The following is a 115,343-nucleotide window of genomic DNA, read 5'->3' on the forward strand; positions in this document are numbered from 1 at the left end:
TGATTCCATCTACACTCTGATTAAGACCATCTGTCAATTGCGTCAATTGACCACTGAGATCCGAGAAGCCTTGCTGAATTTTTTCCTGACCGCCCTGAAGCTGACCAAGTCCGTTCTGGATGGAAGGAATCTCACTAATCACTTTACCTTGACCGTCAGCGGCCTGTTTAAGCCCGGATTGCAACTGACTGATTCCGGTCACAATCTGACCCAGACCATCGGCAAGTGCCTTCTGACCGGATGCTGCGGAGGCAAAGCCTTCGTTCGCCTGATTGATTCCAGCCGCGGCTTCGCCCAGCTTGGTTTGAATTTGACCCAAACCTTGAGCGAGCTGTGCCGTGCCGGTACCTGTTTCACCAAGGGTGCCTTTGACCCGCTGATAATCGGCGTCTTGCAGCAAATCAGGATAGCGCTCCTCAAGCGCTGTGAACGATTCATTCAAGCTGGTCAACGCTGTAGATACACCTTTGAGCTGTTGTTGCAGTTCACCTACACCATCACCCAGTGCAGCGACACCTGCTCCTGCCTGACGATAGGCTTGAAGCAATTGATTGTTGGCCTTAGCCAGCTGATCTGCACTCGTTTTGGCTTTCTGCAGACCTGCTTTTAGATCCCCCGCGCCCGAGGAGCCGTCACGGATGCCTTTTTCAATCTGCTGAAGTCCTTCCGACAACTGTGTAATACCAGACTGCAATTGGGAAGTACCTTTGGTCAGTTCTCCAGCTCCATCCGCAGCTTCTTTAAGTTGCGGTTCATTTTTGCTTAACTGACTGCTGGCTTCGCTCAGACCATCACGGATTTTATCCAGACCCGTTTTACCTTCGCCCAAACCATCAGACAATGTCCCTACTTGCTGTGTCACTTCAAAATCTTTGATCTCATCACCGGTTGGACGTGTCATGCTGCGGACACCAGAGATCCCTGGCACTTTCTCCACTTCCCGGCTGATCTTTTCGGCGAGCGCCATATACTTGGCGTTATCCATAGCTTCATCATTTTGAATAACGACCTGACCCGGCAACGATTCACCCGGACCAAAGCTGTCCGAAATGATATTGAATGCTTTGACCGAATCATATTTCTCACCAATCTCATCGAGGCTGTTAAACGACAGTTTGCCGTCGTAAGTTGCCAGTAATGGCACACATACCGCTGCAACGATGAGCAGGGCTGCCCATGGACGTTTTAGGGAGAAACGACCTGCTGCACCATAAATCTTGCTCTCGGCATGCTCCAGTGAACCCTTGGAAGGCCAGAACAGCCTTTTGCCCAGCACTGCCATGAAAAATGGAACAATCGTCACTAATGCCAGCATCATCACGGCAATACCGACAGCCACCGCTACCGCGGAACGATACAGCATAAACTGTGCAAAGCCAATGGCAATGAATCCAACCAGCACGGCAAGTGCGGAGAAGAATACCGTTTTGCCTGCTGTGCGGTAGGTAGCAATGATGGCATCCCACGTATTTTCATGATGAGCCAATTCTTCCTTGAACCGGCTAATCAACAGGATGCAATAGTCCGTACCAATCCCGAACATGACCGCCACCATAAAGATCTGCGTAAACGTTGATATAGGGAAGTCTAGTCCGTCCACAAGGAACGCGACAATCTGCTGTGAAACAATGTAGCTGATCCCTACCGTAAGCAGTGGAACAAATGGAGCAACAAAAGAGCGGAATACAAGGAACAGGATGAGCAAAATAAATACAACAGTAATGTACTCCGATTTTTTGAGTCCTTCTTGGGAGCTTTCCACCGTATCCTCATCAATCAAGCCTTTGCCGGTTATGTAATGCTCCACATTGACCGATGACAAAACTTCATTAAGGTCTTCGCGCATTTCCTTGACCGTACGGTCTCCCTGATCAATGGAAAGCGACGTTAAGATCGTCTTGCCATCGGCAGAGATCATTTTGTCTGATAGTTCAGGCTGAGAGAAAGGTTCCAGTATGGACAGAATACCCAGCTTCTCTTTTTCGGCCTCCAGTTTCTTAACGGCTTGTTCTGCCTCTGCTTTGCCGTCGGCACCCAAACCATCCGGATTATAAAATACAAGAGCCAACTGGCTGCCCTGCTGCTCTCCCTTTTGTGCTGCGGCTTCGTCCAGAATCGCCGCTGCCTGGGTGGAAGAGTGCCCTTCAGGAACCGAAAACTGTCCCTTTTCCCGAATCAATTCACTCATGTTAGGGGCGGTGAACATTAATACGGCAGCCACAACGACCCATAGCCCCATCAACCACCATCGCGCTTTCAAAATCGTTCTCATTCGTTCTCCTGTCCTCCTTCATGCGTTAGCAAAGCTGCAAGCTTCTCAAAAGATTCAATGAAGTTCTGAACCTCTTCCGGTTTGAAATGGACCAAGTACGGCTCCAGAATCTGCTGTATTTCCTGTTCTGTTTCCTTGTATACTTCCCGTCCATTGTCCGTCAGGGTCAAATAAACAACTCTGCGGTCGCGCTCATCCCCGGCCCGATGGACCAGATCCCGATCCACTAGCTTGTTGACCAGAGCTGTGATACTGCTCTTGCCCACACATAAAAGCTCTGCCAGATCAGAGGGCGTGCATAACGGCTTCTCCTCGATCAAACGAAGGGCACAGAACTGATCAGTAGTAATCGTTTGCCCCAATCGTTCGCGTATTTGGGTATCAAACCGTTTGGTTACCAGGAAAGAAGCGTCCAAATAGCGGTTAACCAAACTTCTAGCATCCGGTGTGTTCATTCTTCATTCTCCTTCCTCCAACATATAGTTCACTTACAGAACTATTCTTCAATCAAACTATTCTATAATGAAACTATATTGCAAAGCAATACGTTTTTCCTATTTTTTTTAAACAAACGACAAAAAAACAGGACGTCCGACTCAGCTGCTTCGCCAAATCCAACATCCTGTTATGATTATGCTCTCTTTACGTTACACAGTAGTAGACAGTTACTAGTCTTCGTCTTGCTCTTCGTCTTTTTCCAGCACACAGCGGAATCGCTCCACACCCGGATACAGCTCACCCAGGCTGTACACCACAAATCCCGTATTTCGATAAAACTCTACCGCTTCCACATCGGTCTCTGCGATCAGTCTGTCGGGGTTATATTTGGCGAGCACCTGTGATATCATGCCACGACCATAATTTTTAAAACGATTCTCAGGCAGAACTGCAATATGATGAATAGTGATCTCACTCGTTCCTGTAGATTCATATCCAATCAGACCGATCAGCTGGCCTTCGTCTTCATAACCGTCCAAATGCAGCTCATCCTTATCAACATACTGTTGTAACGCACGATTCAACTGATCCGGGTCCGGAAAGACCGAGTAGGACAACAGCTCCTGCACTTCCGGCTCCTGTATGCGTGATTTTAAATCAATTAACACCCTGATTCCTCCTATTAACTTGCTTGATTCCGTTATCGTATTGTAGTCGTTAGCCATTAAAAGTTCAAGTCGTATGCCGTTTCAGCTCCGATTGGAGTGCTGACGTGATATCTTCAGGCACCTGGATTCCTGCCAAATGATATGCACTCAACAGTGCACCTCCGACTGCCGGCTCATGGCTGGTCATGTAATGAATTTCTTTTCCTCCTGGTTTATAGGCTGCCTCCAGCCCCTTTCGAACGGCCTCCACCATATAAGGCGTACTCAGACAACTTCTTGTAAGTGTCATGGACACATGCTGATCTCTAAAACACGATGCAAGCATGAGAATACCCACAACAGCCGTATCCGCTGCCGAGTCACATACTCTGACCGCAAGAGGGATATGTTCGGCCGCTGCTTTGGTGACCAAAGGAGCCATTTGACCAAATATGCGATTGAGGGCCTGTCTATTTCTGGCAAAACCTGATACCACCAGTGCAGCAAGCTCCGTTATTGAAGTTACATTCCAATAGGCTAATATCTGCTCGATCCAGGATCGGTCCAGTGAACCATAACGTCCCGCAAGGATGGAATGCACCACGTCATAAGCCAAAAAACGGGCTGCTGTTGGCGCATAGTGGCCGAACTGGTCATTGCGGAGCCAGGTTCCTTATTCCGTTTTACCCATAATCAGAGAGCCCGTGCCTCCAATAGCTACAATGCCCGGCTCACCGCCAAAGGCTGCCGTATGTGCAATATGCGTATCATTTACTGCGCTGATTCTGCCCAATATACCGGTTTGGGCGAGTAAAGCTTCAGCCCAGACTGTATCCTCTGGCTGATCCAGGCCTGCCATTCCCGCCTGAATGAAGGCAATCTGCTCCACTTCTAACCCAGCTATGCGAATGGCTTCAGCGATGCCCTCCAATACATCCTGCTCTGCATTGGCATCATGATAGCGGTTGCAACCACCTTTTTGCACATATGACAAAATCTTTCCGTTCTCATCCGCCAATGCCACCCGTGTATGGCTTCCCCCGCCATCCATCCCAATCACATATGTACTCATTCTGATCCCCCATGTTCTGGTATGATGATGTCCCCTGTCCCATGATGCTTCTCCTGATGTTTCGATCAAGCTACTCAATTAGTACGAACTGCCGGGACCCCACCCCACTATTCGATCCCGGCAGAACACTGCTACTGCTACTGCTTCTGTGCAGCGAAACGAAGCAGTTCACAACGGAACTGTGTCGGTTCGTCATATTTTTCCTCTTCGATCGTCTGTGTTACATGTTCCTGGAGCAGAATATTCCAATCCGAATAAGCCTTCTCCAGTAATGCGATAGCCTCAGCTGTGGGCAGATTCAATTCAATCAATGGCTCAATCTCCCGGCCTGTGTTGATTTCCTTTTCCTCTACACTCGTACTCATCGTGATACAATGAATGCCACCTGTACGAGTTCCCACTTGCAAACGTTCAATAGCCTCCACTAAGGCTTGTTTATTTGAAATATGTTCCAGACAAGAGCAAGCCGCAATATAATCAAAATGATTCGGCTCGATAGCGTAATGCTCAACATCGGCTTTCTCTGCTTGCACGATATGATCAACCTTATATTCTTTGGCATATTTGCGAAGTCCATCTACAGCCTCATCCAGCAAATCCACCCCGATTACTTCACTGTTCGTTTGCCCGAGGCGCTGTGCAATGGGTATCGTATGTCTGCCTACACCACATCCCAAATCGAGAACTCGCAGTTCCGTCTTATGGGCAAGTAGACGCTCAAGCATATCCATAACCATAGGCATGGGCCTTGCCATCCAGGTACCGGACGCGAATAATTCATTATTCTGATAGAAGTTGGAATGGTAACCTGCCTCTGCTTTCCGTGCAGCTTCAAATTGTTCATTTCCCATAAAAGCACCTCCATAGCTTAGAAGTTAATCGTCAATGTCCCCGAACCTGTGAACAGAATAATCGTGAGAATGACCATCACTACAAATGCCCCGGTTACGAGCAATTTACCTGTATCCTGCTTATACGTATTGTCATTAAATAACATGACGCCGCCAATGGTCATGGCTACCGGAGCAAGAAACAGTGTCAACAGAACAAGCAACACAATTGAATATCGATCCAATATTAATTCATCATTTTCAATCATGTACGGTTGCTCAGGCTGAGCCGTTTTGGTAGTAACCAGATTGCCGCAGGATTTGCATTTGAACTCATCCTCTGCCATTTTTTCATGACAATACGAACAAACTCTAGGTGTATAGGGCATCTCGCACCTCCCCTTAGGTACATCTTCTACTTAATACCCAGGATGCTTAATTGGAATCAGATGAATGATGATACTGCAGAAGAAGGCGATAGGTTTTTGGTCAAAAAGGATTCAAGCACCTCTTCATATCGGGTACGATCCACTTGAAACGCTGTTCCATGACCCGCACGAGGGATAGTCAACAATTCCTTTTCTGTCGGACATGCTTCATATAGTCTGTAAACCATTTCTGTCGGTACAAACGTATCTGCCTCACCGTGAATAAAAAGAACGGGAACTTGAACTTTGGCGAGTTGAGTTAATGCCGATGCCTCCCCAAAGAAGTAGCCCGCCTTCCATTTGGAAATAAGACTGGTAACGGGAATAAACGGAAATGCAGGCAACTTGTATAGCTGCTTGAGCTGGAAGGTTAATTCCTCCTTCACGGAGGTATAAGCACAATCCGATACGATGGCCTTCACCTGATTAGGGAGAGCTTCACCGCCTGTCATCAATACTGTAGCCCCTCCCATTGAAATTCCATGCAAGATGATCTCCGTCTCCGTGCCAACCTTGCCCTGAACCCAATGAATCCATTGAACATAATCTTTACGGTCCAGCCAGCCGAATCCGATGATGTCACCTTCGCTTTGTCCATGACCACGATCATCCGGCATCAGTATATTGTAGCCCCGTTTTTCAGCATAAAAGCGGGCAAAACCCGCCATCTCCCTGCCTTTTCCCGAATAGCCATGGGCCAGAATAACCGTCGGCTGCTGCAATCCACTGTGGGAAGGAAGCCATGTTCCATGCAGCTTTAATCCGTCATGTGATTCAATATTTACATCTTCGGTTGGCTGCGTATCAAGCCACGTCAAGTCTGATGCACTGCTGATTATTTCGTTATCCGGTTCGGGCATGAGGTTCGGATTATCGACCAGAAATGATTTTGGAGCACGCCGAATGGCGGTTTTGAAGAAGTAAAGTCCTCCTAACCATAGTAAGGCAAGAACGACTAGCACCAGAACGGCAAGGCCGTATAATAGCATGAACATTTCCCTCTCTTTCAGTCAATCTTCCACGTGAAACAAGTATGTATATTATCTATCGTTTGGCAATTTCTCCGTACACGGATGGTGATTGCCACTTCTGGATCATGTTCTTCAGAGCTTCAAGCGTGAAGGGTTTGCCCATAAAATCATTCATCCCGGCTTCGAAACATTTCTCTTTCTCTCCATCCATCACATTTCCTGTCATCGCAATAATCGGAATAGGATGCCACATCTTATCCAGCTCTATGGCTCGGATATGGCGTGTCGCCTCCAGTCCGTCCATTACTGGCATCATGTTATCCATCAGGATCATACTATATTTTTTGCTGAGAAAAGCCTCACTAGCCTCTTCCCCATTGGAAACGGCATCCACCTCGGTCATGCCTAGCTTTTTGAGCTGCATCAGCACAACCTGCCGATTGATAACGTTATCGTCTGCCAGCAAGATTGATATCGGAATGGATATATGGCCTTGCTCCTCCTGATTTTCCTTGCCGCCGCGAATCATCTGATGGGGTAACGGTTCAATCGTTCTGCGCGATGAGTTCATCTCGCCATGTTCATTAGACATCACTTGATCACTCTCCTAATCACGAATTATGCCATACTGCATTACGAAGGCTTCACTCATCCAATCGTTTCCAGCAGCTGCAACAGCCTCGACCTTATCCGTTAAATATAACCATCTATTCATTATACATGAACGACGAATGGCATACATTCATATAAAAAAACTGACCTGCGTTATTAACGCAAGTCAGTTTTCCCCTCTGCAGCGAGTCCAAGCTTTTTTAACAAACGAATCGCATCCGCCTTTTCCGAAGGTTCCAGTCCATCCACCGCATCAATGATCACCTGGTGGTGCTGAGGAAAGATTTGTGTAAACAAATGTCTTCCTTCCTCCGTCAATTCAGCGTATATGACACGCCGATCTTCCTTGGATGCTCGACGAATCAGCAGATTTTTATTCTGAAGCTTATCCACAACATACGTAATATTACCGCTGGACATTAACACTTTCTCACCGATCTTTTGCAACGCCTGCGGCCCTTTATGGTATAACAAATCAAGCACGCCAAATTCTGTCGTATTCAGTCCATGACTCTGGATATCCCGGTTGGACCTGGATGTAACGGAATTGTATGCGCGAGCGAGAACCACAAATAATTGTAAAGACAGTTCCCGATTGTCCTCGTTGTTCGGCATTTCTTAATCCTCCATCAGTTGTTTACATTTCGACCTGCGCCTGAAGATTGGTTCTGCTCCCACTCTTCGCGCAGCATTCCCATACGAATTGAATCATAATGTTTGCCATCCACGATGCGGCATTTGCGCATGCGTCCTTCCACCTGCAGTCCCGCCTTCGAAGCTGAACGCATCATTCGTTCATTGCCCGACCATGTTGTTAATCCAACCCGGGCTACGGGCAATTGCGCGAATAAGTGACTGGACCACATCTGAAGTACTCGCGTGCCGATCCCGCGCCCCCATTGGGCTGATCGATATAACACTATTCCCATTTCCAGCCACATGGATGGACGATGTTCCCAATAATAGCTGATTGTACCTACGATTCGGTCATTCAGCTCAATAATTCGAATGGAGTCCGGATCAGAGTTGCTCTCAGTTGCTTCAAGTCTTCTTAACATGCTCCGTTGGAAGTCTTCGTAGCTCTCATGTTCAAGGGCATAATATGGCGCATCCCATTGCTTCCATTCCGGTACGTCTTCACTGTAGATCAATTCATAGAGTTCAGTCAGATCCTCTTTCTCCATACATCGAAGAACAATCTCACCATCCACTAGCGGGTTTTCCCTCATCTATGCAATGACCTCACTTTCCGTTCATGAACGATGACGCTCATCGATGCTGCCATCATCCTTCGCAAGAATGACGGTGTCCGCCATGTCAATAAACAATCCATTATCGACAACACCTGGGAGCATGTTTAACTGAACGTTAAGCTCCGCTGCATGTTCTATGGCTTCCATGCGGCAATCCGCAATGAGGTTTCCATTATCCGTAAGATAACGTTGATCCCCGTCCATGCGCCATTCCGGTTGACACCCGAGTTTCTCCAGCGCCTGGAAGGTCCATTCAGATGCAAAAGGAACCACTTCAACCGGCAACGGGAATTTTCCAAGCTTTTGTACGGCTTTGCTGCCATCAGCCACAATAATCAGTTTGTCGCTGTTTGCAGCGACAATTTTCTCGCGCAAAAGCGCACCGCCGCCACCTTTGATCAGGTTAAACTCAGGATCAACTTCATCTGCACCATCAATGGTCAGATCCAGACGTCCAATTTGATCAAATGGAACGATCGGAATTCCCCACTCTTTGGCGAGCTTGTCCGATGCTTTCGAAGTAGCTACAGCCTGAATGTTTAACCCTTCTCGTACCCGCTCACCAATTCGACAAATAGCGTAATACGCCGTTGACCCTGTACCCAATCCAACCTTCATTCCATCTTGAACATATTCTGCCGCGCGCTCAGCTGCTATCTGTTTAAGATTCATCTATAAACCCCCGCCTGCTCATGATTTGAGAAATGCATACTGTAGTTATTATAGATAAAACCGCTTCCGATGTATATCTGTGCATGACGTATTGAACTGGGAAACTTGGCCTGTTTCTCTGCTTCACATGTGTCGTTGATCCTTCTTATGTAAATTCTTGGTTAGATTCTCCTCCCTGATATCTTATTGGTGTGGCAGAAGAAAGTCCGTTTTCTGTCATTTTCACTATTTTTTCAATGTTTAAGGATGTTTTTTGACCCACCATGTTATAGAATACAGAATGAAACTAAAAAATGGGAATTATTTTAAATAAACAGTTCTAAATACCTACATCTCACTTCCATATGTCCATAAATACGTAAAATATTAAAAAAGTTTTAACAAAACTATTCAATTTGACGACATTTTATACGACATATTAAGTATAGATGTGTTTTAATAATTAGACACCTATAGGTATCTAGGTAAAAATATCTCTACATAGCGACCAGGAACCCAAGACCATGGTCGCACATTTTACCTTTGGAGGGGATAAGGAAATGACTTAATTTACATCATGAAGACAGCAGCATATTATCAATTCAAAGAAGATCAGGAGTGGACTTTAGTGAAATCATTAAGTTGGAAAAGCATGTCTTTTTTCTCCAAAAATCTGTTACTCTCATTTACTAACATTATTATTATTGGCGTGGCACTTATTGCCAGCAGCTATTACTTTCAAAAAACGATTCTCGTTGACCAGCTACATGGTCAAGTAGAACAAATCACCAAAAAATGGGCAGAGGGCATTGATTCCACCGAAGTACAGGCTGCTATTACAGAAGCCAATTATGATGGAAAAGCACAAACCAAATTGCGTGCCTATTTCGATGAAATGCAGCAATATTATCCCAACATTGCACAAGCCTACATCTTTGGTGTCGAGCTGGGTGGAGATAACAAGCGTTTAACTTCCCTTGTTGCCATGCCAACCAATCTGAAGGAAGCCTTCCAGAGTGAAAATGTAAAAATCGGCGACATGTATGAACAGCCCGTCGTTGTAGCAAATGCACTGAAAGAAATGCTGAATACGGATCGCCCGACGTTCACCACATTTTATTCCGACGATTTCGGTACATGGACAACCATTGCTTACCCGATCAAGGATAGCAACGGCAAGATTTACTCTTACTTTGCAGTCGATGCAGACGCATCAGCAGTACCTGCCGGACTGAACAAATTGCTCAAGAACGGAATTATCATTCTGATAGCGTTCCTGCTGTTATTCCTGATTATCCAATATCTTGTTGTCAAAAACACGCTTTCCCCTATTCGTCACCTGATCAAAGGGATTGATGACGTAAGTCGGGGTAATTTGAATGTCAAAATTCCGACAGGCAAAGACGATCTGGGCATTGTGAACGAAAAGTTCAATACCATGGTACGCAAGATCAACGACACCATCGTCAAAGTGCAAATCACTTCGCAAGAAGTTAACGAGTCTGCCAAGGAGCTGTATGAAGTCTCCGAGAGAAACAGCGAGAATGCTGATTCTATCAATAACAACGTTACTCAGATTACATCCAACATTCGTGCACAGGAACAGGCAACCCGGGACAGTGCCCGTGCGATGTCCGAGATGGCTATCGTCATTCAGACTATTGCCAGCAGTTCAGCTAGTGTAGCTGACGAGGCATATGAGATGGAACGCCGTTCTCAACAAGGAAACACTGTGGTTCGTCAGGTGTCAGAGCAGATGAATCTGATTACGGAATCTGTTAAAAACACTGCTTCAGCCATTCAGGTTCTGGAGAGCCGTTCTCAGGAAATTGGCGATATTCTGAATATCATTTCAGGTATTTCCAGCCAGACCAACTTACTTGCACTCAACGCCTCCATTGAAGCGGCACGTGTTGGTGAAGAAGGCCGAGGATTCGCGGTTGTAGCAGGTGAAGTACGTAAACTTGCTGAGCAGTCGGAACAATCCACGAGCCAGGTTGCTGTACTGATCCAGGAGATTCAGGCTGAAATCAGACAAGCCGTTCGTGCGATGGAACAAGGAACGTCTGAAGTGGATACCGGGCTCAGCGTAGCTGATCAAACCGGTCAATTGTTCGAAGAAATTTTGGAAGCTGCCAAGAAAGTATCGAATCAGATTCAGGAAGTGTCCAGCGCTACAGAAGAAATTTCTGCAGGTACAGAAGAAATGACCGCAACTGCGGATGATTTGTCTGCCAGTGTGAGTAAAACAGCTGAAAACAGTGAACGGATTTCTTCATCCGTTGATGAACAAAAAGCGTCTCTGATTACGCTTGTTGATTCCTCTACCCGTTTGAACAGCATGTCCGAGGAACTGCAAGAACTGATTTCGCATTTTAATGTAAGCAAACTATAATTCAACCCACATCTTGAACGGTTTGAACCAAGGAGGAACAACTGAAGTGGTCGAAAATCAATCATCATCTCCCCAAACAGTGGAATCTGGCCTGCCGGTTCTTCAGATTCCACTGGATTTTGGGCGCCGTCAACAATCATTTAAATACGAGTCTGCTCATATCTCACTGGAATCGTCCCTGAGTCGGGAACTAAAACAAAAATTCGGCTCAGAAGGCATGTATCCAGCATTATTGTCTGCCTACGCAGCATTGTTGTTCCGTTTATCAGCCGAGCAGGAACTTGCCATTGGCACACTGGCTCCCGATCAGGCAGCTTCCCATGTGTTATTGCAGATTCAAGGCAAGTTAACCTTTAACGAGCTGATTCATCAGATTTCAGATCAACTCCAGCAGCATTACACGCCCCAAACCGGAGGCAATCCGGAAACGCTGTTCATGTTTAACAGTGTACAGCTGCCTAAAGCTCCTCAAATGTTAAATTGGAATGTTCGTGATGATCAGGATATGCTCACACTGGATCTGTTCTATGACAGTTCACTTCTTCATGAAGCTACGATCACAAGATATGCAGAGTATTATCAGACTCTTCTTCTGGCTATGCTGCGTGACAAGGACAAAGCCATCGGTACAGTGGACATTTTATCCGCTTCAGATCGACTGCTATACCGGGAAATGAATGATACCACCGTTCTCGAACCGGAGCATCAGACCATTCATGGCTGGTTCGAAGCAACAGCAGCAGAATATCCGGAATCGCCAGCAATTACTTCATCAACTGGTCGATACACCTATAGAGAACTGAACGAACGTGCCAATCAGGTTGCCCGTGTGCTGTTATCCAATGGTTTGCAAAAAGGAGAATTCGTCAGCATCTTTATGGAGCGGAGTTTGGAAACGATTATTTCTTTGCTCGGTATTCTCAAAGCTGGCGGAGTATATGTTCCTGTTGATCCTGAGCATCCACAAGAACGCAACAGTTATATTGTCGAAGATACAGCTTCATCATTTGTCCTGACCAAAGAATCCTCTTTACCTGAAGCTTCACGTTTATTCTCAGGAATTACTACCGTTCGCCAAATCCTGGCCGTGGATGGACGCCTTGCCGGATTTGCAGCAAGCAACCCCAACCTGGATATTCAGCCAGACGACCTGGCGTATATCATCTATACCTCGGGATCTACCGGCAAACCGAAAGGTGCACTTATTGCCCATCGGGGTGTTGCCAATCTCGGTAGTGTGGTGCAAAGGGATTGCGATATTCAACCAGGTGACGTATTAACCCAGTTTGCTACATACAGCTTCGATGCATCAGTGTGGGATACGATTGGCGCCTTGTTCTACGGAGCAGAACTGTACCTGTTGTCGGCGGAAGAACGTGTATCCGTCGAGGAATTTGCGAGTGCAATTGAGCGCACAGGCACAACCATTATTACGATACTGCCAACCATCTTTTTCAACCAGCTTGCTTCCTTCCTGTCTGAAGAAGGCTTCCACAAGCTGGCCAAAGTCAAAATCATTACGGTGGCTGGTGAAGCACTCTATGGTGAGCAGGTTCGTGCCTTCCAGCGCAAGTTCGGCAACCAGATTGATATCGTCAATGTATACGGACCTACGGAATGTACGGTAGCGACAGCGACCCACCGAATTAGTGAGCAAGTTCCAGAAAGTGTCGTTAACATTCCAATCGGCAGACCGATTCATAACTATAAAGTGTATATCGTCAATGAAGAACAGCAGTTATGCCCGGTAGGCGTTCCTGGAGAGGTATATATAGCAACACCCGCTTTGGCCAAAGGTTATCTGAACCAGCCTGAGCGTACAGCGCAGGCATTCATTGATAATCCATTTGCTATCGATGAGAAAATCTATAAATCTGGCGATATTGCCAAAATGCTCGATAATGGATTGCTGGAGTATGTCGGACGCAGTGACTCCCAGTTAAAAATCCGGGGTCACCGGATTGAGATTGGAGAGATCGAGGATCATTTTGCGCGTCTGGATCAGGTTCAGGATGTTGCCGTGATTCCGAAGAAGGAATCGGATGGTCAAAACATGCTCGTAGGGTACTTTACATCCAAGGATGGCAGTACGCTTTCCGTTGCAGACATTAAAGCCGAGCTAACGGTTAAGCTTCCTTCCTATTTTGTACCGAAATGGATTTGTCAGCTGGATGAAATGCCGATCGCACCGACAGGCAAAATCAATCGTAAAGCGATGGTATCTCTGCCTCACGTAGAGCGTCATGAAGATCGACCTTATCGGGTACTGCCGGAGACGGAAACCGAAGCGATTATTCTGGAATCCTGGAAAGAAATTCTTCAACACGATGACTTTGGTGTGGAGGACAGCTTCTTCGCCATTGGTGGTGATTCTCTACGTGTCATCCATGTATTGGTCATTCTGAAGCCGCATTATCCACAGCTGAAAATTGCTGACTTTTTTGCCGAGAAAACGATTCGTGCCTTGGCACAACGTGTGGAGACGCTGGCTCAAGCTACAGAAGAAACTTCCCACTCCTCAGTAAATGACGGCGTGATCACCCAATTGTCAGAACATCCTGTAGAGCTGAGAACCCAGATTGGATATCCGGATATTCTGAATCCCGAGCATGTGCTCCTAACTGGGGCTACCGGATATCTTGGATCCCATGTGCTGCAACAGTTGATTCTAACTTCGAATACACGCATCTATACTCTTGTTCGCCGCCCCACAGACGGAAGTTCTGCGATGGAACGACTGAGCAGCGTCATGAAAGGTTACTTTGGACCGGAACTGCTACCTCTCCTCGCATCCCGCGTCGAGATTATCGAAGGCGATCTGGAACAACCGAATCTTGGTCTTTCAGCAGAGCAGACAACATACGTGCAAGAACGAATTGACCGTGTGATACACTGTGCCGCCGACGTACGACATTTCGGGGATGCAGCACAATTCGCCAAAACCAATGTAGATGGTACCATTGCCTTGCTTAAGCTTGTTCGCAGCAAACCGGGTGCCTCCTTCCACCATGTATCCACGATGGGAATACCGGAAGATCTTGCACTCAGTGGACAGTGGGAATCCTCATTGCAATATGATCGCTTCCCAGCGGATCTGCATGTGGACAACCTGTACTCGGACAGTAAACTTGAAGCAGAGAAGGTGCTTATGCTTGCTGCCGAAGAGGGTGTACCTGTGAGCATCTATCGTGCAGGTAATCTGACCTGTCATTCCGAGACAGGACGTTTCCAGTCTAATATCGATAGCAACGCCTTTTATCGTATGATTAAAGCAATGTTATTGCTGGGCAAAGCTCCGGCAGCCGACTGGATGGTTGATTTTACACCTATTGATTATGCAAGCCAGGCGATTGTACATCTGGCATTACGCCAGGACACAGCAGGACGGGTATTCCATATCTGTAATCCGGAGCCAATCAGCTACGATGATCTGATTCGTTCTGTGAATCGGGCCGGTTATGAAGTGGAAACTCTGCCTTTTGCAGAGTACACCAACTGGTTGTTCGATGGCAGTGTCAGCAAGGACCCTGAGGCGCTTCAACTGGCTATCGCCCAGCTTGAAGGAGACGGTGCCAAGGATTCTGCATACGTGTATGCCTCACCTGTAACAACTGCTTATGTGGAACCAGCCGGCATCACATGCGCCAAAACCGATGATCGTTTCATCTCAAAAATGCTCGAACATGCCATCGAGATTGGTTATTTCCCTAAGGCCGTCCGACCGCAGTTTGGCACTTCTCCAAAGATGGAATAAATCCAAAACAGTAAATGCATATTGTGCATCCATTGATGCATACAAAGAAAGCCACCTCAACGTCAGTGATGACGGATAAGGTGGCTTTTTTCCTTCAGGAAGACTTTTTAAATCCAGCGGATCAAGGCAATGACAGCCAAATGTGCAGGATAAAAATAACGCCAAATCCAACGCGGACCTTTCAGACGGAACCCTGCGTTATAATACTGGGCAATGGCAATGCCTGCGGTAGCAATTACGCTGTACATCTGAATAGAGCTGCTGTGCAGATAAATGTATAAAACATTTAAGAGCAAATGAGCCATTACCAGTACAGGACCCTGGAAGTAACGGAACAGCAATACAAGCAGTAATCCATACATACCATAATCCATATGGGTCATCTCCATGACCACACCAGCCACGATCACAATTGGAATTCCCAGCAAACGGACCGGAAGTTTATCGAGCACAAGCAATACGAGCAGGGCAGACCATAATGTCCATACCACATTCAGCGAAAAATGATTAAAAGCCGCCATAAAAGGTAATTGAGAGATCACTGCTATCCAGAATAACCGCCATATGTATTTTTGTACGTTGCGAGTATGTTTATAACCGATATACACGGCAAAAGCATAGATTGGAAAAGCAATCCGGCCAATGATTCGTAGCTCCCCCACTTGGGGGTAAAAGATGGCTCCGATATGATCGATCAACATCGTGATCATGGCTATCCATTGCATCATTTTGTGCTAATCCCTCCTGCTTATCCTGAACTTTGGGGTTCTCCAAGTCTTTCTTATATCTGAAGTTCATAATACATGAACTTGGTGTCCAGCGTATAGCCTTCCGACTCATATAATACCTGAGCCTTCTTGTTGCTTATTGCCGTAGAGAGCGCTATGCGCACAGCTCCACTCTCTTTCCCCAATAGTCGTGCAGCTTGCAGCAGCTTACGTGCAATTCCTCGCTGCCGATGATCCGCATGCACGTACAGATCATTAAGTACCCAAATTGGCCTCATGGACACTGAGCTAAAGCTGGGATACAGCTGTACAAATCCACCAAACTCAGCCGATAAAGGCTTATCCGTCAAGCTGCAATCACCTGCTTTTTCTGCATCCACTTCCGATTCTGCAATCAAAATAACAGATTCACTGCGTTCCATACGTTCTCTGATATATGCTCTCGCTCCGTTTAGATCTGTAAGCTGATCGTAAAACATCCTATATTCATTGAATAACCGCGCCACTCCGTTAACATCGCTAAGCTCAGCACGTCTGATCCGATACGCCATCTTCCCTCATCTCCTTATGTAATATGTCTCTACCCGCTTCATTCCACCCTCTTATTTTAAGGCAGAACTGACGATCTCCCCATTCATCATCTGCATCAAAGTTTGTAATATATTTCGATAATCCAAACTTAAAAGTATATTTCATTGGAAGCGTCGCACACTATAGTCAGATTACAGGCTCAGCATTACAGCATAGGGAGGCGAAACTGAAATGGAAAAGGACAATATCTATGAACAGGTTAAAGCGCTCTTGCTGGGTGTTGCCGACATGATCTATCAGCCATTTCAGGTCGGACCTTATCGCTGTGAACTCATTTATATTCAGTCCATAGTGGACACCCCTACTATGCGGGAAGCCATTATTAAGCCTTTGCTTGAGGAAGCCTCCCGAAATGAAATAGATCATCAATTCATTACTCGTATCGTGACCGGTTCCTTTTTCACCCTTAACAGCCACCACTCGAATTCAGCAGAATCCATAGTGGATGATATTGTGTCAGGTAATGCAGCCTTATATATCGAGGGTATTTCGGGCATGATCCATTTCGCTCTCCAAAATTATCAAAGGCGTTCCGTAGCGGAATCAACCAACGAAGTTGTAATTGTTGGTCCTCAGGAAGCCTTCATCGAAGATGTTCATGTAAATATGTCACTGCTTCGGCACAAGATTAAGCATCCCGATTTCAAAATGATCAAGTTCACCGTTGGAAAATATACCAAAACCGAGGTATTCGTTGTCTATATCCAAGGGTTATGCAAGCCAGACATTTTGGAAAATGTATTGGAAAGCCTTGGTAATATTGATATGGACAGCAGTTTGGGCGTAAGTTATCTGTCTGAATTTCTGGAGGACCATCCCCTCTCTCCTTTTCCGCAATATCAATATACCGAACGTCCCGATACGGTTGCTGCTGCACTGGTTGAAGGGCGGATCGGGGTCATGCAGGACGGAACACCGTTTTCCCTGCTCATTCCCGTAACCTTTTTCTCATTAATGCAGTCTTCGGAAGACTATTATCAACGATTTTATTCTGCCTCCTTTATCAGAATTATTCGTCTGCTGTTTGCCTTTATAGCCTTCCTGCTGCCATCCTTTTATGTGGCTGTTACCACATTTCACCCGGAAATCATTCCGACCAACCTGCTGATTACGATCGCTTCTGCTAGGGAGAACATTCCCTTTCCCGCCCTCATTGAAGCGCTCATTATGGAAGTGACCTTTGAAGGTTTGCGTGAAGCGGGGATTCGTATTCCGAAGCCGCTGGGGCAAACGGTTTCCATTATTGGCGGGATTGTTATTGGTCAGGCGGCCGTACAGGCAGGAATTGTCTCCGCACCACTCGTTATTGTCGTATCCATCACAGGTATTGCCGCCTTTATCATCCCGCACTTCGAACTCGGACTGGCTTTCCGGCTGCTTCGTTTTCCGGTGCTATTTATGGGTGGAACGCTGGGTCTGTTCGGCATCGTAATTTCGATCTATCTGATCTATTGGTATATGGTTAATCTGCGTTCATTTGGCGTGCCATACATGCAGCCCTTTGCCCCCCTTGTGCTGCGTGATATCAAGGATACGATCGTTCGTGTGCCCTGGTTTCTGATGAAGAAGCGACCAGCAGCTTACGAAGATGCGAATAAGAAAAGGCAAAAAACATGAAAACATTGATGATTACGTGCAAACTGAGTGTTGTTTTGATGTGCATTTTACTGTGCAGCGGCTGCTGGTCCAAAGTAGAGATAAATGAACGTACCTTTATTACGACCATGTATGTAGATAAAGGAGAAAAGCCGGGTGAAATTGATATTTCACTAAGTATGCCTCTGCCGAACCGCATCTCTCCGGAAGGAACGGGAGGACCCGGGAAAAATCCATATGCTCTCGTTTCGGCTACCGCATCCACCATCGCTGATGCTATGGAGAAAATCCAAACGGACCTCACACGAAAAATGTCCTGGGGGCATACACGGGTCGTGGTATTCGGTGAAGCATACGCCAGAGAGGGAATTCAAGATACGATGGAATGGATCTCACGTGAACCTTTGTTCCATCTTAGCAGTTACATCATGGTTGCGAAGGGCCGAGCCAGAGATGTAGCTGATCTGACTCCCGTTTTCGAAGAAACACCCAGTGATGTGTTAAGAGAATTTGCAACAGAAGAAAACATGCTAAAAACGCAAATGCTCAGTGTACTTATGGCTGACAAAATGAATCAGGGCTTTGCCGCCCCCTTGCTGGAATCAAGAGGAACCACGATGGCAAGTGAGGATAATAAACGTAAGCAATGGACCAGTCAGGTAGGTGGTGCTCTTTTCAAACAGATGAAGATGGTTGATTCGATCCCTCCCGATGAAGCAAGGAGCATTGCCTGGGCCAATCGCAAATTGGATACTTTGGCTGTCTCCGTGGAAACCGAGGATGAAAAAGCAAGTATGACGGTCTATAATACGAGTTCCAAAATCAAGGTTAGACTTGTAAATGGACAGCCTTTCTTTGATATTACTTTACGGGGGCAAGCAGAACTGAATTCCGTAATTCCGATTCTCAAGGTAAAAGATATTGTGGGTGTCAAACAGATCGAGCAAAAGGCCAATGAAAAGGTGAGTTCCTATCTAACAAACGCAATTAGAACAGGCCTACGCAAGAAAGCCGATATTCTGATGCTTGGGTATCGCCTGGAATGGGCATATCCTCGGATCTGGGAACAGTTGCGTCCCGTTTGGAATGATTATGTCAAAAACGAATTGCAGTTTAAGGTGCGTGCCCAGATTAACATCCAGTTTGTAGGTTCGGAATCCAGCTACTGATAGGGACAGAGGAAGCGTCAGGCCACTTTAGGAGGTAAACCAATGATCGCTGTTGTTTTGTTTGCCATACTGTACATATTGGAGTGGCCCATGATCAAATCCAGCAAAAAGGGAATGAAAAGGGCCTATTTCATTCTGCTGGGCTTATTTCTTCTGTGGAATACGTTGGCTGTCTCTGTAGCGGGCTGGCCTAATCCCAATGATGTCATCAGGCTGCTCTTTGGCTGGGCAGACCGCTTGTTTGGCTAAGAAAGGAGTGCGCCATGAGCAAATTATCTTCCGGACAAGCGTACCGTTTTATGTTTGTCTACCTGTATTCCGAACCCATTGCTTTCCTTTTGCAGCGTTTGTTCAAAATGAGCGGTTATCAAGGGTGGATATCCATCCTTGGCGGGTTTGCGATCAGTCTGATCCTTCTCTTTTTCACATACAGATTAGGAGCGGTTCACCCGGATCGGCCCTGGATTGATTTTGGTGAAGAAATTGTGGGCAAGGCCGTTCACAAGCTGTTCCTTGGTCTTATTGTGTTACTGTGCCTGTATTTGATATCCGTTGACGTAGAGAATTTCATCGTTTTTCTTCAATCCATGTACTTACCCGAGACACCTATATGGCTGACAGCAACCATAACCATTTTAAGCATCAGTCTTTCAGCTCGTTCAGGCTTGATTACCATTGTTTATTTATCAGAAGGCATATTTCTGGTGCAAATCTTCACGTCTACTTTTCTCATGCCAGCTGTATTGGGTGGGGGGAATCCTGATGTACTTCTTGCCATGGTAACGCATCATGATCTGAAAGAAATTTTCACAGGCTCGATTTCCACCATGCCCTGGTTTTCCGAATGGATGATGTTCCTGTTCCTCGCTCCTGCCATTGCTTTCCGGCGGCCGATGCTACGAAGTATGTTATTTGCAGGCTCTACGCTTGCATTATTCATTATCGTGTTCTGGATGTTTACCTTAATGAATTTTGGACCTTACGAAGCCAGCAGTCTTCGCTACCCTTTGCTGGAGATGATACGTTTTGCTCGTTACGGCGATTTTTTGGATAACCTGGACCCTTTCCTGATTGCCATCTGGTCTACGACCATGTTTACTCGCAGCTCGTTTCTGTTATATGTAGCCTCGGTTTGTCTGGCCAAACTTACCGGAGTCCGGCAGGAAAAAACGGTGGTTTACTTGCTTGCAGGGACTGCGGCCTCTTATGTGCTTCAATATGCAAAAGATGCGGCTTCCTATGAATTAGCCATTCGTTCATTTGCCATTGCTACGTATGCCGTGCTTATTGAGTGTATGCCTATACTGTACGTTGTTGTTTACTGGCTGCGTTTCGGGAAAAACAAAAAAGCGAGCGAGGCTTCTGCCGCCTCGTCGCCTTGACAGTGTATTCAATTCAATTCAGTTCGACTTTTTTCGCTTGTGAGTAAGGATCAGTATCTGGGAAAATAACCCCTTTTTTCAAAATCAAATTGGCATACTGCGCACGTTCACCGGTTGCAATGATGGCATAGGCGCGAGAAGCCCTCTCATAAAAAGCAAAACGCTCTTCATGATCAAAGGCATCCGTGATGCCCTCATGTTCAAGGATCAGCCTGCGGTAGTCTTCCCAGATGATCGGCACCACCTGATCCCCCTTGACGACCTGCATAACGGCTGCCGGCCGCTCTGCGTACGTATCCAGTGGATACAAACTTAAAATGGCTTCCAGTAACTCCACGGTACCCAGCGCATCACAGCGAATCAGCCGCTTCGCATGACTGGCAGCGGGAAAGTTGCCATCAGCCAGGACCAGCTCGTCTCCATGACCCATTTCAGACATGATCTTCAACAGTTCCGGAGGTATTATTGCAGGAATGTTCTTCAGCATACTCAGCTCTCCTCAGTCAGCTCCAGAATCAGCTGGAGCAGATTCGTCTTCCTAACCTCACCATCATATTAACCCTATTTCCGCGATACAACGGCACTTCTATTTTATCAGTATTTACCAACGATTGCATATTTGAATGTTGCAGAAACATTATTTTACTAACCATTTACATATGGAAGGCATTTGTAACTGGCGCAGATTTTCATAAATCCGTTTTGACAAAATTAATTGTTTAGCATATAGTTGTTATAACAAGTAAATGAATTGTGACTATTTTATTGGAAGAAAGAGAGGTTTATATGGGGAACGACTATTCACTCGATCAATCCATTGGATTCATGCTGGGCATGACACACCGTAAGGCGTCGGCTGTACTAGCCATACGTTTCAAACCCTATGATATTACGACAGAGCAATTTTCCGTTCTGTTCAATATCGGTAGAGGCGAAGGCGTGAATCAGAAGGAAGTCGCCACTCGCGTTTATAAGGACCAACCCACAACTGCGCGCATTATTGATCTGTTGGAAAAGAAAGGCTGGGTCGATCGCCGGACCAGCGAACAGGATCGCAGAGCCTACTTGCTCTACTTGACCGAAGAAGGAAAAAAATTGCTTGACCAGCTTGTTCCGCTCGAAAGAGAAATGAATAAAAATCTGATTGAAGGTATTCCCGAAGACCAGATGGAAGCATTTAGACATACTCTTTCCCTCATGAACAGCAACCTGTAACGAATTTTACACCAGGGGGAATGAACAACAAATGAAATCACAAGCATCGCAAGTCAAATTATGGACCACCGATTTTATCCTACTCATGTTATGTAACTTTCTACTCTTTCTGCAGCTTCACATGATCGTATCCCCACTGCCTTCTTATGTGCAGGACCGTTTTCACGCCAATGCCTTTGAAGTCAGCCTCTTCACCTGTCTTTTTGCCCTTAGCGCCATTGCTGCCCGGCTCTATTCAGCCAAAGCATTGGAGAAGGGTCTTCGTAATGCCATGATCTATATTGGCCTGACAGTCGCCTTACTCGCTACACTAGGATATTACTTTGCTGCCGGAATTGCTGTCCTGTTATTGCTGCGCATGGTGTTCGGTATCGGATTTGGCATGAGTAGCACGGCTTTCCCGACTATGGCATCAGATATTGTACCTGTGAAACGGATGGGGGAAGGTATGGGCTATTTCGGCCTGTCCACAAGTCTGGCCATGTCCATGGGTCCCATTATTGGGGTTACCGTGCTCCAGGGCGCTGGATTCGTGACACTTATGTTATGTACGGCAGGTGTTATTGCGGTCATCTACCCGCTCAGCTATTCACTGACACGCAAGAAAGCTCGCAGGGTCAATGATGAGGCGGTACCGACCCCACCAGTTGGAACAGCTGCGATATCAGGCACCAAAGTAAAGACGCCTTTCAACCGCAAGCTGATTCTGCCAAGTGTACTGAATTGTTTGCTGTCCATCACGTATGGGGGACTGGTCGGATTCATCGTTTTGTACGGAAAGGAAGCCCACCTGGCTAACCCAGCGCTGTTCTTTTTGTTCAATGCTCTGGCTGTACTATTGGTCAGACCATTTGCAGGACGAATCTATGACAGTAAAGGTCCAAAGGCGTTACTGATTCCCGGAGCGATATTCATCGCTGCTGGACTGATCACGCTCTCTTACGCTTCATCGATGTCCATCTTGTTTGTGGCTGCATTTTTATACGGAATCGGATATGGTTCCATACAGTCCTCCATGCAGACCTGGATGATTCAGATTGTGTCCCCTTCACAGCGTGGTATGGCTAACGGTATGTTTCTGAATACGCTGGATCTGGGAATTGCTCTGGGAGCACTTCTGCTGGGTGCTATTGCTTCAATAACCAGTTATACTGATATGTACCGTTATTCCATTATGTTCATGATCCTGTTTCTTCTGATATACCTGATCCAAGGGAAACGAAATGGAGGTTTTGCTGTGCCTGTGCATCCGCTATTGAGTCATACACATATCTCCGCACAGGATTCCGATCAGCATAAGCACACTGAAAATGCATCTAAAAATAACACAACTACTCAACAAAAAGATAATTGATACAACTACGCTGCTGTAATTCAATTTCAGTAAAAACGCGTTTACTCTATGGAGGAAAATACATCCCTCAGAGTAAACGCGTTTTTTTATATTCTTATCAGAGTGGACTTTTCTTTCTACGCCCTGGCAGATAACCATTAGACTGATTCACTTCATCATAATCACGTTCACGATGATTTTGACCACCGCCTGATGTAGGCTGATTTCCTTTATCCGGCTTGACGGCCAATAACGTGAGTAAGCCTCCCACCGCCCCGGACGCGGCGAGAATCCCAAACAGAAGGAAATGGTGGGAAGAGATCAGCAATGACACAACAGGAGGACCTAGGGACACGCCGATAAAACGCATGCTGCTGAACAACGCCGTGATGGTGCCGCGCTGTTCCTTGTCCACCCCTTCAGTAACCATAGCATCCAGACATGGCAGTGTAGCCCCTATTCCTGCTCCGCCAAGGGTGAACAAACCCACAACTACATAAATGTTGTCAAAAAGCCCGATCACGCCAAGAGATACAGTTAAAACAGCGAGTCCGATGAACCCTAGCCATTTCATCCGTGTCTTGTTCTTTCCTATCCATTTTCCAGCAAAGAAAGACGCGAGACACAAGGCTGCCAGTGGTATGGCAAGCACAAGACCTTTAATGACACCCTTTAATTTGAACTCCGATTCCAATGTCTCCGACAGATAAAAGAGCACACCAAAGAGAACAAACATGCAAATACCGCCGATCGCAAAAATCGCATACAGCCAGCGGCCCTTTTCTTTCAGCACACTGCGGATGGAAGCCACAAATTCGGGAAAGCTCTGGTGTTCTTCTTTTCTTTTGGGTGTTTTCACCAGGAAAATAACCAAAACCAATGAAAGCACACAGAGCACCGGAATAGCCATAAAAGGCAAATACCAAATCCATACAGCCAGAGCTGCACCCAAGATCGGACTTAGAACCTTGCCGAAGGTATTCGAGGTTTCAATAATCCCCAGGCTCTTACTTACCTCGTTTTCATCATCAAACATATCACCAACCAATGGGATGACAATCGGAAAAGCCCCTGCCGCTCCAATCCCTTGCAAAAGTCTGCCACCGAGAATGGTCCAGTATGCCGCATTTCCATTCAGCATCCAGGCCGCTCCTCCTGCTACCGCGCCTCCTGCGGCTGCAATGATGAGACTGGGAATAATGACGGCTTTCCTGCCGAAACGATCCGACAGATATCCTGCAAGTGGAATGAGCAGGATTGCGACGACCGCATAAACCGTAATTAACATGCTGACCTTGAATGAGGACACTTTCAATTCACGCTCAATCTGCGGAAGGATGGGGATCAGCATGGAGTTGCCCAGTGTCATAATGACCGGGATGGAAGCGAGTGCGACGAGGTCCCACTTTTTATCTTTCATACCTCAACCACCTTTACAGAATCAGAAAACAACAACGTTATTGTGGGTTGTTCTGCAGTTGAATATACGGCTTATGTAAAAAAGGTCACTTGGGATGACAACGCAAACAGGCTGCCGCACTAAATCCAGTGTCAGGACAGCCTGTTTGCCATGCATCATGAAGATCAACAAATCAACTTATTTCAACACAAATTGCTGGAGGGCTGCACCGCCCTTGAAAACAATACAGAGCTGGTTGATCTCACTTTCTGCCTTCAGGGAACAGCGAGCTGTGTTCCACTGAAGATTCTTCCCGTTGACTGTCCCAGCGGAACCGGGAACGACACAAGTGCCAAGCAGTGGACCTTCCGGACCTTCCGCCCGAATCTCCAATTCCCCACCTTCTCCGAAGGCTGCCACCCGACCCTCAAACCCACTAGCTTGCCGGAAAGCATTGTCGTGGAATGAAATCCAGGAAGAACGACCTTCACGATACAGCGGTTCGCCTGGAACAATGGCACGGATGGCTGAACGACCTTCCAGACACTCATCCAACAGAACTCCTGCATAAGCATCGTAATTTTCCGCATACGTAGGTATGTTCAGTGCTCGTTGAGGAATGGTTTCACCCTCGATGGGAATTTCTACGGTCTGACGAATATCTGCTGAGGAACGTCCAGCCATGATCGACCAGGCGGCGGATTCAAGACAATATTTGTCTCGAGTGACATCCCAGAAGGCCAGTTTCTGAACAGGAATTTCGAAAGATAGAGTTTCCACGGCGCCTGAAGCAAGATGGATACGCCGGAAGCCGATCAACTGACGTTGTGGTCGCTTCACCCGTGAAGTTTGCGCGTGCCCATACAGCTGCACCACTTCATCGCTGGCACGTTCCCCTTTGTTCTCAACCTGCACTTCAATCTTCAGCACATCATCTTCAGAAGATCCCTCTGCCCGCTCCACTCGAATCGCCTTATACTCAAAATCAGAATAGGTCAATCCATGACCAAAGGGATACAGGACTGGACCTTCATGATACATATAGGTTGTACCGTTATGAATAACGTCATAATCCATAATGTCTGGAAGCTGCGATTCATCCTCATACCATGTCATGTTCAGTCTACCAGCAGGAGCATAATTTCCGAGCAGAACATCCGCAACAGCATTCCCCAGTTCCTGGCCTGCATGTGTAAGGTATATGATTGCCGGAGCCACGTCTTTTAACTCTTGCAGTGCAAATGGATAACTGCCAATAATGACAACGACCGTATTAGGATTCACTTGGCAGACTTCTCTTACCATTCGGGCCTGCTCAGGCGGAAGCAGCAAACTTGGGCGATCAATTTCCTCTTTACCGTTAATATAGGGACTATTACCAACAACAACGACAGAAACGTCACTATTCTGAGCAGCTTTTTTCGCCTGCTCTATGCCGTTAGCAATAACGTCCAGCTTGAACACAGCAGGTTCCAGCGTCTCTTTGATGGCATTCGAATTGCCAGATGCACTCGAGTCCTCGTCCGTTTGTTCCGGCGTTGGGGACAACACCAGTTGTCCCTGATGTTCATTCAGCCTCAGTGGCAAGCCGTTCCACGTTCGCAGCATACTGCCTCCATCCGCTTGTGAATCAATCTGTACCACTTCCTTGACGAACCAGCCACCAATCTCCGGCGCATTCGCCTGATAGATGCCCTGTTCGGTTAATGAAACATAGCGATTGTTTTTCACACTGCGAAGCGTGTGACTTCCCCAGCCCCAGTCCTGATGGATGAATTCAGCGGCCTCCGCACTGCCTTCGGGAACGGCAACAAGTTTTCCTTCCGTACCAAGCGTGATTACCTTGCCATCGGCTGTCTTTAGACTGATGCGATCATTCCCATCGGCAAATGATACTTCTGCTCCGCCAAGCTTCTTGCGTAGTCCTTCCAAAACGGTAACTCGATAAGGCAGTGTGCCGCTATACCAATCGGTATAGACCACATCCGCGAGGGGACCGATTACGCTAACCTTCTGCAATCTTTCCGATTGGAGAGGAAGCAGTCCGTCATTTTGGAGTAATACGATAGACTCCGCTGCTGCTCTATAACTTAATTTGGCATGTTCAGGCGCACACAATACAGATTCCGATATCGAAGCATACGGATTAAGTCCCGTCTGATCCAGTTGTCCAAGCCGCATCCGCACGCCAAAAATATTGCGTATGGCCCGGTCAAGATCCTCGACCTCCAGCAAGTTCCGCTCAAGCGCCTCTTCCAGTGCAGATACGACTAAGTCAACCTCGTCTGTTAGACAGTCGACGCCTGCCTTCAATGCCCCTGCTGCCGATTCCGCATGCGTGGCATGATAACCGTGATAATTGACCGTCTGGGACAAATCCCCCCCGTCACACACGATAAATCCAGGCATGTCCCACTCACCCTTGACCACATCATTCACGTATGGGCTTTCAATGGCGGGTGTGCCGTTGATCGAATTGTAGGCTGTCATCATGGACAAGGCCCCGCCTTCTACGAAAGGCGTCTCAAATGCTTTTAAATAATATTCACGCAAGTTCCGCGGATCGATGCTGGATGAACAATTCAACCGATCCTTCTCATTATTGTTGGCAAAAAAGTGTTTCAGCGTCGCTACCATTTTCAGATAGAAAGAGTGGTTACCCTGCATGCCCTTCACAAGAGCGGCCGACATTTCACCTGTCAGTACGGGGTCCTCACCATAGCCCTCTTCCGTTCTGCCCCAACGCGGATCCCGTTCCAGATCGACGGTTGGCGCCCATAAGGTCAAGCCGTGTCGCTCGGGTGCACGGTGGTGGTATGCTCTGGCTTCATCTCCGATAACGGAACCAATTTCGCGTATGAGCTTCGTATTCCAGGTGCTCGACAGACCGAGCGGCTGCGGGAAAACGGTAGCCTCACCTATCCAGGCAACCCCGTGAGCCGCTTCACCTCCCACATTGTAACCGGGTATTCCCAAACGGGGTACTGCGGCTTCCCGTGTAGGAATTAATCGGATTTTCTCCTCCGTTGTCAGACGCGCAATCAAGTCATTTAATCGTTCTTCCAATGGCAATGTTGCGTCCCACATTGGATATTGAATATACTCTTTCATACTAGACCTCCTACTTATTCGTTAAGTTTGAGTCTCTTCCATTCTTTCAATAGATCCAGTGTACGCTCGCGATACTTCTTGCCTGCCTCCGGCTGATCAACCTGATGTTCATGCACATATGCGTTAAAATAAGAGGACAGTATGCGATAGGCCAGAAGGCGTGCCTGCCCCTCATCGGACATATCCTGTGGCCGGCCATAGCCTTTATGAAAACCAATAGATGAATCTGTCGATAAAATCGCCTCAAACGCTCTGTCCGCAAACATAGAACGATCCCCATCAATAATGGCGGCAATGTTTAGCTGCCCGTTTTCCTCATGGACAAGCACATTGGCTTCCCACAGGTCATTATGAACAAGAACCGGAACAGTCACCTGATCAAATAAATCCTTTTTTGTTAAGAACATATCTGCGATTTCTTCTCCCACATCTGGCATATACCCGGCTTGTGAAGCTTTGAGTGCCGTCTCTTCTGCAAAAGCGTGCAGCACCTCGGACCATTGATCCGAGCCTTTAATTGTTCCATCGCCCTGCGGCCAGCCAAACAATTCACCCTCAATCTGATGCATGACAGCCGTATAAGCGCCGAGCTGATGATATAATCGTTCTTTATCCGCTTCAGAAATCGATGAATGATCCAATTGCTTGCTAGGGATAAACTCCATAAACATATAGGTTCTCGGAATGATCAATCCGCTGTCATCACAGGCAATAATATTTGGTGCAGGAATGCCTGCTTTACGATAATATTCATAAACAACCGGTTCAGCAGACATCATCGTACGTTCAAATGAAAATAACGGATCGCCAGCAGAGCCGAGCGGCATCTCTACACGCTCTGGAGCCAAACGTAATATCACATCCGCGTACGACGCATGTTCAAGCTGAATTCGATACGTTGTATTAAAAAGTCCACCCTGCAGCAGTGCAAAACTCTTCACAATGGTAGCGGTTCCAAAAGTGTTCTCTACCAACTTATACAGCATCTCTGCTGTAATGGTTCGGTGTAAACCTGAATTCGTTGTACTCATTTGATATAATCCCCTATCTTTATCTGTCGCTTTATAAATTGAACTAAAGATATTTACATTTTCCACTCCAATGACAGAACAACCTTCCGAACGCTACACTTCTTCAGGTTATTTCTGTCTTCTACGTTCTCATGTAAAAGTTTAGTTCAATCTATAAATGATACTACCATTTCTTTTCAATAACCATATCTTCCAATGGCACGACAGTAGACAAACAGACGGCACCTTGCGGCACCGTCCTTCTGTTTATCCAATAAACATTACAGTTGAATTGTAAGCGAATCTGTACCTGCTGCTGCCGTAACGACAACACCATGTGCACCAGACGTTTGGGAACCGCCCTCTACGCTGGATACACTCTCCATGCCACGCAGCACGATATTCCATGGTTTTCCTGCACCTTCAGCACGAACTTCCAGAACAGAGCCGTTACGGGATACGTTAACAACCAGCTCCTGCTCAGCACTTTGGTTTACAACCACCGCTTGAGTGGAGTTGCCGTCTGCCAGTTCGAACAAGTGAAGGGACACATGATCCGCAAAGTCATAATCCGGCTTGCTATCCACAGCACCCACAGCAATCAGGCTGTTTGGCTTCACCATCATTGGCAGTGTTTTGAAGTCATGGTTTTCGCTAATCCAACGCCCACCTTCGACTTTGGCACCTGTCAGATAGTTGGTCCATGTACCTTCAGGCAGGTAATAACGAACATCACCCTCCTTGTTGAAGATTGGAGCCACCAGGATTGAATCACCAAACATGTATTGTGTATCCAGGTTGTATGTTGTCGGATCATCTGGGAAATCCAGCAGCATAGCGCGCATCATTGGAATACCTTTTACAGTCGACTCCACCGCAGAATTGTAAAGGTACGGCATCAGGCTGATTTTGAGTTTGGTAAAGTCACGAACAACGTCCACGGATTCCTCGTCGAACAGCCAAGGCACACGATACGAAGTGCTTCCGTGTAGGCGGCTGTGAGAAGATAAAAGTCCAAATTGTACCCAGCGTTTGTATACGTCAGGGGTCGCTGTACTTTCAAAACCACTGATATCATGGCTCCAGAATCCGAAACCGGAAAGTCCAAGTGAGAGGCCACCGCGAAGTGATTCAGCCATGGATTCATACGTAGAAGAGCAGTCTCCACCCCAGTGAACCGGGAACTGTTGACCACCTGCTGTTGCAGAGCGTGCAAACAGGGCAGCTTCGTTTTTGCCAATCTTTTCTTCGAGCAATTCAAATACAGCTTTGTTATAGAGCTGTGTATAGTAGTTGTGCATTTTAACCGGATCTGAGCCATCGAAGTACACGACATCTGTCGGAATTCTTTCACCGAAGTCTGTCTTGAATGAATCGACACCTTGATCAAGCAGAACTTCCAGCTTGCTCTTATACCATTTCACAGCATCCGGATTCGTGAAATCTACCAGTGCCATGCCTGCTTGCCACATATCCCATTGCCATACGCTGCCATCCGCTGTTTTTACCAGATAACCGTTCTCCATACCTTCATCGAACAAGTAGGATTTTTCTGCAATGTATGGATTAATCCACGCACAGATTTTGAGTCCTTTTTCTTTCAGACGTGCAAGCATGCCTTCCGGGTCGGGGAACATCGCTTCATCCCATACAAAATCAGACCATTGGTATTCCTTCATCCAGAAGCAGTCGAAATGGAATACAGACAGCGGAAGATCACGTTCAGCCATGCCATCTACGAAATGGTTAACCGTTGCTTCATCATAATCCGTTGTGAATGATGTGGTCAGCCACAGACCAAACGTCCATGCAGGTGGAAGCGCCGGTTTACCTGTTAATTTCGTATAATTATCAAGTACATCCTTTGGATTGTCACCGCCAATAATGAAGTATTCCAACGTCTCGCCTTCTACGCTGAACTGCACTTTAGATACATTCTCCGACGCAATCTCATACGATACGCGTTCAGGATGGTTTACAAATACGCCATATCCTTTATTGGACAAATAGAAAGGAATGTTCTTATAGGACTGCTCACTGCTTGTACCGCCATCCTCATTCCAAGTATCGACGATTTGGCCATTCTTAACAAACGGCGTGAAGCGCTCACCGAGTCCATAAACGTATTCACCAATGCCGAGATCCAGCTGCTCGCGGAAGTACGCTTCCTTGCTCGGACCTGTAATATAACCAGCCGCTCTTTGACCGCTACCTGTAATCCGTTTTCCTCCATACAGGAAGCTGACGTCCCAACCATTCGTTTTGTCGATTTGAACTTCCAGATTGCCACTTTTCAAAACAGCGCCTTGTTCATTTTTTGAGATGTCAACATTCGCATCTTGCGTGTTAAGCTCAAATACAGGCCCTTTTTTCACTCCGCCTTTATGGTGATTCAAGGTTACACGAATAACGTTAGGCATAGGTGAGCTGTACGTCGCTTTGAGCAATGTGCCGTTCAACGTGTCGCCTTTGGTGCGAATATATTTAGTTGCCGCATATACGGTCAAAGAATTCTCTTTTTGCACAATATCACGAATGTCAGTCGGGTTTTGAATGTGGTACCCTTCACGAGTCATCCAGAATCCATCAGTAAATTTCATGTTTTCTTTCCCCCTTCGGTTATACTATAATAATATTGACATTAATAACGAATTTCTTCTCATATTTTGACCAAATATATCACGATTCTGATATTTCTTATCCGATTCTTTATAAACACCACCAATCTATGGGAACGTTTACATTAATAATGATGCAAAAGGAGATTCTCATATGGAACGTGAACGATTACGGGAAGACCGGATTCACGGCAATGCCATGTATCCAGTCAGTGTGTACCCGGATATTCAGCAATTGAATGGCGATAGCATTCTTGATTGCCACTGGCACGACGAGATGGAGTTCACCATGGTGACTCAGGGCAGTGCTGTTTTTCAAATTGATATGAATACGGTAGAAGTCCAGGCGGGAGAAGCCATCTTTATCAATCGGGGAGAAATCCATGCAGGCTATCTGAAAGGCGATGTCCCCTGTGTTTTTTCATCCATTGTATTTAACCCAGAACTGTTAGGCAGTCGGACGTTTGATGCTGTACAGGAGAAGTTCGTTGGCCCACTTGTACACAAAACGATTATCCCCCCTTACCATATCCAAACCAATGAGGCGTGGGGGCAAGAAATTATCTTTCATTTGAAACGTATTTTCGCCGATCATGCCGCCGGGACACCCACCTGCGAGATGACGACCAAAGCTTACCTCTACCTAATATTTGCACAAATGTTTGAACATATGAGACCTGCTGCTCTCAAAGGCACCGTTCCGTCAGGCAGTCATGATAAAGTGGAACGCCTGAAATCAGTCCTAAGCTATATTCACAAGCGTTACCCCGAACCACTCAAGTTAAAAGAACTGGCAGATGAGGCTAATATGAGCGAAGGACACTTTTGCCGCTTTTTCAAACAGATGGTGCAGAAAAGTCCGGTCGACTATATCAACTATTATCGCATCCAGCAGGCCTGTGTTCAGCTTGAAAATACCGATCACAAAATTGTGGATATTGCCATGGACGTCGGGTTTGAGCATTTGAGCTATTTCATTACAACATTCAAGAAACACAAGAACATTACCCCGTCCCAATATCGCAAAATGTTTTATGAACAAGTGGCGATGGAACCTGCACTGGTCTAAGCTTAAATTCTTATTCGGAGCGGCACTCCGCACATTGAACTGACGATAATTCACTGTTCTCCACTTGTATATGAGTTAACAGATGCAAAGAAGGTGCTTCAGCCCTTTCAGCCGTAAGCACCTTTTTTATCATTCTGATGAATGGAATTTCATTTTAATTTTTCAGTGTCTCCCATGAGTTGTACTCATGCACCGAGAATCCGTTAAAGGACGAGTGCACACTTGCCATCTTCTCGACCAGCTTGAGCTGTGCTTCCATATATGCTGTACCCTCTTCATAAAAGGTAATAAAATCGCCTTCCTTGCTTTGCTTCGTCTCCACGGCAATTGATACCGTTTTACCCAAAAGTGACGCTTCCTCCAGCTCATCCTTCGCTACATTATAGATGGCCGCTGCCGTATCCCGGTAAGCCATAATGGTAATCGAGTCAAACTTGCGGATCATCCAGCTGCTTACATTCATTGTGGAACCCGGAATTTTATAACCATCCAGCCAGAAAGGCAGGTCAGCGGCTACAGGCATCTTCATCCGTGCGGCCCGATCGACGATGTATTGAACGTTCCCCTGCCACTGCGTAATCACACTGGCTTGATTGGTTTTCCACTCGGGATGTACATGAGGTTCAATGTCCAGATGGATGCCGGCAAACTTCTCATTGGGCTCTACTTGATTTTGATACGCTTCAACCCAGTCCAGAAACTCTGCAATTTGATCCCGGCTCTCCGTCAGTCCCCAGGCAGGTCTTCCTTCCATAACGTCCACGGCAATATTCTTCTCTCTGGCTTGACGAATGAACGATGTATAGTACGGAAGCTTTACATCCCGATTCATTTGTAGGTAGATCGTATTGATTTTGTTCGTTGTGGCGAACTTCAGCACTAGCTGAGGGTTACTTTGAATCTGCGTGGTGTCCCATACCCAGGTTGCTCTTACGGTTCCCTGTACCGTTCCATGGATGGTTTCATAACTGTCCACTGAGCCAAGTGCAGTGGCCTTGCAAACATACGTATTCCCTGCAAACAGCATGAAACAACTAATTAACAAAATGAATTGGTACCTTCTTTTGCTTTTCATATTTGTACACTCCCTTTGATGTTATGCAGCTCTATCGTGCAAATCTCGATGAAATTCTGTCGTTTTATATTCATTCATTGGATACAATTTCGATGTACGACTATTTACATTGCTTTTATATGCAACATCATCTCTTAGACTTACGACGAAAGAATCATATAACATTATTTCGGGTATTCACACTTCTGTATTTATAGTTCCAAAGTCTCATTTATGAGAAACTTTTTAATTTTAGCCTAATTCCACCCTAACATGGGTCACTTTTTGCATATGTACAACAGACGACTCAAGACCTAGTAAGCGTTTTCCTGTGAAAATAAAAAAGGCCGCCCAAAGGCGACCTTCACTTCTCTACCCGTTTCTAGGAAGAACGGGCACGCTATTATTCGTTAATTCCCAGCTGGAGCAGCCGGTGTATTCTCCACCATCTCATCAAACAGGGATACCAGCTCAATGCCTTCTGCCGAAATGCGTACCAGCCCTTTATCAGACAACCGCAATTCCGGAATAACAACAAGCGCCAACAGAGACAGCGTCATAAATGCATTATTTAATGTACAGCCAGCAGCCTGTAACGCTTCACTAATCGCTGCAGATTGAGCTGCTACCACTTCAAAAGATTCCGTAGACATCAAGCCTGCAATGCGCAGCGGGAATTCGGTCACACCAGACGCAGTCACGACAGCTACGCCGCCCTGCATTCCAATAACCCGGTTGCCCGCCTCAGCCATCAATGCGTCATCATTCCCGATAATGAGCAGATTGTGACTGTCATGTGCAACGGTCATCGCAATGGCCGCAGGACCTGTGAAGCCAATGCCCCCAACAAGAGCAACGGCGCGATTGCCCGTTTGTTTGTGGCGCTCCAGCACCGCAATTTTGCAGATTTCACCTGATGTTGAAACGACGACATTGCCATGTTCCACCGTAACATTAACATGCTTCTCCTTGGTATCCACATGGTTCTCTGTCACATGAATCACTTTTGCTCCAATCATACCTTCGGTAATCGGCGCAGACAGTTCCATGTCCTTCGGCTGAATATTCGCTTCCAGTTTCACGGTATTCAGCGCCTCTTCCGGGTATGTGAAGCTGTCCCAGACCGCCGTCATTTTGCCGTTCTCTGCCACGACATGCCCTGCGGCAATCGTCATTCCTACACGGACATCAGCCAAGCGTCCATCGAGCAAAATAATATCGGCGATATTCCCCGGAATAACCGCACCAACGTCGCGTGCTACACCGAAACGTTCAGCCGTATTGATCGTCGCCATCTGGAAAGCGGTAACCGGCTTCACCCCTTGAGAAATAGCCAAACGTACAACAAAGTCCATATGGCCTTCTTTGAGCAGCGACTCAGAACTCCGGTCGTCCGTCACCAGCATCATTCGGCGTGTATCCAGGCCAAGCTCTGTGCAGGCTTTGATCGTTTCCGCCACGTCATGCCACGCAGAGCCCTGACGCATTTTGGCGTACATGCCAAGCCGCAGGCGTTCCACCACATCTTCCTTCGTAACACATTCATGATCCCCCGTAACGCCGCTTGCTGCGTAGGCTGGCAGACGCCAGTCATCCGCTGCCCAGGTGAAGTGACCGTCTGCCACCTTGCCCGCTCGGAGCGTCGCCTGAATCTCACCGATCATCGTCTCGTCCCCGTACACAACCCCAGGGAAGTTCATCACTTCACCAAGGCCAATCATATCCGGACCCCAGGAGAGGGCTTCCGCCACTTCTTCCGGTCCAATATAAGCGCCAGTGGTCTCCAGTCCAGGATGTGTTGAAGGAACACAGGAAGCCACCTGCATATAAGCAGCCATTGGCGTCGTCCGAGCTTCATCCAGCATCAATCGCAGACCTTTGAGCCCAAGCACATTGGAAATCTCATGCGGGTCAAAGAACCCTCCCGTTGTACCGGAAGGCAGCACGGCTCTCGCAAACTCCGTTACTTTCATTTGAGTACTTTCAATATGACAGTGCCCATCCAGCAATCCGGGAGCAATGTATTTGCCTTCTGCCTCAATAATACGTGTATGCTCTCCGATCGTATGGCTTACATCTTTGCCAACATATGCAATCCGGGATCCCTGTACCGCTACAGACATGCCCGGCAAAATTTCACCCGATATCACATTAACCAGTGTTCCGCCCCGAATGACCAAGGTAGCAGGCAAGTCTCCCCGTGCTGTTGCCACCAGATCCGGTACGCAATCCGCCATTAATGGGCGTTCAAAAGATGGTGTGTTCATGTTGCTGCCTCCTTCATTAAATAAACGATCATAAAAAAAATAGATTGTTACGATTATATGAGTCTCGCCGTCATGTGTAAAGAAAATTCACACTTATTGTGCATGAACACAAAGGATGAATCATTTTTTATCCATAAAGCCCAATCCTTCTAATCTCATGTCAGCATGTCAGAAGAGATGAAATGATCTATGTCCAGTAATGTCCAGAGATCAACTTCATACCTCACGCTGCAAAGGCCAACCTCATGGAGCTTCTTATTCCCCACATCGTATTCCACAATACACAGAAAAACTCCCGTCCTTTCGAACGGAAGCCTTCTTCAAGAGCATACAAGACGAAGTTAATCGGCCTGAGCCGCAGATACCTTGCCCATATCATACAATTCCTCGGACTGGGACGTAATGAATGGGCTCGGTTTATCCATGCAATAGATATGCAGTAAATGCATCGCACGCGTACATGCCGTATAGAACAGCTTACGTTCATGTTCCTGCGCATATTGCGATGCAGATCCGTCATAGATCAGAACCGCATCAAACTCCACACCTTTGGCCAGATACGCCGGGATGACATGCACACCCCGTTCAAAGGCGAGTGTTGTTTTCTTGATCAGCTTCGGTGCCGCAGGCAATACGTTGCTTAATGTTTCGTGTACGTCCTTGCTTTCTTCCGCGGTTTTGCAGATGACCGCAACCGATTCATACCCTTCCTGAATCAGGTGTTTGAGATCGGCTGTTATAACATCCAGATGCTCCTGTTCATTGGAAGAAACAATCACTTTCGGCTTCTCCCCGCCCCGGTTAAATGGAACAATCTCTTCTCCACCGGGAACCATGCCGCGTGTGAACTCCACGATCTCCTGTGTTGAACGATAACTTCTCGTCAGCTCGATCACTTCCGTATTTTCCGGACCATACAGGTTGGTCAGCGGCCCCGTACCACTCAATACCGAAGAGTGTGCATAGATGGCTTGATTAAAATCTCCAAGTGCGGTGAATTTCGATCTCGGAAACAATCTTTTCATAAAAGCAAGCTGGAAGGCAGAGTAATCCTGCGCCTCATCAATGATCACATGGCGGATATTGGAATTAATATGGAAACCGAGCAGCAACTCACGCAAATACAAATAAGGTGTGATATCCTCGTAGGCCAGCTCCTGTAATTTCAGTCTGCGAAGTGTCATCTCACTAATCTCTTCCCAGTGTGAAGGCAGTGCTTCCTCTCCCAAGAGGCGAACCATCTGGGCCCGGTCACTGAACAAGTGCGCGTACAGCTGACGGACATCGACAAAACGCAATGATTTGATCCATTTGCGCAAAGGCTTGAGCCGATCACTGACCACCATTCGGGCAAGGATCTCTCGTTCCTGCTGGAAATCATCGAACGTGTCTGACTTCCCTTTTTGCTTACGCTTTAGACGCTGGTATGCCCGCTGCAGATCCTCCGGCTCCATCAGATCCAGTTGTTGATCTACCCAAGGTGCTTCCAATTCGCCTTTACCAAAGGCCGATAACTCTTTGAGCATCCAGTCCCGCAGGATTTCCAATCGATTCACCAGCTTGACGGATGGCTCGAAGCTATAGAATTTCTCCGCCATGGCTTCAGCTGTAACCACAGCCCGTCCTTGGAACCGAACCGGCTTGAACTTCATGCCTTCCGACATCATGCTGTCCTTATAACGCGTTATGACCTTCAGGAAAGATTCGGATGACTTGAATCGAATGCCGGACATACGCGCATCGTACTGAGGATCTTCTGTTCCGGTGAGTACGTATTCAAGCTGAATGAATGGGTCTTCCAGCTGATATTCACGGCCCAGACGGCGTTCCAGATACTCCTGGAAGGTCGTTTGCAGCATGTTTTCCTCCCCAAGCTCGGGCAGTACGGTGGAAACATAACTGTTGAACATCGGGTTTGGCGAAAAAAGGACCATCTGATCCGCTTGCAGATGCTCGCGGTATTTATAGAGAAGATACGCCACACGCTGAAGTGCAGCGGATGTTTTACCACTGCCAGCAGCTCCCTGCACGATCAGCATGCGAGTCCGGTCATTACGGATAATCCGGTTCTGCTCCTTCTGAATCGTCGCCACAATGCTTTTCATCTGTGCATCCGAGGTTCGGCTAAGAACGGCCTGTAACAGTTCATCCCCAATCGTAACCCCGGTGTCGAACATAAAGCGGATACGTCCATCCCGAATGACAAACTGCCGCTTCATCTCAATATCGCCACTTATCTCACCGCTCGGTGTATGATACGTGACCGGACCTGGTGCACCATCGTAATACAGGTTCGATATGGGTGCACGCCAGTCATAGACAAGGAAGGATTCCTCTTTCTCATCCAGCAATGATGCGATCCCCAGATAGATTCGTTCTGCATTCGGATAGCCATTTTCCTTAAAATCAATGCGTCCAAAATACGGTGAATGATGCAGCCGTTTCATTTTGTCCAGCGCTGCTGCCGTATTCAGGTGACTGCGCTCCCGGTCCGATAAAACCTGTGATTGCTGCCGCATGCTGGTGGAGGTTTCACCCACGTCATCCGCTTCGCTGAAGTTCATGGTGACTTCGTCCCAGAAGTCTTTTCTCATCCCCACAACTTCGTCCCTGAAGGAACCTACCTCTTTTTCTAGGATGTCTATTTTCCGATCAATCTGTTCTGTTACAATGTTGACCCGCTGTTGCTCCTCGCTCCATTGCTGGTCTGTACTCATATGTTAATACGCCCCTCTTTCCCCGGATTGTGTCCTCAAAAGCCCATTTGACAAGCCCGAAAAGGCTATGGTATAATTAATTAGAAAGTAAACATTTTTATTTTATGTTAATTAGTTCTAATTTTCTGAAAACCATTTTTTATTGTACCAGTGACAACGTCCCGATGCAAGCGGAGGCGTTTTTTGTTGTTTTTATTCTATTATTACCCTCGATTGGGATGAATATAGAACGTTTACCATTCTATTGTCGTAATTCTTCAATAGTTTCTCTCCAGCGTGTAATGGCCCCAGACTCGTCTTTTAATTGAAATGTTATTCCTGAAGTAATCTCCGCATAGGGTGCATGATCTACTCGAACGTTTAACACTTGAGCCTCGAAACGATCTCTTGGATGAACAGCTTCCATGAGTTGTGGCAGTGACGTGACACCCAGACGAATAGATAACAAGCTTTGCTGATGGACAGCAATCAAGGTAGCCTTGCCTGTTCGGCTCATATTCATACTTGTCTGCGTTTCCGGCCATAAAGCCAGTCTCAGCAGGTTTGGCGTGACCGCAATAACTTCCCCCATACTGATCATCGCCTGATGTGGCCAACCAGCTTCGGACACCGTCAGCAATTGCATCGCTTCGTGCTGCTTCTGCTCCAGATCCTGTCCATTGAACCACTGCATCCATTCAGGGCCAAGCTGTGTTAAATTCATACGTATCTACCTCGGTTCGATTGAGTTGGTTGCGCAAGGTTTGTGCTATGTATGCAAAACAACCCGGACACGCTGTCCGGGCTGGTTGTGGTTTCATTGTATATGATGAAACCACATCACCGCAAACTGTACTACCATGTTTACGGCCATTTTAGCCAATTCAGAATTTTATCCTGGGACTCCTTGTCTTCACTGGCACTATGAACATGCTCGGCAAGCCGGTTCAATCGTTCCAGCTGATAGCCATAATCATAGATCGCAGCGGCCACGATGGACAATCTCAGCATCCCTTCCTGATCGATATCAAACTGGGAAATGGCCTGCTCCATGAAACGATCATTATCCAAAATGAACTGTGCCGCCTCTTCCCCGTTTGGTTTCAGCTTATCCTCGAATTTGAGCAGCGCATGTTCATGGAATTTGATGACAAGCTCCAGATGTGTATCAAAGAACTGATCCATTTCCGGTGTTCGCTGTGCCTGGAAATAATGGCGTTCTACCGAATCCAGCACATCGAATCCTTTTTGCAGACTCAGCAGCATCTGTTTGTACACGACCATCTGCCGCGTCTCGCTGAATTTGGAACGTTTCATCTTCTTCTGCTCTTCTTCAAACAAATTATATTTATCTGACAAAGATTTAATGGAACCGCCCAGATTATTTTTCTCATCCCGGAACACCACTTCCTTGATCTCATCCGAGATGGATGTCCGCAGCAGCAGTGACATGCCACTGAACACACTCTGGATCTGCTTTACGAACTGAATCTTCGGCTTGGGTGGAAATACCGTAATGTTGATAAGAAATGCAGATACAATGCCGACAAGTGTCAGCAGGAAACGGTTTAATGCAAAATGCCAGTCACCCGACGCTTCCATAATCGATACAACGGTTACCAGCGTCAGGCCGACCGTTTCACCCATATTCAATTTAAGACAAATCATAATAACCAGCACAATAATTAACCCGACGGCGATGGGCTCATTGGACAGCACCATGCCTCCCAGCAGGGCCACAATTGCCCCAAGTGTGGTGGTCTGCAGCTGATCCAGGAAATACTTCCAGGAACGATAAATGGATGGCTGCATCGCAAAGATGGCCGCGATTGCGGCGGGAACGGGAGATTGCGGGTTCAGGAACATGCTGCTAAGGTACAGGGCCAGCGTGACCGCAATCCCTGTCTTAAGTACACGTGCACCAAATGACATGGTGACCCCTCCTCTTTTTCGGAACGGATTTCATTCGTTGGATGATCATTATCATTATTACCCCATATTTCTTTTTTTGCCCGAATCAATTCAGGAGAACGATTTATTGTATCATGGAAGCCTTTGGGTTACCATGCCCTGTATCCTGTTGGTGAGTTAGATCCCCTGTTACTTCTATGTATACACAACAATACCCCACACTCCACTTTCGGAAGTAGGGGTATTGTAGGTTTAACTCAAACGGAGAAAGTTATGAGAACCTTCCTTCCCATTCACGCTTAAATTGCTCCACGAACTGTACCATAAAGTCATGACGCTGCTCTGCCAGTTCCTTACCATAGGACGTGTTCATGAGATCTTTTAGCTTAAACAGCTTTTCGTAAAAGTGATTGATCGTTGTACTGCGTCCATTCCGATATTCCTCCCGCGTCATCTGCTCTCGTGGCGGCAGGGCGGGATCATACATCTCACGGCCTCTCGCACCGGCAAAAGCAAACGTACGCGCAATACCAATGGCGCCCAGCGCATCCAGGCGATCCGCATCCTGCACCACCTGGGCTTCCAGGGATGAGACGGGAGGGCGCTGTCCTCCTGCATAGGAAATGGAACTAATGATGTGTACCACAGCTTCCCGTGTGCCCGCTTCCAGCGGCTGGGTATCCAGCCAAGCATTCAGCTTCGCCATCCCCACTTCCAGACTTTCGTTCAGCTTCTCATCCGGCACATCATGCAATAATGCAGCCAGTTCACAGATGAACGGATCGGCACCCATCCGGTGTGCAAGCTCGACCGCAAGTGCGGTCACCCGCTCGATATGCGGCCAGTCATGACCATCCGTATGTGCGGCCGCATCTCCCTGTACAAAAGCACGAGCCGCCCGAAGAATAGCCTCTCCTGTTAACGTTCCATTAACATGATCCTCATGCCCCGATGGTTGCGCACTTTGATTCAGATGTTGAGGGGATTTCTCCTGCATCTTACACGTCCCCGCCTTCGCGAGCTTGTTCACGCGGTATACGTCTTGCCACGCCGGTCTTGACCGCTGCTTCAATCACCCGATTGCGCATCGATTTGACGATTTTATCGTTAAACACACTCGGAATAATATAATAACGGGTGCGCTCTTCATCCGAAATGGCTGAAGCAATCGCCTGAGCTGCTGCGAGCTTCATCTCTTCATTAATCTCACTGGCACGGCAATCCAGAACAGCTCTGAACATACCCGGGAAACACAATACGTTATTGATCTGATTCGGATAATCCGAGCGCCCTGTCGCCATGACAGCCACGATATCTTCCACCACAGACGGCATAATCTCCGGTACCGGATTGGCCATGGCAAATACAATCGGGTCGGCGGCCATGGTTTGCACATCTTCCCGGGTTAACAGATTACCGCGTGACAAGCCGATGAAGACATCTGCTCCGCGAATTACTTCACGAAGTGAACCTGTCTCCAGTTCCGGGTTGGTACGCGCTGCATAGTCGCTCCATACTTCATTTTCATAGGTAGCCGTCCGTACCAATGCACCATCACGATCGACCCCGACAACCCGACTTGCTCCCGCGGACAGCAGAATATTACTGCATGCCACACCAGCTGCACCGATACCACAGACGACAATTTTTACATCCGTGATGGATTTGCCGACCAGCTTGAGTGCATTGATCAGACCTGCATACAACACAACTGCTGTACCATGCTGATCGTCATGAAATACCGGAATGTCCAATTCCTCATTCAAGCGACGCTCAATTTCAAAACAACGTGGTGAGGAAATATCCTCCAGATTAATCCCGCCAAATGCTGGTGAGATCGCTTTCACAGTTCGAATGATTTCCTCGGTATCCTGTGTATCCAGGCAGATTGGAAAAGCGTCCACTCCTGCAAATTGTTTGAACAACATCGCTTTACCTTCCATGACCGGCATCGCGGCACGTGGTCCAATGTTGCCAAGTCCAAGCACGGCACTGCCATCCGATACTACGGCAACCGTATTCCGCTTGATTGTAAGCGAAAATGCCTTTCCAGGCTCTTCTGATATAGCCGAACATACCCGGGCCACATCCGGTGTATATACACGTGACAGATCTTCACGGTTATGAATCGGGACCTTCGGTGTAACCTCAATCTTGCCGCCCAAATGCAGCAGGAACGTCCGGTCCGATACGTTTATGATGGATGCCCCTTTAAGCTGACGCACCCCTTCTATAATTTTGCTGTTATCTTGTGCATCCGTTACAGCGACAGTTAAGTCGCGCACACTAACATCCTGATTGGTCGAAATGACGTCGATGGCGATGATGTCCCCGCCAGCTTCCGAGATGGCCGAGGCCACTTCGCCAAACTTGATATCTTTTGTTGTCATTTCCAGCCGAATAATAAAGCTGTTACCGTCTAAATTCCTTTGATTCATTCCAATTCCTCCCAGACTGAAAGTCATGAGTTGCAATGTTACCTGTTTGTCTTCGCTGCGCGGACACGTTTATCCTTTATCTTGCCCAGAAAAAGTACTCAGCGTGATATCAATACGACAAAAAGGACCACCCTTTCCGTCTAATCGAGACGTTAAGGGTGACCCTTCTGCATGCTATATATGTTGAACTAAAGAATATTTACACTTGCCACTCCAATGACAGAACAGCCTTCCGATCGCTGTTATCTCCGCATTTTTCAGCCAAATGAGTAACAAATATATTATTTACGCTCAGCCACTCTTTTCAATACCCTGATGTCATATGGCTGCAAATCCAGGCTGCCCTCCACAGCATCATCACTCAGCAGATCACGATAGGACTGGTTGTCCAGTTCTACTTGCTTCGGCTCCGGTGTGTAGTTCTGCACAAAAACATAATCCGCTGTGCCATCTGTACGGATGTGTGCCGTAACTCCAGCAGGAAGCTGAGTTTCAAGAGCACGCTCTATACCCAGATCAGTGATTAAACTGCCATAGAAATCATCGTAAAATGGAGCTTTGAAACGTGTAGCCATATAATAAGCTTTACCCGAACCAAGACGGTTAACGGTCAAAGCAGGCCGTCCGGCATAGAAGTCGGAACGATATGTCGCCAGCGCTTCTGCACCTTCCAGATGAATCAGGTCACATAATTCGAAAGCATCATACTCGGCATTCAGTTGAAGTTCGTTGCCTTTCACAGGCACAACCCCATTCAGATCACGGTCATGCAAGCCGTCAATCTCTTCTGACCAGATCCCCAGCGTCTTGCGAAGCGGTCCAGGGAATCCGCCGAGGAAGCACAGATCATTCTCATTTACGATACCTGACCAATACGTGGCTACAAATGTACCGCCATTTTCCACAAATCGCTCAATACGTTCGCCGACGCCTTCACGAACCAGATAGAGCATAGGTGCGATGAGCAGCTTGTAATTGGAGAGATCAGCATCCATGTCGATGACGTCTACAGGCACACCCTTTTTCCAAAAGGCATCATAATGCCATTCTACCGTCTGCTCGTACTTCACTCCGATGTTACGCGGCCCTTGGGAATCCTTCACTGCCCAGCGGTTTTCCCAGTCGAAGATGATAGCAACCTCGGCCGGAACGGACGTGCCAACCACCGCCTGCATTCCTTCCAGTGCCGTTCCTACGTCAGTAACATCCTGGAACACACGGGTATGTTCATGCCCAACATGGTCCACAACCGCTCCATGAAGCTTTTCACTGGAACCCCGACTCTTTCTCCACTGGAAGTACTGTACACTGTCCGAGCCGTGCGCTACAGCTTGCAGAGATGCCAGCAGATGCATGCCCGGACGTTTCAATTTGCTGGTATCTTGCCAGTTGGTTGAGCTTGGTGTGCTCTCCATTAATAGAAACGGCTGCCCACCCTTGATGGAACGAACAATATCATGCATCATGGCAATTCGGGATGCCAGCGTATCTTCTTCATCCGCATCATGCCATGTCGGATAACTGTCCCATGACAGGAAATCCAGAATGTCAGCGAACTTCCAGTAGTTCAATCCTTCATAAAATTCCATCAGGTTAGTCGTTACCGGCAGATCGGGATTTTTGGCCTTCAGCGGTTTCGTTTCGTGCACGATAAAATCAGCAGTCTGATCTGTGACAAACCTGCGCCAGTCCAGATTCATCGCATGGACCTGTGTCTCTCCGTGCGGGGCAGGAGACTCCACTTGACTCCAGTCTGTCACGGTATGACTCCAGAATGTTGTCCACCAGGAGTGATTCAACTCGTCCAGAGTGCCGTATTTGTTTTTCACCCAGCCGCGAAAAGCGTCCTGGCAATAATCACAGTGGCAATCCCCGCCGAATTCATTGGAAATGTGCCAGCCAATGACTGCGGGATGATCCGAGTAACGTTCTGCAAGTTTGGTGTTGATTGCCGTAACCTTCTCCCGGTATACCGGGGATGTATAACAATGGTTGTGACGGAAGCCATGCAGGTTACGCACCCGATTGGCCCCAACACGCAGCACTTCGGGATACTTGGCCGACATCCAGGCAGGTCTTGCACCGCTTGGGGTAGCCAGGAATGCATAGATTCCATTGGCAGCAAAACGATCCAGTACTTGATCCAGCCACTCAAACGTGTACACGCCTTCCTCCGGTTCAAGGGATACCCATGAAAAGATGCCAATGGACATCACATTACATTTTGCCAACTTCATCAGGCGGATATCTTCTTCAAGGACTTCAGGATAGCGGAGCCATTGCTCCGGGTTATAGTCTGCACCATGTAACATATGAGGTGCTTTGGAGCTTACCGGTGGATATTTGTATGTCATGCTGACAACTCCTTATTCATTTCATTTTGAATCATCTATTTGATTAATGCAGCACTCGGCTGCTCATCCAATGCAGTGTCATTTTCCTCTCCAGCCTTCAGTGCTGAAAACGATTGCAACTTCTGTCCCTTGAAGTCAAACATCGTCAGGTTGCCCCAGTTATTCGGATGTCCAACAGACCACTCTTCCTTGCTAGGAATCCAGGCAGGCTCCCAGTAATAGAAACCCGCTCCGAGACCGCCCGGAACTTCACGAATAATCTGCAGTAGATCCTTCAGATAACGTGTCTGTCCTTCTACACTTGCCGGATACCCGGGCAGCAGCAGTTCTTCCTGATTCAGAATCCACTCGTGGCCTTCAGGCTGCTCCAATGTCCAAGGATAAGCGGTTTCAACCACATTGATGGGTTTGCCGTAGCGTTTAGCCAGGTCATGCAGATTATCCCGCAGTGCATCCAGTGTTCCATGCCACCAAGGGTAATACGAGAGCCCAATGACATCGAACTCCACACCAAGCGCTTCAAATCGATCATAGAACTTGCGGCTCTCCGCATTATCACCACCGCGGTCTATATGGATCATGATCTTGATGTCAGGATCGATGGATTTAACCGCAGCGATGCCATACTTCACAAGTCCAGCAAAACGCTCCCACTGTTCATCAGTATCATGCTCTTCCCCACCAACACGCCCTTCATCCCATAACATGCCAGGTGTAATCTCATTTCCCACCTGCACCATGTCTGGCAAAGCCTCATGTTCCTTGAGTGTCCTCAGTACGTCTGCCGTATAGGTACATACCTCACGTTGCAGTTCCTCATAGGACAGCTTCTCCCACGCCTTTGGCTTCCATTGATTGGCTGGATCAGCCCAGCGATCCGAATAATGAAAGTCCAGCAAAAATTGCAGGCCTTGTTCCTTGATCCGTTTGGCTACCGCTACCGTCCGCTCCAGATTACAGAATCCGCCTACAGGATCATTCCAGATTCGCAACCGAATTGCATTGGCATCACCCAGCTTGAGAATGGTCAGCAAGTCCTCCTGCTGCCCATGCTCATCACGATAGCTCCCACCATGCTGCTCAATTTCATCCATAAATGACACATCCATTCCAAGAATGAATGCCTCTTCCTTTAAATTGCTCACTTTATCAACCTCCGTTTAATTTAGATGCAGGCTCAGCCTTTAACCGAACCCAAGGTCATACCTTTGACAAAGAAGCGCTGCAGGAATGGATACACAATGAGGATTGGCGCACTTCCAATAAAAATCTGTGCCGCTCTTACTGTGGTTTGAGAAATGGTCTCCATCTCTTTCGGGTTCATGGCCATCGTACTCATATCACGTTTGATAATTACGGTCTGCATGAAAGTAGCCAGTGGATAATCCTTGGCATTGTTCATATAGAGCAATCCGTCAAACCATGAGTTCCAGTGAAACACCATGCTGAACAGTGCAATGGTTGCGATCGATGGCATGGAAATCGGCAGGAAAATACTGAACAACGTTCTGAAGTGATTGGCTCCATCCATCAGCGCCGCTTCCTCAAGCTCTTTCGGAATACCCCGGAAGAAGTTTAGCATCAGAATAACGAGGAAGGTGTTAACAGCTCCCGGCAGTACCAACACCCAGAAGGAATCCATCAGGCCGATCTTCTGGATGACCATATAGAAGGGAACGAGTCCCCCATTGAAGATCATACTAAAAACAAAAATCCATGAATAGACGGTTCTACCTTTAAATTCATTATTTTCTTTCGACAACGGATACGCCGCCAAAAAGGTAATCAGCAACGTAATTCCCGTACCAATAACTGTCCGCAGCAAGGAAATCCAGAGGGAGTTTAGGAAAATCGGATTATTCATCGTTTTTTTGTATGCTTCCAGTGAGAACCCTACCGGCCAGAGGCTGACGAGGTTGGCATCTGCTGCAGCCTTGTTACTGAAGGATACAGCCAGGACATGAATCATCGGTACAATACACATAATAGCAACCAAAATGAGAAAACAAATATTGATGACGTTGAACACGCGATAAGGCGTTGATTTATGATACATCGTGGTCCCTTCTTTCTCCGTTCATTCGATTAGAATATGCGATATCCGGCGTATTTTTTGGCTAAGCTGTATGATACAAGGATCAAGACCATGCTGATGACCGATTTAAATAATCCAATTGCGGTCGCGAAGCCCATCTCTCCATTTTCCAGCGCCGAGCGATAAACGAATGTATCAATAATGTCGCCCGTTTGATATACGAGTGGGTTGTACAGATTGAAAATCTGATCAAACCCAGCGTTAAGCACGTTGCCCAGCGCCAGTGTTCCAACCACCATCAGCATCGGTACAAGAGACGGGATGGTAATATGCAGCGTCTGCTTCCAACGACCCGCTCCATCTATCTCTGCTGCTTCATACAGCGCCGGGTTAATGCCGGCAAGGGCAGCCAAAAAGACAATCATGTTATAGCCGAATTCCTTCCACACATCCGTTAGAATGATCGTTGGTCGGAACCAGCTGTTATCTCCAAGGAAGAAATATGGCCCAAGTCCGAATGTCCCGAGTACCCGGTTCACCAGTCCTCCGGTGGATAACAGATCAATCAGTATTCCGCCCAGGATGACCCAAGACAAGAAGTGAGGCAGATACACCAAGGTTTGGATCGTTCGCTGGATCGCCATCTTGCGAACCTCATTGAGCAGAATCGCGAAGACAAACGGGACAAACAAGTTAAAGATGAGTTTGAGCACAGCAATGATCAGTGTATTCCAAATGACTTGCAGGCTGTCCTCGCGTTCAAACAAATATCTAAAATTATCAAGCCCGACCCACTCCGAGCCGCTGATGCCGAGCCATGGTTTGTAGTTCTGAAATGCCATAACAATTCCGCCCATAGGTACATAACTGAATATAATCAGAAAGATGATGGCTGGCAGCAGCATTACGTGGAATGGCCAAGTTCGTTTTAAAGTTCTCATGATTGCTCCCCCTGTAATTCTTCCTACTCAAGTGCTCCCTGAGTGGCTTATACTGCGATTATATCAACCGTTTGCATAGGTCAAACAGCACATAAAAGCAATATAAATGGCACAAAAGCAACCAGTTTGGACTCGCTGTCCTTCGAGTCATTCATTCACTGCTGACATGCACCTCCCGCAAGCAAATCAAGCTCTCATAACGACAAAAAAAGCGTGCAGACCTAGTTGGTCTGCACGCTCCTGTATCCTTATTTTTTCACACTGTCATACCATTCGTTGACCTCTTGTGTGATTTGGTCACCGCCACCCGATTTCCACGTTTGTACAAATGTATCGAACGCATCTACCGGATTTTTGCCATAAATGATTTCGTTAAACGTTTGGTTCTCAATTTTATTGAGATAGTCGAGCTTGGATTTCATAGTTGAAGTTGTAGGACCTGTAAACATGTTTTTGAACGAGATGTCCTTCTGATCAAGCAATTCTTTGGCAGCTGCAGGCGTCTCTGGCCCATAGTTCACCGCTACATCTTTCTCCAGCTTTGTTTCTGGTTCCTTGCCATCAGCCAGATTCATCAGGGCTTTCATCTGTGCATCCGGAATACGTGCGCCATCACGAACGAGCAAATAACGTACAACATTCACATATCCACCGTCCATATCAGCCGGTTTCACTTGTTTCCCATTTGCATCCAATTGATAATCATAGCCTTCAAACAGACCGTTGTCATACGGACTTCCTTTGGCTGGATCAGCATAGTTGTCGAACAGGTAGTTCTGGTATGTGAAGAATGCTTCCGGATGTTCCATATCTTTTTTGATCAGCGTAACACCATTAACAAATTGTGTTCCGTGACGCATCGCTTTGCCATCAGGGCCTGCCGGAATTGCAATCGGTTTCCACACAGCACTTGGTACGTTTTTCACTGTGTCGATCAGCGGCCATCCGCTCATCCAGTAAGGACCAGGGATAATACCGGCTGTACCTGCCACTGCAGGCTCTGCTGTTTTGTTCTCATCCCACAACGCTGCTTCCTGCGGGATATATCCTTTTTTGAGCCATTCGCTCAATTTGGTCAGACCTTGCTTCATGCCAGGATTGATGGAACCATACTCCAGCTTGCCATCTGCTCCTAAATTCCATTGCTGAGGCAAAGTACCATATGCGCCGAAGATCCAGGATGGATCACCCATCCATGTGTTCATGGAAGTTTTGAAGCCAATGCTCAGTGGAGTAACCTTGTCTGGAGTCAATCCATCCGGATTTTTATTTTTGAAGGCTTCCATTACCGTTTCCAGTTCGTCAATGGTTTTTGGCGCCTCCAAATTCAGCTTGTCCAGCCAATCCTGGCGAATCCAGAGTAGATAATCATTGTTGTAGGCGTAGTCCAGCACCGGAATACCCATTTTTTTGCCATCTCTGCTGTACTGATTCCATACATTTGGATCTTGCTCCATCGCTTTTTTCCATGTATCAGAAGCATATTTGTCGAACAGCGGCCCAACTTCCTGATACATGCCGGAGTCAATCAAATCTTGAGCAACTAAATTATCCGGCTGCCCTATTGTCACAACATCCGGCATTTCCTGACCGGAAGACATTGCAAGACGAAGTTTGGTTGCAAATGCACTGTTCGTATCTGTCACAGACCACAAGGATTTGATTTCAATTCCAAATTTGTCTTTGGCCCACTTGGTTGCCACGTTATTTTCCATCGATTCGCCATTTTTGAATTTCAGCTCAGGGTCGATTCCCCATGCTGTTGTAATCGTTACTGCCGGATCATATTTTTCTTTGTATTCGTTTTCAACGGCTGGCGTGCTCGAACCCGCGTTCTCACCGCCACTGTTGCCTCCTCCACATGCAGATAGGATGACAGCGAGACAGGTTGTCGTAGCGAGGAGCGGTAGCCATCTCTTTTTTGTAGATTTCGCTCTCATTTGTTGTTCCCCCTTAATCATTTTGGTTACCCTTTCATTATAGGCCTGCCGGGTCTTTCAGCCTATGTCACGAAAACAAGATTTCTGCACCTTTGGCAACCTATATCTTGGAATGATGTTGAAATTATGCCTGATCCCGATATTCATTCGGTGTCATGCCGTAATGCTTTTTGAACATTTTGCTGAAATATTGCGGATTCTGGTACCCCAGCTCACTGGTAATCTCGTATATCTTTTTATTGGTGTTTTTGAGCAAATACAATGCACGCTCCATCCGCATGCGAATCATATAATCTCCCAGCCCCTCACCTGTCTCGGCTTTGTAGATTTTGGACAAATACACGGGATGCAAATACACCTTGTCTGCGATCATCTTCACGGACAGATCCTGTCCTGCGTCTCTCGTTACCATCTCCTGAACCTGCTTGATGACGTGTCTGCGACTCTGTACACCTTCGTGATCCGATAGCTCCTCCTGCAGTTTGGCAAGCATTTCAGTCGCCCAGCGACGAAGCTTGTCAGGTGATTGGATCAACTGATGCGCGAGCAGCAGGTCAAATCCCGCATGATCAATCTCATGTACGAGATGCCCCTGCTTGTGCGCGATATACATAAAGGCATTCGTTACAGACAAATACATCTCATATACATGCTCTCTGGAGAGACATACACGTTCCGCTGCATCAAAGACGGTATTCAGTTTACGTGCCGCCGCCTCCCACTGTTTGGTTTCAAGCAATTGAGGCAGTACGGGTGGCTTATAGAGCTCTTCAAGCGCTTGTGCCGCATCGTTCTCCGGTCGTTTGGACAGCTCTTTGTCCATGTAAATGATCGTATTTTCATCTGGACCCGACAGCACGAGTGATCCCAAACCTTTACGATAAGCGGTGGTCAGATCGGCAAATTGAAACGGTGCTGTGACCACCATGGACAGATCGCCTTGCAGATATCGAATAACATGCTCGCGGAAAGTGCCAGCTGGCTGCTTCAGCTCTTCCACATGTGTCTGAGCAGGCTCCGTCCAGACCGGACTCTGTATAATCATGACCAGACTCTCATGGGGACCTCGTCCAAACCACACGTTAAAATGGGGACCAAAAACCTCTTCTGCGATATTGCCAACGGCAAACTCCATCAAATCCAGTGATTGCTGATCCATTGCGGAGAACCGGCCTGTAAGGCGAATCAGCATCATAACTGCCGGTTGATCGGGCTGGAGCACAATCTCGTACTTCTCAAGCTGTTCACCCAGTGCCCGAGCTGTAATCTCGCGGCCCAGCAACAGATCATGCAACAGATTCTCCCGCAAAATTTTATAATCTGACTTCCGGCTGTATAACAACCGATGGTATTTATCAAATTCATCCCAATCATCCCGAAGGGACGTGATGGCGGCGGAGACCGAAGCCATGAACTCCTCATCGTTCACCGGCTTGAGAATATAATCGGCAGCCTGCAGCTGAATCGCTTTCTTGGCATATTGAAAATCACTGTGTCCGGTCAGCAGAATACAGCGGATATGCGCCCAGCGACTGCTTACCTCCTCAATCAGCTCCAGTCCGGACATGCCTGGCATTCGAATATCGGTCACCACGAGGTCCACTGCATTCTCTTCCAAGATCTGCAGCGCTTCCTTCCCAGATGCCGCACGGAAAACCGTCGTAACCCCGAGCTCTCCCCAGGGAATGGTTAATTCCAGACTTTCAGTTACATACGTCTCATCATCCACCAGTAAAATATCAATCAAGACAGTCACTCCCTATTTGCTTCGTTATGCAATGTATTCTTTCTTTTGTTATCATGCTGTGATCATATGGCGTCTCTATTTCTATCTTTCTATTCAAGAAGATGTTTCTCATCAGCAGGCCAAGACAAGGTAACACGCAGCCCACCGAGCGGTGATTCCGTTATGCTAATGCCCGCCTGGTCCCCATACCTGAGCTGAAGACGCTGATTAACGTTCCACAACCCGCAACCCATCTCTTGATCCATACCTCCTGTGAGTTTGTGAAGCAGCATCTGCCGGGCCTGCTCATCCATACCGTGCCCGTCGTCATCTACGGTAAGAATCATCATGCCATTTCTCTGTTCTCCCGACACCCGTATTTCCCCAGCTTCGGCATCGGCTTCAATCCCATGTATTACCGCATTCTCCACTAGTGGTTGTACGATGAGCGGAGGTACCTCCTGCCGCAAAATGTCCTCGGATAAGTCAATTTTGAAACGTATTCGGTCCATACGCATCTGCTGAATCTCCAGATAACAGGTGACGAATTCAATTTCCTCTGTGAGCGGCACCACATCACGCTCCTGCCTTGTCGTATACCGATAGTATCGGGACAGATTATGGGACATGGCAACGACAGCGTCGACACGCTTCAACTTGGCCATGCTCGTAATGAACGAGAAACAATTATAGAAAAAGTGTGGATTAATCTGCGATTGCAGCTGTTTCAGCCGGGCTTCACGCACATGAATCTGTTCCAGATACACGTGTTCAAACAACTGCTGAATCTGCGCCACCATGGAGTTAAATCGTTCGGACAAAAAGCTGAATTCATTACGTCCTTTGGGTGTAATTCGGACTGAATAATCCTCCTGCTTCAATCGTTGGAATCCACGAATCAACTGTTTGACAGGGACTTGGACCTGTACATATAACAGATAGGCCACGGCAAAACTCATCAATAGCAGACAAATCATGGCCGAATAAAATAGGATATTGGACTGGTGAATCGGCTTCAGAATAGCTGATAATGGCATGTAATCAACCAGATACCAGCCTGTCGTGCTGGACTTTACCGTATTAACCATGTAAGGCTCGCCGTCGATGACTACCGTCCGGTTATCCACATCCTTGAGCTTATCAATGGCCAGCTTGTCCATCAACTGACCTGTGAGGACACGATCCGAGGTTCGGTTATAGATAACCCCCGTCTCTTCCCGGTAATAGAAGGGATCATGGCGACCATCGTCCTTGAATTTGTCCAGCATATCTCGAATGTTGTCACTGTCGAATTCAAGCTTAATTACAGTCTGCGCATTGGCTGCAGGATCGCTAATGCCGTATGGTGATACGGTGATCCAGCTGAAAATGAATCGATCATCCTGCCCATCTTGAATCTTTCGAACATTCCATCCGGATGATATGTTGCCTCGCAGCGTCTGCTGATCGTAATAGCCGGCATCTCGTTCAGAGATGACCCTGCCGAGCGTCGGTGAATAGAGGTACAATTTCGTTGTCCAGTTGGACGAACTCTCCTGGATGCTCAGCTTGTTCTGAATACGTTTAACCAGATTGATCGTATCCAGGTCGAAATATTTACTGTCGGCGTAGATCCGCCGGAAGCTCGCAATATCAGGATCATGAATGAGCAGATTTGGCCACGAGGATAACAACTCGATGTGTGTATTCACCTGATTTTGAAAAAATTCCAGTTGGTTGCTGTTGGAGCGATTGAGCTCATCCCGCAGAACTGCTGTCGTTTTATGGTTGGAATACCAGTACAGCAGTACGACTGGGACCAGCATAATTAGAATTAAAATGACCATTTTGGAAAATAGATTCGTCCGGTATGACATCTTCTTACCTCACCTTGCCTTCATTAGTCAGTGAATCTAATTTTAACGATGAAAGCGATAAACATAAACTGTTTTTTCTGGGCGAATCCGCTTCATAGCTCAACTGTTACTCCTGACTTAACCTCTTTAAAGAGCTTCTCTATACATCGTAAGCGTTACCATATACATGCATAAAGGTGACAAAACCAACTTTTCTGCACTAATTGCAACTTCCACGCCAAAAAGAGCCGACATCAGCCAGCTCCTTACTAAACCCTGTATATTGGTTCATTTCTTCTAATTCTTTACACTCTTCTTATGTATTTATTCTATCGTGCTAACGCAAAATCATTATGGAATATCGTAGTCAAACACGGTGTTCTCTCCATCTACGGCGACATCCATTACAATATCGGTTAGCTTACCTTTAACTCGCAGCGGGGAGCCAGCCAAACCGGAAAACGCCAGTTGACCCTTAAATGTTCCATGCGGCTCAATCTCTATATGCACCGGCTTCAGCTGCACAGATTGCAGGGATTCATAGAGCGGATCATCCTGGTGTTTGTAACTGCTGGCCAAGTCAGGCAAGAGCACAGCTGCTACAGGCTCTCGGGTGTAATTTTTGAGTGTCAGGTCACAGTTTACCCGTGTAATGCCATTGTCCAGTACATCATAGGTGCAGGAGCTATCATTTTGGACATAGGAAACACCATGGATACCGGAAGCCCCCCATTTCGCTACATACATCAATTTATCCGTCATGTAGGAATAACTGAGAACAATCGCGAGAACGATCAGCCAGAGCCGTTTGGCCAGAACCGGATATAATGGCATGATTTCTTTGCGAGTAAGATAGTAGCTGCACGCTAATATACCCATTCCAAAAAATAACGTGATATGCACACCACTTACGTAGGATGTGGTATAAGGCGACATGCCTATAGCAGACAACATCGTGTCCCCCACAGAGAAACCGAGGTGATGCTTAAACGTAAAAATGATGCCAAACAGCAATAATATCGCAGAGAACACAAGTCTGGTTCTCGACACAAGAACACCCCCTAATCAGCCACCTGATTATATCATATTTTTCCTTATTATGGTTTACGATCCAAATAAAAAAAGACGCTCCGGTTTTTCACCGAAAACGTCTTTGGTTTTGCATCTCAATTCTACTTTTTCGCCAGGAAGGCGTCGAGCTGCTCTTGTTTGGCAGCAATAATTTTATCAATACCTGCGGCTTTCAGCTTCTCCAGATATTTCGGGATCATCTCGTTCGGATCTACTGCACCCGAGGTCATACCCGGTTTGAACTGTTTGTTCACGTTGTTGACTGCAGCAATTTCGTTTTTGACGGATTGACTGTTGAACGTAAAGCCCAGTGCAGGTGACTTAACACCTTTGGCATTAAACTCCTTGAACTTTTCCCATTTCTGCGGATCTTCATTATCCCAGAGATAGTTCAGGAACTGGTTGCCCAGCTGCCATTGTGCGCCCGGATTGTAAGTGCGACTGTTCGCATCTACCCCTTCAGGCAGGGTAATAATGTTGTCCTGTCCGTCTTTTTTCACATAATGTGTGCCTTCAATTCCGAAGTTGAGCAGGTTGTTGATTTCTTTGTCGGAATGCAGCAGGTTAATGACTTGCATCGCCTTCTCCGGCTGCTCGGAGGAACGGGAGATCGCCAGCATCGCACCGGAAGCATCCCCTGTTGTAATTGTAGGCTGTGTCATCTCAATCTGGGTCAGTGGATATCCGACATACCCTTCTTCTTCCTTATCCTTGCCCGGCTTCATGCCATCGGTCCACAGGAAAGCCTTGCCTGCCTTCGCCTGATCTTTCGGGAACACATTGGAAGTCGCTGCGTCACTGTTAATGTATCCAGCCTGATACCACTTGCGTGCAAGCTCAGCGGCTTCCTTGAATTCAGGGGTCTCTACTTCGTTCAGTACCGTCGTTGTACCCGCTGTTTTGGAGATGACGCCTGGAACGGATGCATCACCGAGATAATCCCAGTCCAGATTTTCCAGCAGCCCGTTACCGTTGGTATTCGACATATAGAACGGGGTGACGCTCGGCTCATTTTCCTTGATCGTTTTGAGCAATGGCTCCAGGTCAGCCCATGTTTTCACTGCGGTCAGATCGAGCTTGTATTTGTCAGCCAGATCTTTGCGTACCAGTACACCACGCGTCGCTGCCAGCTCCTTGTTGGTAGGAACGCCATAGTTTACGCCATCCACCTGCGAGCCTTCCAGAAAGGCTGGATCGAGATTTTTCTTGATATCCTGCCCATACTTGTCAAGTAGATCGTTCAGCGGCAAGAATGCACCTTTTGCCACATTGACCGTATAATTTTGCCAAGCCGCCGTGAAAATAATATCTGCTTTTTCTCCTGAAGAGATCATAAGATTCAGCTTGTTATCCCACTGACCCCAGTCGATCGCATTGATCTTGAGTGTTGCCCCGATCTTGGGCTCCATCTTTTTGTTGATCTCGGCTTCGACCAGAGCCACATCTTTCTGTGGTGTCCCTGGATAATACAGCGTGACTTCATAGGGCTTGCCCCCACTCTCCGCTGCACCGCCACCCTGTGCTTCCGGTGTTGTTCCGCCTTTGTCTGATGAGCAGCCTGCCAGTACCAGGCTCAGCGCCATAACTGCTGCCGCAAAACGCGGCCATACCTTAAACGTTCTAACCAAGTGAACCCCTCCCGTCATATGTTGGACCTTGCAACCGATTGCCCCAATTCGCAATGTTTCCCAATCTGCATAAGTCCGTTCCTTCGCCGGCCCTCCGGCGTGACTGTACTCGCTGCTTTTTGTATATGCCCCCTCAGGTCCATCTTCAATGATCCGTTGCTCTCTCCGCTAACCGGCCGGAGTTACCCCTTCACTGCGCCTACAGTAAGGCCCTTGATGAAATACCGCTGGAAGAATGGATATGCCAGTACGATTGGACCGATACCGACAACAGCCATCGCCATTTGCAGTGTTTTATTCGGCAGATTCAGCAATCCGCCCTGTGAGGAAATCTGTGAAGAGACATTGGAGTTGGATGTTAAATATTGAATATCGAGCAGCGTCCGGTACATAAGGTACTGAAGGCTGATCGTCCGGTTATCGGATATAAAAATCATGCTGAGATACCAGTCGTTCCAGTAATTCAATGTGCTGAACAGTGCAACGGTCGCCATCACCGGAAGGGAGAGCGGAAGCACGATACGTGTAAAGGTTCTCAGTTCACCCGCTCCATCAATCCGTGCCGATTCAAGAATCGATACCGGAATGGAGTTAGCGAAGAACGTACGCATGACCAGCACGAAGAACGGTGACAGCAGCAGCGGCATGATCAGTGCCAGAATCGAGTTTTTCAAATCCAGTACGTTTACATAAACGAGATACCACGGGACCAGACCGCCATTGAACAGCATGGTGAAAAAGATGAAAAAGGCGAACCACCCTCGATACGGCAAATCCCTCCGTGAAAGCGGATACGCATACAATGCCGTCAGTGCTACACTCGTTATTGTACCTATCACGGTTACGATAATGGATATGCCATAGGAATGGATGATCTGATCCATATCCTTGAACAGAAATTCATAGGCAGTCAGGCTAAACTTCTCCGGAATCAGCTTATACCCGTTCGCAATGACCGTCGTCTCGTCCGAGAATGAGATCGCGAAGACAAGCAGGATCGGCACGATGCAGGCAATGGCATAGAATATAAACATAGCGTGTATGATAGACGCGGAACGCCGCGACACGGCTAATGGATCACGTGATTTCACAGCTGGCTTGCCTCCTCTCAAAATAATGCATTATCTTTGTCCATTCTCCTAACGATCGTATTGGATACGAGTACAAGTACAAATCCGACAACAGCCTGATACAGCCCGGCTGCCGAGGACATCCCGATATCTCCTCCAATAAGGAAGGTTCGGTACACATATGTATCCAGAACGTTCGTGACCGGGAACAATGCGCCCGATTCCAGCGGAACCTGGTAGAACAGGCTGAAATCCGCGTAGAAAATACGACCGATCTGCAGCAATGTCATAATCACGATTAGCGGTACGAGAAACGGAACGGTAATGAAGCGAATCTGATGCCACTTGCTCGCGCCATCCAGCACGGCCGCTTCATAATATTCCTCATCGATGCCTACCACTGCTGCCAGATAAATGACGGCATAATAACCAATATTTTTCCATGTATTCACCAGCGGCAAAATGTACGGCCAATACTTAGGCTCTGAATACCAGTCAATTGGTTGTCCGCCAAAGAGCTGAAGAATCGTTGAATTCATGAAGCCCGAATCCTTGCCGAGAAAAGCGAGCACCAGATAACTGACTACAATCATCGACAGAAAATACGGAAGCAGCATAAGGGACTGATACAATTTGGACATTGCCTTGTTCTTCACTTCATTCAACAATATCGCAAGTCCTACACCTACAAATAAATTCAGCGCAATAAATACGGTGTTATATGCGAGCGTATTACGGGTGATCTCCCAAGCATCGCTGGTGGAGAACAAATACTTGAAATTATCCCAGCCGCTCCACGGACTGCCCCAAATGCCGTCCGCATAGTTTACATTTTTGAATGCAATCAGAACGCCGAACATCGGCATGTAGTTGTTTACCAGCAGAAACAGAATGCCTGGCAAAAACATAAGATACAAAACCTTGAATTTACCTAGATTGTACAGGACAGACTTTCGTTTTCGAACCGGTATATCCGGTAGGTCCGTTCCTTTCGATAGACGTGCTGCCTTACCCGCCTGGGGTTGTGTCTTCATAACTTGTTCTCCCTCACTCCTCTTGAATTTCATCCTCAGGATGAAACACCGCTGTGTCTCCTGTGGTTCAAGTATACGGCGGGGCGTTCAGGTCCACTATCTGCTGTGGTGACCTGTTCACTTATCAAATTATGACTTTAGGGCACAAAAAAACAAAAGACGCAGCATGCTGCGTCAAATTTGTACCGTTCGGGACTGTTTACGAAACTCCTGTGGGGTAATGCCCGTGCACTTTTTGAACATTTTCGTAAAATGAGAGTAATTGTAGTACCCGACCTTGCCTGCGATATCCGTCACCTTCACGGTAGACTGGGACAATAACGTCTTCGCTTTGGCTACTCTGCGCTGGAGAATGAATTCGGAAAGCGACATACCCTTTTCTTTCCGAAACAGACGGGATAGATAGGCCGGATTAAATCCGGCAAAGGATGCAAGTTCTTCTCGCATCAGCTCTTCACCAATATGATTTTCAATGTAAATGCATAACTGGTCCACAATCGTCATTGGACTGTGATCGTCCGGGTACAATACCGGGATCGCACGACTGATCAGGTCTAATGTCCACTGCTTCAGCTGGGGCAACGAACGTGTCACAACGTTTTCCTCCGGCTCCCGTTCTCCGGGGTACAGGCTGCGTACGGATACATTTTTCTGATGCAGCAGCGGGTAGATTACATGCAGCATGGCATGGTAATACAAGCGCAGAATTTCGGGTGACAAACGCTCCTGTGCAGCCAGCAATTCAAAGATTTCATCCACACGCTCGCGCAGGTCGTCAAACTTTCCCGTTTCGAACAGGATGGACAGCTCGGAAAACCACGGTATTGGCAGAAAGCGGTCCTCCGTATCTCGGCCTACCTCGTCATAGATAAAGACCCCTTCAAGCTCGTTGATATTGCGACGCTCCATGTCCATCAGCTCATTCAGCATCCCCTGTAAATCTGTAACAGCAACCGGGACTCCGACGTAACAGGATAATCGGCAATAAAAGTAAGTACCACACTCTTGAATATAGCTCTGACATCCTTGTTCCACTTCACCTGCCGTAGGTACGATACCATCGTGTTCGTATGCAAGCACAATATTTAGTCCACTGTGGTCCTGAAACACTTCACCGGGTTTGTCACCAAGCAGCATTTCCTTGGCAGCATTGCGAAGCGCATATTCAAGGACTTCCTCATCACGCAGATCGAAGTCCCGCACCCATTCTTCGACGGAAATGACAATGGGCAACACGCGCACTTGCGGATCAATCTCGGCTCCATATACCTCGGCAAGCTCCTGAAGCTTTTGCTGAGTTAAGGTTACACGCTGTGAAATGGCGTCTTTCCAGAAACGCTCGGTTAACAGCGGTTTATGCGTCTGCCAGCGTTTATACACGGTCTCATATACTTCATTGGTGCGGGAACGCTGCTCGCCATCCTTGATTTTGTCCATGGCCTGGCTCACAACCTTGAGCAGCTGGTCGGCGGGAGCAGGTTTCAGCACATAATCGAAGCTGTTCAGCTTGATTGCCGTTTGGGCATAATCGAACAGGGCATGACCTGTAAGAAAAATCGTCAGCATGCCGGGATCATGCTTTAACACCCAGCTCTGCAGATCCAGTCCCGTTTCACCCGGCATTTCAATATCACAGATCATTATATCGATGGGATGGGTTCTCATCAGCATTCTCGCCTCTTCCGCATCACCAGCACTGAATACCTGGTCAATTCCGGCCAGGCTCCAGTCCACCCCTTCCACCATCGCTTGCAAGGCGTATACTTCATCATCCACGATCAACAGGTTCCGCATTGGCTCCCCCTTCCTCCTCTTCCGTCTGGGCGGGCATATGAATATGGACTGCTGCCCCTCCTTCAGTCTGATTGCTGAACTGCAATCCGGCATGTTCGCCGTACTTTACAAGCAGCCGATGGATAACGTTCCAGATGCCAATGTGCTGTCCACCCGGATCTTCGACGTATTGCCCCTGTTGCAGGCGCTCCAGTATTTCTTGCTCAAATCCAACACCGTTATCCGTAATCGAAAGTTGAAGAACCGAAGATGGTGCAGGATCAGATAACGTTTTCGACTTGCGTGCTGTTATGCGAATAACAAAAGGCTCTTTGCGCCGCTGAAAACCATGAATAATGGCATTCTCCACAAAAGGCTGAATCGTTAAGGGCGGCAGCACATAGTGCCCAAGATCCGGTTCAACATCCAGAACGAAATCCAGCTTGTTTGGAAACCTCAGCTTCTGGATCTCCAAATAATGACTGATATGTTGCAATTCTTCATCCAATCGAATGACACGTTTGCCTGCACGCAGGCTGAACCTGAAATAATCTGCCAGATGACCAGCCATCTGCTGCACCAGCTCATGCTTTTGCAACGAAGCCAGGCTATGAATGATATTCAATGAATTCAGGTAAAAGTGAGGATTAATCTGCATCTGCAATTGTTTGAACTCTGCTTCCCTCGTGCGCAATTGCTCCTCATACACATCTATCTTCAGATGCTGGATCTCACTTGTCATCTGATTGAAGCTGTGCGTGACAAACTCCAGTTCAGATGAAGCCGGCGTCTCAAGCCTCACATCAAGTTCTCCTCGGCTAACCCTCCTCATCCCACGTATGACCACATTCATTGGACGGAACAGGAGCTGCCTGAGAAAAATCATAGCTGTGATCAGGATGACCGCTGCACCAATCGGAAGCAGGCGAATGATCTGCTGAAAAAATGGCAGGTTTCGCATCATGTCCTCCTCGGGCAGCAGCACAATATAATTCATCTCAGACATGGCTGAGGGAATGCCAAGCATCAGATACTGACGTGCATTGCCTGTGGATGTCACTTCAGAGATCACCTGGTATGGATTATTCAATCCAGTGATATGGGCTGCGGCCAGTTTGATTTGTGCCGAGTTCAGGGCTGAATCGGACAGTGCCCCGCCATCTGCTCCCACGATGACTGCACCTCCCCGGTCACCGGATTCCGTGAATTGCTCGGGGTGATTCAGTGCGTTCATGTCCACCAGCGCCCCCGCATAGAACTGGGCGTTGATCCGCACCGTTTTGACCAAGGCATTCCATGTGCCTCCCCGAACGATGCTCCACTCCGGCTTCTGAATTTCCCCCTCCAGCTGCTGCATCTGGACCGGCATGCTCTCCTGCACAATCGACATTTTGACATCATAATTGCCTGAAGTAGCGAGCAACAGATCATCATTCACAGCATCGTACAGAAAAAATGAATCGATCAGATTATAAAATCCGATATCGGTCATGAATTTGTTCATAATGCGCTGTTTCGCAATAATATAATCGCCGCTGCCATATTTGAGAAAAAACAGGGAGATAATATCCGGATCTCGCTCGCCCAGACTGTATAAATACCGATTGGTCTCCTGCAGCACGCGCTCGTTCTGCTCCACACTTTTTGCAAGATGATTCATATTGGTGAGAGACACTTGATCACGCACAACTTTCATGGCGTACACATTGTTGTAATAGAGCAGCATGAATAATGGCAGCATGATCAATGTCAGACCCACAATAAACTTAAAGCGCAGTGAACGGATGAAATTCATGAATTCCCGCCCTTTTGTCTAATCTGGATTTCAGTTCTTATGCACATCGTTGTAACCGCTATCAATCCTAAGCAATTTCTTCCGCTTTCAGATGATCTACTTCTGTGTTTCTTCCATCTTCTTCCTTATAATGGCATGTTTATTGTAATCATACTTGCTTGCGTCTGTCTATGTGATTCCGTGACCTGTTACTGTCAATTCTGGTGACTTGCACTTCTTGGTTTACTATACGTGTTCGAGGGTCCATACTCTAATTAGTTCTCCATCTGTAAAAAAAATCCTTCTCCATACTCCACGAACGCCCGGTGATGACATGCATACGATATACCACTCCTTGAATTGACACCAAGGATGTAAGGAGGCATGTCCGATGAATATTCAACTCGTCCCATTGCATTATGTATATCTGGCTTTTATCATCTTGATTATCGCCGTCATGGTTCGGCGTAGAGACACAACCATCATTTGTGTCGCAGGTATTATGACCATTGGACTCCTCGCGACCGAAACATTAAGCGGATCGGTTTCCGGCATCTTCAGCAGTTTTATCTACGCAGCCAAAGAGCTGCTCAGCACCATTTTTATCATCTCGATCATTGTCGCCATGAGCCGAGTGTTAATTCGGACGGGAATCAATGAAGTCATGGTGACACCGCTTACCCGATTCATCCGTTCTCCACAGGTCGCCTATTGGGGAATTGGATTCATTATGATGATCGTATCGCTGTTCTTCTGGCCCTCACCTGCCGTTGCCCTGGTTGGGGCGGTACTTCTTCCGGTAGCGGTACGCGTCGGACTTCCTCCCATCGGTGCTGCCATTGCCATGAATCTGTTCGGGCACGGAATTGCCTTATCAGGGGATTACATTATCCAAGGGGCACCCAAACTAACAGCTGATGCAGCTGGACTTCCCGTTACCGCTGTTATGACTGCAAGTATCCCACTTGTCATCGTGATGGGGACAGTATCAACGGTAACCGCATTCTGGATGCTGCGCAAGGAGATGAAATCAGGTTCTCCCGTTAAACTCAGTGATCCGATCTCTGGTGAAGCCGTAACCGTACATCCACCTTTGTCAGACTCTGCGCCGATTTCAGAGAAGCCAGCCGTTCAACGTCAACCAATGCCGCCACGTTTGCAAAAGGCATTTGCTTTAATTATCCCCTTGTTATTCTTAGTCGATGTCATTCTGATGTTTTTACTTAAACTTCAAGGCGGTGATGCCACAGCACTTATTGGCGGAACAGCCGTGCTCATTCTGATTGCCGTATCACTTGCCGCGCATCGTCATACAGGTCCGGAAGAAACAACAAACTATTTAATTGAAGGATTTCAGTTCGGGTTCAAGGTGTTTGGTCCTGTCATACCGATTGCCGCTTTCTTTTATCTTGGAGATGCTGCGATCACAGAGCTGTTCAACAACCCGCTGCCTGCTGGTTCACACGGTATTGTGAATGATTTGGGGGTTGCTCTTGCAGGGCTAGTGCCGCTGAATAATACGGTAGGTGCTATAACGATGACTGTGACCGGAGCGGTCACGGGAATGGATGGTTCGGGGTTCTCCGGAATATCCCTGGTCGGCTCCATTGCGTCCATGTTTGCAGGTTCGGCAGATTCCGCACCGGTCTTGACGGCACTGGGCCAGGTCGCCGCCATATGGGTAGGCGGTGGGACCTTAATTCCATGGGCCTTAATTCCAGCCGCTGCCATTTGCGGAGTCAGTCCATTTGAACTGGCACGCCGCAATTTGAAGCCGGTACTGCTGGGATTAACAGTTACCACCATTGTGGCTATCTTTCTCATCTAATTGCTTAAACAGGCTATTCGAACTGAAAAGACGTACGCAAGCGGGCCCATTGCCAAAGTTCTTCCTTGCTCATAGCGGCCAGATGAAGCATTTCGTCATAGGGGTCTCCCTGAAGTCCCAGGACCGCAGCGAATGCAGGCTCCGTCTTACAGCCTTCCAGCTTCAGTTTGCGAATCTCCCGATGTCCTGCTTCACCCCAGAGTTGCAACAATTCCCACTCAACCAGCATATGAATATAAGCATTCTGCCTGCGTACAGCTATGGATTGAGCGAAAATCTCTACAGGCCAGTTTCCAATATCCACACTACAGGTCACATAAGGACGCTGGCCAGCACGGCCATCCCCCCGGTCGCATCGAAAACCCTGCATTCCGCCCAGTTGTTGGTGCACCAAGGTTTCGAACGCCTCCAGATCCGCTCCCTCACATAATAGATCAAGATCACTTCCGGGAATATCAATATCAATGGGCACTGTTCCAGCCGGATAAGGCTGGTAAGCAGCCAATATGCTCAACAATCCACTGGATTGCAGTACCTTATACGCATCCTGCTGACGCTCGTTCCCCGAGGCCAAATGTACCATTACATCCGTAGTTGTAATCATGTCACAACCTCGGGCACTGGCTCATTCCGACGCTCCTGTAACGACTTGTTTCACGCGCCCCACCTGTCCACTGGTCAAACGTACTTTGATTCCATGCGGGTGTGTAGGCGATTTGGTCAACAAATCCTTCACGATACCACGTGTCAGTTTGCCTGTCGGCTGATCTTGCTTGAGCACGATATCCACTTCAAGACCCGGTTTGATATTTACGCGTTGTTGTCCGTTCATGGGTTTCCTCTCCTCTTCAACGTATTCCATGTCATGCAGCCCTAATTCACAAAGCTTCATCTATTGTAGACGTTTTGGATTGAAAACAAAAGCCATGTCCCATGTTCAAAAACATAACCGAACGGTTATTTCTGCTTGGAAGAGGGATCAGAGGATTTGTTTTTCATCACTTTCAGAGCTGATCGATAGACTTCATCTGCACTCTTTTCAGGTTCTTTAGTATCCGTCAGCACTGCTTCCTCTTCCACTTCAGCAGGTTTACGGAAATGAAGCAACGCTTGACGGTAAGCTTGGTCACCCTCTGTCGTCTGCGTCTCTTTTTCCTGAGGTGAAGGGGCCACTTGCGAAGTGGAATCCATAGGGTGAATCTCCGTTTGCCTGTGATCTTCATGTTCCAAAACCTCTGCTTGCTCTTCCTCAGCGTAAATTGGGTCTTCGTTCCGGGCTTGGTCTTCTTCATGCAGCAGGACAGGCCCTTCATCCACCTCTGCGTTTTTGGAAGCTCGTGCTTCTGCAGCCTTGCGGGACGATCTGGAGTTATAAATCATCAGAAACACAACACCAATCACAACAATTACCGCCAAAATGATCAACATATGAGCATCCTCCTTATCATCCGCCTGTAGGCAGCCTTAATCAATATATTGGTGCCCTATTCTGCGAATAATATTTCACCTTGTTTCGTATAGAGCGACAAAGTAGCGGGAATGCTCCAAACAGGATTGTCAGCAGAAGACGTTCAGCACCGATTGAAAGAGAAGGTGTACAGAAAACCGAATTGAGGAGGAATGATCAGCATGAATTCACGTGCCATTTTGATCAATATCATCGTTATACTGGTGATTTTGGGAGCTGGGGCGGCCGGAATCTACTATTACAACCAATCCACCAGCTACGTTAAAACCGATAATGCGCTTGTTACCGGGCAGCCGATCTCCGTGGCTTCTGCAGTAAGCGGTGAGCTTCGATCCTGGAAAGGCAAGGTAGGAACAACATTTAATGCAGGCGATACCGTAGCCACTGTCACCGCTGCAGGAAAATCCACATCCGTGACGATGCCTGTCAATGGCACCATTGTACAACAAACCGCTGTCGAGAATTCGCTAGTATCTGCCGGTACGCCCCTCGCACGGGCCTATGATTTCAATAACCTGTACGTGACGGCCAATGTGGATGAGACCGCGATTGATAAAATTAAGACGGGTCAGATCGTCGATGTATATGTCGATGCATTTCCAGACACCACATTGACAGGCAAAGTAGACCAGATCGGACTTGCCACTGCGTCCTCCTTTTCGCTGCTGCCGTCGTCCAATACCAATGCGAATTACACCAAAGTAACACAAGTCATCCCGATCATCATTACGATTGAAGGATATAAAGGACTGGGTGTGGTTCCCGGCATGAGCGCTACCGTGCGCGTTCATATCTAAGGCTGCTGATGGATAATCAAGTACCTCTTGGGAAAACCATCGCTGTCCTGCTGCTCGGCGCATTTATCGCCATTCTGAATCAGACTTTGCTCAATGTAGCCATCCCCCATTTGATGAATGACTTTAACGTCTCAGCAACGACCGTGCAGTGGCTATCCACAGCCTATTTGCTGGTAAACGGGGTACTCATTCCGATTACCGCCTACTTGATTGAGTCGTTCGGTACACGCAAATTGTTCGTGACTGCGATGCTGTTGTTTACGTTAGGTTCGTTAATCTGTGCCATCAGTCCTGGATTTACGGTCATGCTTATCGGTCGTATCGTACAAGCCAGTGGAGCCGGTATTATTATGCCTTTGGTTATGAACGTGTTTCTGACTGTATTCCCTCCTGAGAAACGGGGAACCGCCATGGGCACGATGGGCATTGCCATGATGTTTGCTCCGGCCATTGGCCCTACGTTATCTGGATGGATCGTGGAACACTATACCTGGCGAATTCTGTTCTATATGGTCATCCCGCTTGCTTTGCTTGATATTTTGTTTGCCTTCATTTGGCTGAGAAATGTGTCCAAGCTTACTTCACCGAAATTTGATGGTTTTGGCGCATTATTCTCCACCATCGGTTTCGGCTTTCTGTTATATGGATTCAGCTCTGCCGGAGATAAAGGCTGGACCAGTGCAACTGTGCTGTTGACACTGATTATCGGCGTGCTCTTCATCGTCTTCTTTGTCCTCCGAGAGACGGCCATGAAGAACCCGCTGCTGGAATTTCGTGTATTCAAATACGACATCTTCACCATCTCGACGCTGGTCAGTGCAACGATTAACATGGCACTCTTTGGCGGAATGCTGCTGTTACCGATCTATCTGCAAAATATAAGGGGCTTCTCTCCCCTGCAATCCGGCTTACTGCTGCTGCCTGGTGCATTGCTAATGGGGGTCATGTCTCCCATCTCAGGAGCGCTGTTTGACCGGATCGGCTCTCGCCCGCTCGCCATTGTCGGTTTGATCATTACCGCCATCTCCACCTTCGAGTTTAGCAAGTTGACGGGGGAGACGCCCTATGGCCACATCATGATGCTATATACGTTCCGTAGCTTCGGTATGTCCATGCTAATGATGTCTGTACAGACAGAGGGGTTAAACCAATTGCCGCCTCATCTCACCAGTCATGGTACGGCCATGTCCAATACGGTCAGACAGGTCGCAGGTTCGATCGGGACCGCCCTGCTCATTACGGTGATGGCAACTCGCGCAGGCATTCATTTGGCTGATTACAGCAACACTGTGACGACAACCAATGTAGCACTGACGGAACAAGTGGGTGTGCTCGGCACGCAAATGGCAACTGCGGCTGGAATGCCTCCAGAACAAGGCTCCAGCCTTGCATTACAACAGCTCTATGGTATCGCTGTTCAGACGTCAACCATTGAAGGCATTAATGATGCTTTCATCGTAGCGACCTGGATTTCGATCATTGGCCTGTTTCTCTCGTTGTTCCTGCGGCGGGCTCGCTCCCGTCCTCGTAAAGTCAAGCCTGAACGCTAAAATTGGGCGCTTGGCAACCCTAAAGCCTATATAAAACCCTGTATCACGGATCGGATCTGCAAGCTTCCCTTTTATAAATTGAAACAATAAAAAACCGCAAGTCTCTTTAATCAGAGACCTGCGGTTTTTGGCTTGCACTATGGATGCTGGGGCATGGATGAATTGTCATCCTTGGCAGCCTCTCTCGCCTTAACGGCAAGCAGTTCCGATACGGTTACAAAACGATAACCTTGCTCCTGCAACTTGGGCAGAATCGTTTTTAGCGCAGCAACCGTCTGGGACTTGCCCTCCACCTTGTCATGAAACAGCACAATATCCCCGTTACGTGCGTTCTTCAGCACTTTGTTCACAATGGCTGATACACCTGGTGAAGCCCAATCACGTGTGTCCTGATGCCAGGACCATAGCACAATCGTATAGCCTTGCTGTTTGGCGACCTGAATGACCATGTCATTGTAATAGCCTCCCGGGGGTCTAAACAGCGTGGGACGCTGAGCCCCTGCTCCAACAATGGATTTCTCCGCTATGTTCATTTCGCGGCTGTACTTGTCCGCCCTTGTTGACCTGACCGCGTACGTATGTGCATACGTATGATTGGCGATTTCATGTCCTTCCCGCTGCTCCTGCTTAATCAGATCAGGAAACTTTTCCGCCCATTTACCAAGCACAAAAAAAGTGCCTTTGGCCTGATATTGCTGGAGCAGAGCCAGAATCTGCGGGGTTTGGACAGGATCTGGTCCATCATCAAAGGTCAGTGCGATGAGTTTGTCATGCGTGGGAACCTCCCACACAATCTCTCCCCGTTCCTCATAATACTGTCGATTCTTCTGCACAGGTTTGGCTAAGGCAGAACTGCTACCAAGCAAAAAAACCAGCGTACACAATCCGATGAATCGGGCTGCCTTCAGGTTCATGTTTATGTCCTCTCTTTATCTTCAAACGTAAACTCCCTGTTAGCATTTCCCGATTCATTAGAACTAATTAACGAAATATTTGATCAATGACTGCAATTTCCTCGGCTGTGAGCTCAACATCCAGTGTTTTTAGATTGTTGATGACCTGCTCCGGTTTCTTGGCACCAGGAATGAGCGCATCAATGGAGGGCTGTGTCAGATACCAGGCCAGAACGAGATGTGCCACCTCCGCATTCTTGGACTGTGCAATGCTTCGTAGTTGTTCCACCTTGTCCAGATTCTGAATAAAGGCTTCCCCCGTGAATAACGGGTTCTTGGCCCGTCCATCCTGGAAGGTTGTATCCTGATTATATTTGCCTCCCAGCAGACCTGCTGCCAGAGGGAAGTAAGGTACAAAAGAAATGTTATGCTCTGCCGTATAGGGCAGTAATTCTTTCTCCGCTTCTCTTTTGAACAGATTATATTCAGACTGCAGTACATCCACATCTCCATCCTGATTCGCCTCACGCAGCTGATCAATGGAGAAGTTGGACACTCCGATGGCACGAATTTTACCTTCGTCCTTCAAACGTTTCAGTGCACCTACAGCCTCATCCTTCGGTGTATGTTCATCCGGGAAATGTATATAAAACAAGTCGATATAATCGGTCTGCAGACGTTTCAAAGCCTCATCTACAGAGGTTTTGAGGAAAGCAGGCGAGTTATCAAAAACGACGTTGCCATCCACAAATTGATGTGCTGCTTTCGTTGCAATGATGGTATCTTGGCGCTGACCCGTTTCTTTCAGCACTTCACCAATTAACCGTTCTGAATGCTCAGGTCCATAGATGAAAGCAGTATCCAAAAAGTTAATGCCCTGTTTCAAAGCCGTACGAACGACATCCTTGCCTATCTCATCATTCAGCATATTCGGATAGATATTATGTCCTCCTACTGCATTTGCCCCCAATCCAATCGGGTTAACCATCAGATCTGTTTTGCCCAAACGAGTACGTTGTTCTGCCATTCTCATCCATCTCCTTTTCTGAGCGTTGATAACTCAAATTATATTATATCAGAGGGTTAAGCATATTTAAATTATCGGGTTTATCGGATTAAGTGTTTTTCAGCGCAGTGGCTTCCACATCATTGATGAATCGACGAAGTTTGGCGGCCACATCGCGGTTGATTTCACCATTTTCGTATAGCTGCTGTATCGTATTGCGCTGCTCCTGAATCGCCACCATTTGCAATTCCAGCTTTTCCTGATCAAATGGATCTTCGGTTTTGCCCTGATTCCAGGTGCGTAATTTGGCAATAACCCGTTCATATCTGGAGATAACCGACAAAGCCACGATCCGGTTACTATCATTCATATGAGCACGAATGGCCTTGATCGCTGCTTCAGAGGTACGCATCTTCACTTGACGGAACAGGTCCGCATTCTCAAGCATAAATGGCTGATCCGGTTTCTTTGAACGATTCATAAACACATGTCCAAACACGCGTCCAATTTCACTAAGCGAGAACATCATCTGGGTATTCGTACGGTTCGCAAGCATCATTTCCTTACGATCCAGCCAGCTGTTACATTTAAAGGCGGCTTCCGAAGCAATGACATTTTCATCCATCATCTTCTCAATCTCCTTGCGTTCAGCCCGCGTACCGATGAGATTAATTGCTGTTTCCTGTTTCAAAATGTCCTTGCGCTTACCGGCAGTAAGCTCGCCAGCCGCCTGCCTGATATATTTCGACAGGTCGGAAACAACCGCAAGCGCAGCCGCTTTGTTCTCATCATTCATTTCCGACTTGACTGCACGAATGGCAGCATTCAGCATAATACCCTGTGCTTTTCGTTCCGTCGTTTGCGGTGCACCTTCCTCCGCTTTTTCTTCGTTCTTCGCAAGAATAGGAAGGAACACACTCGCAGCAATCAGAGTGAACAGAATCACACCTGCCGCCAGGAATATAATCAGATCCCTTTCAGGAAATGGAGACCCGTCTTGGAGAACATAAGGGATGGAGAAGGCCCCCGCCAGTGTTACAGCCCCTCTCACACCCGAAAGAGTAATGATCGTGATTTCTTTCAGCCGGGGCTTCCCGCTCGACAACGCCTCACCGGAATTTTCATTTCCTTTCCAGAACAGATAGATCCAGACAAAACGAAGCACCAACAACAACACTGAGATGAGGCCCACATAGCCAAGTACTTGGAGGTTATCAAACGAGACATTCTCGAAGATGGTACTCAGCACATCCGGAATCTGTACCCCCAGAATGACAAAGACCAATCCGTTCAAAATAAATAGAATGACAGACCAGGTACTGGCCGATACCACCTGCATCTTCAGTTGTACAGACTCGGTCCGGTCACGCTCAATCGCATGAATGATCCCGCCGGCGACGACCGCAAGAATGCCCGAAACACCGACCTCCTCACTTACCAAATAAATGACGAAGGGCGTTAAAATTTGCAGTAACATATGAATCGTGACATCTTCCATCCCCAGACGCCGAATCCAGACACCCAGTCGGATCAACAGGAACGATAACAGGGCACCAATCAGCAACCCGCCAATCGCGATAAGTATAAAACTAAATGACGCCTGAGCCAGGGAAAATACCCCTGTAACCGTGGCGGCAATCGCAAATTTGAATGCAACCAGACCGGATGCATCATTCATTAATGCTTCTCCCTCAAGAAGCCTATGTATGCTCTTGGGTAAATGCACACGACCTGCCATAGCGCCTACAGCCACAGCGTCTGTCGGGGACAGAATTGCCGCAAGTGCAAAAGCCGCAGGAAGCGGAATGGTTGGAATGAGCCAGTGAATGGCATATCCTGCCACGACAACCGTGACAAATACAAGGCCCAGGGCCAGCAAAAGGATGGGCGCTCTTAGATTCCACAGCTCGTGCCTCGGTGTTCGCTTCCCGTCGTTGTACAGCAACGGAGCGATAAAGAGCACAAAAAACAGTTCCGGATTCAGTGGCAGATGTACACCCGCAGGTAATAGTGCAATGGCTACACCAAGAACAATCTGAATCAACGGAACGGGGATAAAGGGTACAAACCGGTTCAAAATATTCGATAAACCGATCAGTACCAGCAAAACAAGCACGGCGATAAATAGTTCCATGATGACAATCCCTTTCCGAATAATGAAGTGGTGAAAACCATTTGGTATAGCCTTATTTTAACATAAACCAAAGTTTATTATAAAAATGTTGTCATATTCAATACCGTCCAAAACGAATGGACAACAGTCCGATTGCAGATTTCTGATTGGTTCTGTTTATAAGATGTTACAATATGCTCAGGACAATACCCGTTTGGAAAGGAACTTGGTGTCTATGGCATTTGGAATTAAACGACAGGAGCTGGCCGAGTGGAAAGAACGTGTATCTCGTGGCGACCTTGCCTATCTCACTCATTTCTGGATTGATAACCGTTTTCCGGGCATTACCAGTGTGACGAAAGTGGGTTGTTCAGATCTGAAACGGCTTGAGGACTGGTGTAGAGAGCATGGACTCGACCCACGTTACATCCATCGGCGTCAGCCTTTCCCCCATTTTGACCTGCTCGGTAAAAAACAGAAGGAAATTCTGATCCAGGAAGGTCTGACCGATCACATTCAACGTTTCCATCTCTGATTGAAAATTAAAACGCCAGCCTTCAAGATTCAAGTCCCAAAGCGGGCTTCAAATCTTGAAGGCTGGCGTTTTACACACCTTTTATTTAGCGATGCGTTTGTTCCAACGTTTTCATTTTCTCCAGCAGTTTTAGCTCAATTTTCTTCAGCATGCCAAACATCTGCAGTTGTTCCTCTTCCGTAAGCGCCTGCAAAAGTTCCCACGTCATCCGACCGCGATTATTAATCAACGTTTTTGCAAGCTGCTTCCCATCTTCCGTTAAGGACAACCATACAATTCTTCGGTCCTCTTCGCTGCGCACCCGCTGAATAAGACCTTCGCTTTCCAGTTGATTCAGCACAATTGTGGTTGCTCCTGAAGATAGACTAAGTTGTCTGGCCACATCCACAGCCATACAGCGTTCTTCACGTAGAATCATACCCAATATATGACTTTTCGTCGGATTCAATTTGCAGTTTGTTTCATTCTTTTGCTGCTGATCCAATACTTTATTTTTATATCTGAAGAAGGCCTCCAACAATTGATCCACATTTGCCAATTGAGAGTTTCGCTCCGTATCCGGGCTCATAAACGTTCCTCCTACCTTTGATCATAACCTACCTTATATTGTAACATATTTGTACTATTTTGTTTGTGAAAAATGCGCTTGTTTCCCAAACCCTTTACTTGTCTGTAAAGTTCATGCTTATTTTACGGTTTCATGTGACAAGCTACCTTATAGCATGAACAGATAACCACACAAGGAGGAATGAAGCAATGAACATTTATATTGTTTTCGATAGTGAAGGCGGTCATACACGAGCACTTGCCGAGTCGATTGCTGCTGGCGCGGCCAGTGTGCATGGTGCTACCGTTCATTTGCATTCCACAGAAGAAGCCGACATCTATAAGCTGGTGGAAATGGACGCCATTATCTGGGGCTGCCCCGGACATTTTGGCTCCATCAGCTCCGGGTTGAAAAAATGGATCGACAAGCTGGGCTACCTCTGGGCAGAGGGCAAGCTTGTAGACAAAGTGGGTGCGGTGTTCTGTACCATCGCGACCGAGCATGGCGGACTGGAGTCAACGTTGATTCATTTGCTGACACCCATGCTCCATCAGGGCATGATTATTACCGGGCTGCCAGGGAACTTTGCAGATAATGCATTATATGGATCTTATTATGGTGTTGGGGTGACATGTCCGGTGGACAGTGATGATCTGCTCAGCGAACAGGGCATAGCACTGGGTAAAGCTCTGGGAGAACGCGTGGCTCGCATAACCAACCGACTAATCACATAGAATTTAGAGCATTTCCCATAAAAGAAATTGCTGTTCTTATCAAGCCTGCGCTCATATGCTAAAAAGCAGTACGGCAGGCTTGAACATCCCTTCCTGTAGAGAAATAGAAGGATTCTATTGCATTATTGGATTGAATTTGTTTATAATAACGTATATCTTTAAAGTTACTTTTAGTTACTTAATGATTTTTATAAATCTGTTATTATAAAGTAATACGATATTCATCCATTATATTGCAAGGGAATTTTACAAATGAATCAAAATACACATTTAAAAACTGATGTTTGTATTGTGGGAGCTGGCCCTGGAGGGGCTCTACTCTCATTCCTGCTGAAACAGCAGGGAATATCCACCATTCTGATCGAGCGCCAGCCGCACCTGCTTAAGTCGTTTCGTGGTGAAGTGCTTAATGCAGATGGTGAACATGTATTGAACAAGCATGGGTTATACCCTTCTGTCACCCAGCGTGGTGTGTTGCCCCTGGAGCAAATTCAATATTGGGAGAATGGTCAGATTATTCATACCATTTTCCCTGGAGAGCAAGAATCCCATGTAGGCATTCATGTGCCGCAGGATCATCTGCTGGAAGTCATCGTGTCACAATCATTGAAACAGGGTAACGAACATGTGCTTTTCAATACCGTCATGACTGGATTTTTGCGGAATAAGGCAGACAAAATCGTTGGCATCAATGTTCGGAATGAAGGACGGCCTGCTTCCATTGAAGCAGCCGTTATTGTTGGTGCAGATGGCAGATATTCAGCTGTACGCAGATACGGGGGTCTGACCCCGGAAATCCATAAACATGGTTACGACCTGTTATGGGCTCGAATTCCTGCTCCAGCAGGCTGGGAGCCTGCTGTTCGGATGGCCAGTATGGATGGTCAGCAGTTGGCGTTATTCTCACAATTCGGAGGTTACGTACAGATTGGATGGAACATTCCGCAAGGGTCCTTCTCCAAGCTGCGTGAGCAGCCTTTTGCTCCCTTTGTACAGAAACTCGTGACGGCCTTCCCCTGTCTCGCTGATTCGGTAGCTGAACATATCCAAACCTGGAGTGATTTTGTTTTGTTATCCGTAGAGAGCAGTTTCGCCAAATCGTGGGCGCAGGACAACATAGTCTTGCTTGGGGATGCCGCTCACACGATGACTCCGACGGGCGCTTTTGGACTGAATGCAGCATTGGAAGATGCGGACGTGCTCGCTGAGCTGCTCATTGATATGGCCGCCGATCAATTCACTTCTACAGAACGACTGCAAGAGCTGCAGGCCAGACGTGGAGAAAAAGTGAAGCAGCAGTTGGCTAGGCAACTGGAGATGGAGTCTTCGTTCCAGCAGCGGTACGAATCTTTCCAATAATGGTGCGTGTATTCACGCACTGCGTTAATCAACAAACAGCCGATGCTGCCCTGTTGGGGAAGCATCGGCTGTTTTCTTATGTTATGACTAAACCGAATGTCACCATCTGTGAACCGGATTTGCATAGGCTTTTGAAAAACAAATAGGAATTAGGTTTCACTCCCATTCATGGCGCTTACCCGCAGCTCAGTCATCGGCAGAGACAGCTTCTCGGGATGACGCAATCTCACCGTACGGCTCTCACCAGGGAGAAGATCGAAATAGTTATCACTGAAACGAACACGACCAAGGGGCAGCTCGAGCTTCACCAACCGTGCAATTGCACCCATGGCCGTAACCGTTACGGATTGCTCCTCTTCGTTCACATGCACACTGAGCTGCGCTTGAGGCAGGTTAACATGCTTCGGATCACGTAAGAAATATCGATTGAGTGGTGCAGTGAAACCTTCGGCTGCCAATTCAACCATCACTTCTTCCGCCAATCTGCCTCCCAATACTTCCGCTTCGCTCAGCTCTGCAATGCGAGTAGCGGATTGCGAACTTGTCTCCACATAATGAGAACTGGAGTACACCTTTTCCCCATTCAATCCATAGATATTAAGTCGAAGCTGTCCCTTCAGAGTCTCCCGTGTGTCATTCACAACCCATAACGTAAGCGGCTCACCCGGTTCATGTTCCAGAGACAGCAGTATCGGATGAAAGAATACTTTTCCGTAATAAAAGGAGGCCTTTGGCAGCAGCTCGTAGTCAATCATGGACCAGCTTGTGCCTGGCCAGCTGTCATTCAGCTGCCACACCAGGGCTCCGCTATTGCGATGATTGATCCGCCGGAAATGTTCAATGCCATACCGTAATCCTTCCGCCTGTGTCAGCATTGAATAGTTCATGTACTCTTCGATATTTTGCGGAATGCCCGTGTATCCTTCCATCAGAAGAATGCCTTTCTGATGATTGGTATCCTTATTCCGATAGGCCATTTCGGGACTGCCCCAGTAAAATTGGCCTGCAGGCATGTTTTTCTCCAGTGTATAGCGGTTGGCCGAGGCGTGCATGCCGAATTCACTGCTGAACAGGGCATTGTCGTGTTTATAGTTTTTGAAGGTCACACCCTCAATACTGTAGTTCAGCAGTGGCGGCTCGCCGTGTTTTCGTGGATAGACGGAACCATGCCATACCTGCCAGTTATGGCGATCCCCCACATCCGGATCATTGGCATCATTGCCGAGACTGTCCCCATAGGGTGAGGAAGGCCAGTATGGACGAGATGGATCCAGCCGCTCCAGTACTTCCGGGATCAGCTCATGGTAGATCAGTTCTCCATAGAAGGGGCTGGTAATATCTCCACTGGCAGACTTCATGTCATAAAGCCAATCAATTTCGTTATTGCCACACCAGAGTGCAAGCGAGGCACGATTGCGCAGGCGCAGGACATTATTTTCTACCTCATCCCGTACATTGTTCATGAAATCCCGATTAAAATCAGGGAATAAGGCGTTGGCAAAAGCAAAATCCTGCCACACCAGCACGCCTTGCCGATCACATTCATCATAGAAGACGTCCTTTTCATATATACCGCCTGCCCAGACACGCAGCATATTCATATGCCCTTCCACAGTCAACTCGATCAACTCACGATACCGGGAGGCGGGGATGGCACCAATCAGATGGTCGGCCGGAATCCAGTTGGCTCCTTTCGCGTACACACGTACTCCGTTCAGAATAAATGTAAACGCCTCCTCACCCTGTTCATTATGAAGCGCGAGTTCAATGGTTCGTACACCGTAAGGCACGTTGTATTGATCCACTTCCACCCCATCCGCAACTAGTGTAACTTCCAGTCTGTACAAGTAAGGTTCACCCAGGTCATGCGTCCACCATAATTGCGGTGAATCCAATTTTAGTATTGTATCTGCAAGACCATTTTCCACAACAACTTCAGCAGATCGTGCCACTTCCTGACCACTCGCATCCAGTAAACGGATATCACATGACAAAACCACAGGTTTTTCACGTTTCTGTCTGCTACGGAAAGACAATACAGACTTCACATCAGCAGTGACATGGACAGCCGCTTGCTGCTTGCTCACGGATTCGGTTCGTGCAAATACGTTCTCCAGCTTTGCAATCGTTCGTCTTTCAAGACGAACCCCTCCCCAAATTCCTACGGTGACCATCCGTGGACCCCAGTCCCAACCGAAATTCATCGCAGCTTTGCGCAACCAGGGCCGTTCCTTCGTATATGAAGACCAGTCAAACGTTTCCTTGTCTCTGTGATGCAGATAAAGGGGGTCGAACTTGACCGCTATGGCGTTCCAGCCATTACGAACCAGTGTCGTCACATCGAAAGTGTGGGACATGAGCATGTTGGCCGTTTGCCCCACTTCATGTCCGTTCACATATACGGTAGCGAACGTATCCAACCCGTCGAATACTAACTCAAAGTATTCCTCTGCTCCCCCATCCTTCACCAGGTTGAAGTTAGTACGATACCACCATTCCTTCTGCTCGATCCATCGACTCTTGGCATCGTTATGCCCATAGTAGGGCGGATCAATGATGCTGCGTTCCACCAGAGCGGTGTGCACATCCCCTGGTACCTCCGCTCCGATCCAGAATCGATCATCGAGCGCTGCGGCTGCAACATCCATGGCCCGCTTTTCCCCAACCTCAAAATGCTGTATTTTCCATTGCCCTGACAAATCCTGACTTGAATTATTCATCTTCATCCTTGCCTCGCTCTCCAGTCCCCTTGGTAATACGATATCGAAAACGTTTGCAATAAAAACATGACTTCGTTCTTTCGTTTGTTCGTTTGTTTGCTTTCCTTTAATGTCCGGAAGTCTTGTACGACACAGCCTCCTCACGATACTCACTCGGAGTCTTGCCCGTATGTTTTTTGAATAGCCTGCTAAAATACTTCACGTCCTCATATCCACTGATGGCAGCCACTTCACTTACTTTTGCAGGAGAAACCACCAGCATGTCCATCGCGCGCCGAATTCGTATACCTGTTACAAAATCGCCAAAAGTGACGCCCGTTTCCTTCTTAAACAGTTCACTGAGATGACCCGGATGCAGATGAACCTGACCTGCGACATGCTGCAGGCTAATATCCTGTGCCAAACCGGATTCCATATAAGCAATAGCCTTCTGTACATGCGTAGTCCGCCCTTGTCCCATCTGACTATGATAGGTATGCATCAGCCCATATAAATGATGAAACAGCAGATCCCGAAGTTCACCAGCATCGGCATCCGGATCTGGCTTCCATGGTTCGAATCGTTCCAGTTCGTCCCTTCCAATGGCTCGCATGGTGCGAATCAACCAGCGCTGTCCTGCATTCACCGCAGCATGCAGACAAGCATCCAAAGACTCTGGCGTTACTTCGGGGTCCATCAGGAGTTCATCCACCAGTTCTCGTGTCCATGTGGTCAGCATAATCGAGTCATTATCCATCAACAATGTCCCCAATTTAGTTTCTTCCTCATGTTGAAGAACGGTTTTACCTCCTATGCGGTGCAAAACGTCTTCATATTGCCATATCCTGTCCTTAAGTAACCCATGGTAACGGTATGCAATCGACGCCGTACGGTAGCTCTCATGCAGAAGTTGAACCTCCATACAGGGTCGACCTGCTGCTGCACGCAATGTACATTTCAACAGTTGCTCCATCCGGGTTAACGCAATGCCCAAAGTAAATTGGAAATCCTGCTCATCCGGCGGCAGCTGAACAACACAGATAATCCGGTCCTTATGAATGTGTGCAACTGCGCCCGGCAGAACATCCTCCAGCATATTTTGCACGGCAAAGTTTAGTAAAGTAGCCGAAGAACGATTCCATCCCACAGCTTTCAAGATCAGAATCTGTCTCTGCATATGGTCCATGTCGGAGGAACCTTCCGATTGCACATTTATTTCCGACTGCAGAAATACAGGACAAGGGCTAGATTCAACGTCTCCATCAATGATCCATCGAGCGAATAGGCGCTGTTTGTTCTCGCGCAGCAGCTGCCCTTCTCTTGATTTCTCAGCCCATCGTTCGGTAATCCGTTGTTTGGCCTGAAGCACCGTCTCGATAATTTCTTCCGGTTTACTCGTCTTAAGCAGATAATCCGTGACACCTTGACGAATGGCTTGCTGGGCGTAAGAGAAGTCATCGTATCCCGATAAAATAATGACCTCGAGTTCCGGCAGCATATGCAGACCTTCCTCTGCCAGTTCAAGCCCCGTCCTTCCCGTCATCCGAATATCAGTCATCAGAATATGCGGCCTCTCCTCCGCCATGCGTGTTAACGCCTCTTCTGCAGAGGCTGCTGGCGTAAGCAGCTCAATCCCCAGTTCATGCCAAGCGATTACACTGGCGAGCCCTGTTCGGATAATCACTTCATCATCAACAATCAGTAATCTCATGACGATTCCTCCAAGATTGGAATGGAAAATGAAATCCGGGTTCCACCTCCGACCCGGCTGTCCACTTCGATCTGCGCTTCAGCTCCATAATGAAGCAATAGTCTCTCGTTCACATTGCGGAGCCCGTAACCACCTTGGGATGTTTGCTTCATTGGCTCTTTTTCCGTCCAATGGTGGTTTAAATCACGGTGCTCCTCCTCATCCAATGACACAAGGTTGCTTCTGACATGCTCCAGTCTGTCCAGCTCCATGCCAACTCCATCATCCAGAACCAGCACATTCATTCGTTCCTGTTCTTGCCGAATCAGGATTGTGATTGTGCCCGTACCCGCTTTCGGCTGAATTCCGTGAATCATGGCATTTTCGACGAGCGGTTGGAGCAGCAATTTCAGCATCATTCGCTGTTCAAGTGCCGGATCCACAATATAATGCACGGCGAACTTGTCGGGAAATCGGATGGACTGTACACGAACATAATGGCGAATATGGGCAATCTCCTGCCCTACAGGACAATAATCCCTACCTTGATTCAAGCTGATGCGCAAAAAATCACTCAATCCTTCGACCATCTCTGCAATCCGCTTTTCCTCAGACATCAAGGCTATCCAGTGAATGGATGAAAGGGTGTTATACAAAAAATGAGGATTGATCTGTGCCTGAAGTGCCCTGAGATCAGCTTCCTTCTTGCGGACTTCACCGCGGATAACCTCTTCCTTCAGTCTCTCAATATGGGCACCGAGCAAATTATAACTCTCTCCCAGCTTGCCGATTTCATCATCACTTTCCGATCGGAATAGGGGCAGCGGTCGATCTGGGTCCATTCGGGACAAATGCTTCGTAAGAACTCGCAGCGGCTTTGTGACTCGTCGCACCGTAAACCAGACCAGTCCTGCACTGATGGCAGCAGACAGCGTCACTGCAACGGCAGTGAGGATCAGAATATAACCGTTTTCGGACTTATACTGATCGTAGGGAACTGTTCCGGTCAGCGTCCAGCCTGTCAACAGTTCCGGATAATAGAGCAAAGTACGTTTCTCATCGCCGTTGCCATACGTGGCTGTTCCGCTTCCCTCTTGTTGGATCAGCGTATGTATTTCAGGCTCAATCTTCTCCAGAGACTGTCCAAGACGGGATTTGTCCATGGAAGACAAAATCTCTCCAGTGGGACCAATCAGTTCCAGTCGACCTTCACCCATACCCATTCCCAGCGCCGCCCATCCTTTCGAGATTGCCTTCTCGTCTAGACTGATCGCCAGCCATCCGATAGGCCGATAATCATGAATGCTGCGAATGGGTCGAACCAATGTAATTACATTCTGGATACCCGCATAATTCTGAACCGGATATACGCCAGTCCATGCTTTAACCGCATCACCACGCGGAGCAGGAGGATAAGACACATTGGATGATTCATACCATGTAGCCGTGGACAGAGCCGCATCGAAACGTTCCGGATAGATGGCAATGTTGGCTATATATTTTTTGGAAGCGGCCAGATTGGTCATCCTGCCCAGAATATCCACACGCTCCTGCACATCGTCCTCATCGTTACTTAAATACTGCTGAATGTCCCTTTCTCCGATCAGAAAAATCGATAACGTCTCGACATCCTGAAGCATATAGCGCAAATTCGCTTCCACCTGCTTCAGTGTGTCCATGCCCGAAAGCTTTGTTTTTTGCTCTGTGATGCGGGAAGAGATCAGAAAGGCGAACAGCCCCAGTGCCAGCAACGGCACAATCATGGAAGCCGTAATCACGATGGACAACTTCCGTTGCAGTGAAGATGTTAGCCAGCGTCCCACACCTTTTCCTCCTCTGGATGCGCTCTCATTTAACCTTTGACTGCTCCGGCCGTCATGCCTTTCATGACTTGTTCCTGAAATATCAGGTATAGAATGATGGTCGGGATTACGGACAAGGTCATGGCAGCAAGAGTCAGGCCGTAATCGGTCTGATATCCGTCGGCAAAATTGGCAATCGCGAGCGGTAACGTTTTCAAACCTGTTTTGTTAATAAACACGAGTGCGAATGAAAAGTCATTCCACGCGTGCAGAAAACTCAGAATAGTGACCGTTGACAAGGCAGGCACAGACATGGGAAGCATGATTCGGGTGAACAGCCCCCATAGACCTGTTCCATCAATAAAAGCGGCCTCTTCAATATCACGTGGAATGCTAGTCAAATAAGCTGTTAGCACAAATATCGCGGTCGGCAGCGCAAAGGCGGTATACGGCAATATCAGTGCCCAATACGTATTCAGCAGAGACATCTGTTTCATCAAAATAAATAACGGAACCAATGTGCTGTGAATGGGAATCAGCATGCCTACAACGAAGAAGGTCATGATCAGCCCTTTCCAGCGAAACTGGAAACGTGCGAGTATAAATGAAGCCAGCGCTGCAATAAACAGCGTTAGGATAAGCGAACCTACGGATACAATCAGGGAATTGCCAAAAGCAGTTCCCAGCTTGGAGCTTTCCCAAGCATTGCTGAAATTGTCCACGTTCCATTTCTCCGGAAGCCCGAAGGGCCTGCTATAGAAATCTTCATTCGTTTTGAATGCACTGATCACAAGCCAATAGAATGGATACAATGTTAAAATACCATAGACTGTCAACATCGTCCAAACAATTCCACTACGGACTCGGCGAACCGGATGGCCTGAAGTATTCCCTGGTGTTGGCATCGATAACGGGGTAACACTCATTACATTCCCTCCTCTCTCCTAATTCTCTTTTCTCTTACGGCTTGTCGCCCACTGACTTGTTCCGATCAGCAGCAGGGAGATTAAGACGATGGTGGTCGAGATGGCACTCCCGAAGCCATAGCGGTACGTTGTGAAGGTTGAATTATACATGTACGTTGCCAGCAGCTCTGTCGCATGTGCCGGGCCGCCTTTGGTCATGATATACACCAGATCAAATGATTTTAGGCTGCCCGAGATACATAGAATGATCGCAACCTGAACCGTTCCCCAAATCATGGGCAATGAAATGGAAACCAGCTTGCGTATTCCGGAAGCACCATCCATCTTGGCAGCGTCATGAATTTCGCCCGGGATATTCTGCAGCGCCGAGATGAAGATAATCAGGTACAAACCGACAAAACTCCAGAGCAGCGGCGGTACCAGCGAGAAAATGGCGATTTTGTCATCCGAAAGCCACTGCAGCTTCCAGCTTTCCAGCCCCACTGCATCCAGCAGGAAGTTCAGTATCCCGATCTGCGGGTGATAGATATATTGCCAGATCATACCGATAACTACTGTGGATAATACCATCGGCAGAAATACGGCTGAACGCAGAAAACGCTGTAACGGATTGCTTTTGTGCAAAATGACCGCCAGCATCAACGCTAACGGAATTTGCCCAAATACCGAGGCTAGAACAAAAATGACGTTGTTTTTCAGCGCTCTCCAAAATACGGAATCATGCCATATTTCCACATAGTTATCCAGTCCAATATATTTTGATTCTCCGATCCCCGACCAGTTGAAGAATCCATAGTACGCTGACCATACGACAGGGACAAATACAAATAACGCGTAAATCAGCACGGCCGGAGCGAGCCCCAGCATAATAAAACGTCGACTGCGCAATGCGTTCATTTTGCTCACTTCCTTTCATCAAACCTTTGGCAGTTACCAACTCTTGATATCAATGCAAAACCCCTCCCCTGCCGGGAAGGGGTTTGAATCTTACAGAGCGTCTTACAGCTCATCCAGATCTGAATCGGAATGACCTATGACCTTATTTTCCGACTGCTTATTTTCCGACTGCACTGGCTTGCGATGCCTGAATTTTATTTGCAATATCTGCGGCTTTGCCACCCATCAATAGCTCCTGCAATCCATTATTGATAACCTCGACGGTTGCAGACCCAAGCTTGGAATCATACACCGGAGTAATCTTTACTTCCTGCATTAAGTCATAGAGCTCCACAAACAATGGATGGGCTTTTGATTTGTCCAGATCAATCTTGTAGCTGACCAGCGTGCTGCTATCCAGGGTTGCCTTCTGACCTTCAGGACCTGCCAAAGCGTAGAATAACTCCATGGCCGCATCCTTCTGGGCGCCGCTTAACTTTTTACTTACACCCAAACCTGTCCCTACAACTCCCGATGTCGTTCTGGCCTCACCCTGGCCTCCATCTACTGCTGGTAAAATCGTAATGTGTGTATTGTTCAAAATGTCTTCTGGTGCGTTGTTGACGAGGTTAGCTAATGCCCATCCGCCGTTTATCACCATCGCCGCTTTTCCCTGGAAATACAGCTGCATCATCTGTGTTTCGTCAATACTGTTGAAACCATCCTGAAATGCTTTGCTGTTACTGAGTTCCTGCATTTTGTCCAGCGCCTGGATGAATTGTGGGTCTGTAAAGCTGGCCTCGTCCTGCTCTGTTGCTTTTAAGAACCAGTCTGTGCCGGTTACCCGGTCAGCCAGTGTACTAAAGATCGTGGATTGAGCCACCCAATTGGCCTTGTTCCCTAGTGCGATCGGTATTATTTTGTTCTCATTGAATGCAGCAACGGCTTGCTCCAACTCATCCCATGTTTCAGGAATTTTCACGTTGTACTGCTTAAACAGTGCTTCATTGTAATAAATAAAAGAAGTAGGTGCGAGATTCATCGGTACCGAGTAGATATCCCCGTCCACCGTATATCCATCCAGGGCGTTCGGAATAAAGTTGTCTTTCCATTCCGGCTTCGCATCCAGCTCGGCATTGATCGGCTGTAACAGATCCCCTTTCACAAACTCTTTGGTCATCGCATCCGGCCACATGACGAACAGATCCGGCATTTCATTGGCCGCTGCCACCGTCCGGAGCCTTGTTTTGAGGCCATCTGTCGGCAGACCTTCATCCACTACTTCAATATCCGGGTGCGACCCACGGAAGTCCTCAATGATTTTGCGCATCGCCACCGCTTTGGCGTCCTGTCCAGTCCAGTTGTGCCAGATAGTGACGGTTACTTTATCCTTGCTGTCGCTGCCTTCTGAGCTGTCCCCGCCCCCGCAACCAGCCAGAACGATGGAAAACAACGTCATTGCGAGCATTCCCGAAAGCCATTTTTTCAACATCTCTATACTCCCCCTTGGCGATTTGATTACACTTATTGTAAATGGTAACGCTAACATTCTGTAAGGTGACGATGCACGGATGCAGGGGTGAAAAATATCGGATACCCCGTTGATCCTGAAATCTTTGCTTACATATAGAAAGAGCCCTCATCATGAGAGCTCTTTCTGTATTTGGACTCGTAAACATTCAAGTACTATAAATAAATGAATAGATAAGTTCTGATTTATTTTATACTGTCTTTCACAAGTGCTGCAAAAGCTTCCGAACCTTCCTTCGTCAGATGAACGCCATCTTTTTCGAAATATTCGTCATGACCCTCACTTGCAGTGTACCAATCAATAAGAGATACATTGCTATAATCCGAAGCCGCTTCGTTCAGTGCTTTATTCACCGTTCGTTCCCATGGGCGAGGAACTCGCACAGTAACCAGATAAACATGTTCTTCATCTTTCAGGTAATCCAGCACGGAATTCAGACTTTTGGAATTGAAGGAACCGTTTGTTCCAAGCTCCAGTACGACCTGACTGCCCATTTGGTTATTTCTCTTCAGGCCATCCAGTACATCGGCAGCCTCCCACATCTGACGACCGATATGACCGTCCACGTGCACGCCCGAAATGGTCTGTTCAAGATAAGGTTTCGCGTCCAGAATGACCGAATCTCCAATAACCGTATAATGAATCTTGCCGTCTTTGGATGGAGGGGCTGTTTCCCCCTGCTCTTTGGACGAATCTGACGTGTTGACAGGGCCCTCCTCCAGTTGGTCATTACCGTTGTCTTCTGGATTTCCTTGATTGTCGGTGCTGCCTTGGGGTTTACCAACAGCATGGTTCGAGTCGCCAGGAGTTGATCCTTTCTGCTCACCTGAAGTAGGTTCCTCCGATTTGGGAGTATTACCTGGCTTCGTCGTTTGCTGTTCTTCTTTACCTGGTGGATCTCCAGCGTTCGCCGCTGGCTTATCATTTTTCTGTGGCGCAGGTTGGTTTTGAGACCCGGAAGTGCTCACTGTGGCTGGAAGAACGTCCTGCCCCTTCTCCTCCGTTACGGAATGATCTCCATTCAGTGTAGCCGACATCGATACCGAATGGGAATCAGAATTCGCTGCAGACGTAATCATCATCTGTGACACCGTAAAACACATCAACAGAAGGCTCATCAGCAATCCAGCGCGCTTCCACCATACGTTGCGAATGGATGTATTGCGCCCTCTTCCCCATAGCCGGGACCAGGAATCACGAAATCCGTTATGACGAATTGGATTTTCAATATATTTAAGTGACAAGGAGGCCAGTGCAACCGTTGCTGCAACCTGTAAAAGCATCCGCACAGGATGTGCTCCACCCGTGTCTACAGTTGGACTCGTCAGAATAATGACAGGATAGTGCCACAGATATAATCCATAGGATCGTTCTCCGATCCAGCGCAATGGCTTAGCGCCTATGAGCCGTGCCAGGAAGGATGAAGGATGCGCCAATACAGCTACGAGCAATGTCGTCGCAATGGCCTGAAGCACCATTCCTCCTCGATACAATGAAGGGTCGTACTCACTGCTATTGAGCATCATGTAGATTAACCAAGCCAGCGCAGCTAAGCCTAGTACATCCAGGACAAGCCGATTGACGCGGGCAAGGGATGACGACAGCTTGCGACTCGGCCATACCACAGCCAGTGCAGCCCCAGCCAGTAATGCAAATGCTCTAGTGTCTGTTCCATAATAAACACGGCTCGGGTCCAAGTCCGGATTATACATGATGGCCATTGCACCAGCAGACAATTCAGCTGCCACGACAATAAAGACGACCAGCCATCCCTTTCTTTTGAACAAGACGATTGCTGCGACCAGTAGAAGGGGCCAAACAATGTAAAACTGTTCTTCCACAGCCAGCGACCAGAAATGTCCAAAGGGTGATGGAGGGCCGAAACTTTCGAAATAGGAAACGTTATGAAAGATATACCACCAATTGCTTATGTATAATACTCCCGAGACAATGTCACCACGCAACGAAGCGAGTCGAGCTGGATCTGTGCAAAGCAGCCAAATCATCACCGCTGCTGTCATCGTGATCATGCCAGGTAACAAGCGCCTTACTCTTCGCACCCAGAAATCACCGAGGGATATCCGGCCATGCTCCTGCCATTGTGTCAAAAGAATGTCTGTAATCAAATACCCTGAGAGTACAAAGAAAATGCCTACACCGAGCAAACCGCCCGGAATAAAATCTAAATTCAGATGATACCCTATGACTGCAAGCACAGCGATGGCTCTCAAACCATCCAGTCCGTTCATATGCCGCTTGCTTTTCAACGATTGTGACATGCGAGCCCCTCCTTGACCATGTGAGTCGAAATCATCCATGTCCGGGGCGTTCGAGAACTCCTTGTGGTTCTGGTTGTCATTAACATACGTATTGCACCTTCCATCATTCATTTACAACATAAAGAAGACGTATTACTTAACCATGATATTTTATGATTACGATTTCTTTATATCTTTGTCGTTATGTCCCGTTTAGCATTATACGCCGGAAAGATTATTCACAAATTACAGCAATAGTTACAATCCAGTGAAACGATGTAACCTTTCCTGCCAAGCATATATAGCTGTAAAATCATACTCTAATTTTATTGTTAAATACAGCATTTTTCATGGAATGGCTAATATTACCTTGCCTTTTATTTCATATATAAGCAGATCCCTCTGAGGGTCTGGAGTGTGCGCTTGCCAATAGAAAAAGGCTGCCGACTTGCTCAGCAGCCAATAACCATTATAAACCTATCTCTTGCCTGATTGAAAGTTTTGCTCATAATTGCATCTTGGTGCCTAGGACCCTAGAGGTAAAAGGGATGATTCTTCTCTTCCGCGCGCCCATCGAGAATCCGATAAGAGGATCGTCCTACGTACATTGGAATTTGCAATTTGTCCAGATTAACCATTCCATTGTCCAGAAAATATTCCGGGTCTTGATACCGCTGTAACACTTCACCTGCAATCCATTCATGATCCCCATACGTTGTCATATCGATCACCTTGCACTCGTAAGCAAAATAAGCTTCGGTTAGCATGGGTACGTTCACTTTGATTCCTTCTTCGTATGTAATCCCGAATTTCGAGAATTTGTCTGTGTCTCTTCCACTGAAGGTTCCCGCAGCCTGAATCCACTCCGAATGATGACCTGGAAGGAAGTGCACCCCGAATACTCCACTCTGCTCAATCAATTCATAAGAGTACGTTTCTTTTCGCAGCGATATCCCGTAAATTCCGGGAGACGATCCAATATAGGTATGCCAGCCTGAGGCCATCACATTCTGCGAGTCCTTATGACGAGACGTCACTACCGCCACCATGCCGGGATATGAATAAAACATAGGTTCATCTATCGGTTTCCGCATCTGATCACCTCTTTGTTTTTATTTGGCCCCAAAGCTGCACCAGGCCGTTTTCTCACCCATTATTATACAATATAAGTAAAGGATGAAAAAGAATTACTTCCTTATCACAATTCACTTATTGAAGAGAAGAGGCTGGATGAACGATCAAATGGATTGCGTTATGACTAACATTCATAGTAATCTTGATTAAACACAACTGAGAAATGGGGAATAGCAGTGATTGAAAAAGCAACGTTTGCCGGGGGATGTTTCTGGTGTATGGTCAGTCCTTTTGAAGAGCAGCCCGGCATTCACGGGATTATATCCGGATACATGGGTGGAACCGTAGAAAACCCTACATATGAGCAAGTATTGACCGGTGAAACAGGGCATTTGGAAGTTGTGCAAATCTCGTTTGATCCAGCCATTTTCCCATATGAGAAATTGCTTGAGCTGTACTGGCCGCAGATCGATCCAACCGATGCCACGGGTCAGGGTAATGATCGCAAGAGCCAATATCGGGCTGCCATTCTATATCACAATGAAGAGCAGCGCCAATTGGCCCTGAAATCACGAGAGGAACTGGGCAAAACAGGCCGATTCGATAAACCTGTCGTTACTGCCATTGAGGAAGCCTCCGTATTTTATCCGGCAGAAGAATATCATCAAAATTTTCATCGCAAAGATCCGAAATATTATAAAGAATCCAGAATTTATTCTGGACGCGATGAAATAATCAAGAAATATTGGAGTTAATCTCTTTAAATAAATAATAAAGCGGCCACATGAGCCGCTTTTTTGTTGCATCCTTTTTACAGTAAACCAATTAAGGTCTTCAACTCTCTGATACTATCAATAACCCGATCCGCCTGAGCTAATTCATCGGCTTGAGCAAAGTCAAAATTACATCCGATGGACATTAAATCATTATCTTTCGCAGCCTTAATGTCAGACAATCGATCCCCGATGACCATCCCATTCGTGATCTTATATTTCTCCACGATGGAGCGTACGAGATCAGACTTATTTTGTGATGAAATCTGCTGTATGCTGAATGTCTCCGTTACCCACTCATCCAGATGATAATAGGTTACGATGGCATTCAAGTATTCGATTTGTCCATTACTCGCTATGTATATCGGTATACTCTTCTCTTTGCAGTATTGAAAGAATTCTTCTACGCACGGATATAGTGCACCATGGCCTGCCTCGATATTCGCAATCAACTTCTCATGAAACCATTCATTTGCTTGCAGTCTGATCTGGTCCGAGTAGTCGGGCAACAAATTCTCCCAGACGACGGGCAGAGGAACTCCCATAATTTCACGGTACTTTTCTATTGGCGTATTCTGCTCCCACAATCCCTTTGATCTCAGATGATTAAACGTGTCATGCAGAGAAGTTTCCAATATTCGATCTGTTTGAAATAGCGTACCATCCATATCAAAAATCAATGAAAGCATAAACAGATTCTCCTTCTTCATATTCAGGATATATATTGAGATACAATGGGTCACTCTACTCAGGTAAAGTTACTATTCATCACCATACGTGAATACCTATCATTTGACAACCCTTCCAGATTACACGACTGAAATCACCCCTTATTCCAAGGTTGGTTATGAACTGCCTCTCATTCGTCCATACTATTACCTACGAAATAAACCGTCATCACGAATGGCAGGGGAGGAAGCACCATGAACCGGAAAAACCCGCATCAAATCAATCAACCTGCAGCAGAATTACCCGTTCCGCTTGAATTCGATCGCAGCTGGATCACGCAACTGGAGTCCAGACTCGATAAAGGTGGCCCATGGGGTGATTACAGACTCTTTCAACTTGGCATTCAAGCCGAAGAGACGAATCTGATTCCCAATTTTGATGAAATCCAGTGTCTCAAGCATTTACAGGGACTCACCCCTCTTCCACACCAGATGGATACTGCACGAAGAGTACTGTTTGAGATGTCAGGCCGTGCCATTCTTGCCGATGAGGTGGGACTTGGCAAAACGATTGAAGCTGGCCTGATTTTAAAAGAATATATGGTCCGTGGACTCGTATCCAAAGTGCTCATTCTCGTGCCTGCGTCCCTTGTATTGCAGTGGGTCCGGGAGCTGAATTCCAAATTTGGCATCCCTGCGGTGGCACAGAAAAAGGCGTATTCCTGGCAAAATGAAGTCGTGGTTGCCTCCATGGATACCGCTAAGCGTGATCCGCATAAAGATATGCTGCTGAATACGGATTACGACATGATTATTATTGATGAGGCTCATAAGCTTAAAAATAAAAAAACGACCAACTATCAATTCATGCTGAAGTTACGGAAAAAATATTGCCTGCTGCTTACGGCTACACCGGTGCAGAACGACATGAGCGAGCTGTTCAACCTCATTAACCTGCTCAAGCCGGGACAACTTGGCCGTCAGGGTGATTTTGCAGCCAATTTTGTCGTCGACAAACGTATTCCGAAAAATCAGGAGCAGCTCAAGGATGAATTATCCAAAGTCATGATCCGTAACCGCCGCGGTGAAGGCCCTGTTCAATTCACCAAACGGAACGTATCCAATGTAAATTTGCAGCTATCACCTGAAGAACAGGCCCTCTATGATGGCGTAACTTCCTTTGTGAAAGATCAGTACCAGGAAGCGGGCGGCAACCTGAGCAGCATGCTTTCACTGGTAACGTTGCAGCGGGAAGTATGCAGCAGCCGGGATGCCGTGTTTGTGACGTTGGTCAATCTGTCGAAGAAGCTTCCACTGGACTCCCCGCTGCGGGATAAGATTTGGGAGCTCGTTGCCCATATTAAAGCGATCAAGGAAAATACCAAAGCGGAAAAAACGATGGAACTCGTTCGTAACATGAATGAGAAGGTTATTATTTTCACCGAATACCGTGCCACGCAGGAGTACTTGCTCAATTATTTTCGCAACAACGGCCTGACCGCAGTTCCCTACCGGGGCGGCATGAACCGGGGTAAAAAGGACTGGATGATGGACCTCTTCCGCGGCCGAGTACAAGCAATGATTGCAACCGAAGCGGGCGGTGAGGGCATCAACCTGCAATTTTGCCATCACATGATCAACTTCGACCTGCCCTGGAATCCCATGCGTGTTGAGCAGCGGATCGGCCGTGTACACCGATTGGGACAGCAGAATGATGTGAACATCTACAACCTTTCAACGACAGGCACAATCGAAGAGCATATTCTGAATCTGCTTCATGAGAAGATCAATATGTTCGAGATGGTTATTGGTGGCTTGGATGTCATTCTCGAGCGGCTGGAGAAGAAAGAATCGATCGAAAAGAGTTTGTACAAAATCATGCTCGAATCACAAAACGAAGAGGATATCCGCCGTAAAATGGACTCGCTTGGACAATCGCTGAACTCCATTCAGCGCGAAGTCGCAGATGAAGCACCCGCCGTATCCGGGCTTGACCTTCGTAAAGGAGGTCTCTGATCATGACCATGTCACCCCATGAAGTGCAGGCGTATGTGCTCACTTACCTGGAAACACTCGATTGCCAGATTATGGAGCGTTCCCCTGCTCATGTTACGGTAAAACTTTCACCCGAAGCCGACAAGGCGTTAACCAATCGTCCGTATTATTGGGGATTTGTGGAGCGAACCGGCGCACCTGCGGAGACGATGTCTTTTACATTCGTCTTTGATCCGGAAGCCTATCAGCAAGCGTTGGAAGCTGAAGAAGCAAAAGCTGCACAGTTAGCTCCACCAGCCTCACCAGGTGTCGGTACCCCCGAGGCTCCCAAGGATACCATTCTAGGTCGGTACTTCGGTATTGTTCCCTCTCTGCCTCAGCTGGGACCCGGACGGATTTTGAAAGAAGATGTTGTATATGGCAGCCGCAGGTTGCAGCAGATCTTCAATGCAGCGCGCGAAGGGGGCGCATTCGTGAACCTGTTTGAACAGGCTGCAAAAAGGCAATTGCGTGCTACCGCACCCGCAGTATATGAGCCATGGCTTGGTGTGTGTTTTAAAGTGGAATTTGCCTGTGATCTGAAAAAAGAGGAACTTCATTTTATCGGCATCTCCCTCAGAACCGGGGAAATTGTCGAGAAGTTCGGCTCGAAGCTGAACAGGCGAGACCTTAGTCCAAGGCTCGCTGAGAATATGCACGTCCAGACCGCCAAAATATCGTTAGCTGATGCCGGGGCAGCTCTGGAATCGCATTTGACGAACCGCCTGCTGGAACTCGACTATAGCTGGGCAGAGAAAGCCAAAGAACGGCTTGATCTGGAGCTTGCTGTTGTGGATACGTACTATGAAGCAGTTCTTAGAGAGGAAACCCCTGAGGTCGACGTAAATACAGCCTCTGCCTCCAGCACAGACGGTAGTTCAAAGGATCAGGAACATGCAGGGACCGGGCCATCTGCCCAAATTCAGACTTCACGCTCCAGCCCCTCCCGTATCCAGAACGCACGTCTGCAGTCCGTCCAACCAACGGGTGTGACCATAGGATCAGATGTCGAACTTGCGGCTGAAGCGGCTGTTCAGGCAGAACCAGAAACGGACCCGGAACAGGATAAAGCCCGCCAAGCGGTTATGGACCGGGAAGCCATGAAGCTGCAATACGAAACACGCCGTACCGAGATGATCTGGCAATATGAGCCCAAAGTGAAGGTTACCGCGATAAGCAGCGGCATGTTTCATTTAAGATAGACGACGAAGACACTACTTTTCCCGCAAATGACGGCAAAAGTAGTGTTTATTCATGAGTGGCAGCCCGACAGGTTGCAGCAACCTTTGCACAAGCTGTCCTCTAAAATGGAAATAGAAACGATCATGCAGTGAAAATGAGTCCGTTTTGTCAGGATATGTACCCCAGAAAAGTAGGTGTTAGCATGAAACGACCCTTCCACAAGGGATGGAATGTGATTCGCCGAATAACCGGCATTGTAATGTGCTTTTTATGTGTCGTTGCCCTGCTCCCCTTACTGCAAGCTGAAGGTGCTGGAATTCAAAGTGCATCTAGGTCCATACTACCCTTTACATTGACCAAAATTACGGCAGAACTTCATTCCGACACTTTGGCTCCTGATGCAGTTCAACAATTTGCTCGCGAGCAAGCTATCATCCTAAGTACTGAACATGAAGGGAACCATTGGAATCAAGCTCAATTGGACTTTTATCCCCTCGGTCCAGGCACACGCAGCTGGCTGGTATACGCTAATATTGGAGAGTTACCTGTTGGTTATATGATCATTTCAGTGAACGATCAAGGACAATTGCAGCTTGGCGAATACGGTAAGGGAGAACAACGACCGTACAATATTTCCATGTTAAATCAAGCTCTGGAGCGACAGCAACTGGTCTTGAAGGAGCTAATCTCTGAAGGAGGAAGGCTTCAATTACGTTATGCGCCTCCCCTGCTCGCTTATTGGAAAGTGGAAAGACCTAAGGATGATGCAATCTATATTGACGCGACCAACGGCGATACCTTGCCAGCAGGTGTTCTGAAAGCACTCGATACGGACTCACAGCAGGCTACGAAACAAATGAAGCCCATAAGGTCCATATCTGTACAAGCTGTCGTGATGACGCCCGAAGATTCACCACAAGTCTCCTTGTTGTCCGTTGACTCTATGGATCTGCAGCCTCTGTTTGATCCCGCGGACAATCTGTTATGGATCACGTCCAGATCACTTTCGATCAGCGGCGTAAAAACATTGAATCAGCAATGGAAAGAGCATAAAAAGATCGTTTTCTCTGCGGATCAGCAAAATGTCTTGTATGGCGGGCCTCTGCCTGTCAGTGGTTATCAGATCTGGCGTGACAACCGTGGAACAGTTCAATATCAGTATGTAGCTGTTGGCGGCAATACGTCGGTAAGACGATTTGTACCTCTTCAGACCTTATTGCGGGACGGGAATTTTTATGCTGTGAAACCATGACCCATCCACACAACAAATAAGACGCCTTCCTCTGGTTCTTCATAGGAATGCGTCTTTTTCTTTGGAAGAAGCTATTACCTAGGTTGGTTCTTGGTTCTTGATTACCCTTTTCCTGAAGAGCTCCGTTTCTGCATTTTCCCCTGCGAATTCATCGCTTTTTCCTTTTTCCCAACCCATAGCGATACGGCAAAAGGAATCATTCCAAACCACTTCATGCTCCACGGCTCTTTGGTCTTGCTGCGTCCTTTACGTTCATCCTTCGGTGTGTCGATATAATGAACCACTCGCTCTGTAATGTACTTCACCAGTTCATCACTTTTGGCCATAACCTTCGCCTCCTTAGCTCCGGCAAAGCCGGGGCTTATGTTATCTCTATTGTGTGCAGAAGGGATCATCACTAAACATTTTTTTGCTGCAAAGAGTATGAAAAACAGAAGAATGCACAGTCTAATGCCAAAGGTATCCATCCACTCACTTTATGGCATAAGATGCCTATTTTAAGAAGGAGCGTGTATTCTCATGTATAAGCTGCTGGCCGCATCGATGGCATTGCTAATCAGCATCAGTTGCATCCCCCTGACCTCCCATGCCAGCGCGGCAAAATTTGACTTAACCGATCTGCCTATATTGCATTCACAACAATCACCCATAAGCCCATCCATGCTGCCGGTAACCGATGGGGATGCCTATCACTCCACTCATCATGCGTTTGCAGCACCTGTGATCCTTCTGGACGTTGGTCACGGCGGCATTGACGGTGGAACAACAGACCATGGCGTACTGGAAAAAGACATCAACCTAGCCATTAGCCAAAAGGTGTATCTTCTGCTTCGCAGCAAGGGTTATGCAGTCATCATCAATCGACTTGGAGACTATGCGCTGAGTGACGAGAATCGCTGGTTAAACAGTCGCTCACGCCATCGCAAGGATTTGGCCCAACGCAAAAGCCTTAGCGAAGAGGTTAGCACCGACATCGTCGTCAGTATCCATGCCAACTGGAGTCCAAGATCATCTGCACGAGGCCCGGTTGTTTTACATCAGAACGAAGGACGAAGCTACATGCTTGCAAGTTCCATTCAGAATCAGCTTAATCAATTGTATGAGACGGAGCGGGATGTTGTATGGGGCAAGCCCTTTTACCTGTTAAATCATGTGAAGCAACCCGCTGTAATTGTTGAAACCGGATTTCTAAGCAATGCACGTGATCGCGCAATGATCAGCGACCCAGGCGAACAGAAACGGATTGCACAGTCCATTGCTAATGGTATTATTTATTATCTGTCGGCAGTTTAGGCTCAGCTTGCCAATGCCAGACATCTCGGACCAGATCACTAATACCGACGAACTCAATCTGGCCTTTGAGCCGGGATACGGATTCATGGACGACAGCAGAGGTATTTAATCCGGTATGGCCAACATGACCGATTACGACACACACATCATTATCGAGCGCACGTTTTGCCGCCAAATCCATTTGCTTGCGAATATGCTGTTTGGAATTATGGTCATCCAGAAAAATATCGTTGCCGACGGGTGGCATGTTTTTGGTGATGGCCAATTCCCCCACCACGGAGCGGAAATTGGTACGACTATCCACAAAAAACAGCCCGCGCTCTCGACATACGTCCAATACAATGGACATGATCCGTTTATTAGAGGTAATTTTGGAACCCATATGGTTATTCATGCCGACAGCATAAGGAACTTCATCAATGGCTTTCTCGACTCGTGCACGCACTTCCTCATCCGTCAGATTGGATGTAATCGCACCTGGGCCGAGCCATTCCGGTCTGCCCTTATTGGGCTCCATTGGCATGTGAACAATCACATCCATTCCTTTTTCATGAGCCGCAATCGCATCTTTCTTCGTCGTTTGTAGGAATGGCATCACGGCCAACGTAAGCTTCACCGGCGTCGCCAAAATTTCAGAAGTGCCTTTCATGTCATTCCCCGCATCATCGATGATAATCGCCATTCGTTTACGCTGCGATTTGTCTGCTGGAGTTTGTGGTATCTGACCTGAAGTTGAACCAGGTGCTTGTATTAAGGTTTGCTCCGTTAAAATTTGCTCTGGCACCTGCCCTGAACGAACTTGTGATTCCGCACTGCTGGCAGAAAAGCCAAAACCACAAACCATAAATATCGTACCTGTGAGTACCACTGACATTTTAAATTTCCAGGTGCAGGACCACCCTTTTCGTCCGGCCTTATTCATCCATCGTTCCCTCCTTTGTTCTGTCCCATCATTATTTGAACATTGAAGGGGGAATATGTAGACAAAAAAAGCCTGTTCATTCCAATGGAGCGCTTAAAGCCGCTGCGTTGAACTGACGTAAGCGATATTGGCGAGGAGCCTGACCTGTCAGTTGATGAAAGAGGCGGGAGAAGTAATGAACCGAGCTAAAATGATATTTTTCTGCTATTTGAGTGATACTTAGTGTGGTGTGAAGCAAATCGGACTTCGCCCGTCCAATACGGAAGTGATTCATATACTGGTTGGGAGAGTATCCGGTAGATTTCCTGAACAGCTCGAAAAAATGTCCACGGCTTATATTGAGGTTTTTGTAGTAGATATCTAGCGGCTTGGGTGCTCCGTGAAGTAAGTCCTGATCCAACATTTTAAGCATATGGGCTATGCGGCGATCAGGGATTACATCGTCATTTCCCAGACAGCAGTCCAGAAAATAATCCATAAACGTCTGAAAATGACGTTGAATCGTCAAACTGCGCATAAACGTTTGTCCATTGGTGTATGAGTCGCTTTTATAAAAATCCTGGAACAGATCCTGCCAGATTCGCAGCGACTCCACCTTTGAAATCTCCCTGAGTTCATACGGAAAGGCTGGGCCCACAAAGGCTTGCTGCAGCACCTGCGGCGGATAACAGATCGGACTGGCTGTCTCAAACACAGCTTTTCGCTCCACATAGTGCCAATCAAAATAACAACACAGATGGACCATGGGGTTCTCCGAATCAGCCACCCACTCATGCAGCTGCCCTGCTGGAATATAGATCAGCGAACCGGGACCAAGCCTGCTGCTCTTTCCATTTGTACTTAATACCCCATACCCTTCGCTGATCAAGTAAATAGAGCTGGTATAACAAATTCTCGGAGAGCTCGACTGTCCTCTTACAAAAGGGTATCGAGTTGCCAAGTAAACATAGGGATGCAAGCAAGCAAAATCCATTGGAAGTATCCTTTCCGACTCCGTTTTTCTCGATATTAACCTTTGATCTGCATGACCGAAAGGTACAATTCAGCATTAGAGGTACATATCATCAGTGCGCCAATTGATCTGACGATCGTGTAAATCATGGACGTCTTGCTAAATACAGCAAACTGCTGTTCCGTTACAGTAATAACTGTACATCGCATGACTTCATGAGGAGGACGACTTGTGCAGAAGAAGGTTAAGCAACCGAAGAGAAGATACGAGATAAACAAGAACAGAGGCTATGAACGTGCGAAGCAGCATCCCATTTCCTTCAATGGTCCTGCGCCGGATTTTTTTGAAGGCGCACTGCTGGGCAATGGAGGACTGGGTATTGTCGTAACAACCCGCCCTGACGCTGTGATGCTCCATTTTGGACACAACAATGTATGGGATATTCGTCTCGCCGAAGAACACCGAGATGAGCTCATGACTTTCCAAGAAGTGTATAACAGGTTTGCTGCTCTGCCAGCAAATTTGCCGCGATTGACAGATCATCCGTGGTACAAACAGTATTGTGAGATGGCCGGACAAAATTACAGTAAAGCTTATCCAAAGCCCATGCCGTGCGGCTCACTGCTGCTGCGGTATGATCGGCGAAAGGCCGAAGTCATCGGCCATACCATTGATATTGCTAGTGGCCTTTGCACGATTGATTTCCTGATCGATGGCAAACCTGCGGTATTCGAACTCTTTGTAGAAGGAGAGCACGACCGGGTCTGGATGAAGGTAAGTGATGCCGCTACGGGTGCTCCGATTCCCTTATTCGAGGAGATAAAGCTGATTCCTGATCCCGAAACACCGCCTGAATTTCCTCAAGCAGCAGTCGTAATTAGCGAAATGACGAGTATACAGTCTTTCACGCAAATTTTGCCGCATGTTGAGCATCCCGTTGTTCCCTATACCACACATGAAAAAGATCGAGCTTTCCGGCTCGCTGTTAGCTCGACTGGATTAACTGCAATGAAAGAACATCCTTTGCACAATCAGACACCCGTAGTCAACGGCACTCCTCTGGGAGAACCTGAACACGGCTTTCTGGCCTGCGCAGAGCTGTGGGAAGGCCTTTATAGCGAACTCATTGACGAGGCCCACCCGCCAGGACTATCCTCCTTTAGTCAGGCTAAGGAAGAATCGAATGTAATGTGGCGTGATTATTGGAGCCGCTCCTCCGTCGCACTCGAAGATGAATTTCTGGAGCGGATCTGGTACCACAATCTTTACTTTTTTAATTGTGCCGTGAGAGAAGGCGTTACCTGTCCAGGTCTGTTCGCCAACTGGAGCTACCGAACCATCGGCGCAGACTGGCATGGGGATTACCACATGAATTACAACACACAGCAGCCATTCTGGCTCGCATTCTCCAGCAATCATCTCGACAAACATCTTCCCTACGTGGATATGGTTGATCACGTTCTTCCCGTCAGTCGTGCGTGGGCACAGGAGTATTACGGACTGAGCGGAGCTTATTTCCCCCATTCAGCCTATCCAGTTGAAATGTCCATGATGCCCTACCCGGTCCCGCACTGGGGATGGGAAATCTGTGAGACGCCTTGGACCGTGCAAAGTCTATGGTGGCACTATCTGTATTCCATGGACGAGACGTTCCTGCGTGATCGTGCATTTCAACCCATGAAGGAAGCGGTGCTGTTCATGGTCGATTACATGAATCGTCCAGAAGCACAGGGTGAACGATGGGGAGATGGTAATTATCACATTTTTCCCACGGTGGTGCCGGAGCTATATGAGATTACACCCGGCTTTGCCAAAAACAAAGACTGCCTGATTGACCTCACCCTGACGCGATTTCTGTTCAATGCGTTCACTCAGGCTTGCGTTGCCCTTGAAAGGGAGGAGTCCGAGCAGGAGCTGCTAGAGAAAGTAAAAGAGATTCTGAGCCATTTCCCTTCTTATCCCACAGCCGAATCCCGCAACGGTCCCGTTTTTGTGTCGGTGGAGGGGGAGAATCCCGATGTAGTCTATAACGTCCCGATTCCAATTACGACTGTATTTCCGGGTGAAGATCACGGGCTTCATTCGCCAGAAGAGGAATACCGGACCGCAGTAAACTCCTACCTTAATCACCGCAACGAAGGTGGGAATGAACTGGTATTCTACCATCTTGCCGGAGCCCGGCTTGGCGTGTTGGATCTGGAACGCTTCAAGCGCCAAATCCAGTATTGTCTCCTACCAAACGGTACTTGTACAGATCGGGTCTTGATGAGCGGTGGTCGCTATGCTGACACGGAGAACTTCGATTTCATGTCCCGCATGGGCATCTGGTTCGAAAATTTCTCCCTGCCTGCCGTGATCAATGAATGCCTTCTTCAAAGTTATAATGGTATCCTGCGTTTCTTCCCCAACTGGCCAAACGGTCAACAAGCAGAGTTCCACACCCTCCGTGCAGTGGGAGGCTTCCTTGTGAGTGCGGCTTTTGTGGATGGGGAGACGGACTGGATCGAGATTGAGAGCGAAGCGGGTACTGCACTTTCCTTCTATATTCCATGGGCAGAAGGGGCATTGTGCACCCTCCCTTCCGGTGAGCAATATATACTGTCTGGTCAGGTTGGCAAGATTTCAACCGTAGCAGGAGATGTTATCTCCATTGTCAAAGTGGTTTAGCTCATCTTGTAAAATGTGTCCATAAATAAGAAGCGTCCCGGACTAACCCGGGACGCTTCTTATTACCAAATTACACTTCAATTACTTGGAGGACCACAGTTCCATACGCTGAGCATATTTCTCGTTTATGATATCTTCCACATTCTCATCGCCAGCCTTTTTCATATCCTCCAGCATCTTGTCAAATACGGAGTTGGCTTCAGCTTCACTTGGAGCAATAATGGCTCTCGTAATGCTCTGATCCATAATATCCTTCACCTTCTGGGCCGTCAGTGCTTGAGGTGTTCCCCCATCCGGATTCAGGTTATCGTACTGTGCTGTATCCCATACGGAATCACCAAGACTCTTGAGGGCCAGTTCATCCACTTCACTGCGTTGGAATTTGACTGCCATGTCATACGGCTGTCCATTTGGATCCAGACCATTTTTGACAAACCATAACCATTTACGAACGCCACTTTTCTTCACCGTATCATCCCAATTATCCTTGAAGCTTTGCAGGAATGCAGGGTCCGGTTGTCGCTTGCCATCCACCATGGTGTATTGTTCGCCTTCCTTACCCCACAGCAGCAAATGCTGTCCTTCATCACTCGCCAGATAATTAAACAGCTTTATCGTTTCTTCCGGGTGTTTGTTGTTTTTGGTAATGGCGATTGCATCCCATCCAAGCGAACTTCTTGGGCCAAATGTGGTTTGGGCCGGATCTACACCTGGAGCAACAACCTTGTAGGCGAACAACTGATTCTTTTCCCCGCCATCCTTCTTCAGTGCCGCATTGCCGTTACCTGGGTCCCAATATGCTCCTGGGGTAGCGAATACCGCGCCAGTCGTCAGCTTTTGAATCCATGTCTGCGTTTTGCTGATCGCAAATTCCTTTTCAATCAGACCTTCTCTATATAACCTATTCATGTATAAAAGCATTTCACGATATTTGGGGTCCTTGACATCATATTGCAGACGTCCGTTGTTGTCATAATACGTTTTCAAACCCCACATGCCTTTGAATGTTCCTAGATTTGCGCCCATGTTTTCACCATTCATCGTCATCGGAATGGATTCTTTGCCATCAATCGTGTTGTATTTTTCTTTAAAATTTTTCAGGAGTGCTTCAAACTCGTCCGTGGTGAGTGGCTGTGAACCATCTGCTTTGTCTGGAAGGAACTCTTCCAACAGACTCTGTCTCATCAGCATACCGAAGACCGGATCACTGTCGAGTCCATACCAGTTTGCCAAATAGTAGTTTTTGCCGTCTGAATATCGTGTTTTGGTCAAGGTTTCGCCATACATTTCTTTCAGATCAGAACCATACTTTTCAATTAACTCATCTAGTGGAATGAATGCACCGCTTGAAATGTACTTATCAAGGGAAGCGTCTCCCCGACTCATGACCACCACATCCGGATAGTCACCACTGGCGAGCATCAAGCTCAGTTTTTCCGTTGGATTACCTGTTGGTTGTTGGATGGAGATCTCTATGCCCGTTTTTTTGGTGATTTCCTGGGCAATTGCATCGGTAAAAGGTTCTCCTTTGGTATTGCCATCAAACCAGGTCAGCGTAATTGGCCCTTGGTCCCCATCTTTACCCGATGTATTATTCTCCCCATCATTGGAGGAGCAGCCCGCCAGCAAACCAACGACTAATGCAGCCGCAATCCCCATGGTCATCCATTTTTTTGTCTTTGTCATTGACACCCTAATTCCTCCCAATGAATAAATTCCTTTCGTGCTAGATTGAGCATTTTCAAAACGATCTTTGCCCACCCCCTTTCAGGGAAAAGCCAGCGGACAAGCCTTCCCTGCAACCGGATTATGGAATAGATTAACTTTTCACCGCTCCCAAAGTCATGCCTTTGACAAAGTATTTTTGCAGGAACGGATACACCATAACGATCGGTAAGGTGGCTACCATGGTAGCAGCCATTCGAATGGTATCGCTAGAAACAGCATTCCGTTTAGCTGAGTTGGCCAGCATTTGCGATTGTGAAATCATGCCGCCTGTCTGAAATTGATTCAAGATTTTGACGAGCACGGCTTGTAGGGTCTTCAGGTCCGAGCTGTAGGTGAACGCATAGGAATCAAACCAGGCATTCCAATGCCCAATGGCTTGAAAAAGCCCCACTGTTGCAAGTACAGGAGTTGTCAACGGCATCACAATCCGGAAAAAAATCGTCAGATCGTTAGCCCCGTCAACCCTCGCCGATTCTTCAATCTCATGGGGCAGCTGCTCCATAAAGGTACGGACAATAATCATATAGAAGACATTCATCAAACTTGGCAAAATGAACACCGAAAATGTATCGATCATGTTCAGTGCCTTAAGCACCATGTAGAACGGAATGAGTCCACCACTGAAATACATGGTAAAGATAAAGTACAGGTTCCAACCTTTGCGACCAACCAGATTCCGCCGACTTAGCGGATACGCAAGCATCGTAATGACGAGAACCGATAGCGGTGCGCCAATCAGCGTTCGTTTGACGGTTACCCACAGCCCGTTTAAAATCTCGCTATCTTTCAAAATCTGCTGATAGCTGTCCAGGGTCAGGTCCCTGGGCCACAAGTAAACGCCGCCCCGTACCGTATCCTCCGCGCTGTTCAATGAAAGAACGAGTATATTCCAAAACGGAAGAAATGTAACGAGTAATACGAGAATAAGAATGAAATACACAATGATTTTGAAAATACGATCCCCGAATCTGTTCAGAATCATCACAAGCGCTCCCCTCTGTCTTTTGTAGTTAGAACAACGCCTGGTCGTTCACTTTTCTGGAAATCCGGTTCACAATGAGAACAAGAATAAAGGCAACAACGGATTTGAACATCCCCACAGCAGCCCCGTATGAGAACATGCTGTTCTGTAGTCCGTATTTGTAGGCATAAATATCAATAACTTCGGAGTATTCAAGTACGGTATTATTTTGCAGCAGGTATTGCTGTTCAAATCCTGCATTCAAAATGCCTCCGACCGCGAGAATAGCCAATATGACAATGGTAGGGCGCATGGATGGCAGCGTTATATGCCACATTTGCTTAAATCGGCTGGCTCCGTCCACCCTTGCCGCTTCGTATAGCTCCGGATTAATGGAAGCGATTGCGGCGAGATACATAATGGCGCTAAACCCCATCTCTTTCCACATGTTCGACAATGCGATAATCCACCAGAATAGAGGCCCGTTTTGCAAAAATGCGACGGGTTCTTTGACAATGCCCAGCAGAACCAGAATATTGTTAAGCATTCCATCCGAAGCCAGCAGCGTAATCACAATGTTGGCTGCGATAACCCATGAGATAAAATGCGGCAGATACGAAACCGTCTGTACAAAACGTTTGAAAAATCCCTGTCTTGCTTCATTCAGTACAAGCGCGAGAATGATTGGAGCAGGAAATCCGAAGAACAGCGTCAGCAAGCTTGTCGCAAGCGTATTACGCATAACCCGATAGAAATCCCCTGTAGTAAAGAAATACTCAAACCATTGGAAACCTACAAATTCGGCATGAAAGAACTGGTAAAAGAACGATCCCCCACCCGGCTGATAATTCGTAAACGCCATATACAGTCCAAACATCGGACCATAGGAAAATAACAATGTGGCAATGAAGGCAGGAAGCATAAGCACGAATAACCATTTTTGCTCTTTTAGTCTGCTTATCAAATTATTGCTCCTGACTGTTTTGATAGCGCTTACCTTATGCATTAAATACCCTCCCTTTTTCTATACAGCAGCATGGCCGGCCATATCTGGATTCAACTTCTCTCCTATTATCATAAATTTGACGCCAATCGCTTGCCATAGTCGAATTCTCCGAAAGATACCGCTTTTTAAAGATGTTTTTGTAAAAAGAGAGGATTGGATTTCCATATTCACTCTGCTATGATGAACTGTGCAACGAATAATCAGTCAAGAGAGGGCTCCCGAATGCGCCAATTCTATCGAAAATACATATACATGCCTTTTGTTAACCTAAGCTTTCGTTCCAAGCTATTTATGGTATTTGTACTCGTCACCATCATTCCGATGATGCTATTGGTTTATTTTTCCTATGAACTTACCAAAACGAAACTTACCGAGCAGATCTACATCAATATGACAAACTCAACAGCTCAGATCACCAAAAATCTGGAGAATAAACTGGACAGTTATGAACATATTTCCGCCTCCATTTATTTGGATAATCGCCTTGCCAATTACCTTACAAACGAGTATCAGGATGATCCATCTTATCTGGATGTCTATAATTATATTGGCAATCGAATTGATACGGTGATGGCTGCCTACCCTGATTTTGATAGCGCATTCATTTATTCGGACAATCCATCGCTGCCCAAAGACAATTATTATATCCGGCCAATTACACCCGAAGTTCAGAACACGGAACTGTTCCACAAATTGCAACAATCCTATGGGAACATTATTCATCTCTCATCGCCGCAGACCGAGAATGGTCCCGCCATGTTCACGCTTGCCCGGCTGCTGAACAACAATAGTAATCAGTATCCCTACGGCATGCTGGTCTTTCAAATTTCCGAGTCTGTCATCTATTCTCTTATGGAAAAAGAAGCAGGCGGTAAGGATATCTTTATCATCAATGACAAAGGTATTATTTTATCTTCAGCAGACAAGCAGTTAATCAACACAAGCTTGCCCAAATTGCTTCATCAGAATTTTGACGAAACGCCTTCAGGCAGATTTGATACAACGTACCAAGGCGTGAAAGCTCTGGCCGTTTATAATACGCTCAAAAACGGCTGGAAAACGGTATCCATCTTCCCTTACGACAGTATTATCAAAGATGCCAAATCTCTCTCTCAGCTTATTATCAAAATTTCACTGGGCTTCATCGGTGTGGCGCTGTTGCTCATTTATATTACCGCATCGCTGTTCAGCAAACGCATCAGGACGTTAATACGGATGATTCGACGCATTGAACGGGGGGATTTCAATCCTACCCATGAGGAACAGATGGGCAATGATGAGATAGGACAGCTTCACTTTGCATTCGAACAGATGACAACCCGGCTGAAAAGTCTGGTTACGGAGGTCTACCAGAAGGAGCTACAGAGCAAGGAAGCCGAGCTTGACCTGCTTCAAGCTCAGATCAATCCTCATTTTCTGTATAACACACTCGGCTCGATCTCCTCTCTGGCCGTAAAGCATCAGGATCCCCAGATTCAGGATATGGTCCTTCATCTGGCCAAGTTTTATCGGATATCCCTGAATAAAGGAAAGAGCATCCTGACGATCAATGAGGAATTGAAACTGACGCAGAGCTATAATGCCATACAGCTTATTCGATTTAAAGGCAAGCTGAACATCATTTACACGATAGATCAATCGATCCTGCCCTACTCGACCGTGAAGCTTGCGTTACAACCTTTTGTGGAGAATGCAGTCATTCACGCTCTTTGGAATCAGGATCGGCCCCTAAATATTCATATCAAAGGCGTCATCGAGAACAACAGTATTATTTTATCTGTTATAGACGATGGAATGGGCATGCGGCGTGAGACGCTTCAGTCTTTGTTTGAAGAAAAAGAAGGACGAGGCTATGGCATTTCAAATGTGGATCGGAGAATTAAGCTGAAATTCGGTGAATATTACGGTGTTAAAGTGTATAGCAAACTAGGCATGGGAACCACGGTCCAAATTCGTCTGCCACAAAAAGAGATCCAATAAAAAAGGAGTGCGATGCAGCCACTATTGGCTTGCAAAGCACTCCTTTTAAACCATTCTACAGCATCCTTTATACCTGCTCACGGATACGATACACCAGGCTGTCGAAATCGCCGCGTAGAGGCAATTCCACCCCGATGTTCATCAGCGCACGGCCACTGACCGATAATCCCAGCTCTTCAACGAGATAGGTCTTGTCAACCTGAAGACCTGCCAAACGCAGTCTAGGCAACGGTTCACCCAGCTTCTGCGAGTGAAGAAAAGCGAACAGCACATGATCACTTGCGGCAGTATTACTGTACTGGACAGCCGTAACCCCCTTATGACGAAGCGCAGTCAGGCGGAATTGTCTGCCGAATTGCACGAGGTGGCGAATGGCTTTGTACTGTCCGATGAATTCCCCGGACTGCTCGATCCATTCATCACTCCACTCGTTCAGATTGGAGCCAATACCAAGCGTACCCATCATTGCACTGTGGAAACGATACTTCAGGGAGACGTTTCGACCGTTCATTCCTGTAGGTGACTCGGTTACCCAACAGGTCATCATACGTGGTGCATACGTATAGGAGAAGCCTTCCTGAATGCTCAGACGGTCGAACGCATCCGTATTGTCACTCGGCCAGGATTGGTCCGCATAACGGAAGATGCCCAGATCAATCCGCGAGCCACCTCCTGCGCAAGTCTCAAACTCCACATCCGGGAACTTGGCTCTCAGCTGTGCCCATATATCATAGAGACTCTGGACATGCCTTACCCATACTTCTTTCTGGCGGTTAATCGGGTGCCCCTTCATACCAGGCTCCGTGATGGTCCGATTCATGTCCCATTTAATGAACTTAATCTCATGGTTGCCAAGCAGTTCGGTCATAAAATCGATAATGTATTGCTTAACCTCCGGCTTGGAAATATTCAGCAGCAGCTGATTGCGAAGCTCCGTACGTTCCCGGGTCTCAAAATGGTATACCCAGTCTGGATGTTCTCTATAAAGATCGCTATCCGGGTTGACCGACTCCGGCTCTACCCATATACCAAACTCCATCCCAAGTCCGTGAACCCGGTCAATCAGTTCAACCAGCCCATTAGGGAACTTCTCCTTGTTCACGTTCCAGTCGCCCAACCCCGCTCGGTCGGAATGCCGCTGTCCAAACCAGCCGTCATCCACGACGAATAGCTCCACGCCCATCTTGGCTGCCCGCTCGGCAAGCGCCATTTGGTCCTGTGCGTTCACATCGAAGTAGGTTGCTTCCCAGGAGTTGTACAGCACTTTCCCGATTTCACTGCGAGGCAGTATGTAATTGTATTGATATTGATGCAAGCGGTGGCTCATTCCGCCAAAGCCTTCTGGGCTGAATCCGCCGACAAAGACAGGCGTCTCAAACGTTTCGCCCGCACCCAGCAACCATTCATTGTCAAAATCATTGATGCCACCTGTTACCCGCACATGCGTGAATGGGGTCTTCTCAGCGACAATCTTCCAGTTGCCGCTCCAGGCCAGAGCACCAAACCATACCCCGCCGCCGCTTTCTGTCGAAAGACCATCATCAATCGCAAACCATGGGTTAGCATGACCGTCCGTGAAACCTCTCCGCGATTCAAGTAGCTTTTTTCCCTCTGTCAAAATGGTATTGCGCAGTTGGAATTCACCCGACCATTTCCCCGTAACATGTGTCAGGCGGTAATCCTGGAGATATGGCAAAGTCCAGGCTGCGGATTGCATGCTTTCCAGCACGATATCCTCCTGTCCCGTATTTACGATTTTGGCATAACGCTCCACCAGATCAAATTCAGGGATGACCCGATATATTAACTGCGTTTCAAGTGCATACACCTGATCCTTCAACGTGATCATCAACGTCTGTCTGCCATCCTGTTCAATGATCTCGTGACGGTCATACTTTACCTGGAGATCACGGACACCATCAGACATACGCAGCTTCAAAGATGGCTCTGTATAAGATGCTCCTCCCCAGAAGCTGTACTCCTCCACCTCTCCTTCCACTTCCGCGTCAAAAGAGCTGTGGGATTGTAGATGGAGCAACGGAGCGCTGTCCTCGATGTCCACGGGGTTACCCCAATACAGATGCTGGAGGTGTTCCCTCTCATTAATTCCGAAAATGTAGGACGAATTTTGCGTCTGCATTGCAAATATACGTAGTTGTTCATTATATTGAATCGTCAAGTTTATCATCCTTTCGAGTTCCTGTTACCCTCGTGCTGTGTGTTGTGAACATACATATTATTGTAGGAAGCAGGTGTTAAATTAGCCATATCGCATTCTTACAATCCATAGGGGAAATCATCTGTCATCTCAAAGTTATGAAAATAAGGCTGCGATGCAATTCGCAGCCTTATAGCTTACTTCAAAATCAGGTTATAGATGACCTGAGCCGCCTCTGCACGGGAAGCTATCCCTTTAGGCAGGAACTGCCCTTGTTTTTGGCCTTGAACCAGTCCTAGTCGGGCTGCATCCTTCACCGAAACAGCTGCCCATGAAGAAACCTGAGCCATATCGGTAAACAAGATATCTGTAGAACCAACAGGCACTTTCCCATCATTCAGTTCGTATGCTTTCATCAGCATCACCGTAATTTCTTCACGGGTAATCTGTGCGTCCGGCTGGAAACGGGCTGCGCTTCGGCCGTTGACAATACCGGCTTGGGTCGCAATCGAGATGGGTTCCGCGTACCAGGCATCTGTCGCTACATCTGTAAATTGTACTTTCCCCGCTGCGGTCAGTCCCAGAGAATGAACAAGCATGGCAGTGAATTCAGCGCGAGTGACTGCCCGTCCTGGCTCAAATTGATCCGCGTTTGTGCCTTCGACATACAGCTTAGCTGCCAACTCCTTGATTACAGAGCTGGCCCAATGATTGGCCGGAACATCGGCAAACGTCCGATTCAGTTCCAGAACGGCATACTTGCTGAAGTGGCTCACTTTAGTTGTTAATACGCCTTTCACGTAATCCGATTTGAGAAATTCCAATTTCCCATTTTCGTTAATATAATATATTCCTCCCTGTGAAGGGTCGAAGCCTTCAGCCGCTGCCAGACTTAGCGTAACTGGATGATCAAACACAGAGAGTGTTTCGGTTGCGCCAGATTTGGTTGTTGCCGAAAGGCTGAATTCAACGATTTCACCCTTAAGGGAAACCGTTGCCCGGGAAGATGACTCCACTGCAGCAACGACCTCCTTGGCCTTGCTGCCAAGTGGAACCATTTTCAAGGAAATCGTACTTTCTTCCTGCTGCCCCGCTGGTAGCTTGCTCAACAGCTGTTGGAACAAACTCGCAGGTATTTGCAGGGTTAGCTTGCCTGATTTCACTTCCAATGTATGGTTGCCGAGCTGGCGTAAAACAGCAGATGATAATTGTAGCTCCTGTGTACCCGCTTTGATATCCACTACGGCTTTCCCTGCCCCACTGTCCACTTTCAGCATATCGGCTGTAATGACCCGTTTTGCTGTATCGTTCTCCTGAGCAGTGCTGTTGCCGGAGTTTCCGCTAGTATTATTGGTATTGCCATTGTGGCCAGGGTTGCTTGGATTACCTGGGTTGCCTGGATTTCCTGGGTTGACTTGTTTTTCGGTCAATTTAACCAACTTCGATTCAGCCGGTCCAAGCGAGATGGACCATGAACCCGTGGCTGACGAAGATTCACCTGTCCACAAATCATGTAATGTATAGGATTTGGATTCATTCAATCCGGCACGACCCAAATGAATCGTTTTGTTCGCTGAACTATTGGCGTTGTAATTAAATACGGCAAGGTAATAATCATTGCCGTCTTTCAGAACAAACGTATCTGCGGCATTTGCATTCGTATTTCCTTCAAGCGGCTTGAATACTTTGCCTTTCAGCGCCACCTGAAGAACATCTGTATTATTGTACAATGCTGTCATGTATTCCTGTGCCTTGGGATCGTTCACATCATCGGAATCCATCATCACCGTACCGGCAATTACACCGGAATTCACCCGGCTGCGGGCTTCCTCCAGGGTTGAAGCACTGCTTAATGCCAAATGATCTGGGTCTGTATAAGAATAGATCGTTCCATTTTGCCAGAAACCATATGTCAATGAATTGAGCATGTACTCCGTCTCATTGATTTTGCCATAGGTGTCACAAGAGATCCGTCTGCTATGCGCATACTGACTTGGAAAGATCGGTGCAATGGACGCACTAATAAACATTTTTCCATCCAATCGCTCTTCAACATAACGCATCCCTTCATTGTATGCCTGGATTCCTGTCGTCACAGTAGTGTCATAGTGTTGGCCTTCCAGTGAGCCATGGGTCAGGAAATCCAGTTTGATGAATGTGAATCCAAGTGCTTTAAACTTATCCAGAAAATAATTCATGCGCATTTGACTCCCCGGATGTGTCACATCCAGTGCATATGCTCCATCCAGTGTAGGCAGAGGTTTCCCCTCAGCATCCTTAAGCACAATATCACCATACGTATATTGCCCGTTGGTACCATCTACTTTTTGGCTCATATCGTTGCCCCAATACACAAATGGTCCCCAATAGATGCCTGCATGCTGACCATTGCCCTTAATTACAGATACAGCTTGGGCAAGCTCAGCATCACTTAGATTGTCCCAGTAGGAATCCATATTAATGAATACATTGCCGTTATTGTTGAACTTCTTAAGATTGTTCTTGAAATAATTGGACACATCCACTACGTTCTGATACGAAAGCCCGCTATCATAAGCTCCCCAGCTATTCCAACCTACTGGAACACCCTGTGGCAGCTCCGGATTCAACGCCAGCGGAGGAGTAATAATCGCATTGGCTTTTCCGTATTCCTCAAGTCCTGTACGGTAGTCACTGAAACCACCTACCATAATCAGCGGTGAGGACAGTTCAGTACCAGTCAGGCTGCCATGTGGCTGGGTATCGCGAGTAACGTCACTCGCTGCACCACCATACACAGCAAATTCATTCAGACGATTAGCTGAGCCTTTCCAGTCAATACCTGTCTTCCATGTGTCATGGGTTACTGAACCGATCACAAGACCGTTACGTGTTGAGTTATTGAATACCGTTGTCATTTCGTAACTGGTATCCGCCCGGTTCATCGTTTGAGATTTATAGCGAATCCATGCATCGTTGTCAAAAGGCACCGTAAGCACGCGGTTATCCGAGCTGACGCCGATATCCACGCCACCCGCATTTTTCACGGTAATTGGGGACATGTGATTACTCTGGATCTCTTTATCATCACTGATGGCGTCCAGACGGTTGAGGAAATAAGACTTATCTTCATAAAACCGATAGACCTGCTTCAGGGTTGGTTTGCCAGTTGACGTATGAACAAAGTTCAACTCAATACCTTTGCCGAATCCATCCTGAATCTCCAGCGGTGCTCCACCGCTCGCATGACTCTCATAACCTTTGGTTTCCAAAAGGCTCTCGCCAAGTTTAATGCTGCTGAAAATCCCCCGCATCTTCTGCCCTTCTGCCCAGCTATATCCGACGAATCCAGTCTGGGTATTATAAGACACATCGTATTGTCCGTTCGATACCAGAAGGCCATACGTGTAATCAGTCACCGTGATATCCCCGTATCGTTGCGAGTCACCCGGTGTTCCCAGATCGTCATCTCCTTCACCTGGATTTTCGGGTTCTGTCTCTATCGCAGGCTCGACGATAATCCGGTCCAGATCGGGAGAATAGCCATTGTTGTCGGAAAAGGTAATCGTATTCTCGCCTTCAGTTAATGGGAGGGTAAGATCATACGTACCTACCGTATCCCAATCCGGGGTTTTGGGCAGGTCGTGGTACTGCTCTTCCCCACCATTTGCATGGACATAGAAACTCCGCGGATCACCTGAAAAATAATCTACCTTAACGCGGTAATCACCTGTCATGGGGGCTATAATTTTATTGAACGTCAAAGAGCTCCCGCCATTCAGATAGCCGACCTTTTTGCCACCTGAAGCATTCGGACTCTCTGTTACACGTGCTTCACCAGTCAGCGTATTGCCCGGATCTTCGGCTTCATAGCTAAGCGTATACGGGATGACTTCAATTCGATCAAAATCGGGGGAGTACCAATCATGATCCGAGAACGTAATGGTATTAACTCCCTTATGGAGGGAAGCTTCCGCATCATATGTGCCTACTGTATTCCAGCTTGCCGTTTTGGGCAGATCAATCATCTCATCCGTGCCATTGTTCACCTGCATATAAACAGGACGCTGGTCACCGGAGATATAAGATATCCGGATCAAATATGTACCATCTGCCGGTACAGTAACATTCGTAAATTGCAGTGAACTGTTTTTGTTCAGATCCGTTACTTTTTTTCCACCTGAACTGATACTGCTGTCCACCACCTTGGCATTGCCTTTCAGAATATTGTCGGGTGCTTCTGCTTCAATGATTGCACCATGCAAATTTTTCTTCCAGTCTTCTCCGCCCCCTTCTCCCGGGTGGCCACTGTCCAAACCGCGGATCACAATCTTGTCGATGTCAGGAGAATACCAGTTGTTGTCATCAATCAGGATGGTGTTGGTACCCGCGTTCAACGGAAGAGTCACATCATACGTTCCCACCGTATCCCAATCGACTGTCTTGGGCGGTTCTTCAAATTGCTTCTCCCCGCCATTCGCACTAATATTAAACGGCCGCGAATCACCTGAAATGTAGTAAACGGAAATCTTATAATTTCCTGTCTCACTTACAGTAACATTGTTAAATTGCAATGAACTGCCTTGGTACATGCCACCAACCTTTTTGCCGCCTGAAGCCGTCGGGCTATCAGAGATTTTCGCGTTGCCAAGCAAAATATTTCCCTCGGCCTCTGCTTCATAGGTATTCATATCATCGGCGTGAGCTGTTCGGACGAACTGGCCCCCGCCAACTACCAAGCAAAAAATGATTAAGCACACCAATCCTTTTTTCATCATCCGTCCCAACATAACATGCCTCCATTTTCTTTTGATTGAGTCAGGTCTCCATATGCCTATCCTGCGGTGGTTCACAGCCATTATCTGTAATCGCTTTCATAAAGAGCTGCTAAATTCCCCTCTCTCCCCCTTCCTTTCCTATATGCCTAATTGTAAAAAGGAGGAGGGGGATGTTCCATACCACAATGTTACTATTCATACAGGAAAGCCTCTTTCATTTGCCATATCATGGGTTAGTCAGAGGGAGCCTATCCAAAATCATGTTCAAGGAAAACGGGAGGATCATGATCGTTACCAGACAGCCTGTATCGTCATATACTTTTCCTGTATTCGTTGGGTGTTACGCCCTGTGTCTTCAGGAAAAGAGATATAAAATAAGATGTACTTTCATAGCCCACGTTCTGCGCGATATCGTGAATCTTGAGCGAGCCATCTGCCAGCAGTTCCCTGGCTTTATCCAGTCTGATGCGTGTCAGATAATCGTGAATGGTCATTCCTGTTTTGTCCTTAAATATGGATCTCAAATAGTTCGGTGACAAATAGACCTGATCAGACAGGCTGTTAATGGTAATCGGCTGATTGTAATTCTGATCGATGAGGGTGCGGACCTTGTGAATCAATTTTGCATTTTTGTCCATAAACCGCTCACCCAGCATACTCACCGCATCTTCCGCAGTACCGAGAATCAGATCCTCGATCTCATGCAGAGTCAGTGCATTATAGATGGAATGATATAGCTCAGCCCGCTTCGGAACAGGTTTATGAAGCTGCTCCAGCAGCTCATTAACGAGATCTATCGACCAGTCGCAGATGATTTTCTTCTTGACTCGCAGTGTTGCCAATCCCTCAATATACCCGTGCAGCTTCTGTGCGGCCCATTCAAAATCCAGTCGATTAATAGCCTCAAACCATTCCTTTTGTTCAAAAGGGGGCATATGCTCCGTATAAAACTGGTTCGAAAGTGTCTCGGCATGAATAATCGTGCCTGTACCTTCATAGAAACGCTCGTTCAAGATGGTTCGCGTCTGTTCGTACAAACAGTGAATGTTGGATAACTCGGTCTCTTGTCCGCCTACAGCAGCCGTTACCGTAAAATCCAGGGCACTACGAATAGCCTCAGCCAAGTCTTCCCACGCATAATGTCCCGGCTGCTGGGCCGCTTCCATAAATACACCGGTCTCTCCTTCCTTGTAATCCACAAAGATCGCTTTCAGATTCTTCGCTTTGAAGAAATGATCGAGAAAAGACACCAGCCGAGCCGTACATTCCTCCAGACTTTGCTGTTCCTCTTCAGCCTCCTTGGGATCGATACTGAACAAGGCCATTGCATATCGTGTGGTCTCCGATTGTCGGCATAGACGGCTGAAACTACAAGCGAGATCAATAGCACGATCCTCATTTTTTTCGTAAGATAACTCCTTCAGGATATTGGCTTTGGCCGCCTCCATGGAACGGTTCTTCATTGCAACTTCGTCACAACGCTGTTTAACTTTACTGATAACGCTTTCAATTTCGTTTAAATCCAAAGGTTTTAGCATATATCCCACGGCCCCTACGTTGATAGCCGATTTTACATATTGAAATTCATCGTGCCCGGTCAGAAACATCACCTGGATCGAGTCGTAGCTCTCATGTATCTTTCTCGCCAGATCAATACCGTTCATTATCGGCATCTGAACATCGGTAAGAACGATATCAGGCTGGGTGGCCTCGATCTTCTCCAAGGCCTCCCTGCCGTTACTCGCCGTTCCCATGATATAGATGCCCATCTCTTCCCAACGGATATAATCCCTCATCATCTCAAGTCCCAGCTCTTCATCGTCTACCAAAAAAATACTATACATCAACGTCCCCTCCCTTTGTCTCTTTCTGTCTCTATTATATGTTTTTCCCCCCGTGGGACCATGGTCCATATAAATGAAAGTTATTTTCAAGTATAGATCGTTATTTTACCAACTCCAGCTCGCTATTGAAATAGTAACTTTCGCCTGCTTCGGCATGAAGGATCGTTCTATGGTTGCCCCAACAAATGGCGAATGTTCCCGGCGAGAACGTGTGAATGTTCGTAGAGGTCGGCCTTCCATTCTCCCAAACGATGTCAACCTCGGCATTCCCTTTTGCTCTCAACCCGGTTATCGAGCCGGTGCTCCATGCCTGTGGAAGCGCTGGCAGAAGGTGAATCTCGCCCGCATAACTTTGCAGCAGCATCTCTGCTAAGACCGCTGTACCGCCGAAATTCCCATCAATGACGAAAATATTACTCTCTGCTCCAGCAATTCCGGATTTGGAATAGGTGAACAGATTATCGAAGCACAGGCCGCCGATCAAATGTGAGAGGTGTTTATATGCCGTCTCTCCATCGTGCAATCTCGCAAAACCCAGTCCAAACAAAGCAGCTGTAAATTCAACATCCTCCAGCTCTTCCTGGACCATGCGGTTCTCCAGCGTTACTCGTGCTGCCGCACTGAGTTCCGGTGTATGGTCAGGTGTAATCTGATTGTCCGGATACAGCGCATACATATGAGACAAATGCCGATGCTCCGGCTGCACCTCCTCATAATCCTCCAGCCATTCCTGTAACTGGCCTTTCTTGCCGATCTGTAGAGGTGGAAGCTTGCTAATTGCTTCTTCCAGCTTGCGACCGAGTTCCTCGTCTTTATTCAAAAGTTCAACGGAATGAAGACAAAATTCGAAGAGCCTGCGCACCAGCATCTGGTCCATTGTTGTTCCCATAGACAGCTGCTGTGCCGCCTCTCTCGAATTATCGGGATAAAAATGATTCTCCGGCGAATTGGAAGGACCCGTCACCAGCCAACCGTTCCGAGGATGCTCACACATGTAGTCCAGATAGAAGGCCGCGGATTCCTTAAGTACAGGATAGGCCACATTCTCTAGGAAAACACGATCCTGACTATACTCATAATGCTCAATCAGGTGTGTAGCCAGCCATAATCCGCCTGTAACGTTCAGCCCCCATGAGGTCTCCCACCCAGGCAACGTAAAGCCCCATACATTGGAGAAGACATGAGCGACCCATCCTTCGCATCCATATACATTACGAGCCGTTTCCCTGCCCGCCTGTGCCAGATCCTCAACATACCTAAATAACGGAAGATGGCTCTCTCCAAGATTCGTAATCTCTGTGGGGTAATAATTCATCTGGGTATTCATATCAAGGTGATAATCACAGCTCCAGCCCATTCGGCACGCTTCACCATCATTCCAGATTCCCT

Annotated in this window: 86 protein-coding genes and 1 pseudogene (2 of these 87 cut by a window edge); 22 read left to right on the forward strand and 65 right to left on the reverse strand. The window is 47.3% G+C overall.

What is annotated here, in order from left to right; genetic code table 11:
- The 12 genes from HW560_RS27350 to rpiA all read right to left on the reverse strand — a co-directional run.
- Nucleotides 1–2,272, reverse strand: partial view of an MMPL family transporter gene (locus tag HW560_RS27350; RefSeq protein WP_179265193.1) — the 5' portion only. Its footprint begins 896 nt before the window's first position; 2,272 of the gene's 3,168 nt are visible here — the first part of the coding sequence; its start codon is at nt 2,270–2,272; its stop codon lies beyond the left edge, outside the window.
- Nucleotides 2,269–2,727 (reverse strand): MarR family winged helix-turn-helix transcriptional regulator, encoded by a 459-nt coding sequence (locus HW560_RS27355; RefSeq protein WP_090895824.1) that lies wholly within the window; start codon nt 2,725–2,727, stop codon nt 2,269–2,271. The genes HW560_RS27350 and HW560_RS27355 overlap by 4 nt, the downstream gene beginning before the upstream one ends.
- Nucleotides 2,728–2,940: 213 nt before the next feature.
- Nucleotides 2,941–3,378, reverse strand: coding sequence for a GNAT family N-acetyltransferase (locus HW560_RS27360; RefSeq protein WP_090895821.1), 438 nt, complete (start codon nt 3,376–3,378; stop codon nt 2,941–2,943).
- Between the two features lie 64 nt (nt 3,379–3,442).
- Nucleotides 3,443–3,973 carry a hypothetical protein gene (locus tag HW560_RS27365; RefSeq protein ID WP_179265194.1) on the reverse strand — a complete coding sequence of 177 codons (531 nt, stop codon included), beginning with the start codon at nt 3,971–3,973 and terminating at the stop codon, nt 3,443–3,445.
- A gap of 57 nt (nt 3,974–4,030) precedes the next feature.
- Nucleotides 4,031–4,429, reverse strand: a complete 399-nt coding sequence (locus HW560_RS27370) for a BadF/BadG/BcrA/BcrD ATPase family protein (RefSeq protein ID WP_179265195.1) — start codon at nt 4,427–4,429, stop codon at nt 4,031–4,033.
- 137 nt (nt 4,430–4,566) lie between these two features.
- Entirely contained in the window at nt 4,567–5,280 is a 714-nt protein-coding gene (locus HW560_RS27375; protein WP_090895814.1) for a class I SAM-dependent methyltransferase, read from the reverse strand.
- Between the two features lie 17 nt (nt 5,281–5,297).
- Nucleotides 5,298–5,648 carry a hypothetical protein gene (locus tag HW560_RS27380; protein WP_090895812.1) on the reverse strand — a complete coding sequence of 117 codons (351 nt, stop codon included), beginning with the start codon at nt 5,646–5,648 and terminating at the stop codon, nt 5,298–5,300.
- 56 nt (nt 5,649–5,704) lie between these two features.
- Nucleotides 5,705–6,676 carry an alpha/beta hydrolase gene (locus HW560_RS27385; protein WP_179265196.1) on the reverse strand — a complete coding sequence of 324 codons (972 nt, stop codon included), beginning with the start codon at nt 6,674–6,676 and terminating at the stop codon, nt 5,705–5,707.
- Nucleotides 6,677–6,731: 55 nt separating this feature from the next.
- Entirely contained in the window at nt 6,732–7,250 is a 519-nt protein-coding gene (locus HW560_RS27390) for a response regulator (protein WP_179265197.1), read from the reverse strand.
- Between the two features lie 176 nt (nt 7,251–7,426).
- Nucleotides 7,427–7,885 (reverse strand): MarR family winged helix-turn-helix transcriptional regulator, encoded by a 459-nt coding sequence (locus HW560_RS27395; RefSeq protein WP_024630132.1) that lies wholly within the window; start codon nt 7,883–7,885, stop codon nt 7,427–7,429.
- A 14-nt stretch (nt 7,886–7,899) separates the two neighbouring features.
- Nucleotides 7,900–8,499, reverse strand: a complete 600-nt coding sequence (locus HW560_RS27400) for a GNAT family N-acetyltransferase (RefSeq protein WP_090895804.1) — start codon at nt 8,497–8,499, stop codon at nt 7,900–7,902.
- 24 nt (nt 8,500–8,523) lie between these two features.
- Nucleotides 8,524–9,195, reverse strand: a complete 672-nt coding sequence (rpiA, locus tag HW560_RS27405; RefSeq protein ID WP_179265198.1) for a ribose-5-phosphate isomerase RpiA — start codon at nt 9,193–9,195, stop codon at nt 8,524–8,526.
- Nucleotides 9,196–9,826: 631 nt separating this feature from the next.
- On the opposite strand from rpiA, the gene HW560_RS27410 reads away from it, so the two are divergent.
- The gene (locus tag HW560_RS27410; RefSeq protein WP_090902121.1) at nt 9,827–11,569 is read left to right on the forward strand and encodes a methyl-accepting chemotaxis protein; all 1,743 of its coding nucleotides are present in this window, start codon (nt 9,827–9,829) and stop codon (nt 11,567–11,569) included.
- A 46-nt stretch (nt 11,570–11,615) separates the two neighbouring features.
- Nucleotides 11,616–15,323, forward strand: coding sequence for a non-ribosomal peptide synthetase family protein (locus HW560_RS27415; protein ID WP_179265199.1), 3,708 nt, complete (start codon nt 11,616–11,618; stop codon nt 15,321–15,323).
- Between the two features lie 107 nt (nt 15,324–15,430).
- On the opposite strand, the gene HW560_RS27420 is transcribed toward HW560_RS27415, so the two are convergent.
- Complete coding sequence (locus tag HW560_RS27420) at nt 15,431–16,051, reverse strand: TraX family protein (protein WP_256221973.1); 621 nt, start codon at nt 16,049–16,051, stop codon at nt 15,431–15,433.
- Nucleotides 16,052–16,104: 53 nt separating this feature from the next.
- Nucleotides 16,105–16,602, reverse strand: coding sequence for a GNAT family N-acetyltransferase (locus HW560_RS27425; RefSeq protein ID WP_090895798.1), 498 nt, complete (start codon nt 16,600–16,602; stop codon nt 16,105–16,107).
- Nucleotides 16,603–16,813: 211 nt separating this feature from the next.
- On the opposite strand from HW560_RS27425, the gene HW560_RS27430 reads away from it, so the two are divergent.
- From HW560_RS27430 to HW560_RS27445, 4 genes are read left to right on the forward strand one after another with little or no spacing between them, the layout of a single operon-like run.
- Entirely contained in the window at nt 16,814–18,259 is a 1,446-nt protein-coding gene (locus HW560_RS27430) for a spore germination protein (protein ID WP_090895797.1), read from the forward strand.
- Nucleotides 18,256–19,407, forward strand: a complete 1,152-nt coding sequence (locus HW560_RS27435; protein WP_179265200.1) for a Ger(x)C family spore germination protein — start codon at nt 18,256–18,258, stop codon at nt 19,405–19,407. The genes HW560_RS27430 and HW560_RS27435 overlap by 4 nt, the downstream gene beginning before the upstream one ends.
- A gap of 42 nt (nt 19,408–19,449) precedes the next feature.
- Nucleotides 19,450–19,656 (forward strand): hypothetical protein, encoded by a 207-nt coding sequence (locus tag HW560_RS27440; RefSeq protein ID WP_109999766.1) that lies wholly within the window; start codon nt 19,450–19,452, stop codon nt 19,654–19,656.
- A 14-nt stretch (nt 19,657–19,670) separates the two neighbouring features.
- Nucleotides 19,671–20,789 carry a GerAB/ArcD/ProY family transporter gene (locus tag HW560_RS27445; protein WP_179265201.1) on the forward strand — a complete coding sequence of 373 codons (1,119 nt, stop codon included), beginning with the start codon at nt 19,671–19,673 and terminating at the stop codon, nt 20,787–20,789.
- A 13-nt stretch (nt 20,790–20,802) separates the two neighbouring features.
- On the opposite strand, the gene HW560_RS27450 is transcribed toward HW560_RS27445, so the two are convergent.
- Nucleotides 20,803–21,276, reverse strand: coding sequence for an RbsD/FucU family protein (locus HW560_RS27450; RefSeq protein WP_179265202.1), 474 nt, complete (start codon nt 21,274–21,276; stop codon nt 20,803–20,805).
- Between the two features lie 299 nt (nt 21,277–21,575).
- Here HW560_RS27450 and HW560_RS27455 point away from each other — a divergent pair, with 299 nt between their 5' ends.
- The gene (locus HW560_RS27455) at nt 21,576–22,004 is read left to right on the forward strand and encodes a MarR family winged helix-turn-helix transcriptional regulator (RefSeq protein WP_090895786.1); all 429 of its coding nucleotides are present in this window, start codon (nt 21,576–21,578) and stop codon (nt 22,002–22,004) included.
- Nucleotides 22,005–22,035: 31 nt separating this feature from the next.
- A complete protein-coding gene (locus HW560_RS27460) occupies nt 22,036–23,358 on the forward strand; it encodes an MFS transporter (protein ID WP_090895783.1) in 1,323 nt (440 codons plus the stop codon).
- A 97-nt stretch (nt 23,359–23,455) separates the two neighbouring features.
- Here HW560_RS27460 and HW560_RS27465 read toward each other — a convergent pair whose 3' ends face one another.
- The 4 genes from HW560_RS27465 to yicI form a co-directional block, all read right to left on the reverse strand.
- A complete protein-coding gene (locus tag HW560_RS27465) occupies nt 23,456–24,757 on the reverse strand; it encodes a bacillibactin exporter BcbE (RefSeq protein WP_256221972.1) in 1,302 nt (433 codons plus the stop codon).
- A gap of 177 nt (nt 24,758–24,934) precedes the next feature.
- Nucleotides 24,935–27,847: a glycoside hydrolase family 3 protein gene (locus HW560_RS27470; protein ID WP_179265203.1), complete on the reverse strand. Its 2,913-nt coding sequence runs from the start codon at nt 27,845–27,847 to the stop codon at nt 24,935–24,937.
- 14 nt (nt 27,848–27,861) lie between these two features.
- Nucleotides 27,862–28,878, reverse strand: a complete 1,017-nt coding sequence (locus tag HW560_RS27475) for a phosphotransferase family protein (protein ID WP_179265204.1) — start codon at nt 28,876–28,878, stop codon at nt 27,862–27,864.
- A gap of 260 nt (nt 28,879–29,138) precedes the next feature.
- Nucleotides 29,139–31,457, reverse strand: a complete 2,319-nt coding sequence (gene yicI / locus HW560_RS27480) for an alpha-xylosidase (protein ID WP_179265205.1) — start codon at nt 31,455–31,457, stop codon at nt 29,139–29,141.
- Between the two features lie 172 nt (nt 31,458–31,629).
- On the opposite strand from yicI, the gene HW560_RS27485 reads away from it, so the two are divergent.
- Nucleotides 31,630–32,544 carry an AraC family transcriptional regulator gene (locus HW560_RS27485; protein WP_179265206.1) on the forward strand — a complete coding sequence of 305 codons (915 nt, stop codon included), beginning with the start codon at nt 31,630–31,632 and terminating at the stop codon, nt 32,542–32,544.
- Between the two features lie 154 nt (nt 32,545–32,698).
- Here the strand turns inward: HW560_RS27485 and HW560_RS27490 are convergent, their stop codons facing one another.
- The 20 genes from HW560_RS27490 to HW560_RS27585 form a co-directional block, all read right to left on the reverse strand.
- Nucleotides 32,699–33,619 (reverse strand): hypothetical protein, encoded by a 921-nt coding sequence (locus HW560_RS27490; protein ID WP_090895773.1) that lies wholly within the window; start codon nt 33,617–33,619, stop codon nt 32,699–32,701.
- A gap of 389 nt (nt 33,620–34,008) precedes the next feature.
- Complete coding sequence (locus HW560_RS27495) at nt 34,009–35,865, reverse strand: adenine deaminase (protein WP_090895771.1); 1,857 nt, start codon at nt 35,863–35,865, stop codon at nt 34,009–34,011.
- 341 nt (nt 35,866–36,206) lie between these two features.
- Nucleotides 36,207–38,582 (reverse strand): RNA polymerase recycling motor HelD, encoded by a 2,376-nt coding sequence (helD, locus tag HW560_RS27500; RefSeq protein WP_090895769.1) that lies wholly within the window; start codon nt 38,580–38,582, stop codon nt 36,207–36,209.
- A gap of 241 nt (nt 38,583–38,823) precedes the next feature.
- Nucleotides 38,824–39,285, reverse strand: coding sequence for a hypothetical protein (locus tag HW560_RS27505; RefSeq protein ID WP_090895768.1), 462 nt, complete (start codon nt 39,283–39,285; stop codon nt 38,824–38,826).
- Between the two features lie 140 nt (nt 39,286–39,425).
- The gene (locus HW560_RS27510) at nt 39,426–40,493 is read right to left on the reverse strand and encodes an FUSC family protein (RefSeq protein WP_076289428.1); all 1,068 of its coding nucleotides are present in this window, start codon (nt 40,491–40,493) and stop codon (nt 39,426–39,428) included.
- A 250-nt stretch (nt 40,494–40,743) separates the two neighbouring features.
- The gene (locus HW560_RS27515) at nt 40,744–41,469 is read right to left on the reverse strand and encodes an HD domain-containing protein (RefSeq protein WP_179265207.1); all 726 of its coding nucleotides are present in this window, start codon (nt 41,467–41,469) and stop codon (nt 40,744–40,746) included.
- Between the two features lies 1 nt (nt 41,470).
- Nucleotides 41,471–42,910 (reverse strand): NAD-dependent malic enzyme, encoded by a 1,440-nt coding sequence (locus HW560_RS27520; RefSeq protein ID WP_090895766.1) that lies wholly within the window; start codon nt 42,908–42,910, stop codon nt 41,471–41,473.
- 281 nt (nt 42,911–43,191) lie between these two features.
- Nucleotides 43,192–45,264 carry a beta-galactosidase gene (locus tag HW560_RS27525; RefSeq protein WP_306459220.1) on the reverse strand — a complete coding sequence of 691 codons (2,073 nt, stop codon included), beginning with the start codon at nt 45,262–45,264 and terminating at the stop codon, nt 43,192–43,194.
- A 35-nt stretch (nt 45,265–45,299) separates the two neighbouring features.
- On the reverse strand, nt 45,300–46,409 hold the full coding sequence (locus HW560_RS27530) for a glycoside hydrolase family 53 protein (protein ID WP_090895762.1): 1,110 nt from the start codon (nt 46,407–46,409) through the stop codon (nt 45,300–45,302).
- Between the two features lie 32 nt (nt 46,410–46,441).
- Entirely contained in the window at nt 46,442–47,320 is an 879-nt protein-coding gene (locus HW560_RS27535) for a carbohydrate ABC transporter permease (protein WP_062321957.1), read from the reverse strand.
- 29 nt (nt 47,321–47,349) lie between these two features.
- Entirely contained in the window at nt 47,350–48,240 is an 891-nt protein-coding gene (locus HW560_RS27540; RefSeq protein ID WP_062321959.1) for an ABC transporter permease, read from the reverse strand.
- A gap of 248 nt (nt 48,241–48,488) precedes the next feature.
- Nucleotides 48,489–50,180 (reverse strand): type 2 periplasmic-binding domain-containing protein, encoded by a 1,692-nt coding sequence (locus HW560_RS27545; RefSeq protein WP_090895760.1) that lies wholly within the window; start codon nt 50,178–50,180, stop codon nt 48,489–48,491.
- A gap of 124 nt (nt 50,181–50,304) precedes the next feature.
- Nucleotides 50,305–51,927 carry a response regulator gene (locus tag HW560_RS27550; RefSeq protein ID WP_090895758.1) on the reverse strand — a complete coding sequence of 541 codons (1,623 nt, stop codon included), beginning with the start codon at nt 51,925–51,927 and terminating at the stop codon, nt 50,305–50,307.
- A gap of 89 nt (nt 51,928–52,016) precedes the next feature.
- A complete protein-coding gene (locus HW560_RS27555; RefSeq protein WP_090895756.1) occupies nt 52,017–53,762 on the reverse strand; it encodes a sensor histidine kinase in 1,746 nt (581 codons plus the stop codon).
- A gap of 330 nt (nt 53,763–54,092) precedes the next feature.
- Complete coding sequence (locus HW560_RS27560) at nt 54,093–54,791, reverse strand: hypothetical protein (RefSeq protein WP_090895753.1); 699 nt, start codon at nt 54,789–54,791, stop codon at nt 54,093–54,095.
- 122 nt (nt 54,792–54,913) lie between these two features.
- The gene (locus HW560_RS27565) at nt 54,914–56,440 is read right to left on the reverse strand and encodes an ABC transporter substrate-binding protein (RefSeq protein WP_090895751.1); all 1,527 of its coding nucleotides are present in this window, start codon (nt 56,438–56,440) and stop codon (nt 54,914–54,916) included.
- Between the two features lie 182 nt (nt 56,441–56,622).
- Nucleotides 56,623–57,531: a carbohydrate ABC transporter permease gene (locus HW560_RS27570; RefSeq protein WP_053783705.1), complete on the reverse strand. Its 909-nt coding sequence runs from the start codon at nt 57,529–57,531 to the stop codon at nt 56,623–56,625.
- A 17-nt stretch (nt 57,532–57,548) separates the two neighbouring features.
- Nucleotides 57,549–58,544 (reverse strand): ABC transporter permease, encoded by a 996-nt coding sequence (locus HW560_RS27575; protein WP_177185671.1) that lies wholly within the window; start codon nt 58,542–58,544, stop codon nt 57,549–57,551.
- Between the two features lie 174 nt (nt 58,545–58,718).
- Nucleotides 58,719–60,338: a response regulator transcription factor gene (locus tag HW560_RS27580; protein WP_179265208.1), complete on the reverse strand. Its 1,620-nt coding sequence runs from the start codon at nt 60,336–60,338 to the stop codon at nt 58,719–58,721.
- On the reverse strand, nt 60,313–62,112 hold the full coding sequence (locus HW560_RS27585) for a sensor histidine kinase (protein ID WP_090895746.1): 1,800 nt from the start codon (nt 62,110–62,112) through the stop codon (nt 60,313–60,315). The genes HW560_RS27580 and HW560_RS27585 overlap by 26 nt, the downstream gene beginning before the upstream one ends.
- Nucleotides 62,113–62,482: 370 nt before the next feature.
- Between HW560_RS27585 and HW560_RS27590 the strand changes: the two genes are divergently transcribed.
- A complete protein-coding gene (locus tag HW560_RS27590) occupies nt 62,483–63,919 on the forward strand; it encodes a hypothetical protein (protein WP_090895744.1) in 1,437 nt (478 codons plus the stop codon).
- A gap of 13 nt (nt 63,920–63,932) precedes the next feature.
- On the opposite strand, the gene HW560_RS27595 is transcribed toward HW560_RS27590, so the two are convergent.
- The 3 genes from HW560_RS27595 to HW560_RS27605 form a co-directional block, all read right to left on the reverse strand.
- Nucleotides 63,933–64,523, reverse strand: a complete 591-nt coding sequence (locus HW560_RS27595; protein WP_179265209.1) for a DUF4269 domain-containing protein — start codon at nt 64,521–64,523, stop codon at nt 63,933–63,935.
- 21 nt (nt 64,524–64,544) lie between these two features.
- A complete protein-coding gene (locus tag HW560_RS27600; protein ID WP_063564738.1) occupies nt 64,545–64,751 on the reverse strand; it encodes a YwbE family protein in 207 nt (68 codons plus the stop codon).
- Between the two features lie 125 nt (nt 64,752–64,876).
- Nucleotides 64,877–65,347: a hypothetical protein gene (locus tag HW560_RS27605; protein ID WP_090895739.1), complete on the reverse strand. Its 471-nt coding sequence runs from the start codon at nt 65,345–65,347 to the stop codon at nt 64,877–64,879.
- Nucleotides 65,348–65,548: 201 nt separating this feature from the next.
- On the opposite strand from HW560_RS27605, the gene HW560_RS27610 reads away from it, so the two are divergent.
- Nucleotides 65,549–66,184 (forward strand): biotin/lipoyl-containing protein, encoded by a 636-nt coding sequence (locus HW560_RS27610; RefSeq protein WP_090895736.1) that lies wholly within the window; start codon nt 65,549–65,551, stop codon nt 66,182–66,184.
- An 8-nt stretch (nt 66,185–66,192) separates the two neighbouring features.
- Nucleotides 66,193–67,734, forward strand: coding sequence for a DHA2 family efflux MFS transporter permease subunit (locus tag HW560_RS27615; RefSeq protein ID WP_090895734.1), 1,542 nt, complete (start codon nt 66,193–66,195; stop codon nt 67,732–67,734).
- A 137-nt stretch (nt 67,735–67,871) separates the two neighbouring features.
- Here HW560_RS27615 and HW560_RS27620 read toward each other — a convergent pair whose 3' ends face one another.
- The 3 genes from HW560_RS27620 to HW560_RS27630 all read right to left on the reverse strand — a co-directional run bounded on the left by HW560_RS27620 (nt 67,872) and on the right by HW560_RS27630 (nt 71,767).
- Nucleotides 67,872–68,648, reverse strand: coding sequence for a polysaccharide deacetylase family protein (locus HW560_RS27620; protein ID WP_109999737.1), 777 nt, complete (start codon nt 68,646–68,648; stop codon nt 67,872–67,874).
- A gap of 67 nt (nt 68,649–68,715) precedes the next feature.
- Complete coding sequence (locus tag HW560_RS27625; RefSeq protein ID WP_090895731.1) at nt 68,716–69,654, reverse strand: aldo/keto reductase; 939 nt, start codon at nt 69,652–69,654, stop codon at nt 68,716–68,718.
- A gap of 88 nt (nt 69,655–69,742) precedes the next feature.
- On the reverse strand, nt 69,743–71,767 hold the full coding sequence (locus tag HW560_RS27630; protein ID WP_179265210.1) for a Na+/H+ antiporter: 2,025 nt from the start codon (nt 71,765–71,767) through the stop codon (nt 69,743–69,745).
- 214 nt (nt 71,768–71,981) lie between these two features.
- On the opposite strand from HW560_RS27630, the gene HW560_RS27635 reads away from it, so the two are divergent.
- Complete coding sequence (locus HW560_RS27635; protein ID WP_072732330.1) at nt 71,982–72,281, forward strand: hypothetical protein; 300 nt, start codon at nt 71,982–71,984, stop codon at nt 72,279–72,281.
- Between the two features lie 85 nt (nt 72,282–72,366).
- On the opposite strand, the gene HW560_RS27640 is transcribed toward HW560_RS27635, so the two are convergent.
- A complete protein-coding gene (locus HW560_RS27640; RefSeq protein WP_091000748.1) occupies nt 72,367–72,849 on the reverse strand; it encodes a MarR family winged helix-turn-helix transcriptional regulator in 483 nt (160 codons plus the stop codon).
- Between the two features lie 188 nt (nt 72,850–73,037).
- Here HW560_RS27640 and HW560_RS27645 point away from each other — a divergent pair, with 188 nt between their 5' ends.
- Entirely contained in the window at nt 73,038–73,562 is a 525-nt protein-coding gene (locus HW560_RS27645) for an NAD(P)H-dependent oxidoreductase (protein ID WP_053783691.1), read from the forward strand.
- A gap of 252 nt (nt 73,563–73,814) precedes the next feature.
- Nucleotides 73,815–74,921 (forward strand): FAD-dependent monooxygenase, encoded by a 1,107-nt coding sequence (locus tag HW560_RS27650; protein WP_179265211.1) that lies wholly within the window; start codon nt 73,815–73,817, stop codon nt 74,919–74,921.
- Between the two features lie 149 nt (nt 74,922–75,070).
- Here the strand turns inward: HW560_RS27650 and HW560_RS27655 are convergent, their stop codons facing one another.
- The 8 genes from HW560_RS27655 to HW560_RS27690 all read right to left on the reverse strand — a co-directional run bounded on the left by HW560_RS27655 (nt 75,071) and on the right by HW560_RS27690 (nt 87,797).
- Nucleotides 75,071–77,647: a beta-mannosidase gene (locus tag HW560_RS27655; RefSeq protein WP_179265212.1), complete on the reverse strand. Its 2,577-nt coding sequence runs from the start codon at nt 77,645–77,647 to the stop codon at nt 75,071–75,073.
- A 100-nt stretch (nt 77,648–77,747) separates the two neighbouring features.
- Nucleotides 77,748–79,331, reverse strand: a complete 1,584-nt coding sequence (locus HW560_RS27660) for a helix-turn-helix domain-containing protein (protein WP_090895720.1) — start codon at nt 79,329–79,331, stop codon at nt 77,748–77,750.
- Nucleotides 79,328–81,133: a cache domain-containing sensor histidine kinase gene (locus HW560_RS27665; RefSeq protein WP_090895717.1), complete on the reverse strand. Its 1,806-nt coding sequence runs from the start codon at nt 81,131–81,133 to the stop codon at nt 79,328–79,330. The genes HW560_RS27660 and HW560_RS27665 overlap by 4 nt, the downstream gene beginning before the upstream one ends.
- A gap of 29 nt (nt 81,134–81,162) precedes the next feature.
- Nucleotides 81,163–82,017, reverse strand: coding sequence for a carbohydrate ABC transporter permease (locus HW560_RS27670; protein ID WP_257032079.1), 855 nt, complete (start codon nt 82,015–82,017; stop codon nt 81,163–81,165).
- Between the two features lie 39 nt (nt 82,018–82,056).
- Nucleotides 82,057–82,935, reverse strand: a complete 879-nt coding sequence (locus HW560_RS27675; protein ID WP_179265214.1) for a carbohydrate ABC transporter permease — start codon at nt 82,933–82,935, stop codon at nt 82,057–82,059.
- 157 nt (nt 82,936–83,092) lie between these two features.
- On the reverse strand, nt 83,093–84,406 hold the full coding sequence (locus HW560_RS27680; protein ID WP_179265215.1) for an extracellular solute-binding protein: 1,314 nt from the start codon (nt 84,404–84,406) through the stop codon (nt 83,093–83,095).
- A gap of 224 nt (nt 84,407–84,630) precedes the next feature.
- Nucleotides 84,631–86,724 (reverse strand): acyltransferase family protein, encoded by a 2,094-nt coding sequence (locus HW560_RS27685; RefSeq protein ID WP_179265216.1) that lies wholly within the window; start codon nt 86,722–86,724, stop codon nt 84,631–84,633.
- Nucleotides 86,725–87,236: 512 nt separating this feature from the next.
- Nucleotides 87,237–87,797 (reverse strand): flavin reductase family protein, encoded by a 561-nt coding sequence (locus HW560_RS27690; protein ID WP_090895705.1) that lies wholly within the window; start codon nt 87,795–87,797, stop codon nt 87,237–87,239.
- A 219-nt stretch (nt 87,798–88,016) separates the two neighbouring features.
- On the opposite strand from HW560_RS27690, the gene msrA reads away from it, so the two are divergent.
- On the forward strand, nt 88,017–88,532 hold the full coding sequence (gene msrA, locus HW560_RS27695; protein ID WP_024629294.1) for a peptide-methionine (S)-S-oxide reductase MsrA: 516 nt from the start codon (nt 88,017–88,019) through the stop codon (nt 88,530–88,532).
- Nucleotides 88,533–88,588: 56 nt separating this feature from the next.
- Here msrA and HW560_RS27700 read toward each other — a convergent pair.
- Nucleotides 88,589–89,233: pseudogene (locus HW560_RS27700) on the reverse strand (HAD family hydrolase); the annotation flags it as partial.
- Between the two features lie 240 nt (nt 89,234–89,473).
- Here HW560_RS27700 and HW560_RS27705 point away from each other — a divergent pair.
- The 3 genes from HW560_RS27705 to HW560_RS27715 all read left to right on the forward strand — a co-directional run bounded on the left by HW560_RS27705 (nt 89,474) and on the right by HW560_RS27715 (nt 93,686).
- Entirely contained in the window at nt 89,474–91,234 is a 1,761-nt protein-coding gene (locus tag HW560_RS27705; RefSeq protein ID WP_090895703.1) for a DEAD/DEAH box helicase, read from the forward strand.
- A 2-nt stretch (nt 91,235–91,236) separates the two neighbouring features.
- Complete coding sequence (locus HW560_RS27710; RefSeq protein ID WP_090895701.1) at nt 91,237–92,454, forward strand: YqhG family protein; 1,218 nt, start codon at nt 91,237–91,239, stop codon at nt 92,452–92,454.
- 182 nt (nt 92,455–92,636) lie between these two features.
- Entirely contained in the window at nt 92,637–93,686 is a 1,050-nt protein-coding gene (locus HW560_RS27715; RefSeq protein ID WP_179265218.1) for a hypothetical protein, read from the forward strand.
- A 101-nt stretch (nt 93,687–93,787) separates the two neighbouring features.
- On the opposite strand, the gene HW560_RS27720 is transcribed toward HW560_RS27715, so the two are convergent.
- Complete coding sequence (locus HW560_RS27720) at nt 93,788–94,012, reverse strand: YqzE family protein (protein ID WP_090895697.1); 225 nt, start codon at nt 94,010–94,012, stop codon at nt 93,788–93,790.
- Between the two features lie 193 nt (nt 94,013–94,205).
- On the opposite strand from HW560_RS27720, the gene HW560_RS27725 reads away from it, so the two are divergent.
- Complete coding sequence (locus HW560_RS27725; protein ID WP_090895695.1) at nt 94,206–94,979, forward strand: N-acetylmuramoyl-L-alanine amidase family protein; 774 nt, start codon at nt 94,206–94,208, stop codon at nt 94,977–94,979.
- On the opposite strand, the gene HW560_RS27730 is transcribed toward HW560_RS27725, so the two are convergent.
- Nucleotides 94,954–95,901: a divergent polysaccharide deacetylase family protein gene (locus tag HW560_RS27730; protein WP_257031457.1), complete on the reverse strand. Its 948-nt coding sequence runs from the start codon at nt 95,899–95,901 to the stop codon at nt 94,954–94,956. The genes HW560_RS27725 and HW560_RS27730 overlap by 26 nt on opposite strands.
- Before the next feature lie 76 nt (nt 95,902–95,977).
- On the reverse strand, nt 95,978–96,874 hold the full coding sequence (locus HW560_RS27735) for an AraC family transcriptional regulator (RefSeq protein ID WP_179265219.1): 897 nt from the start codon (nt 96,872–96,874) through the stop codon (nt 95,978–95,980).
- A 210-nt stretch (nt 96,875–97,084) separates the two neighbouring features.
- Between HW560_RS27735 and HW560_RS27740 the strand changes: the two genes are divergently transcribed.
- Nucleotides 97,085–99,520: a glycosyl hydrolase family 95 catalytic domain-containing protein gene (locus tag HW560_RS27740; protein ID WP_179265220.1), complete on the forward strand. Its 2,436-nt coding sequence runs from the start codon at nt 97,085–97,087 to the stop codon at nt 99,518–99,520.
- Between the two features lie 81 nt (nt 99,521–99,601).
- Here HW560_RS27740 and HW560_RS27745 read toward each other — a convergent pair whose 3' ends face one another.
- The 3 genes from HW560_RS27745 to HW560_RS27755 form a co-directional block, all read right to left on the reverse strand.
- Nucleotides 99,602–101,206: an extracellular solute-binding protein gene (locus HW560_RS27745; protein WP_179265221.1), complete on the reverse strand. Its 1,605-nt coding sequence runs from the start codon at nt 101,204–101,206 to the stop codon at nt 99,602–99,604.
- 133 nt (nt 101,207–101,339) lie between these two features.
- Nucleotides 101,340–102,230 carry a carbohydrate ABC transporter permease gene (locus HW560_RS27750; RefSeq protein WP_090895688.1) on the reverse strand — a complete coding sequence of 297 codons (891 nt, stop codon included), beginning with the start codon at nt 102,228–102,230 and terminating at the stop codon, nt 101,340–101,342.
- A 28-nt stretch (nt 102,231–102,258) separates the two neighbouring features.
- The gene (locus tag HW560_RS27755) at nt 102,259–103,173 is read right to left on the reverse strand and encodes an ABC transporter permease (protein WP_373564964.1); all 915 of its coding nucleotides are present in this window, start codon (nt 103,171–103,173) and stop codon (nt 102,259–102,261) included.
- A gap of 264 nt (nt 103,174–103,437) precedes the next feature.
- Between HW560_RS27755 and HW560_RS27760 the strand changes: the two genes are divergently transcribed.
- On the forward strand, nt 103,438–105,195 hold the full coding sequence (locus tag HW560_RS27760) for a cache domain-containing sensor histidine kinase (protein ID WP_179265222.1): 1,758 nt from the start codon (nt 103,438–103,440) through the stop codon (nt 105,193–105,195).
- A gap of 67 nt (nt 105,196–105,262) precedes the next feature.
- On the opposite strand, the gene HW560_RS27765 is transcribed toward HW560_RS27760, so the two are convergent.
- The 4 genes from HW560_RS27765 to HW560_RS27780 all read right to left on the reverse strand — a co-directional run.
- On the reverse strand, nt 105,263–107,383 hold the full coding sequence (locus tag HW560_RS27765; RefSeq protein WP_179265223.1) for an alpha-galactosidase: 2,121 nt from the start codon (nt 107,381–107,383) through the stop codon (nt 105,263–105,265).
- Between the two features lie 167 nt (nt 107,384–107,550).
- Nucleotides 107,551–112,122: an S-layer homology domain-containing protein gene (locus tag HW560_RS27770; protein WP_179265224.1), complete on the reverse strand. Its 4,572-nt coding sequence runs from the start codon at nt 112,120–112,122 to the stop codon at nt 107,551–107,553.
- Nucleotides 112,123–112,421: 299 nt separating this feature from the next.
- Nucleotides 112,422–113,954, reverse strand: coding sequence for a response regulator (locus HW560_RS27775; protein ID WP_090895679.1), 1,533 nt, complete (start codon nt 113,952–113,954; stop codon nt 112,422–112,424).
- Nucleotides 113,955–114,054: 100 nt separating this feature from the next.
- On the reverse strand, nt 114,055–115,343 hold the 3' portion of the coding sequence (locus tag HW560_RS27780; RefSeq protein WP_179265225.1) for a glycoside hydrolase family 95 protein. Its footprint extends 1,042 nt past the window's final position; 1,289 of the gene's 2,331 nt are visible here — the last part of the coding sequence; its start codon lies beyond the right edge, outside the window; it ends in the stop codon at nt 114,055–114,057.

Source organism: Paenibacillus sp. E222 (assembly GCF_013401555.1).
In the GTDB taxonomy this organism is placed as follows: Bacteria; Bacillota; Bacilli; order Paenibacillales; family Paenibacillaceae; genus Paenibacillus.

Excerpts from the sequence above, each read along its gene's own strand:
- HW560_RS27445 (WP_179265201.1), top strand. The coding sequence starts at position 19,671 with ATGAGCAAATTATCTTCCGGACAAGCGTACCGTTTTATGTTTGTCTAC.
- HW560_RS27490 (WP_090895773.1), bottom strand. The coding sequence starts at position 33,619 with ATGAAAAGCAAAAGAAGGTACCAATTCATTTTGTTAATTAGTTGTTTC.
- HW560_RS27465 (WP_256221972.1), bottom strand. The coding sequence starts at position 24,757 with ATGAAAGATAAAAAGTGGGACCTCGTCGCACTCGCTTCCATCCCGGTC.
- HW560_RS27630 (WP_179265210.1), bottom strand. The coding sequence starts at position 71,767 with ATGGAACTATTTATCGCCGTGCTTGTTTTGCTGGTACTGATCGGTTTA.
- HW560_RS27495 (WP_090895771.1), bottom strand. The coding sequence starts at position 35,865 with ATGAACACACCATCTTTTGAACGCCCATTAATGGCGGATTGCGTACCG.
- HW560_RS27775 (WP_090895679.1), bottom strand. The coding sequence starts at position 113,954 with ATGTATAGTATTTTTTTGGTAGACGATGAAGAGCTGGGACTTGAGATG.
- HW560_RS27685 (WP_179265216.1), bottom strand. The coding sequence starts at position 86,724 with ATGTCACAATCGTTGAAAAGCAAGCGGCATATGAACGGACTGGATGGT.
- HW560_RS27650 (WP_179265211.1), top strand. The coding sequence starts at position 73,815 with ATGAATCAAAATACACATTTAAAAACTGATGTTTGTATTGTGGGAGCT.
- HW560_RS27435 (WP_179265200.1), top strand. The coding sequence starts at position 18,256 with ATGAAAACATTGATGATTACGTGCAAACTGAGTGTTGTTTTGATGTGC.
- HW560_RS27525 (WP_306459220.1), bottom strand. The coding sequence starts at position 45,264 with ATGACATACAAATATCCACCGGTAAGCTCCAAAGCACCTCATATGTTA.
- HW560_RS27705 (WP_090895703.1), top strand. The coding sequence starts at position 89,474 with ATGAACCGGAAAAACCCGCATCAAATCAATCAACCTGCAGCAGAATTA.
- HW560_RS27380 (WP_090895812.1), bottom strand. The coding sequence starts at position 5,648 with ATGCCCTATACACCTAGAGTTTGTTCGTATTGTCATGAAAAAATGGCA.
- HW560_RS27745 (WP_179265221.1), bottom strand. The coding sequence starts at position 101,206 with ATGACAAAGACAAAAAAATGGATGACCATGGGGATTGCGGCTGCATTA.
- HW560_RS27625 (WP_090895731.1), bottom strand. The coding sequence starts at position 69,654 with ATGGCAGAACAACGTACTCGTTTGGGCAAAACAGATCTGATGGTTAAC.
- HW560_RS27425 (WP_090895798.1), bottom strand. The coding sequence starts at position 16,602 with ATGGCGTATCGGATCAGACGTGCTGAGCTTAGCGATGTTAACGGAGTG.
- HW560_RS27485 (WP_179265206.1), top strand. The coding sequence starts at position 31,630 with ATGGAACGTGAACGATTACGGGAAGACCGGATTCACGGCAATGCCATG.
- HW560_RS27545 (WP_090895760.1), bottom strand. The coding sequence starts at position 50,180 with ATGAGAGCGAAATCTACAAAAAAGAGATGGCTACCGCTCCTCGCTACG.
- HW560_RS27450 (WP_179265202.1), bottom strand. The coding sequence starts at position 21,276 with ATGCTGAAGAACATTCCTGCAATAATACCTCCGGAACTGTTGAAGATC.
- HW560_RS27710 (WP_090895701.1), top strand. The coding sequence starts at position 91,237 with ATGACCATGTCACCCCATGAAGTGCAGGCGTATGTGCTCACTTACCTG.
- HW560_RS27540 (WP_062321959.1), bottom strand. The coding sequence starts at position 48,240 with ATGAGAACTTTAAAACGAACTTGGCCATTCCACGTAATGCTGCTGCCA.
- HW560_RS27400 (WP_090895804.1), bottom strand. The coding sequence starts at position 8,499 with ATGAGGGAAAACCCGCTAGTGGATGGTGAGATTGTTCTTCGATGTATG.
- HW560_RS27735 (WP_179265219.1), bottom strand. The coding sequence starts at position 96,874 with ATGGATTTTGCTTGCTTGCATCCCTATGTTTACTTGGCAACTCGATAC.
- HW560_RS27455 (WP_090895786.1), top strand. The coding sequence starts at position 21,576 with ATGGGGAACGACTATTCACTCGATCAATCCATTGGATTCATGCTGGGC.
- HW560_RS27610 (WP_090895736.1), top strand. The coding sequence starts at position 65,549 with ATGAATTCACGTGCCATTTTGATCAATATCATCGTTATACTGGTGATT.
- HW560_RS27475 (WP_179265204.1), bottom strand. The coding sequence starts at position 28,878 with ATGAGTACAACGAATTCAGGTTTACACCGAACCATTACAGCAGAGATG.
- HW560_RS27600 (WP_063564738.1), bottom strand. The coding sequence starts at position 64,751 with ATGAACGGACAACAACGCGTAAATATCAAACCGGGTCTTGAAGTGGAT.
- HW560_RS27515 (WP_179265207.1), bottom strand. The coding sequence starts at position 41,469 with ATGCAGGAGAAATCCCCTCAACATCTGAATCAAAGTGCGCAACCATCG.
- HW560_RS27725 (WP_090895695.1), top strand. The coding sequence starts at position 94,206 with ATGTATAAGCTGCTGGCCGCATCGATGGCATTGCTAATCAGCATCAGT.
- helD (WP_090895769.1), bottom strand. The coding sequence starts at position 38,582 with ATGAGTACAGACCAGCAATGGAGCGAGGAGCAACAGCGGGTCAACATT.
- HW560_RS27615 (WP_090895734.1), top strand. The coding sequence starts at position 66,193 with ATGGATAATCAAGTACCTCTTGGGAAAACCATCGCTGTCCTGCTGCTC.
- HW560_RS27410 (WP_090902121.1), top strand. The coding sequence starts at position 9,827 with ATGTCTTTTTTCTCCAAAAATCTGTTACTCTCATTTACTAACATTATT.
- HW560_RS27590 (WP_090895744.1), top strand. The coding sequence starts at position 62,483 with ATGAATATTCAACTCGTCCCATTGCATTATGTATATCTGGCTTTTATC.
- HW560_RS27440 (WP_109999766.1), top strand. The coding sequence starts at position 19,450 with ATGATCGCTGTTGTTTTGTTTGCCATACTGTACATATTGGAGTGGCCC.
- HW560_RS27680 (WP_179265215.1), bottom strand. The coding sequence starts at position 84,406 with ATGTTGAAAAAATGGCTTTCGGGAATGCTCGCAATGACGTTGTTTTCC.
- HW560_RS27770 (WP_179265224.1), bottom strand. The coding sequence starts at position 112,122 with ATGTTGGGACGGATGATGAAAAAAGGATTGGTGTGCTTAATCATTTTT.
- HW560_RS27655 (WP_179265212.1), bottom strand. The coding sequence starts at position 77,647 with ATGAAGATGAATAATTCAAGTCAGGATTTGTCAGGGCAATGGAAAATA.
- HW560_RS27510 (WP_076289428.1), bottom strand. The coding sequence starts at position 40,493 with ATGTCATTTGGTGCACGTGTACTTAAGACAGGGATTGCGGTCACGCTG.
- HW560_RS27390 (WP_179265197.1), bottom strand. The coding sequence starts at position 7,250 with ATGTCTAATGAACATGGCGAGATGAACTCATCGCGCAGAACGATTGAA.
- rpiA (WP_179265198.1), bottom strand. The coding sequence starts at position 9,195 with ATGAATCTTAAACAGATAGCAGCTGAGCGCGCGGCAGAATATGTTCAA.
- HW560_RS27355 (WP_090895824.1), bottom strand. The coding sequence starts at position 2,727 with ATGAACACACCGGATGCTAGAAGTTTGGTTAACCGCTATTTGGACGCT.
- HW560_RS27635 (WP_072732330.1), top strand. The coding sequence starts at position 71,982 with ATGGCATTTGGAATTAAACGACAGGAGCTGGCCGAGTGGAAAGAACGT.
- yicI (WP_179265205.1), bottom strand. The coding sequence starts at position 31,457 with ATGAAATTTACTGATGGATTCTGGATGACTCGTGAAGGGTACCACATT.
- HW560_RS27370 (WP_179265195.1), bottom strand. The coding sequence starts at position 4,429 with ATGAGTACATATGTGATTGGGATGGATGGCGGGGGAAGCCATACACGG.
- HW560_RS27420 (WP_256221973.1), bottom strand. The coding sequence starts at position 16,051 with ATGATGCAATGGATAGCCATGATCACGATGTTGATCGATCATATCGGA.
- HW560_RS27395 (WP_024630132.1), bottom strand. The coding sequence starts at position 7,885 with ATGCCGAACAACGAGGACAATCGGGAACTGTCTTTACAATTATTTGTG.
- HW560_RS27720 (WP_090895697.1), bottom strand. The coding sequence starts at position 94,012 with ATGGCCAAAAGTGATGAACTGGTGAAGTACATTACAGAGCGAGTGGTT.
- HW560_RS27730 (WP_257031457.1), bottom strand. The coding sequence starts at position 95,901 with ATGAATAAGGCCGGACGAAAAGGGTGGTCCTGCACCTGGAAATTTAAA.
- HW560_RS27555 (WP_090895756.1), bottom strand. The coding sequence starts at position 53,762 with ATGTCATACCGGACGAATCTATTTTCCAAAATGGTCATTTTAATTCTA.
- HW560_RS27520 (WP_090895766.1), bottom strand. The coding sequence starts at position 42,910 with ATGAATCAAAGGAATTTAGACGGTAACAGCTTTATTATTCGGCTGGAA.
- HW560_RS27580 (WP_179265208.1), bottom strand. The coding sequence starts at position 60,338 with ATGCGGAACCTGTTGATCGTGGATGATGAAGTATACGCCTTGCAAGCG.
- HW560_RS27675 (WP_179265214.1), bottom strand. The coding sequence starts at position 82,935 with ATGAACGCATTGCGCAGTCGACGTTTTATTATGCTGGGGCTCGCTCCG.
- HW560_RS27605 (WP_090895739.1), bottom strand. The coding sequence starts at position 65,347 with ATGTTGATCATTTTGGCGGTAATTGTTGTGATTGGTGTTGTGTTTCTG.
- HW560_RS27640 (WP_091000748.1), bottom strand. The coding sequence starts at position 72,849 with ATGAGCCCGGATACGGAGCGAAACTCTCAATTGGCAAATGTGGATCAA.
- HW560_RS27670 (WP_257032079.1), bottom strand. The coding sequence starts at position 82,017 with ATGCCAACACCAGGGAATACTTCAGGCCATCCGGTTCGCCGAGTCCGT.
- HW560_RS27620 (WP_109999737.1), bottom strand. The coding sequence starts at position 68,648 with ATGAACCTGAAGGCAGCCCGATTCATCGGATTGTGTACGCTGGTTTTT.
- HW560_RS27595 (WP_179265209.1), bottom strand. The coding sequence starts at position 64,523 with ATGATTACAACTACGGATGTAATGGTACATTTGGCCTCGGGGAACGAG.
- HW560_RS27430 (WP_090895797.1), top strand. The coding sequence starts at position 16,814 with ATGGAAAAGGACAATATCTATGAACAGGTTAAAGCGCTCTTGCTGGGT.
- HW560_RS27765 (WP_179265223.1), bottom strand. The coding sequence starts at position 107,383 with ATGATAAACTTGACGATTCAATATAATGAACAACTACGTATATTTGCA.
- HW560_RS27760 (WP_179265222.1), top strand. The coding sequence starts at position 103,438 with ATGCGCCAATTCTATCGAAAATACATATACATGCCTTTTGTTAACCTA.
- HW560_RS27375 (WP_090895814.1), bottom strand. The coding sequence starts at position 5,280 with ATGGGAAATGAACAATTTGAAGCTGCACGGAAAGCAGAGGCAGGTTAC.
- HW560_RS27385 (WP_179265196.1), bottom strand. The coding sequence starts at position 6,676 with ATGCTATTATACGGCCTTGCCGTTCTGGTGCTAGTCGTTCTTGCCTTA.
- HW560_RS27645 (WP_053783691.1), top strand. The coding sequence starts at position 73,038 with ATGAACATTTATATTGTTTTCGATAGTGAAGGCGGTCATACACGAGCA.
- HW560_RS27585 (WP_090895746.1), bottom strand. The coding sequence starts at position 62,112 with ATGAATTTCATCCGTTCACTGCGCTTTAAGTTTATTGTGGGTCTGACA.
- HW560_RS27460 (WP_090895783.1), top strand. The coding sequence starts at position 22,036 with ATGAAATCACAAGCATCGCAAGTCAAATTATGGACCACCGATTTTATC.
- HW560_RS27535 (WP_062321957.1), bottom strand. The coding sequence starts at position 47,320 with ATGTATCATAAATCAACGCCTTATCGCGTGTTCAACGTCATCAATATT.
- HW560_RS27750 (WP_090895688.1), bottom strand. The coding sequence starts at position 102,230 with ATGATTCTGAACAGATTCGGGGATCGTATTTTCAAAATCATTGTGTAT.
- HW560_RS27690 (WP_090895705.1), bottom strand. The coding sequence starts at position 87,797 with ATGCGGAAACCGATAGATGAACCTATGTTTTATTCATATCCCGGCATG.
- HW560_RS27575 (WP_177185671.1), bottom strand. The coding sequence starts at position 58,544 with ATGAAGACACAACCCCAGGCGGGTAAGGCAGCACGTCTATCGAAAGGA.
- HW560_RS27470 (WP_179265203.1), bottom strand. The coding sequence starts at position 27,847 with ATGAAAGAGTATATTCAATATCCAATGTGGGACGCAACATTGCCATTG.
- HW560_RS27715 (WP_179265218.1), top strand. The coding sequence starts at position 92,637 with ATGAAACGACCCTTCCACAAGGGATGGAATGTGATTCGCCGAATAACC.
- HW560_RS27505 (WP_090895768.1), bottom strand. The coding sequence starts at position 39,285 with ATGAATTTAACACAGCTTGGCCCTGAATGGATGCAGTGGTTCAATGGA.
- HW560_RS27660 (WP_090895720.1), bottom strand. The coding sequence starts at position 79,331 with ATGAGATTACTGATTGTTGATGATGAAGTGATTATCCGAACAGGGCTC.